General features: G+C 38.7%; 125 protein-coding genes, 1 pseudogene and 1 riboswitch. Of the genes and pseudogenes, 46 read left to right on the forward strand and 80 right to left on the reverse strand.

Annotation, left to right across the window (positions count from 1 at the left end; genetic code table 11):
• The 7 genes from KHA95_RS21520 to KHA95_RS21550 all read right to left on the reverse strand — a co-directional run.
• On the reverse strand, positions 1 to 812 hold an 812-nt coding region (locus KHA95_RS21520), incomplete at its 3' end, for a transposase (protein WP_213136950.1).
• Between the two features lie 415 nt (positions 813 to 1,227).
• Positions 1,228 to 1,977, reverse strand: coding sequence for a YjbA family protein (locus KHA95_RS21525; RefSeq protein WP_213139633.1), 750 nt, complete (start codon positions 1,975 to 1,977; stop codon positions 1,228 to 1,230).
• 57 nt (positions 1,978 to 2,034) lie between these two features.
• Entirely contained in the window at positions 2,035 to 2,253 is a 219-nt protein-coding gene (locus KHA95_RS21530) for a YuzI family membrane protein (RefSeq protein ID WP_213139634.1), read from the reverse strand.
• A 106-nt stretch (positions 2,254 to 2,359) separates the two neighbouring features.
• Positions 2,360 to 3,142 carry a DUF2268 domain-containing putative Zn-dependent protease gene (locus KHA95_RS21535; RefSeq protein ID WP_213139635.1) on the reverse strand — a complete coding sequence of 261 codons (783 nt, stop codon included), beginning with the start codon at positions 3,140 to 3,142 and terminating at the stop codon, positions 2,360 to 2,362.
• Positions 3,143 to 3,299: 157 nt separating this feature from the next.
• Positions 3,300 to 4,535, reverse strand: coding sequence for a beta-ketoacyl-ACP synthase II (gene fabF, locus KHA95_RS21540; RefSeq protein ID WP_213139636.1), 1,236 nt, complete (start codon positions 4,533 to 4,535; stop codon positions 3,300 to 3,302).
• A gap of 47 nt (positions 4,536 to 4,582) precedes the next feature.
• Complete coding sequence (locus KHA95_RS21545) at positions 4,583 to 5,515, reverse strand: beta-ketoacyl-ACP synthase III (RefSeq protein ID WP_213139637.1); 933 nt, start codon at positions 5,513 to 5,515, stop codon at positions 4,583 to 4,585.
• Between the two features lie 160 nt (positions 5,516 to 5,675).
• Positions 5,676 to 6,233 carry a hypothetical protein gene (locus KHA95_RS21550; RefSeq protein ID WP_213139638.1) on the reverse strand — a complete coding sequence of 186 codons (558 nt, stop codon included), beginning with the start codon at positions 6,231 to 6,233 and terminating at the stop codon, positions 5,676 to 5,678.
• A 164-nt stretch (positions 6,234 to 6,397) separates the two neighbouring features.
• Between KHA95_RS21550 and KHA95_RS21555 the strand changes: the two genes are divergently transcribed.
• Positions 6,398 to 6,580, forward strand: a complete 183-nt coding sequence (locus KHA95_RS21555) for a YjzD family protein (RefSeq protein WP_213139639.1) — start codon at positions 6,398 to 6,400, stop codon at positions 6,578 to 6,580.
• A 26-nt stretch (positions 6,581 to 6,606) separates the two neighbouring features.
• Here KHA95_RS21555 and clpB read toward each other — a convergent pair whose 3' ends face one another.
• The 3 genes from clpB to yjfP form a co-directional block, all read right to left on the reverse strand.
• Positions 6,607 to 9,213 carry an ATP-dependent chaperone ClpB gene (clpB, locus tag KHA95_RS21560; protein WP_213139640.1) on the reverse strand — a complete coding sequence of 869 codons (2,607 nt, stop codon included), beginning with the start codon at positions 9,211 to 9,213 and terminating at the stop codon, positions 6,607 to 6,609.
• Positions 9,214 to 9,307: 94 nt separating this feature from the next.
• The gene (locus tag KHA95_RS21565) at positions 9,308 to 9,616 is read right to left on the reverse strand and encodes a metal-sulfur cluster assembly factor (protein WP_213139641.1); all 309 of its coding nucleotides are present in this window, start codon (positions 9,614 to 9,616) and stop codon (positions 9,308 to 9,310) included.
• An 82-nt stretch (positions 9,617 to 9,698) separates the two neighbouring features.
• Entirely contained in the window at positions 9,699 to 10,457 is a 759-nt protein-coding gene (gene yjfP, locus KHA95_RS21570; RefSeq protein ID WP_213139642.1) for an esterase, read from the reverse strand.
• Between the two features lie 171 nt (positions 10,458 to 10,628).
• On the opposite strand from yjfP, the gene KHA95_RS21575 reads away from it, so the two are divergent.
• Together KHA95_RS21575 and KHA95_RS21580 are read left to right on the forward strand one after the other, a co-directional pair.
• Positions 10,629 to 10,775 (forward strand): competence protein, encoded by a 147-nt coding sequence (locus KHA95_RS21575; protein WP_213139643.1) that lies wholly within the window; start codon positions 10,629 to 10,631, stop codon positions 10,773 to 10,775.
• The gene (locus tag KHA95_RS21580; protein WP_213139644.1) at positions 10,775 to 10,978 is read left to right on the forward strand and encodes a DUF3813 domain-containing protein; all 204 of its coding nucleotides are present in this window, start codon (positions 10,775 to 10,777) and stop codon (positions 10,976 to 10,978) included. Before KHA95_RS21575 ends, KHA95_RS21580 begins: the two co-directional genes overlap by 1 nt.
• A gap of 37 nt (positions 10,979 to 11,015) precedes the next feature.
• Here the strand turns inward: KHA95_RS21580 and KHA95_RS21585 are convergent, their stop codons facing one another.
• Positions 11,016 to 11,876: a YitT family protein gene (locus KHA95_RS21585; protein ID WP_213139645.1), complete on the reverse strand. Its 861-nt coding sequence runs from the start codon at positions 11,874 to 11,876 to the stop codon at positions 11,016 to 11,018.
• A 188-nt stretch (positions 11,877 to 12,064) separates the two neighbouring features.
• Here KHA95_RS21585 and KHA95_RS21590 point away from each other — a divergent pair, with 188 nt between their 5' ends.
• The 4 genes from KHA95_RS21590 to KHA95_RS21605 all read left to right on the forward strand — a co-directional run bounded on the left by KHA95_RS21590 (position 12,065) and on the right by KHA95_RS21605 (position 14,656).
• The gene (locus KHA95_RS21590) at positions 12,065 to 12,925 is read left to right on the forward strand and encodes a DegV family protein (protein WP_213139646.1); all 861 of its coding nucleotides are present in this window, start codon (positions 12,065 to 12,067) and stop codon (positions 12,923 to 12,925) included.
• Between the two features lie 56 nt (positions 12,926 to 12,981).
• A complete protein-coding gene (locus KHA95_RS21595; protein ID WP_213139647.1) occupies positions 12,982 to 13,116 on the forward strand; it encodes a DUF3941 domain-containing protein in 135 nt (44 codons plus the stop codon).
• A 97-nt stretch (positions 13,117 to 13,213) separates the two neighbouring features.
• On the forward strand, positions 13,214 to 13,705 hold the full coding sequence (locus tag KHA95_RS21600; protein WP_213139648.1) for a YajQ family cyclic di-GMP-binding protein: 492 nt from the start codon (positions 13,214 to 13,216) through the stop codon (positions 13,703 to 13,705).
• 84 nt (positions 13,706 to 13,789) lie between these two features.
• Positions 13,790 to 14,656, forward strand: coding sequence for an SDR family oxidoreductase (locus tag KHA95_RS21605; protein WP_213139649.1), 867 nt, complete (start codon positions 13,790 to 13,792; stop codon positions 14,654 to 14,656).
• A gap of 94 nt (positions 14,657 to 14,750) precedes the next feature.
• Here the strand turns inward: KHA95_RS21605 and KHA95_RS21610 are convergent, their stop codons facing one another.
• From KHA95_RS21610 to KHA95_RS21630, 5 genes are all read right to left on the reverse strand, one after another.
• Positions 14,751 to 15,077: a hypothetical protein gene (locus tag KHA95_RS21610; RefSeq protein ID WP_213139650.1), complete on the reverse strand. Its 327-nt coding sequence runs from the start codon at positions 15,075 to 15,077 to the stop codon at positions 14,751 to 14,753.
• A gap of 248 nt (positions 15,078 to 15,325) precedes the next feature.
• A complete protein-coding gene (locus KHA95_RS21615) occupies positions 15,326 to 16,807 on the reverse strand; it encodes an alpha-amylase family glycosyl hydrolase (RefSeq protein WP_213139651.1) in 1,482 nt (493 codons plus the stop codon).
• Positions 16,808 to 17,154: 347 nt separating this feature from the next.
• Positions 17,155 to 17,526, reverse strand: coding sequence for a YisL family protein (locus tag KHA95_RS21620; protein WP_213139652.1), 372 nt, complete (start codon positions 17,524 to 17,526; stop codon positions 17,155 to 17,157).
• Positions 17,527 to 17,612: 86 nt separating this feature from the next.
• A complete protein-coding gene (locus KHA95_RS21625; protein ID WP_213139653.1) occupies positions 17,613 to 18,503 on the reverse strand; it encodes a fumarylacetoacetate hydrolase family protein in 891 nt (296 codons plus the stop codon).
• 5 nt (positions 18,504 to 18,508) lie between these two features.
• Positions 18,509 to 19,681, reverse strand: coding sequence for a DUF418 domain-containing protein (locus KHA95_RS21630; RefSeq protein WP_213139654.1), 1,173 nt, complete (start codon positions 19,679 to 19,681; stop codon positions 18,509 to 18,511).
• Between the two features lie 125 nt (positions 19,682 to 19,806).
• Between KHA95_RS21630 and KHA95_RS21635 the strand changes: the two genes are divergently transcribed.
• Genes KHA95_RS21635 through KHA95_RS21660 form a run of 6 tightly spaced genes read left to right on the forward strand, consistent with a single transcriptional unit; the run spans position 19,807 to position 21,693 of the window.
• Positions 19,807 to 20,028: a spore germination protein gene (locus KHA95_RS21635; RefSeq protein ID WP_213139655.1), complete on the forward strand. Its 222-nt coding sequence runs from the start codon at positions 19,807 to 19,809 to the stop codon at positions 20,026 to 20,028.
• Positions 20,029 to 20,039: 11 nt separating this feature from the next.
• Positions 20,040 to 20,255, forward strand: a complete 216-nt coding sequence (locus tag KHA95_RS21640; RefSeq protein ID WP_213139656.1) for a spore germination protein GerPB — start codon at positions 20,040 to 20,042, stop codon at positions 20,253 to 20,255.
• Between the two features lie 33 nt (positions 20,256 to 20,288).
• The gene (gene gerPC / locus KHA95_RS21645; RefSeq protein ID WP_249317185.1) at positions 20,289 to 20,906 is read left to right on the forward strand and encodes a spore germination protein GerPC; all 618 of its coding nucleotides are present in this window, start codon (positions 20,289 to 20,291) and stop codon (positions 20,904 to 20,906) included.
• Positions 20,896 to 21,072 carry a spore gernimation protein GerPD gene (locus KHA95_RS21650; protein ID WP_213139658.1) on the forward strand — a complete coding sequence of 59 codons (177 nt, stop codon included), beginning with the start codon at positions 20,896 to 20,898 and terminating at the stop codon, positions 21,070 to 21,072. Before gerPC ends, KHA95_RS21650 begins: the two co-directional genes overlap by 11 nt.
• Before the next feature lie 4 nt (positions 21,073 to 21,076).
• Positions 21,077 to 21,469 carry a spore germination protein GerPE gene (locus KHA95_RS21655; RefSeq protein ID WP_213139659.1) on the forward strand — a complete coding sequence of 131 codons (393 nt, stop codon included), beginning with the start codon at positions 21,077 to 21,079 and terminating at the stop codon, positions 21,467 to 21,469.
• A gap of 5 nt (positions 21,470 to 21,474) precedes the next feature.
• On the forward strand, positions 21,475 to 21,693 hold the full coding sequence (locus tag KHA95_RS21660; RefSeq protein WP_213139660.1) for a spore germination protein: 219 nt from the start codon (positions 21,475 to 21,477) through the stop codon (positions 21,691 to 21,693).
• A 209-nt stretch (positions 21,694 to 21,902) separates the two neighbouring features.
• On the opposite strand, the gene addA is transcribed toward KHA95_RS21660, so the two are convergent.
• From addA to KHA95_RS21685, 5 genes are all read right to left on the reverse strand, one after another.
• Positions 21,903 to 25,655 (reverse strand): helicase-exonuclease AddAB subunit AddA, encoded by a 3,753-nt coding sequence (gene addA / locus KHA95_RS21665; protein WP_213139661.1) that lies wholly within the window; start codon positions 25,653 to 25,655, stop codon positions 21,903 to 21,905.
• Positions 25,652 to 29,149: a helicase-exonuclease AddAB subunit AddB gene (gene addB / locus KHA95_RS21670; RefSeq protein ID WP_213139662.1), complete on the reverse strand. Its 3,498-nt coding sequence runs from the start codon at positions 29,147 to 29,149 to the stop codon at positions 25,652 to 25,654. Before addB ends, addA begins: the two co-directional genes overlap by 4 nt.
• Before the next feature lie 121 nt (positions 29,150 to 29,270).
• Entirely contained in the window at positions 29,271 to 29,885 is a 615-nt protein-coding gene (locus tag KHA95_RS21675; RefSeq protein ID WP_213139663.1) for a TVP38/TMEM64 family protein, read from the reverse strand.
• Positions 29,886 to 30,337: 452 nt separating this feature from the next.
• Positions 30,338 to 32,326, reverse strand: a complete 1,989-nt coding sequence (locus KHA95_RS21680) for a S9 family peptidase (protein ID WP_213139664.1) — start codon at positions 32,324 to 32,326, stop codon at positions 30,338 to 30,340.
• 325 nt (positions 32,327 to 32,651) lie between these two features.
• Positions 32,652 to 33,185: a competence protein ComK gene (locus tag KHA95_RS21685; RefSeq protein ID WP_213139665.1), complete on the reverse strand. Its 534-nt coding sequence runs from the start codon at positions 33,183 to 33,185 to the stop codon at positions 32,652 to 32,654.
• 218 nt (positions 33,186 to 33,403) lie between these two features.
• Between KHA95_RS21685 and KHA95_RS21690 the strand changes: the two genes are divergently transcribed.
• Positions 33,404 to 33,631 (forward strand): IDEAL domain-containing protein, encoded by a 228-nt coding sequence (locus KHA95_RS21690; protein ID WP_213139666.1) that lies wholly within the window; start codon positions 33,404 to 33,406, stop codon positions 33,629 to 33,631.
• Positions 33,632 to 33,685: 54 nt separating this feature from the next.
• Here the strand turns inward: KHA95_RS21690 and KHA95_RS21695 are convergent, their stop codons facing one another.
• The 6 genes and pseudogenes from KHA95_RS21695 to KHA95_RS21720 all read right to left on the reverse strand — a co-directional run bounded on the left by KHA95_RS21695 (position 33,686) and on the right by KHA95_RS21720 (position 38,927).
• Positions 33,686 to 34,951: a M48 family metallopeptidase gene (locus KHA95_RS21695; protein ID WP_213139667.1), complete on the reverse strand. Its 1,266-nt coding sequence runs from the start codon at positions 34,949 to 34,951 to the stop codon at positions 33,686 to 33,688.
• A 301-nt stretch (positions 34,952 to 35,252) separates the two neighbouring features.
• Positions 35,253 to 35,927 (reverse strand): annotated as a pseudogene (locus KHA95_RS21700) (AzlC family ABC transporter permease); the annotation flags it as partial.
• A gap of 148 nt (positions 35,928 to 36,075) precedes the next feature.
• Positions 36,076 to 36,246, reverse strand: a complete 171-nt coding sequence (locus tag KHA95_RS21705; protein ID WP_213139668.1) for a hypothetical protein — start codon at positions 36,244 to 36,246, stop codon at positions 36,076 to 36,078.
• A 6-nt stretch (positions 36,247 to 36,252) separates the two neighbouring features.
• Entirely contained in the window at positions 36,253 to 37,029 is a 777-nt protein-coding gene (locus tag KHA95_RS21710; RefSeq protein ID WP_213139669.1) for an enoyl-CoA hydratase-related protein, read from the reverse strand.
• Positions 37,030 to 37,188: 159 nt separating this feature from the next.
• Complete coding sequence (lplA, locus tag KHA95_RS21715; RefSeq protein WP_213139670.1) at positions 37,189 to 38,178, reverse strand: lipoate--protein ligase; 990 nt, start codon at positions 38,176 to 38,178, stop codon at positions 37,189 to 37,191.
• Between the two features lie 14 nt (positions 38,179 to 38,192).
• Entirely contained in the window at positions 38,193 to 38,927 is a 735-nt protein-coding gene (locus tag KHA95_RS21720) for an MBL fold metallo-hydrolase (protein ID WP_213139671.1), read from the reverse strand.
• Between the two features lie 165 nt (positions 38,928 to 39,092).
• Here KHA95_RS21720 and yhfH point away from each other — a divergent pair, with 165 nt between their 5' ends.
• A complete protein-coding gene (gene yhfH / locus KHA95_RS21725; RefSeq protein ID WP_213139672.1) occupies positions 39,093 to 39,221 on the forward strand; it encodes a protein YhfH in 129 nt (42 codons plus the stop codon).
• Between the two features lie 416 nt (positions 39,222 to 39,637).
• On the opposite strand, the gene map is transcribed toward yhfH, so the two are convergent.
• Positions 39,638 to 40,381, reverse strand: a complete 744-nt coding sequence (map, locus tag KHA95_RS21730) for a type I methionyl aminopeptidase (RefSeq protein ID WP_213139673.1) — start codon at positions 40,379 to 40,381, stop codon at positions 39,638 to 39,640.
• 101 nt (positions 40,382 to 40,482) lie between these two features.
• The gene (locus tag KHA95_RS21735) at positions 40,483 to 42,096 is read right to left on the reverse strand and encodes an ABC1 kinase family protein (RefSeq protein ID WP_213139674.1); all 1,614 of its coding nucleotides are present in this window, start codon (positions 42,094 to 42,096) and stop codon (positions 40,483 to 40,485) included.
• A gap of 291 nt (positions 42,097 to 42,387) precedes the next feature.
• On the opposite strand from KHA95_RS21735, the gene KHA95_RS21740 reads away from it, so the two are divergent.
• On the forward strand, positions 42,388 to 42,576 hold the full coding sequence (locus KHA95_RS21740) for a hypothetical protein (RefSeq protein WP_213139675.1): 189 nt from the start codon (positions 42,388 to 42,390) through the stop codon (positions 42,574 to 42,576).
• Here the strand turns inward: KHA95_RS21740 and KHA95_RS21745 are convergent.
• Both KHA95_RS21745 and KHA95_RS21750 read right to left on the reverse strand, forming a co-directional pair.
• Positions 42,569 to 43,126, reverse strand: coding sequence for a GNAT family N-acetyltransferase (locus tag KHA95_RS21745; protein ID WP_213139676.1), 558 nt, complete (start codon positions 43,124 to 43,126; stop codon positions 42,569 to 42,571). The two genes, KHA95_RS21740 and KHA95_RS21745, sit on opposite strands and share 8 nt — an antisense overlap.
• 108 nt (positions 43,127 to 43,234) lie before the next feature.
• Positions 43,235 to 43,591, reverse strand: a complete 357-nt coding sequence (locus KHA95_RS21750; RefSeq protein WP_213139677.1) for a helix-turn-helix domain-containing protein — start codon at positions 43,589 to 43,591, stop codon at positions 43,235 to 43,237.
• A 311-nt stretch (positions 43,592 to 43,902) separates the two neighbouring features.
• On the opposite strand from KHA95_RS21750, the gene KHA95_RS21755 reads away from it, so the two are divergent.
• Together KHA95_RS21755 and KHA95_RS21760 are read left to right on the forward strand one after the other, a co-directional pair.
• The gene (locus KHA95_RS21755; protein ID WP_213139678.1) at positions 43,903 to 44,475 is read left to right on the forward strand and encodes an SCO family protein; all 573 of its coding nucleotides are present in this window, start codon (positions 43,903 to 43,905) and stop codon (positions 44,473 to 44,475) included.
• A gap of 282 nt (positions 44,476 to 44,757) precedes the next feature.
• A complete protein-coding gene (locus KHA95_RS21760; protein ID WP_213139679.1) occupies positions 44,758 to 45,006 on the forward strand; it encodes a hypothetical protein in 249 nt (82 codons plus the stop codon).
• On the opposite strand, the gene hemY is transcribed toward KHA95_RS21760, so the two are convergent.
• Genes hemY through hemE form a run of 3 tightly spaced genes read right to left on the reverse strand, consistent with a single transcriptional unit; the run spans position 44,989 to position 48,432 of the window.
• The gene (gene hemY, locus KHA95_RS21765; RefSeq protein ID WP_213139741.1) at positions 44,989 to 46,404 is read right to left on the reverse strand and encodes a protoporphyrinogen oxidase; all 1,416 of its coding nucleotides are present in this window, start codon (positions 46,402 to 46,404) and stop codon (positions 44,989 to 44,991) included. The genes KHA95_RS21760 and hemY overlap by 18 nt on opposite strands.
• A 15-nt stretch (positions 46,405 to 46,419) precedes the next feature.
• Positions 46,420 to 47,358, reverse strand: coding sequence for a ferrochelatase (hemH, locus tag KHA95_RS21770; protein ID WP_213139680.1), 939 nt, complete (start codon positions 47,356 to 47,358; stop codon positions 46,420 to 46,422).
• A 24-nt stretch (positions 47,359 to 47,382) separates the two neighbouring features.
• On the reverse strand, positions 47,383 to 48,432 hold the full coding sequence (hemE, locus tag KHA95_RS21775) for a uroporphyrinogen decarboxylase (RefSeq protein WP_213139681.1): 1,050 nt from the start codon (positions 48,430 to 48,432) through the stop codon (positions 47,383 to 47,385).
• Positions 48,433 to 48,745: 313 nt separating this feature from the next.
• On the opposite strand from hemE, the gene KHA95_RS21780 reads away from it, so the two are divergent.
• Both KHA95_RS21780 and KHA95_RS21785 read left to right on the forward strand, forming a co-directional pair.
• Entirely contained in the window at positions 48,746 to 49,240 is a 495-nt protein-coding gene (locus KHA95_RS21780; RefSeq protein ID WP_213139682.1) for an antibiotic biosynthesis monooxygenase family protein, read from the forward strand.
• A gap of 87 nt (positions 49,241 to 49,327) precedes the next feature.
• Complete coding sequence (locus KHA95_RS21785; protein WP_349305512.1) at positions 49,328 to 50,497, forward strand: M20 family metallopeptidase; 1,170 nt, start codon at positions 49,328 to 49,330, stop codon at positions 50,495 to 50,497.
• A gap of 53 nt (positions 50,498 to 50,550) precedes the next feature.
• Here the strand turns inward: KHA95_RS21785 and KHA95_RS21790 are convergent, their stop codons facing one another.
• Complete coding sequence (locus KHA95_RS21790; RefSeq protein ID WP_213139683.1) at positions 50,551 to 51,777, reverse strand: ABC transporter permease; 1,227 nt, start codon at positions 51,775 to 51,777, stop codon at positions 50,551 to 50,553.
• Positions 51,764 to 52,516, reverse strand: a complete 753-nt coding sequence (locus KHA95_RS21795) for an ABC transporter ATP-binding protein (protein WP_213139743.1) — start codon at positions 52,514 to 52,516, stop codon at positions 51,764 to 51,766. Before KHA95_RS21795 ends, KHA95_RS21790 begins: the two co-directional genes overlap by 14 nt.
• A gap of 623 nt (positions 52,517 to 53,139) precedes the next feature.
• Here KHA95_RS21795 and KHA95_RS21800 point away from each other — a divergent pair.
• Complete coding sequence (locus KHA95_RS21800) at positions 53,140 to 53,562, forward strand: HIT family protein (RefSeq protein WP_213139684.1); 423 nt, start codon at positions 53,140 to 53,142, stop codon at positions 53,560 to 53,562.
• 114 nt (positions 53,563 to 53,676) lie between these two features.
• Positions 53,677 to 54,198 carry a tryptophan transporter gene (locus tag KHA95_RS21805; protein WP_213139685.1) on the forward strand — a complete coding sequence of 174 codons (522 nt, stop codon included), beginning with the start codon at positions 53,677 to 53,679 and terminating at the stop codon, positions 54,196 to 54,198.
• 32 nt (positions 54,199 to 54,230) lie between these two features.
• Here KHA95_RS21805 and yhzF read toward each other — a convergent pair whose 3' ends face one another.
• The gene (gene yhzF, locus KHA95_RS21810; protein ID WP_213139686.1) at positions 54,231 to 54,425 is read right to left on the reverse strand and encodes a membrane protein YhzF; all 195 of its coding nucleotides are present in this window, start codon (positions 54,423 to 54,425) and stop codon (positions 54,231 to 54,233) included.
• A 152-nt stretch (positions 54,426 to 54,577) separates the two neighbouring features.
• On the opposite strand from yhzF, the gene KHA95_RS21815 reads away from it, so the two are divergent.
• Positions 54,578 to 54,946, forward strand: a complete 369-nt coding sequence (locus tag KHA95_RS21815; protein ID WP_213139687.1) for a YtxH domain-containing protein — start codon at positions 54,578 to 54,580, stop codon at positions 54,944 to 54,946.
• A 174-nt stretch (positions 54,947 to 55,120) separates the two neighbouring features.
• Positions 55,121 to 55,690, forward strand: coding sequence for an HTH-type transcriptional regulator Hpr (locus KHA95_RS21820; protein ID WP_213139688.1), 570 nt, complete (start codon positions 55,121 to 55,123; stop codon positions 55,688 to 55,690).
• Positions 55,691 to 55,703: 13 nt separating this feature from the next.
• Here the strand turns inward: KHA95_RS21820 and KHA95_RS21825 are convergent, their stop codons facing one another.
• Positions 55,704 to 56,048 carry a DUF1878 family protein gene (locus tag KHA95_RS21825; RefSeq protein ID WP_249317187.1) on the reverse strand — a complete coding sequence of 115 codons (345 nt, stop codon included), beginning with the start codon at positions 56,046 to 56,048 and terminating at the stop codon, positions 55,704 to 55,706.
• 167 nt (positions 56,049 to 56,215) lie between these two features.
• Between KHA95_RS21825 and KHA95_RS21830 the strand changes: the two genes are divergently transcribed.
• Complete coding sequence (locus KHA95_RS21830) at positions 56,216 to 56,755, forward strand: DUF3267 domain-containing protein (protein ID WP_213139689.1); 540 nt, start codon at positions 56,216 to 56,218, stop codon at positions 56,753 to 56,755.
• A gap of 133 nt (positions 56,756 to 56,888) precedes the next feature.
• Positions 56,889 to 57,068 carry a hypothetical protein gene (locus KHA95_RS23055; protein ID WP_249317188.1) on the forward strand — a complete coding sequence of 60 codons (180 nt, stop codon included), beginning with the start codon at positions 56,889 to 56,891 and terminating at the stop codon, positions 57,066 to 57,068.
• A gap of 60 nt (positions 57,069 to 57,128) precedes the next feature.
• Here KHA95_RS23055 and KHA95_RS21835 read toward each other — a convergent pair whose 3' ends face one another.
• Complete coding sequence (locus tag KHA95_RS21835) at positions 57,129 to 57,221, reverse strand: YjcZ family sporulation protein (protein ID WP_213139690.1); 93 nt, start codon at positions 57,219 to 57,221, stop codon at positions 57,129 to 57,131.
• Between the two features lie 88 nt (positions 57,222 to 57,309).
• A complete protein-coding gene (locus KHA95_RS23435; protein WP_481748471.1) occupies positions 57,310 to 57,486 on the reverse strand; it encodes a YjcZ family sporulation protein in 177 nt (58 codons plus the stop codon).
• Positions 57,487 to 57,677: 191 nt separating this feature from the next.
• Between KHA95_RS23435 and KHA95_RS21845 the strand changes: the two genes are divergently transcribed.
• Complete coding sequence (locus tag KHA95_RS21845) at positions 57,678 to 58,604, forward strand: peptidylprolyl isomerase (protein WP_213139691.1); 927 nt, start codon at positions 57,678 to 57,680, stop codon at positions 58,602 to 58,604.
• Between the two features lie 380 nt (positions 58,605 to 58,984).
• Here the strand turns inward: KHA95_RS21845 and KHA95_RS21850 are convergent, their stop codons facing one another.
• The 4 genes from KHA95_RS21850 to KHA95_RS21865 all read right to left on the reverse strand — a co-directional run bounded on the left by KHA95_RS21850 (position 58,985) and on the right by KHA95_RS21865 (position 64,487).
• Entirely contained in the window at positions 58,985 to 59,170 is a 186-nt protein-coding gene (locus KHA95_RS21850) for a sporulation YhaL family protein (protein ID WP_283248200.1), read from the reverse strand.
• 80 nt (positions 59,171 to 59,250) lie between these two features.
• On the reverse strand, positions 59,251 to 60,195 hold the full coding sequence (yhaM, locus tag KHA95_RS21855) for a 3'-5' exoribonuclease YhaM (protein ID WP_213139693.1): 945 nt from the start codon (positions 60,193 to 60,195) through the stop codon (positions 59,251 to 59,253).
• A gap of 47 nt (positions 60,196 to 60,242) precedes the next feature.
• Entirely contained in the window at positions 60,243 to 63,236 is a 2,994-nt protein-coding gene (locus KHA95_RS21860) for an AAA family ATPase (RefSeq protein WP_213139694.1), read from the reverse strand.
• A 15-nt stretch (positions 63,237 to 63,251) separates the two neighbouring features.
• Positions 63,252 to 64,487, reverse strand: a complete 1,236-nt coding sequence (locus KHA95_RS21865; protein WP_213139695.1) for a metallophosphoesterase family protein — start codon at positions 64,485 to 64,487, stop codon at positions 63,252 to 63,254.
• A 378-nt stretch (positions 64,488 to 64,865) separates the two neighbouring features.
• Between KHA95_RS21865 and KHA95_RS21870 the strand changes: the two genes are divergently transcribed.
• A complete protein-coding gene (locus KHA95_RS21870; protein ID WP_213139696.1) occupies positions 64,866 to 65,051 on the forward strand; it encodes a YhzD family protein in 186 nt (61 codons plus the stop codon).
• A 291-nt stretch (positions 65,052 to 65,342) separates the two neighbouring features.
• Here the strand turns inward: KHA95_RS21870 and KHA95_RS21875 are convergent, their stop codons facing one another.
• The 3 genes from KHA95_RS21875 to KHA95_RS21885 form a co-directional block, all read right to left on the reverse strand.
• Positions 65,343 to 66,209 (reverse strand): Cof-type HAD-IIB family hydrolase, encoded by an 867-nt coding sequence (locus KHA95_RS21875; protein ID WP_213139697.1) that lies wholly within the window; start codon positions 66,207 to 66,209, stop codon positions 65,343 to 65,345.
• A gap of 818 nt (positions 66,210 to 67,027) precedes the next feature.
• A complete protein-coding gene (locus tag KHA95_RS21880; protein WP_213139698.1) occupies positions 67,028 to 67,384 on the reverse strand; it encodes a YlbF/YmcA family competence regulator in 357 nt (118 codons plus the stop codon).
• A 31-nt stretch (positions 67,385 to 67,415) separates the two neighbouring features.
• Positions 67,416 to 68,552, reverse strand: coding sequence for a DUF445 domain-containing protein (locus tag KHA95_RS21885; RefSeq protein ID WP_213139699.1), 1,137 nt, complete (start codon positions 68,550 to 68,552; stop codon positions 67,416 to 67,418).
• A gap of 156 nt (positions 68,553 to 68,708) precedes the next feature.
• Between KHA95_RS21885 and KHA95_RS21890 the strand changes: the two genes are divergently transcribed.
• From KHA95_RS21890 to KHA95_RS21915, 6 genes are all read left to right on the forward strand, one after another.
• On the forward strand, positions 68,709 to 69,950 hold the full coding sequence (locus KHA95_RS21890) for a YheC/YheD family protein (RefSeq protein ID WP_213139700.1): 1,242 nt from the start codon (positions 68,709 to 68,711) through the stop codon (positions 69,948 to 69,950).
• Between the two features lie 42 nt (positions 69,951 to 69,992).
• Positions 69,993 to 70,211, forward strand: a complete 219-nt coding sequence (locus KHA95_RS21895; protein ID WP_213139701.1) for a DUF5342 family protein — start codon at positions 69,993 to 69,995, stop codon at positions 70,209 to 70,211.
• 61 nt (positions 70,212 to 70,272) lie between these two features.
• The gene (locus KHA95_RS21900) at positions 70,273 to 70,467 is read left to right on the forward strand and encodes a hypothetical protein (protein WP_213139752.1); all 195 of its coding nucleotides are present in this window, start codon (positions 70,273 to 70,275) and stop codon (positions 70,465 to 70,467) included.
• A gap of 82 nt (positions 70,468 to 70,549) precedes the next feature.
• Positions 70,550 to 71,446 carry a PucR family transcriptional regulator gene (locus KHA95_RS21905; protein WP_213139702.1) on the forward strand — a complete coding sequence of 299 codons (897 nt, stop codon included), beginning with the start codon at positions 70,550 to 70,552 and terminating at the stop codon, positions 71,444 to 71,446.
• A gap of 113 nt (positions 71,447 to 71,559) precedes the next feature.
• A complete protein-coding gene (locus KHA95_RS21910; protein ID WP_213139703.1) occupies positions 71,560 to 72,660 on the forward strand; it encodes an ABC transporter ATP-binding protein in 1,101 nt (366 codons plus the stop codon).
• A gap of 289 nt (positions 72,661 to 72,949) precedes the next feature.
• Positions 72,950 to 73,153 (forward strand): alpha/beta-type small acid-soluble spore protein, encoded by a 204-nt coding sequence (locus KHA95_RS21915; protein ID WP_213139704.1) that lies wholly within the window; start codon positions 72,950 to 72,952, stop codon positions 73,151 to 73,153.
• Positions 73,154 to 73,403: 250 nt separating this feature from the next.
• On the opposite strand, the gene fumC is transcribed toward KHA95_RS21915, so the two are convergent.
• From fumC to KHA95_RS21930, 3 genes are all read right to left on the reverse strand, one after another.
• Positions 73,404 to 74,789, reverse strand: a complete 1,386-nt coding sequence (gene fumC, locus KHA95_RS21920; RefSeq protein WP_213139705.1) for a class II fumarate hydratase — start codon at positions 74,787 to 74,789, stop codon at positions 73,404 to 73,406.
• 111 nt (positions 74,790 to 74,900) lie between these two features.
• The gene (locus KHA95_RS21925) at positions 74,901 to 76,982 is read right to left on the reverse strand and encodes a transglycosylase domain-containing protein (RefSeq protein ID WP_213139746.1); all 2,082 of its coding nucleotides are present in this window, start codon (positions 76,980 to 76,982) and stop codon (positions 74,901 to 74,903) included.
• Positions 76,983 to 77,171: 189 nt separating this feature from the next.
• Positions 77,172 to 77,339: a hypothetical protein gene (locus KHA95_RS21930; protein ID WP_213139706.1), complete on the reverse strand. Its 168-nt coding sequence runs from the start codon at positions 77,337 to 77,339 to the stop codon at positions 77,172 to 77,174.
• Positions 77,340 to 77,715: 376 nt separating this feature from the next.
• Here KHA95_RS21930 and KHA95_RS21935 point away from each other — a divergent pair, with 376 nt between their 5' ends.
• On the forward strand, positions 77,716 to 78,150 hold the full coding sequence (locus KHA95_RS21935) for a low molecular weight phosphatase family protein (RefSeq protein WP_213139707.1): 435 nt from the start codon (positions 77,716 to 77,718) through the stop codon (positions 78,148 to 78,150).
• A gap of 66 nt (positions 78,151 to 78,216) precedes the next feature.
• On the opposite strand, the gene KHA95_RS21940 is transcribed toward KHA95_RS21935, so the two are convergent.
• The 8 genes from KHA95_RS21940 to ribD all read right to left on the reverse strand — a co-directional run bounded on the left by KHA95_RS21940 (position 78,217) and on the right by ribD (position 85,543).
• Complete coding sequence (locus KHA95_RS21940; RefSeq protein WP_249317190.1) at positions 78,217 to 78,360, reverse strand: YjcZ family sporulation protein; 144 nt, start codon at positions 78,358 to 78,360, stop codon at positions 78,217 to 78,219.
• A 337-nt stretch (positions 78,361 to 78,697) separates the two neighbouring features.
• Positions 78,698 to 79,075, reverse strand: coding sequence for a hypothetical protein (locus tag KHA95_RS21945; RefSeq protein ID WP_249317192.1), 378 nt, complete (start codon positions 79,073 to 79,075; stop codon positions 78,698 to 78,700).
• Positions 79,076 to 79,213: 138 nt separating this feature from the next.
• A complete protein-coding gene (locus KHA95_RS23060; protein WP_249317194.1) occupies positions 79,214 to 79,411 on the reverse strand; it encodes a hypothetical protein in 198 nt (65 codons plus the stop codon).
• Positions 79,412 to 79,719: 308 nt separating this feature from the next.
• The gene (locus tag KHA95_RS21955; RefSeq protein WP_213139709.1) at positions 79,720 to 81,909 is read right to left on the reverse strand and encodes a DNA topoisomerase III; all 2,190 of its coding nucleotides are present in this window, start codon (positions 81,907 to 81,909) and stop codon (positions 79,720 to 79,722) included.
• A gap of 197 nt (positions 81,910 to 82,106) precedes the next feature.
• Positions 82,107 to 82,577, reverse strand: coding sequence for a 6,7-dimethyl-8-ribityllumazine synthase (gene ribH / locus KHA95_RS21960; protein ID WP_349305514.1), 471 nt, complete (start codon positions 82,575 to 82,577; stop codon positions 82,107 to 82,109).
• Positions 82,578 to 82,580: 3 nt separating this feature from the next.
• Complete coding sequence (locus tag KHA95_RS21965; RefSeq protein WP_213139711.1) at positions 82,581 to 83,786, reverse strand: bifunctional 3,4-dihydroxy-2-butanone-4-phosphate synthase/GTP cyclohydrolase II; 1,206 nt, start codon at positions 83,784 to 83,786, stop codon at positions 82,581 to 82,583.
• Positions 83,787 to 83,802: 16 nt separating this feature from the next.
• Complete coding sequence (gene ribE, locus KHA95_RS21970) at positions 83,803 to 84,441, reverse strand: riboflavin synthase (RefSeq protein WP_213139712.1); 639 nt, start codon at positions 84,439 to 84,441, stop codon at positions 83,803 to 83,805.
• Complete coding sequence (gene ribD, locus KHA95_RS21975; RefSeq protein ID WP_213139713.1) at positions 84,422 to 85,543, reverse strand: bifunctional diaminohydroxyphosphoribosylaminopyrimidine deaminase/5-amino-6-(5-phosphoribosylamino)uracil reductase RibD; 1,122 nt, start codon at positions 85,541 to 85,543, stop codon at positions 84,422 to 84,424. Before ribD ends, ribE begins: the two co-directional genes overlap by 20 nt.
• A 182-nt stretch (positions 85,544 to 85,725) precedes the next feature.
• A riboswitch (FMN riboswitch) is annotated at positions 85,726 to 85,872 on the reverse strand.
• A gap of 107 nt (positions 85,873 to 85,979) precedes the next feature.
• On the opposite strand from ribD, the gene KHA95_RS21980 reads away from it, so the two are divergent.
• A complete protein-coding gene (locus KHA95_RS21980) occupies positions 85,980 to 86,129 on the forward strand; it encodes a hypothetical protein (protein ID WP_213139714.1) in 150 nt (49 codons plus the stop codon).
• A gap of 402 nt (positions 86,130 to 86,531) precedes the next feature.
• Here the strand turns inward: KHA95_RS21980 and KHA95_RS21985 are convergent, their stop codons facing one another.
• The gene (locus tag KHA95_RS21985) at positions 86,532 to 87,458 is read right to left on the reverse strand and encodes a dipeptidase (protein ID WP_213139715.1); all 927 of its coding nucleotides are present in this window, start codon (positions 87,456 to 87,458) and stop codon (positions 86,532 to 86,534) included.
• Between the two features lie 69 nt (positions 87,459 to 87,527).
• Here KHA95_RS21985 and KHA95_RS21990 point away from each other — a divergent pair, with 69 nt between their 5' ends.
• Entirely contained in the window at positions 87,528 to 87,812 is a 285-nt protein-coding gene (locus KHA95_RS21990; RefSeq protein WP_213139716.1) for a hypothetical protein, read from the forward strand.
• Between the two features lie 111 nt (positions 87,813 to 87,923).
• Positions 87,924 to 88,022 carry a YjcZ family sporulation protein gene (locus tag KHA95_RS21995; protein ID WP_213139717.1) on the forward strand — a complete coding sequence of 33 codons (99 nt, stop codon included), beginning with the start codon at positions 87,924 to 87,926 and terminating at the stop codon, positions 88,020 to 88,022.
• Between the two features lie 75 nt (positions 88,023 to 88,097).
• Here KHA95_RS21995 and KHA95_RS22000 read toward each other — a convergent pair whose 3' ends face one another.
• Positions 88,098 to 89,507 carry a SpoVR family protein gene (locus KHA95_RS22000; RefSeq protein WP_213139718.1) on the reverse strand — a complete coding sequence of 470 codons (1,410 nt, stop codon included), beginning with the start codon at positions 89,505 to 89,507 and terminating at the stop codon, positions 88,098 to 88,100.
• Positions 89,508 to 89,748: 241 nt separating this feature from the next.
• Here KHA95_RS22000 and KHA95_RS22005 point away from each other — a divergent pair, with 241 nt between their 5' ends.
• The 3 genes from KHA95_RS22005 (at position 89,749) to KHA95_RS22015 (ending at position 91,044) form a co-directional block, all read left to right on the forward strand.
• The gene (locus KHA95_RS22005; protein ID WP_213139719.1) at positions 89,749 to 90,009 is read left to right on the forward strand and encodes a YhdB family protein; all 261 of its coding nucleotides are present in this window, start codon (positions 89,749 to 89,751) and stop codon (positions 90,007 to 90,009) included.
• Positions 90,010 to 90,136: 127 nt separating this feature from the next.
• Positions 90,137 to 90,580: a disulfide oxidoreductase gene (locus KHA95_RS22010; protein WP_213139720.1), complete on the forward strand. Its 444-nt coding sequence runs from the start codon at positions 90,137 to 90,139 to the stop codon at positions 90,578 to 90,580.
• Positions 90,577 to 91,044 carry a thioredoxin family protein gene (locus KHA95_RS22015; protein WP_213139721.1) on the forward strand — a complete coding sequence of 156 codons (468 nt, stop codon included), beginning with the start codon at positions 90,577 to 90,579 and terminating at the stop codon, positions 91,042 to 91,044. The genes KHA95_RS22010 and KHA95_RS22015 overlap by 4 nt, the downstream gene beginning before the upstream one ends.
• Before the next feature lie 39 nt (positions 91,045 to 91,083).
• Here the strand turns inward: KHA95_RS22015 and KHA95_RS22020 are convergent, their stop codons facing one another.
• Positions 91,084 to 91,476, reverse strand: a complete 393-nt coding sequence (locus tag KHA95_RS22020) for a DUF5365 family protein (RefSeq protein ID WP_213139722.1) — start codon at positions 91,474 to 91,476, stop codon at positions 91,084 to 91,086.
• A gap of 94 nt (positions 91,477 to 91,570) precedes the next feature.
• Between KHA95_RS22020 and KHA95_RS22025 the strand changes: the two genes are divergently transcribed.
• The 4 genes from KHA95_RS22025 to KHA95_RS22040 all read left to right on the forward strand — a co-directional run bounded on the left by KHA95_RS22025 (position 91,571) and on the right by KHA95_RS22040 (position 94,640).
• Complete coding sequence (locus KHA95_RS22025; protein WP_213139723.1) at positions 91,571 to 92,467, forward strand: RluA family pseudouridine synthase; 897 nt, start codon at positions 91,571 to 91,573, stop codon at positions 92,465 to 92,467.
• A 90-nt stretch (positions 92,468 to 92,557) separates the two neighbouring features.
• Positions 92,558 to 93,181, forward strand: coding sequence for a DUF47 domain-containing protein (locus tag KHA95_RS22030; RefSeq protein WP_213139724.1), 624 nt, complete (start codon positions 92,558 to 92,560; stop codon positions 93,179 to 93,181).
• A 14-nt stretch (positions 93,182 to 93,195) separates the two neighbouring features.
• Positions 93,196 to 94,200 carry an inorganic phosphate transporter gene (locus KHA95_RS22035; RefSeq protein WP_249317197.1) on the forward strand — a complete coding sequence of 335 codons (1,005 nt, stop codon included), beginning with the start codon at positions 93,196 to 93,198 and terminating at the stop codon, positions 94,198 to 94,200.
• Positions 94,201 to 94,247: 47 nt separating this feature from the next.
• Positions 94,248 to 94,640, forward strand: a complete 393-nt coding sequence (locus KHA95_RS22040; RefSeq protein ID WP_213139725.1) for a thiol-disulfide oxidoreductase DCC family protein — start codon at positions 94,248 to 94,250, stop codon at positions 94,638 to 94,640.
• A gap of 3 nt (positions 94,641 to 94,643) precedes the next feature.
• Here the strand turns inward: KHA95_RS22040 and KHA95_RS22045 are convergent, their stop codons facing one another.
• From KHA95_RS22045 to KHA95_RS22135, 19 genes are all read right to left on the reverse strand, one after another.
• Positions 94,644 to 96,029, reverse strand: coding sequence for a dihydrolipoyl dehydrogenase family protein (locus KHA95_RS22045; protein ID WP_213139726.1), 1,386 nt, complete (start codon positions 96,027 to 96,029; stop codon positions 94,644 to 94,646).
• Complete coding sequence (locus KHA95_RS22050; protein ID WP_213139727.1) at positions 96,029 to 97,183, reverse strand: dihydrolipoamide acetyltransferase family protein; 1,155 nt, start codon at positions 97,181 to 97,183, stop codon at positions 96,029 to 96,031. The genes KHA95_RS22045 and KHA95_RS22050 overlap by 1 nt, the downstream gene beginning before the upstream one ends.
• A 19-nt stretch (positions 97,184 to 97,202) precedes the next feature.
• A complete protein-coding gene (locus KHA95_RS22055; protein ID WP_213139728.1) occupies positions 97,203 to 98,201 on the reverse strand; it encodes an alpha-ketoacid dehydrogenase subunit beta in 999 nt (332 codons plus the stop codon).
• Positions 98,198 to 99,265: a pyruvate dehydrogenase (acetyl-transferring) E1 component subunit alpha gene (pdhA, locus tag KHA95_RS22060; RefSeq protein WP_249317199.1), complete on the reverse strand. Its 1,068-nt coding sequence runs from the start codon at positions 99,263 to 99,265 to the stop codon at positions 98,198 to 98,200. The genes KHA95_RS22055 and pdhA overlap by 4 nt, the downstream gene beginning before the upstream one ends.
• A gap of 66 nt (positions 99,266 to 99,331) precedes the next feature.
• Complete coding sequence (locus KHA95_RS22065) at positions 99,332 to 100,423, reverse strand: Leu/Phe/Val dehydrogenase (RefSeq protein ID WP_213139748.1); 1,092 nt, start codon at positions 100,421 to 100,423, stop codon at positions 99,332 to 99,334.
• Positions 100,424 to 100,464: 41 nt separating this feature from the next.
• Positions 100,465 to 100,860, reverse strand: coding sequence for a thioesterase family protein (locus KHA95_RS22070; protein ID WP_213139730.1), 396 nt, complete (start codon positions 100,858 to 100,860; stop codon positions 100,465 to 100,467).
• A 237-nt stretch (positions 100,861 to 101,097) separates the two neighbouring features.
• On the reverse strand, positions 101,098 to 101,892 hold the full coding sequence (locus KHA95_RS22075) for an ABC transporter ATP-binding protein (protein WP_213139731.1): 795 nt from the start codon (positions 101,890 to 101,892) through the stop codon (positions 101,098 to 101,100).
• Positions 101,870 to 102,901, reverse strand: a complete 1,032-nt coding sequence (locus KHA95_RS22080; RefSeq protein WP_213139732.1) for an ABC transporter permease — start codon at positions 102,899 to 102,901, stop codon at positions 101,870 to 101,872. Before KHA95_RS22080 ends, KHA95_RS22075 begins: the two co-directional genes overlap by 23 nt.
• A gap of 18 nt (positions 102,902 to 102,919) precedes the next feature.
• Positions 102,920 to 103,948 carry an ABC transporter substrate-binding protein gene (locus tag KHA95_RS22085; RefSeq protein WP_213139733.1) on the reverse strand — a complete coding sequence of 343 codons (1,029 nt, stop codon included), beginning with the start codon at positions 103,946 to 103,948 and terminating at the stop codon, positions 102,920 to 102,922.
• A 200-nt stretch (positions 103,949 to 104,148) separates the two neighbouring features.
• A complete protein-coding gene (gene paaX, locus KHA95_RS22090) occupies positions 104,149 to 105,057 on the reverse strand; it encodes a phenylacetic acid degradation operon negative regulatory protein PaaX (protein ID WP_213139734.1) in 909 nt (302 codons plus the stop codon).
• Positions 105,058 to 105,087: 30 nt separating this feature from the next.
• Entirely contained in the window at positions 105,088 to 105,861 is a 774-nt protein-coding gene (locus KHA95_RS22095; protein WP_213139735.1) for an enoyl-CoA hydratase-related protein, read from the reverse strand.
• A gap of 10 nt (positions 105,862 to 105,871) precedes the next feature.
• On the reverse strand, positions 105,872 to 106,648 hold the full coding sequence (locus KHA95_RS22100; RefSeq protein ID WP_213139736.1) for an enoyl-CoA hydratase-related protein: 777 nt from the start codon (positions 106,646 to 106,648) through the stop codon (positions 105,872 to 105,874).
• Positions 106,641 to 106,946: an EthD family reductase gene (locus tag KHA95_RS22105; RefSeq protein ID WP_213139737.1), complete on the reverse strand. Its 306-nt coding sequence runs from the start codon at positions 106,944 to 106,946 to the stop codon at positions 106,641 to 106,643. The genes KHA95_RS22100 and KHA95_RS22105 overlap by 8 nt, the downstream gene beginning before the upstream one ends.
• A gap of 16 nt (positions 106,947 to 106,962) precedes the next feature.
• Entirely contained in the window at positions 106,963 to 107,448 is a 486-nt protein-coding gene (paaD, locus tag KHA95_RS22110; protein ID WP_349305515.1) for a 1,2-phenylacetyl-CoA epoxidase subunit PaaD, read from the reverse strand.
• A 19-nt stretch (positions 107,449 to 107,467) separates the two neighbouring features.
• The gene (paaC, locus tag KHA95_RS22115) at positions 107,468 to 108,292 is read right to left on the reverse strand and encodes a 1,2-phenylacetyl-CoA epoxidase subunit PaaC (RefSeq protein WP_249317201.1); all 825 of its coding nucleotides are present in this window, start codon (positions 108,290 to 108,292) and stop codon (positions 107,468 to 107,470) included.
• Positions 108,293 to 108,646: a 1,2-phenylacetyl-CoA epoxidase subunit PaaB gene (paaB, locus tag KHA95_RS22120; RefSeq protein ID WP_249317204.1), complete on the reverse strand. Its 354-nt coding sequence runs from the start codon at positions 108,644 to 108,646 to the stop codon at positions 108,293 to 108,295.
• Positions 108,647 to 108,665: 19 nt separating this feature from the next.
• Positions 108,666 to 109,607, reverse strand: coding sequence for a 1,2-phenylacetyl-CoA epoxidase subunit PaaA (paaA, locus tag KHA95_RS22125; RefSeq protein WP_213139738.1), 942 nt, complete (start codon positions 109,605 to 109,607; stop codon positions 108,666 to 108,668).
• Positions 109,608 to 109,822: 215 nt separating this feature from the next.
• Positions 109,823 to 110,986 (reverse strand): sporulation protein YhbH, encoded by a 1,164-nt coding sequence (gene yhbH, locus KHA95_RS22130; RefSeq protein ID WP_213139739.1) that lies wholly within the window; start codon positions 110,984 to 110,986, stop codon positions 109,823 to 109,825.
• 407 nt (positions 110,987 to 111,393) lie between these two features.
• Positions 111,394 to 113,289, reverse strand: coding sequence for a PrkA family serine protein kinase (locus tag KHA95_RS22135; protein WP_213139740.1), 1,896 nt, complete (start codon positions 113,287 to 113,289; stop codon positions 111,394 to 111,396).
• A 625-nt stretch (positions 113,290 to 113,914) separates the two neighbouring features.
• Here KHA95_RS22135 and KHA95_RS22140 point away from each other — a divergent pair.
• A partial coding sequence (locus tag KHA95_RS22140) for a transposase (RefSeq protein ID WP_213136950.1) occupies positions 113,915 to 114,726 on the forward strand: 812 nt, incomplete at its 3' end.

A 114,726-nucleotide genomic window follows, 5' to 3' on the forward strand; every position in this document is an offset into this window, starting at 1 on the left:
ACGATTGGACGTCCTACCTGGTCGATGATTTTCTGGACTAGCGGTTCAAGCATATTACTATCGTGAACATTTCCTGGAGTGACGATGTTTGCGAGTACAAATCCCTTCTCGTCCGTAGCAGCGTGAAAAGAATAGGCAAATTGCTTTGTCCGTTCATCCTTAACGTAATAACCACTCTCAGGGTCCGTTGTCGATTCTTTAATCTCCTTGTACTCTTCTGTTTCAAACTTTTCCGGTGGGAATGGTTTCTTCCCGTTCTTTTCACGATCAAGGTTGAGCTCCTCCTGGAGCCTCTTCTCATAAGCTCGCGTCTCTTTACGAACAACCTTCTTCTCGAACTTTCTCTTATTCGCACTCGCTTTAACATGGGTCGAATCAATGAAGACATGATCTGGGCTGAGAAGCCCACGATTTGTCACTTCGTTTAGAACTTTATAGAAAATCTGCTCGAACAGATCAGTATCTGCAAATCGACGGACATAGTTTTTCCCAAACGTGGAGAAGTGAGGAACCTCGGTATGAAAGCCAAAGCCTAGAAACCAGCGATATGCCACGTTCGTTTCAATTTCCTTGATTGTCTGGCGCATGGAGCGGATGCCGAAGGTATACTGAATGAATGTCATCTTGATCAGCACTACAGGATCTATGCTGGGTCTACCGATGGTCGAGTAAAGATCTTCAACTAATGGATAGATGAAGGAGAAATCAATAGCCGCATCTAGTTTGCGAACTAGATGATTTTGAGGAACCAACTGCTCTATGGTCAGCATTTCCAACTGTTCGCGCTCATTGATTTGATTCTTCGTCATCATATCCATCACCTCCTATTTTTAATAAGAAATACCGTTGATTGGAGCGTAGGGCGGCGACTCCTGCGGGAACAGCGCGAGCTGAAGACCCTGGACTGAGCACAGCGAGGGAAGCGGCTGAAGCCGTGCCCGCGGAACGCGTCCGCCCGAAGCGGAAATCAACTTTCCTAGGTTACCACTATTTTAAAAGAAAAAAGACCGTAGGCAAACACCTAAATTTCTGTGTTTGTCTACAGTCTGAGACGATTTATAGAATCGTCTTTTTTCAATCTTTTAATGTTGATTTTTAGCGGAAAGCACGAAGGCTCACCGAAATGCTACGAATTTCCTTCAAGCGGTGAAGGAAAACATATTTAACGTCCTAGCTTGCCACTCGCCCCGCGGAAAGCGAAGTGCCTGGAGCGGAAATCAACAGTTTTCAATTTACCTTTGGATTGCATTCACTTTCCCACATTTTCTCAAAAAACGGCTGCCCCTTTATTAAATTTTCACATAATGTCATATGTTTTTCATTCCAACCTAGCTTCACTTCTTCATACAAACAGGTCCAAATCTCTTCAAACTCCATTTTTTGAATATCATGATATTTATGCGGACTCCATTCTGTATACCAATAACGAATTTCCGGTGTACTTTTTGAATGATACAGCTGTTCAAGCGCCATAAACATTAATTGCTTTAATTGCCGCTCTCTCCTCGTTAACCCGAACATTAATTCAGGTGCAGGTGATAGAATATTATGCTCCTTTTTAGCTACCTCTTGATTATATTTGTATTTTTCAGGCTTATTATTTGCGATCATCTCATATGCCAGCTGCTCTTGCCTTGGAATAAGTCTGCTTTTTCTTAACGGAATCGAATAGCCAATCGTATCAACTGCTAGTATTCCCATGCCATCTGTCACAACGAAACAGTATTCCAATTGAATTCGTTCATGGTTTTTCCGTAAATATGCTTTTTTATGAATATCACTTAATAATGCTTCTGGCAATTCAGCCAAGTGGTTTTCAATATAATCAAAAAGATCAGGCTCAACGATTAATAAAGGTACTTGATCAAGTAGCTCTATTACATCTTCCCCTCTTCGCCACTCATGAAAATGGCAAACACTGTATCCGTTCTCTTCGCCTTCAAACCAATTTACCCAAACATCATGAAGATATAGCATTCCGAACCCCTCGCTTCATAACTATTTGTCAATCAGTATAGGCAGCTCTTAATAAAATTATTCCTCGTATCCATTTTCACTAGGTATATATAGGGAAATCGTAATAACCAACAGTCCAAATGGTAATAAATAGCATTCCGGTCGACGAGCGATATATAATAAAAAATCGATATATGAGTGTCCTGCTGCCAATAAATTTAAATATGCAATCGTACTTACTCCTCCTGCGACAGCTAGTCCGAAACCAATAAGAAATACGATTGTTCGAAACATCATTAGATCACCACACGCCCACTCTTTTTTGTTCAGCTACTATTCATTACTATGTCGGATATTTTATAGATAGTCGTCATCAATAGAAAAACCTTCCGATTTGGAAGGCTTATTCGTCTAAAAAGTGATTATTTACGAGCAATTTTTCCGCTTGAATATCAAATGACTCTTTTATTGATAGAGAGTTATTTCTCAAATAGCCATCGACCAATTTGCCACCAATCGCATAGCCCATCATTCTCGGGATCCTTCTTCGCCCAAGCAATAGATCATCATGTAACACGCTCTCTCTATTTGCTGCTACATTTGGCTCGTATATGTGTTTCCAATAATATTTCAGCATTTCACTAGAAAAATCGTTCTCCCATCTTGCTGTAAATTTCTTACCACAATATAAAAGCACTGCATGTTCTGCCAATCCTTCAATCATTAACGAATCAAGCAATGTATACTCGGATATTTCCTTTTTCTGTTTCGCCATCCTCGCCGCATGATGATATTCGTGAATGAATAATGCTTCCCACCCTTTCTCATCTTTTTCATCTGTTAAAAATAAAAAAATTTTATTTTTATATGCAAGCCCGGATCGGCCTTTTAGGCGCTCCCGAAAAAAAGATTGATGTAGATCAATGGGAAAAATATAAATATCTACTTCTGGTCCACTCCACTTTTTCTTGTATAAACGATAAAAACGATCAACTTTATTCCAAACATCCTGCTCTTTCAATTTTTTAACTACATCCCTTGTTTGTTCTGATGGCTCATACATCCCAAACCGTTTTACGTAATAGTAAAAACTTCGGCTATCAACTTCTGGTACTGCAAGTTCACAAAGCTTGAATGGATTAGTAAAATGCTCCTCAAGCCACTCATCGGTTTTTATGATTCCCATAAGCGCACCTCCTTTACTTATGATATTTACATTTGGAAACTTGGTGTGCGTAAAATATGAAATAAAGGAAAACACTTGCAATTGGAAAGTTAAGTGAATTTGAAAAACCACAGTCAAAAAATGACTGTGGTTCATTCGATATGATCGCCTTGAACAATTATTCATATTTTTTAAATGCAAGTGTTGCGTTATGACCGCCAAAGCCAAGTGAATTACTTAAAGCAGTTTTTACATCCGCCTTACGTGCTTCGTTTGGAACATAATCAAGATCACATTCAGGATCAGGTGTTTCAATATTCATTGTCGGTGGTAAAATTCCTTCTTTAAGCGCTAGACAAGTAAATATCGCTTCAACTCCACCGGCAGCGCCAAGTAAATGGCCTGTCATTGATTTTGTCGAGCTTATGGCTAACTTATAAGCATGATCACCAAATACTTCTTTCACTGCCATCGTTTCATACTTATCATTATAAGGAGTACTTGTACCATGTGCATTAATATAATCAATGTCCTCAGGTGCAAGTCCACCATCGTTGATCGCCATTTTCATTGCACGAGCGCCGCCTTCACCACCAGGGGCTGGAGCCGTAATATGATAAGCATCACCCGTCGCACCATAACCAACAATTTCGGCATAAATATGTGCACCGCGATTTAACGCATGCTCAAGTTCCTCAAGAACAATAATTCCTGCCCCTTCCCCAATAACGAAACCGTCACGATTTAAATCAAATGGGCGGCTCGCTGTTTTTGGATCTGGATTTGTTGATAATGCTGTGTTTGCACAAAACCCTGCTACGGACATTCGTGTAATTGGCGCTTCTGCTCCCCCAGCGATCATCGCTTGCGCATCTCCACGCTGAATGACTTTAAATGCATCACCAATTGAATTTGTTCCCGTTGCACATGCAGTTACTGTACAAGAGTTCACACCTTTCGCTCCTAAATAGATGGAAACTTGTCCAGCCGCCATATCAGGAATCATCATTGGAACGAAAAACGGACTAACGCGGCGATATCCTCTTTTTTGGAACGTCTCGAATTGATTTTCCAACGTTTCAAGTCCACCAATTCCTGAACCGATCCATACACCAACATCGGTTGCATTCGATTCATCGATTGTCAGTTTTGAATCCTCAACCGCCATCATTGCGGCTGCAAGCGCATAATGGGTAAAACGGTCCATCTTTCTTGCTTCTTTTCGTTCAACGTATTTTTCAATATCAAAATCTTTTACTTCCGCCGCTACTTTTGCCGGATATTGTTCAGCATCAAGTCTTGTAAGCGGACCAATACCTGATTGTCCAGCAATAATATTTTTCCATGTTGTTGCGGCATCATTTCCTAACGGTGATACCGCACCAATACCTGTTACTACAACTCTTTTTTTCATTTTTACCATCTCCTTCTATTCCGATCAAGAAGATTAACTTCTACTTTTTAGCGACCCCATTTTAATGTAATGGCTCCCCATGTAAGACCGCCGCCAAATCCAACCATTACTATTATATCATCATCTTTAATTTTTCCAGCTTCTAATTCTTCAGCTAAAGCCATTGGAATCGAAGCGGATGATGTGTTTCCATATTTTCGAATCGATTTTGACATTTTTTCTTCAGGTAAATCAAGGCGCTGTCTTGCCGATTCCATAATTCTAATATTCGCTTGATGAGGAATTAAGTAGTCAACATCGTCTTTTGTTAATCCAGCCTTTTCAAGCACGTTAATTGATGACTCTCCCATTTGTCTAACGGCAAATTTAAACACTTCGCGTCCATTCATCATAATGTATTCGTCTTGATATAGATGTTTTCCTCCTGTCCCATCTGCACCAAGCTCAAATGACAAGATGCCGCGTCCCTCGGAAACGGGCGCTAAAACAGCCGCACCAGCACCATCACCAAAGAGCACCGCTGTGTTACGATCCTTCCAATCAGTAATTCCTGATAATTTCTCAGCTCCAACGACGAGAATATATTTTGCCGTTTCACTTTCAATAAATTGCTTCGCTGTTGCCATCCCATACATGAAGCCGGCACATGCAGCACTTACATCCATAGCTGAAGCCTTCACACATCCAAGTCTTTCTTGGAGAATACATGCAACAGTCGGAAACGGGCGGTCAGGTGTAACTGTTGCGACAAGAATCATATCGATTTCTTCTGGGCTAATTCCTGCATCCGCGATCGCAAGCTTCGCTGCTTCATAGGCCATATCTGACGTCGATTCATCATCAGACGCGATCCTTCTCTCTTCAATTCCTGTCATTGTTCTGATCCATTCATCAGATGTATCCATAATTTTCTCTAAATCTTTATTCGTTAACACTTTTTCAGGTGCGTATTTACCTACTCCGATAATTCCGGCATTCATCGTAACAATCCCTACTTTCCCTTACATCACTTTGTCATCACATATTAAGACTTGGTACTAATTATAACACCAAGCATAATAACATATCAACGTATAATTTTGGGAGTTTTTTTCACCAGCTACTCTTTCATTTTTTATCTATTCTTCATCGATTTGTCAATCATCTACTCTTTCCAAAGAAATATTGTTCAAATTGATCTACTTCCGGTAGAGATGTTTGTAAAGCTTCTATCTTCTTTTCATAATTCAACGTATGATTCGTTATAAAATATTCAATGATATTAGCATGCTGTTTCAACTGCTCTTTCATCATTTCTATTTTTTCATACATCGCTTGCCCACTTCGATCCATCGCAGTCGGTTGTAGAAAAATAAATAATGTGTCATCACATCGGTTAGTCTGATAAAACATTTCGACTAAGCGAATCAATTGTATTTGAAGTCGATCATCTCCTTTTTCATAATAATCAATTAGAGGAATAATCACATAGTTAATCGGTATCGAATCAAATCGTTCCATTTCACCTTCATTTTCATCATTGTACAGTGTTAATGTGAGGTTGGCATTTCTACCTATCAACATCCATTGCTCTACATGTCTTTCCGTTTGCCACATTTCATGATCAAGCGCATCAACGAGCAAGCCTTGATCAAGAAGTTGAACGCATGCTTTGAAACCAATCGGCTGTCTTGCGGCAAATACAATCGCTTTTTTCATGATGGATCCTCCTTAATATTTCCTATCACCATCTTATGTAAAAAAAACATAAGCTTTCCTGCTTTGCTTCTTTATCATTTTTAGGAACTATGGTATTATTGATTGGTCGAGATACTCGTGAAAATAACTACATAGATATCTTTCTTGGAATTGAGGTGGATAGAATGAAATTTGTTTGGACTTTTATTTGGGGATTCGCTCTTACTCATATGCTTGCATACGTAGCAAATTCAATGCTTGGTACTCCATATGAGTTTGGAACCGCATCAATATTAGCAATTGGAGCAATTATTTTGATTTGTTTAGTTGCTACTTTAGCTCCAGCACCACCATCAGAACAGCAATAAAAAAACTCGCATATGAGCGAGTTTTTTTATTTTCTTATATTGATTTTTAATTGGTCATCCTCCACATTAACAACGATCGTATCGTATGGATGAACATGTCCAGCAATGATTTCCTTTGCGACCAATGTTTCAATCTTGCTTTGTAAAAAGCGTTTTAACGGTCTAGCCCCATAAACAGGATCATAAGCGGCTTCGGCGATAAATTCTTTTGCCTTTTTCGTGATCTCCAACTGAATATATTGTTCATTCAGTCTCGCTTGTAATTCCCCTGCTAATTTCGAAACGATCCCAGCAATGTTTGCTAAACTTAACGGTTTAAATAAAATTATATCATCAACCCGATTTAAAAATTCCGGTCGGAACGATCCGCGCAATTGACCGAGAACAAGCTCTTTCGTCTTTTCGTCAATCATCTCTTCATCTTGTTCACGCTCTAATAAATAAGCTGAACCGATATTGGACGTCATTATAATAACCGTATTTTTAAAATCAATCCGCCTTCCTTGAGAATCAGTAATCCTTCCATCATCAAGCACTTGCAATAAAATATTAAATACTTCGGGGTGAGCTTTTTCGATTTCATCAAGTAAAATAACCGAATATGGCTTCCTTCGTACAGCTTCGGTTAATTGCCCGCCTTCTTCATAGCCGACATATCCTGGGGGCGCTCCAATTAACCTTGAGACAGCATGCTTTTCCATGTATTCCGACATATCGATGCGAATCATTTGTTCCTCACTATCAAACAATGTTGCAGCTAGCGCTTTTGCTAACTCGGTTTTCCCCACACCTGTGGGACCAAGGAAAATGAAAGAACCGATCGGACGATTCGGATCTTTAATGCCTGCTCGCGCACGTAAAACCGCATTGCTCACAAGCTCCACCGCCTCGTCTTGACCAATCACTCGCTCATGTAATATACTTTCTAACCGCAATAATTTTTCTCGTTCCCCTTCCACAAGCTTCATAACGGGGATCCCTGTCCATCTTGACACAATATCAGCAATCTCTTCCTCGGTTACTTCTTCCTTTACTAAGCGATTTTCATCCTCTTGTTTCATCGCCAATTGTTCTTCAAGCTCTTTCAATTCTTTTTCAAGCGCGGGAATTCGCCCATGACGGAGCTCGGCGGCACGGTTTAAATCATACTCGCTTTCTGCATCTTCTAGCTCACGCCGGAGCTTATCTAATTGCTCACGTTTTTCCTGGAGATGCATAATTTCATCTTTTTCGGTCTGCCATTTCGCCTTCATTTGATGTGCTTTTTCTTTAAATTCGGCTAACTCCCTTTGTAAAAGCTGAAGTCTTTCCTTGCTTGCTTCATCTTCTTCCTTTTGCAATGCCGCCTCTTCTATTTCCAATTGCATGACTCGTCTTGTTACTTCGTCGAGCTCACTTGGCATCGAATCAATTTCAACACGAATATTTGCACATGCTTCATCAATTAAATCAATCGCTTTATCAGGCAAAAAACGATCGGTAATATAGCGATCTGAAAGAGTGGCAGCAGCAACAAGGGCACGATCATGAATATTTACACCGTGATGAATCTCGAACCGTTCTTTTAATCCCCGTAAAATTGAAATCGTATCTTCAACCGTTGGTTCTGGAACGAGCACCTTTTGAAATCTTCGTTCTAACGCTGGATCTTTTTCAATATACAGCCGATATTCATCAAGTGTTGTGGCACCGATACAATGAAGCTCACCTCTTGCAAGCATTGGCTTCAACATATTCCCAGCATCCATCGAGCCTTCTGCTTTTCCCGCACCAACAATCGTATGAATTTCATCGATAAACAACAAAATTTTTCCTTCACTGCTCTTGATCTCATGGAGTACAGCTTTTAATCTTTCTTCAAATTCCCCTCTGAATTTAGCACCGGCAATGAGCGCTCCCATATCAAGTGAGAATACGGTTTTATCTTTTAAGCCTTCCGGCACATCTCGTCTGACGATTCGTTGCGCTAGCCCTTCAACAATCGCCGTTTTCCCGACACCCGGTTCACCGATTAGCACGGGATTATTTTTTGTTTTTCTCGATAAAATTCGAATCACATTTCGAATTTCATTGTCGCGGCCAATGACGGGATCAATTTTCCCTGCCTTTACTTCTGCAACTAAATCTCTGCCATATTTCTTTAGCGCCTCATATGTAGCTTCTGGATTTTGAGATTCCACACGCTGTCCTCCTCTCATTTGTTCAATTTCCGCTTGCAAAGCTTGCTTCGTCACCCCTTGCCTTTGTAGAAATAAGAAAAGCTCATTATTTTTAAGTTCCATTAATGCAAGAATAAAATGTTCGATTGAAAGATATTCGTCCGTAAAATCTGCCTTTACTTGTTCCGCCTTTTGCAGGACATGCTGTAATTCTGAGTTTATATATTGTCCGCCTTTTATCCCTTTTCCAGTCACTTGTGGTAGCTTGTTTATAAGTCGATCAATTTCTAATTGTAAGCTGCTGCGCGGCACACCCGCTCGTTCATATAAATTGGTTAATAAGCTATCGCTTTTTTCTGAGAAAGCTTTCCAAAGATGAGTGATTGTTATTTCCGGATGGTTAAGACGGACAGCCGTTTGTTGAGCTTCTGCAAATGCTTCTTGAACAGTCGTAGTCATTTTACTTAAATCCATACTTTTTTATCCACTCCTTCAATGTAAAAATAGCGGAAGCTCGTAAAGAGCATTCCGCTATATTTTTCCCCATCTAACATTGGTCAAACAGATATTAAGAAATGCCGAGCGCAATTTTGGCATAGCGGGACATTTTATCTTTTGTCCACGGTGGGCTCCAAACGATATCAACCTCAGTTTCCTTCACTTCAGGAATATCTGCTAATGCAGCTTGCACTTGATCAACAATCACTCCTGCAAGCGGACAACCCATCGATGTGAGCGTCATCGTAACGGTCGCCTTACCATCTTCATCTAAGTCCACTTCATAAACAAGACCAAGATTAACTATATCAATACCAAGCTCAGGGTCAATGACTTGTTCCAGAGCACCAAGTATATTTTCTTTCATTGCTTCATCCATCAATCAACACTCCTTCCAAATAATCCGTCTACCTCTATCATACCAAACCTACTGGAAAAACAAACTAAAAAGTGTTTATTCATTAGAGATGCTGATCAAACCAATCAATTGTTTGTAAAAATGCTTCTCTGCTCACTTTATGATCCGCTTGTTCATCAACAATAAAACGAATATGCGCGGGATTTTGATCTTTTATTTCTTCGTAAAATTCATATGTAGGCTGAAATGGAACAATAGGATCCTTTTTTCCATGCCAAAATAAAATTGGTCGATTAGCGACTGCTTCTTTTTGTTGAGTAAGATCATATTTCTTTAAATGTGCATACATTTCCTCTAGTTTCTCATCGGAAAAAGGAATGTTCACCCCAGTATTTTTTAATTGTGAAATTTGCAGGCGGGCAAACTGTTCATAAGCGGGACAGCCCATTAAACTAACAGCAACCTTTATCCATGGATATTGAGTTAAAGCACCAAAAGTGACGATTCCTCCCATTGAAGTGCCCACCAGTCCAATTCGGTCACGATCGACAAGCCCTTTCGCTATGTATTCGTCCTTTATCTGTGCTAGCTCCGCAATCGTTTGTATAACAATATCCCAAAATTGATAGGTCATTTCATTTAGAGCAAGCCCATGATTTCGTTCACCATGCAAATTAGCTTCAGGCAATAATACGCGAAAACCTTTTTCAGCTAGTAAATAAGCGTAATGGAGATTATGCTCCTTTGCAGAGGTAAATCCATGGATAAATATAACAAGTGGAAGTGATTCCTGCCTTTTCGTTGCTTTAACGATATGTAGAAGCGGTATTTTATCTACTTGTTCGTGATGAATCTCAATCAATGATCTTCTCCCCTTTTCCAACCATTTCCTATTATTTAAGTTTATCATTCATTATTTGAATTTCCAAAGAAATTGGCAATACTTTCTCGGGTCACTGAAGCAATCGTTGTGCACAATATATGTTGAAAGCAGCAAGCGTTTCTCTCTAATTTCATAAAGGCGGTGTTGGATTTGAGCAAAAGGAGCAAGTCTAAGCGCTTCATCCATCAAGGAAAAAATGCAGTAGAGCTACATGCTGAACGTTTTCCGTACCGATCGACTTTAGCAGAGGCAGAAGAGAAGAAAATCACGGACCCTACGCTGGGAGGAATTGAATAATGGGAAAAGATCAACTTTTTCAAGAAGCAAGACATTTCGTAGAACTGGCCCAGACACTTGCTTCTGAAAATAACGATCCTCATGAACAGGCAAAAGCACTAGCAGTCGCAAAAAATGCCGTTTCATCAGCTTTTGCCAATTCAACTTTCGCACAACAGCGGCAGCTTCGTGAGTTTCAAGATACGCTTGATCGCCTTCAATGATATAAAGCGAAAGCGCCTCTCGATATGCGCTTTCGCTTTATTCTTTTCGGAAAAAGCCAAATACATCGGTCGTTTGAACAATATTTGTAAAAGCATGTGGATCAATTTCCTTAATAATATGTTCTAATTCGAATAATTCATAGCGGGTAATGACGATGATCATCATTTCCTTCTCCTCATTTGAAAAAGCCCCTTTTGCTGGTACGACCGTAATTCCTCGTACCATGCGAGCATGGATTGCTTCTTTTAATTCCGAGGTTTTCTTCGTAATGATCATCGCTGTTAATTTTTGATGACGCGTATGAATCGTATCAATTACCCGCGTTGTCACATATAACGAAATCAATGTATATAATGCCTTATCCCATCCATAAATCGCTCCTGCCGAAATAATGATAATTGCATTTATGAGAAAAAAATACGTCCCGACTGATTTATTCAGCATACGCGATAGGACCATCGCGATAATATCTAACCCTCCTGTCGAAGCACCAACCTTTAACGTAATCCCTATTCCCACCGCTGTAATGACTCCCCCAAATACCGCATAAAGCATAATATCTGCGGAATCGCTTTGAATCGGGATAATTTCCAAAAACAGAGAAATGAAGATGACCGAGATGAAACTATACAATGTAAATGCCTTTCCTACTTTTTTCCATGCTAAAATAATAACTGGAATATTAAAGACAAATAGTAAGATCCCTGTGGAAACATGAAAAGTGGTAAAATCATCGACGATATTGGCAACTAATTGAGCCGCTCCCGTTAAACCACTCGCATATACGTTTGCTGGAATTAAAAAATAATTTAGCCCAATCGCAGTTAATAATGCGCCAAGGATAATAACAACCGTTATTTTTACATGTTCCCAAATCGAAAACTGCTGACTCCTCATACATTCCCTCCTCATCGTTAAGTTTTTAAAAATCCAAAAACAACTTTATCGTTCTCTGACCTTTATGCTCTATTTAAAAACATCTATATTAGTTTTTCACATAATTCATCATTGTAAACACGGTTCATATTGTACTTTTCCTATAAAGCCAGTACACTTAAGAAAAGTGCAACGGAAAGGTGAGATATATGACAATTAAATTGTTTGCTGATAGTGCGGCCGACTTACCATTATCTTATTTTCAAGAAAATAATGTTCAACTAATTCCCCTGCAAGTACATATTGACGATCAAGAATATAGAGATCTAGAAACGATTAAGCCAATAGATTTGTACACTCAAATTCGCAATGGAAAAATGCCGAAGACATCACAAGCTTCACCACAGCTTTTACAAGAACTTTTTACAGATTTGGCCAAATCCGGACAGCCCGGCATTTATATCCCTTTGTCATCTGAGTTATCAGGTACGTATCAGACAGCTATGATGGTTAGTGAGCAAGTAAAGGAAGAATATCCAGATCTCGATTTAACGATCATTGATGGGAAATGTATTTCTCTTGGCCTCGGATTAGTCGTCCAATCAGCAGTCGAGTTAATTAAAAACGGTGCTTCAAAAGAGGAAATCATTCGAACTTTACAATCTCAATGCGATCATATGGAACATTTATTTACAGTAGAGGATTTGGATTTCCTAGCAAGAGGTGGCCGCCTCTCAAAAGCATCGGCTTTTCTCGGCGGGTTATTAAATATCAAACCACTTCTTCACGTGGAAAATGGAAAACTCGTTCCGATTGAAAAGATTCGCGGCAAGAAAAAATTAATCAAGCGAATGATCGATCTTATGGAAGAACGCGGTGTTGATTTGGAAAATCAGCGGATTGGAATTAGCCATGGGGATGATGAAGAAACAGCTTTATTAGTCAAAAAGATGATTGAAGAACGATTTGGAACGAAGAAATTTTATATTAATTTAATCGGTGCAGTCGTTGCATCACATGCTGGACCTGGCACCCTCGCCCTCTTCTTTTTAAATGAACAAGCAAAATGATTTCTTTCCATTCTGGTTATACTAATTTCTAAGCCTCTTTGGAAAGGAGCATTTACATGCGTTATAATACCTCAGACAACGACAAAAAAGCTCGGGATAATCAGGCAGCACATGAAGTGAAAAATAGCGTGCGTGAAAAAAATCGCAAAGCTGGAAAACATCAATATTCAAAGAAAACAGGTCATCTTTAAATGCTTTCGCCCCAAAGCTTATTCAACAGCTTCGGGGCTTTGTTTTTATAAACAAAATTGTCTATAATGAAGAAAAAGCCGGGGGTGGAGGAAAGAGATGGCAAAGGAAAATTCATTTGATATTGTTTCAAAAGTAGATCTATCAGAAGTAACAAATGCAATTAGTATCGCCATGAAAGAAATTAAAACACGTTATGATTTTAAAGGGAGTTCTAGCGATATTACCCTAGAAAACGGTGAGCTTGTACTCATCAGCGACGATGAGTTTAAACTTTCTCAATTAAAGGATGTATTAATAAGCAAGCTCATTAAACGCAATGTCCCTGTGAAAAACCTTGATTATGGCAAGCTTGAAAATGCCTTTAGCGGAAATGTTCGCCAAAGGGCGAAGCTAGTGCAAGGAATTGACAAGGAGAACGCCAAAAAAATTAATGCGATCATTAAAAACAGCGGGTTAAAAGTAAAGAGCCAAGTCCAGGATGAACAAGTGCGAGTAACAGGGAAAAACAGAGACGATCTTCAGCAGGTAATTAGTGCGATTCGAGCAGCGGACTTATCGATCGATGTGCAATTCGTCAATTATAGATAAAAGAATAAATTATGAAGCAGACGGGTATATCAAACATATGCCCGTCTTTTTTATGGAGTTTATTATTATAGGAGTGATCAAAAGATGAAGCAACAGCAGCAAAAACAAACATTACCAAAGCAAAAGCAAGATCATCAGCCAGGCGTTGAAACAGAGATGAATCCCGAGCCTAAATCGGTAAATCCTGCTTATCAAGGAAGTGGAAAACTCGCTGAAAAAGTAGCGATTATTACAGGTGGGGATAGTGGAATCGGCAAGTCGGTCGCGCTTTATTTTGCAAAAGAAGGCGCGGATGTCGCGATCTGCTATTTAGAAGAAGACCAAGATGCTGAAACAACAAAGCAGCTAATTGAAAAGGAAGGCAGAAAATGCCTTTTAATTAGAGGAGATATCGGGCAAGAAGCACATTGTAAAAACATCGTAGATCAAGTCATTGCTACCTTTGGCAAAATTGATGTGCTCGTGAATAATGCAGCAGAGCAGCACCCACAACCAAGTCTTTCACATATTACGGAAGCACAATTAGAAAAAACATTCCGTACAAATATTTATTCTTATTTCTTTTTAACGAAAGCTGTGCTGCCTCATCTGAAAGCTGGCAGCACGATCGTTAATACAGCATCAATCACTGCCTACGAAGGTAATCCAACTTTAATTGATTATTCCGCTACAAAAGGAGCGATTGTATCGTTTACTAGAGCATTATCAAATTCACTCGCTAAAACAGGAATTCGTGTGAACGGAGTGGCACCAGGTCCGATTTGGACACCATTAATCCCTTCCACCTTCACCGCCGAACAAGTGAGTACCTTTGGTTCAAGCCAACCGATGCAACGTCCAGGTCAGCCATATGAACTTGCCCCCGCTTACGTCTATCTTGCATCTGCTGACTCAAGCTACGTCTCGGGGCAAATCATCCACGTCAACGGCGGAGAAGTTGTTAACGGGTAGAGATTAAATAAAGCGAATGGAGAAAACTGAGCCGTTTTTCTCCATTCGCTTTAGTAACTTTACTAGGTTGAGCGATTGCTAACCGCGAGAACAGCTACTCATCAGGTTTACGAGCTGCTTCAAACAAGATACAACCCACTGTTCTGGATTTACGAGCCACTTCGAACAAGATACAAGCCACTTTCTCAGATTTACGAGCCACTTCGAACAAGATACTAGCCACTGTTCTGGATTTACGAGCCACTTCGAACAAGATACTAGCCACTGTTCTGGATTTACGAGCCATTTCGAACAAGATACAAGCCACTTTCCCAGATTTACGAGCCACTTCGAACAAAATACAAGCCACTTTCCCAGATTTACGAGCCACTTCGAACAAGATACAAGCCACTTTCCCAGATTTACGAGCCATTTCGAACAAGATACAAGCCACTCCTAATTAATTAGGGGTATCAAAAATCCGACTCATTCTTCGTGAGGAACTAGATTTATTTTTAAGCTGATGTTCAAGATATCTCCGTCTAGTATGCTTCAATAAAAAATGAACGAAGCAACGAGTATCGCGAGAATATGCTCGACCAGTGTATTTAACAAATAGGTAAAATTGAAAAGGCTGTCCAAGAAAGTCCGTTCTTTTGACTTTTGGACAGCCCCCGTGTTTAACAACCATTACGAAACTTGTTTTTTTCCACGTTTCCAAGCAATATATAAGAATAAAGCAAAGGCAATAAAAATGAAAAAGATCGAGAGGATAAATGGAATATTGTAGCCGCTTTTTGGAACTACTTTATATATTTCTGATGTTTCTCTCCCAACAAAAATATTAAACTCTCCTGTGTCGGTACGTACCATATCTGTTCCGATTAAACCACGTAACTCTTTATCTTCTTCAAACTGATCGACAGGAATGGAAACCGATTGGTCTTTCGTCGTGTTATTAATAGCGACAACAACCGTTTCTCCTTCGTATTCACGTGTAAAAATGGTCATCCCATTGTTTTCGTATAATACTTCCATCGTTCCTCTCGTTAACGCTTTTTGTTCTTGACGCACTTCTCCTAGCCTCACAATAAAATCGATTAATTCCTGATCGGCCCGAAAACCCATTAATGAACGGTTTTCCGGTTCCATTCCACCATCCACCGCTAATTCGGATGCATAGTAGATAACTGGAATTTCTGGTTGTGTGTACATATACGTTAACGCCAGCTTCCAGCGAGGGCCAGGATATTCGTTTGCGTTCACCATATCACGTGTAAATCTTTCCATATAACGATCATCGAAAAATGCAGATAACTGCCCAAGATCACGAACCGTCGCTTTACTTTCGTTCACAACCTCAAAAATAGGCTGTAATGATTGATCAGGCTGTGCAAATGCTTGTCTCAGTGGTGCGTTTAGTTTAGTATCCATAAAATTATCAATGCCGGCTTCTAGATAATTTGATATCTCTTCATATGATACGGTTGTGCCTGATGCAGAAATATAAAAATTAGGATCAGCCGCTTTTATTCCCGTTACAAAATTTTCTACAAAAGATAATGGTACATCCGTCATGTCATGTAAAAAATAACCATCTAGCTCTGTTTCCTTTTGCCACCATAAAGCCGCTTCAATTAAATATTGCTGTACTTCTTTATTAGTGAGTGCGAGATAAGGAGCTTCCCCTTCATATTGAAGCCACTCCTTTTTATCAGGACCCGTCGTCCATGGATGTTCTTTCCCGACTTGATGAATAGGGAATTCCAGGATTAATTTCATACCACGAGAATGCATTTCATTTATAAGCTTTTTCAATTCTTCAATTGTGCCAAAATGTTCCTCTGTTTGGTAATAATCGATAACCCATTCACCATGATATCCGCCTTCCCCATTGTCAAAAATCGGTGATAATTGAATGGCTGTGAAGCCCATATCTTGCAAATAATCTAATTTATTAATAATCCCTTGAAAGTCTCCCCCATTAAAACTATATGGGTCCTGCATATTAACATCAAAATCATTTTCTTCGTTTCCATTATTAAATCGATCAACGATTAATGAATAAATAATTTCATCTTTCCATACCCGCTCGTCCTTTTCGTTTGCAGCAACAGAAAAGCTAAAAAGCAGGGTTCCAATACATGTGAGTGCAATGATTTTTTTAAACAACGATGTCAACCTCCTAACAACGATTATTCGAAATATAAAGACATTTCTTCTAAACTAAAAAAACCGCTCAAAAGCGGCTTCTATTTACTGCACCTCGACGTAATTGCGTCCAAATCATTTCGAGCTCATACCCGCAGGATGCGGGTATGCAGCCGTTGCCGCTGGACGCGGCGAACTAGGTTGCCTTCCTAAGCTCCTCTAATAATTTGTGACATTCGCCAGAGGCTTAACTTGAATCAGCAAATCTTTATGTACTATAAGCGAAGCGTCAGGTACAGGAAGTTTGAATTCCCTTTGATTTCATCCGCCGCTTTTAGAAAGAGGAAACTCTGCTGATTCGAGTTAACTTATTTGATCCACCACCAACCGAGTGGAAGCTTAACACCTAAGAAAAACGTGACAATTAAAGCAATGAGAAAGATAGCCCAAAAAACTCCGGTCTTCTTTCCTTTCCCCATACGTACCAAAATCATTTCCATCATTGCAATGACGACGAGCCCGCCGAGAAACTTAATCCCATATAACGCTGGATCTCCACCACTGAATTTTACAAATAAAATAATTCCCGTTGCCATGATTAATAAATAAAACAATCGTAAGATCATTTGAACGATCTTTGTCGCTTTTTTATTGCCGCTTTTGTGTAAAATAAGTGCAACAACAAATAAAATGAGCGCAATCACCCATGTCGAAATATGGGCATGTGTGTTTTCAAACATCCTAACATTCCTCCTTTTATAAAACGTTTAATGCCATTGTCTCTTATCTTATCATAATTTGTTTTCATATTAGGAATGGTAGCCCTTCATTTCACAATATTGTTCAATTTCCCGATTTTTTCAATCTCAATCTCAATTTCGTCACCTTTTTGGAGAAAACGTGGCGGCTTAAAACCTTTTCCTACACCTGCTGGCGTTCCAGTAGCAATTATATCACCTGGCTCTAGTGTCATTCCTCTAGAAAGGACAGAGATGATTTCTTCAATCGGAAAAATAAAATGCTCCGTATTCGATTGTTGACGAATTTCCCCATTTACTTTCGTCGTAATCGATAACTTTCCTGGTTCTGGTAATTCCTCTTTATGAACGATCCAAGGACCAATCGGGCATGACGTATCCAAGCTCTTACCGATGAAAAATTGTTTATGCCGCTGCTGCAAATCCCTTGCCGTAATATCATTAATAATGGTGTAGCCAAAAACAAAGTCCAATGCTTTATCACGAGCAATATTTCTTCCCTTTTTCCCAATCACGAGGGCGAGCTCCCCTTCATAATCAAGCTCTGAAGTGAGCTTTTCATGACGTTCGATGGACTGAAGATGTCCAGTTACAGTCGTAGGAGCCTTTGTAAAGACCATGACATGCTCAGGAATATCAGCTTCACTTCCCATTTCAATCGCATGATCACGATAATTTTTCCCGACACACATAATATTCTTTCTCGGTCTTGTAAGCGGAGCTAACCAAGTAAGCTCATCAAACGATAAGAAATATTGTTCAGTTTCGCTCGCTTTACGATAAAGCTCTTTAACAAGCTTAGCACTATCCTCGCCGCCCTCAATCATTTCTTGAAGCGATGCAGGATAGTCGATTTGTTGATCTTTTGCAAACTGCACGATATCCCATACACCCAGTCTTGCTTCGTCTACGATTCCATATTTTTCGTTTTCATCCACCATAAAACTCATAAACTTCATTATGATCACCCCTGTTTCATTTTTCCATATGTCATCCATCGCCATAATTTTTCAATCGGCCCTTGCCGAAACTTCGAGAGCCAAATTTCAGCTAAGATCACTTGAATAATGTAAATAGCAATCGCGAGCCATGTAGCCACTGCCATCGATACTTGACCATACAACCCAAACCCATAGCTATAAAAAATAAGCGTCCCAATGATTGATTGTGTGATGTAGATAGTTAACGACATTCTTCCAGCAGATGCAACCGGCTTCAATAGTTTCGCAACAATTTTGCTATTCATCAGTAATATAATAATCGCAATATAACTGAAACCAAGAATTGGACCTCCAATCATATCTTGCACATATTGAATCGTAATCGAAGGTTTTATATAGAAGGGAAGCATTTTTACCGCGAGTCCAATCGGCAATGTGCAAAGCAAAATTAAAACCCATTTCAATTTTTGCTGATTTGCCCGTCTAAGCCATTGAAGTTTTGCCGCCCCTGCTCCGATTAGCATTAAAGGCAAAATAATAAAGATGAGTAATAAAATCCCATCTATTCCAACATTTAAAGACCAGTCTAAAAACCTTTGCCTCGTTATTTCTAAAAAACTACCTGTCGCATACGTGTCAGCTGATATTTGCAAACCCGCAACATCGGTAAAATCAGCAAGTGTTCCATCGCCAATATAAGAATAGGCGATAAATAATGTGCCAATGAAAACCTGCGGGAGGAAGTAAAGAAGAAAACCTGTCCAAAGAAGAGCCCGTCCCGACATTTTTAAAAATAATAAAAGCAGTAACCCAACGAGAGCGTATGTCATCAATATATCACCGTACCAAATCAAAAAGGCATGGATGATTCCAAAAAGCAATAAAACAATCAATCTTCTAATGCTTATCTTCCAAAACGACACATCTTTAACCGCAGCTCGTTCTTGCATGATGACCATTCCATAGCCAAACATCATCGCAAAGATTGGATAAAAGCTCCCTTGTACGAAAATATCAATCCATGAATATACGGTTAAATCACTGTATTTAAACCATTCATATGGATTGTAATAACTAAATGGAGTATGAAAACTAATCATATTTACAAGTAAAATTCCAAGTAGCGAGATGCCCCTCAACACATCAAGTGATTGGATTCTTTGATTGGAACGAATCGGTTCCATTGTAACACGCATATGTATTTCCTCCTGAAGCCTCTTTTTCTACACCTTCTCATTGTAACTTCTGGGCGACTTTATCACAAATTCTTTTTCCTCTCATAAAATATGATAGTAGAGCTTAAGAAAGGATGTGAACGGTTATGCCTGGATTTGTCGGTGCCGTTCAAATAATTAACGTTAGTTCGGCGGCCGTATTTCATATTGGGGATGTTTTTCTAATTAATCCTTTCAGTAACTCAAAAACCTACGCGGGAGCGGGATCTTTCATAACCGGCGAAGATATTACCGTTACAAATGAAATTTCATCGACGAATACGTATGACAATGATGCCGTTGATCAACCGTTGCTTCTAAATCTTTAGGAGGGTTGGCAATGATTATTAATGTTCAACAATCCATCCATATTCATATGATAAAAATCGGGGGGATTTCAAACTCCTCCGTTTTTCAAATTGGCACATCAGGGATGATTACACCAGCCTCCTATTTATATAATACTGGAGAATTCCAAACTGCTGCCCCCGAAGCTTTAAAAATCGGGCAAGAAACGCAAGAGGAACTGGCAGAGACAAGTTTTGTTCCGCTGTAATGCAAAAGCAGGTCGTATAGGAAAGGCGGTGATATGGTGGATGTTCAGTATTGTATACAGCAGCTCTATGAATATGTAAACCAACAACATTATGAACTAGCAAAGCTACGGAAAGAAGTAGATCGTTTAGAAAATGAAGTAAAGAAATTAAAAGATAAACCTGGGATCACAGTGGAAAGACTTGAATATAAATTTGACCAACTAAAAGTCGAAACATTGGAAGGTACATTGAATATTGGTTTAAATCCTGCTGATTTGAAACAGATTGAAGACGTAGCCATTCCTACTCCTTCACAGCCACCATCTCCCGTCAAATTTAATGAGGAGCAAAAGGAAATACTGACAAGCCGTCTGAATGATTATATTGAAAATGATGTAAAATCAGTGATTCACGAAACGGAGAAACAAACGGGGATAAAGCTTGCTCCTCAACATATTGCAATGATTCAAGATGATATTCGCAAACAATTGCCTACACGCACCGAACATTATATTCAATTTTTTAGTCATCAAAAAGACAAAGACAGATCTGAGGAACAGCTTGGCGAAAGATTATATCGAACGATTGTAGCAGATATCGATCAAGCTGTCCGTGCCTTTATTATACAAACAGCAAATAATGAGAAAGGAAAGGGATACAATGGAACTTAATGTTGTCAATCGAGAACTTTGTGTTGGTGAAGTGAAAATTACCGGTGTAACAACTTCATCATTGTTTTTAATTGGGGATGCCAATTCAATCCAGCTCGCTTCGACTTTTGACACCCCACCCGAATCATTAATTATCGGACCATTTTTACCGCTTGCAAAAGGGTAGGATCATGCAAATTCGCAGCAGTCACGTCAAAGATATTCGGGTCAAATCAATGTTGCTCGGAGCGGTGATGGAAGTAGGCGACTCTGTACATTTATCAGCACATAGCAATGTAATCGCAATTCAAAGAGAGAAAGAAATTTTTTATGGAAATGAGGGGAATTTCCAAGAAATCCCTCTTTTCACCGAACCAATCCCGCTTCCAACTCCGCCATTTATGCCTCCCATCATTCATAAGGTCAATGAAATACCGAATATTACTGTTAACTGTATATCCATTATAGGGATATCAGCATCAGCCATCTTTCATATTGGCAACACTGATCATGTATCGCTAGAATCAAGGATATGGCATCAACGACAACTCGAAGAAAGAACTAATTCAGTGCATAAGGAGTGATAAAAATGCCGGCTTTTACCGGTCCAGTGCAAATTTTTAATGTTGGTGGTGGAAGTGTTCAATTTGGTGATACAGCTGTCGTTTCTCCAAAGACGAGCACAAAATCCACATCGGGATCAGGCTCACTTAGCACGGGCGGTTTCGTCTTTATCATCGACGGACTTAGCTTCAATGCAACAATCGACTCACAATTGCTCGATCAACCGATCGTTGGCAATAATTAATCTCAAGAAAACCGGTATCGTATATCGATAGCCGGTTTTTTTGAGGATGATTTAACTCGAATAATGGAATCTCCCATTTCTATAAGCTGTGGGATGAAAATCAGTAGGAGGTTTGAACACCTTACTGATCCTCCGGCGGATATTACAGATTTTTAGAGGAGCCTTTAGAATGAGCTCACGCCGAGACGTAATTCACACCATTTTCCTATCTATATTTCCAAATATTCGCCGCCATCAAAAAAATATACGTACGTGTGACGAACAGGCTTTTTTAGAATTTCTTCGATCGCACGTTTATAAAAGCTAAGCTGTACACGATATCGCTTTTCAAGTACAGGGATTGCTTCAGCAAAACCACCAGGAAAAACTCCTTCAATTGCATCTGTTTTATAATCAAGCAATATGACACCATTTTGATCTTCGATGATACAGTCTATAATCCCTTGGACGAGCACTTTCTCATCAAGCCCATCCCAATCCGGGTAAACCTCATTAGCAGGAATACCGATTGTAAACGGAATTTCACGGGATACTTTTTTAGCTTGGAGCATTCGTTCACCAAGCCCACCTTGGAAAAATTGTACAATTTGCATTGCCGACACTGCTTCAATTTGCTCTTCTGTCATTAACTCTTTCCTAACTAACTCGCCTAATAACTCGTTTACTTCTTTTTCAGTTGGGATCTTATCCAATGAAATATGCTGCATAACAGCATGCATCGCCGTCCCTTTTTCGGCTGGAGTTAATGCTTTCTTTTCTCTCATAAATCTTGGTCTATCAAAGATTGCTTTTCTTTTAATTAATTGTGTATCACTCATTTCATCACGCGCTTCAGCCAATCGTTTTAACTCCGATACAGATTGCTTTGACATTCTTTTTGTTGCAATCGAATGATCATATTCCCAAGTAAGCCGGGCATGAATCTCCTGCTGGAAAGGAGATTTATGCACACTTTGTTCACCATTTTCAACAATTTCCTGCCAATCAATCTGCTCATCGATTGTTTTTTGTTGCTCATATGCTAAAGTTGCTCGAGGAACGATCGTAATCGCCCATTGTGATGGATGATTCGTCACGTCTGATAGCCCACCATGTAATGATTGCTCACCAAAAATAGGCTCTATATCACGGTGTCTTGCCAATGCAAGTCCAATCCAGTCAATATATGAGGTCGCTTTTGCCCGCTCATAGTCAGGTAATAACCAATCATCATAACGAGTCGCTTGCCTCCATTTTTTCAATTCCTTCTCAACATTTTTCACACTGCTTATTAAGTATAACTTTTCCTTCGCTCGCGTCATCGCAACATATAAAACACGCATTTCTTCCGCGAGCAACTCCATTTTCTTCTTACGCTTTAACGCAAGCTGTGGGAGGGATGGATAAGATATTCTTTTTTCCGCATCAATATATTTGCTCGCAAATCCGTAGTCTTTATCAAATAAATAACTGCTATGAATATCCATCATATTAAATTTACGTGCTATTCCAGCTGTAAACACAACTGGAAACTCTAACCCTTTACTTGCATGAATCGTCATAATCCGAACGACATCCTCCTGCTCACCGAGCGCACGAGCCGTTCCTAAATCACTGCCTCGCTCCCTCATTCTCTCAATAAAGCGAAGAAAACGGAATAACCCGCGAAAAGATGTTTCCTCATATTGGCGTGCACGATCATAAAGAGCTCGTAAATTCGCTTGCCTTTGCTTTCCACCTGGAAGCCCGCCAACAAATTCATAAAAGCCCGTATCTCGGTAAAGCTGCCATATTAATTCTGATAATGCACCTTCACGAGCTAAGCTTCTCCATTCATGAAAATGTTGGAATAATTGTGTAAGCTTTTTCTTTGTTTGCTCGTAATCTCGATGATCGGCTCCGTTAAGAAAAGCTTTTGTAGCTGCATAATAACTTCCTTTTGACTGCAACCGAATATACGCTAGCTCCTCCTCAGTTAAGCCAACGATTGGCGATCTTAATACAGAAGCAAGTGGAATGTCTTGATCTGGGTTATCAATGATTTGCAGTAAAGACATCATAATGGTCACTTCTGTTGCATCAAAATAACCTGTCGATAAATCGGCGTATACGGGAATGCCCAAATGTTTACATTCCTCAATTATATCAGGGGTCCATGTCATCGATCGAACTAAAATAACGATATCGCGATAACGAATCGGCTGTTCGATTCCCTTTTTCAAATCGGTAACCAGCTTTTGCTCATCGATCATCGCTCTAATTTTCCCTGCAATAAACCGTGCCTCAAGCTTCGATTGCTCGAGTTCGACGGCATCAAAGCCCTCCACCACTTCTTCAGTGTCGTTGCTTCCTTCACTTGATTCATCGTTCATATCAATGATAGCCACTTCAATTGGAAACTGCTCCGCTTCCGAATAACCTGATCCTTTCACAAGCTCTGCATCATGACTATATTCAATCTCACCAACGGTCTTACCCATGATTTGTTTAAATAGAAAATTCGTTCCTGCTAACACTTCTGCTCTGCTTCGAAAATTTCGGGCAAGATCGATTCTCAGTCCCGTGTCTTTTCCTTCTTGCGAAAATCTTACATATTTATTTAAAAATAAATTCGGTTCTGCAAGACGAAACCGATAGATTGATTGTTTGACATCGCCGACCATAAATAGATTGCCATCATATTCGCCTTCCGCTGAAACGAGACGAATGATCGTCTCTTGAACCATATTGACATCTTGATACTCATCGACGAGTACTTCTTTAAATTGGTTTCGATACTGAGTGGCGATTTCAGATGGTACTCTTTCATCCAAATCTTCTTTTTCCGTAAGAATTTCTAAACATAGATGTTCTAAATCGGAAAAGTCAACAAGCCCTTTTTCTGCTTTTTTAAGTGCGAATTGCTGGGCAAATAATTTTACCATTTCAGCCAATGTGAAAAAGATCGGCTGCATTTTCCCCATATCCTTAAGGAATGTTTGTGGGGAACGGAAAAATAGTTCCTTTGTTAGTTTATCAAGCATTGTTTTTGCTGTTTTACGAAGCTCGTCCGCTTCTTTTACGAGCTCATTATCAAACTCATCACCACGGCATGTTTTCGCTCTGCCAAATTTCCAACCTTGATTAAAAACTTGATATAATTCATTCCAGCCTTTTTCTGCTGCCTGTTCCATTCCAGCAATCACTTGTAAATCTTCCAAGTAATTAACTGCTCGTGGCGCTGGCCCACCTGGTTGCTTACTCATTGCGAGCGCTTCTTGTAGAAGCCCCTTCGCTCCTGTTAATTGCAGTTTAACATCAAAGATCAGTGCTTCGATAAATGGCAGCTCCTCAACATTTGTGCCTTCTGTGACATCATACATCGCAACAAGCTGATCAAGCCATGCATTTGGTTCAGGATGTGAACGGGAGAAATCATATAATTTTAAAACAAGGCCAAACAAAGCATCATCATTGCGGTCACTTGTAAATGTATCGACTAATTGATAAAAGCGATCGTTCTTTTCCTTGCCATACTCTTCTTCAAACAAATCGTTCAACACTTCATCACGAAGGAGATCCGCTTCTGTTTGATCAGCAATCCGAAAGCCTGGGTCGATATCAATGAGATAATAATGTTTTCTAACCACTTCAAGACAGAATGAGTGCAACGTTGAAATCGATGCACTATTTAACAAGCTAAGCTGTCTTCTCAAATGAGAAGAAGTTGGATTAGCATCAATCTCTCGTTGAAGTGCTTCACCAATCCGTTGCCTCATTTCAGCTGCCGCCGCATTCGTAAATGTCGCTACTAAAAGGCGATCGACATCAAGCGGATCTTCTTCAGCCAAAATCTTTTGTATGATTCTTTCAACGAGAACAGCAGTCTTCCCTGAACCCGCCGCGGCTGCTACTAAAATATCTTGATCCTTTGCCATGATTGCTTTCCATTGATCGTCCGTCCAATGGGCAAGTTCAGGCTTAGCCGGGATGATTGTTTTCATATTTCTTCCTCCCTCCTCATCCGATCCAACACTTCGGATGACGGCTGTGGTTGAATGATTCGATATTGATTGGCATCTAATGATTGGTCAAATTGACAAATCGAGCGGTAGGAGCAGAATTGACATGGTGTTCGATCCTTCATTTTGTAAGGGTCAATTTCAACATTTCCGGCAATGATTTTATCCCCAGCATCTTGATAAAGTTTGCGCACATATCGTTTTAACAAGGCAAAATCCTCTGGACTCGCCGAATTTCTTTTTGATTGAGCTGATAAGCTTCCATCACGATTAATTCTTGCTGATACAATATCAGAACTTCCGATTTCCAACGAAGTATCCATCAATCGAATCACATCGGGGTCGCCTAAAAGCAAACCTTTCATTTTAAAACTCTTTATAATTTCTTGCTCAAGATCATCAAGCGTTAAAATTTGATTGCTATCAATTAACGGGTTGTGTAAATGAAAATAAAGAACTCCGGCAGGAATTGCCTCCTTACCAATCAACGACTGGGAATGAGTAACAATAATATCTAAATAAGTAAGCATTTGTAGTGCAAGACCATGATATACTTCATTTACATCAAGGCCACGAGAACTTGACTTATAATCAATCACTCTTAAATAGACACCATTTTCATCTTCCGCCTTATCAACCCGATCAATTCGACCTTGAAGCTGCATTTTTGTTCCATTTTTCAATGTGAAAGCGAATGGCGGCAATTCCTTATGTGGTCCGAAAGCAAGTTCAATTCCGACTGGAACGAACCCACTCGATTTCGCATGGCTGCTCAGCACAAACGAAGCCCTGCCAATAACTTGCTCGAGCTTTCTTTTAATATAATAATAGCGGTTCGAGCTTAATAAAATTTGATGCTGAAGCTTCGGAGCAAGATATTCAACCGCTTCTCTTGCTAGCCATTCACATTGTTCCTTCGTTAAATTTGCCCACGATAAATCTTTCCTATTAATCTCATCCGCAATCCATTTTAATGCACCATGAAATAAATCACCAATATGCGGTGCTTCCAGCTTAAATGTATCTCGTTCCCTTAGCTTAAGCCCATGCGATATAAAATGAGAAAATGGGCAACTATGGAATAGTTCCATTCTCGATACACTCGCGAGAATCTCATCACCATATAATTGTTCACTCGTTTGAGTGGTAAGCTTTTTCGTTTCGTTTTGATAAAATAAGCTAGAAAGAATTCGTCTTGATTTTTCTCGCCACATCGGAGATTCCACATAAAAATTGTACACATCCCACCAAAAATCAGCGATAGGATAATGACGTTTTTTTAGTTCCAATTGGGCAGTTAAATAAGAAATCGCGGTGTTTGGATGTGAGACATATGCTAGCTGCTCCTCGGGGAGTTGTTCACTTGGTTCATTTACGATATTAACTTCCGACAGTTTCGGGAACATAGATTTAATTTTTTTAATATATGGAGAAGCTAGCAACGATTTTCCTTCTTCATTTGCAAGTGGATATGATAAATAAAGTTTCTCAGCCGCACTCGTTAATGCTCGGTACGCGATAAAATCTTCATCTAGCAATCGCCTTTTACTTCCTCCAGAAACTCCGAGACCACTTTCTAATAGCTTCTCGCGGTCATCATCAGATAGAATGCCTTCCTCCCCTAGTTTTGCAGGAATAACACCATCGTTTAAACCAACTACAAACGTGGCTTTCATATGCGAAAGTCGCGATAATTCTAAATCAGCCACAAACACTTGATCCATGGCAGGTGGAATAATCGAGAATTTCATCGCTTCCAATCCCGACTCTAAAACCGCAATAAATTTTTTCAGAGGCAATTTCTCTCCCCCGAAAATTTCAACAAATTGATCAAGCAATTCAATCACTGCATTCCAAGCTTGATCATGTTGTCTTGCTCGAGCCAATTGTCCTCGTTCCTCCGCAGCATCGCTCTTCTCCTTGAGTTTTTCCGGAATATAAAGCTCTTCAAGCAATAAATAAAGCGCCTCGCATAGCTCGCGGCCATTTTTCGCTTTTTTCAAACGTCTTGATAAACGTAGCAAAGGAGAAGCGACCATATGTCTTGCTTCATTAATATCCTCTTCCATTTCTCGTTCCGCATCGGTCTGGGCTGCATTATAAAGCTCCAACCCTTGAAAACGCCGGTATTGCCATCGTTGCTTCTCATTCGTCCAATAATTTCCTTTAATTCCATATGCTAATACATAGTTTTCGAGACTGTCCATTTGCTCTCTTAATGCATTCACATTCGATCCGAGCGGATATAATAAATCGGTTTTCACCGCTCTAAATACAGGCTCATAGCCCCAGGAGCTGCTAACCACTTCCAATGCTGAGCGAATGAATTCAATTAGCGGGTGATTAAGCATCGACTGCTTTTGATCCATGAAATAAGGAATATGATAGTCAGCAAAAACCGTTTCAAGCATCTCCTTATAATCATTTCCGTTACGAATTAAGATTGCGATATCTTGATAGCGATACTTATCCTCCATCACAAGTTTACGAATTTCTCTTGCGATTCCTTCCATTTCGGCACGGCGATTCGCCGCAGTCATTAGCTGAATCGCTGGCCCCTTTTCAAAAATCGGAGCAGGACGTTTATCAAAGCGTGATTCTAAATGATATAATCCTTGGCCATGGAAGCGTTGATTGCCCGCTAAAAATACATCCTCTTCTATCGTAATTTGATGATTTCTGGCAAGTTCATATAAGTTTGAATATGATTCGCCTGTTAGTCGGAATAAATGCAATTCATCAGGCAGCATACCATGCTTGAACGGTCGATCTAATACGAGCGAAACGGAAACCCTTCGGCAATTTTTCATAAGCCGTTCTATGACCATATATTCTTGGGGCGTGAAACTATGAAAACCATCGATGTACACCTCTGCATCCTTTAAATAATTCGATTGATCAATCGCATCTGCAAGCAGAGTTAAATAATCATTGGCATCAATGTATTTCCCAATTAAAGCTTCTTCATATTTATGATAAATAAGTTCAAGGTCATGCAATTTATCTCCTAACGCACGGGTAGCTGCTCCAAAAGCAAATTCCTTTTGCTTAAGAGATAATTCTTCTGGAGCAATGCAATAATGCTTAAATTCTGTGAGCATCGTTTCAACATGTTCGATAAATCCGCGCTTGTCAGCTGCACGCTTAAATAATTTCAATTCATCTTTATTATCTTCTATAATTTTTCTAATGAGCATTTGCAATCCAACGCTTGATACATGTGCACGGCTTGCCCCTCCCGTCTCCTGTAAAATCCGCCAGGCGAGACGGGTAAAACTGTACACTTGCGTCCGAATCATGCCGTTGATTCCCGGCGTTTGGATAAAACGATTTTCGGATAGGAACGTCATTTGTTCAGGAACAATATATAAAACAGGGAAGCCTTCAGGTTCTTCTTTGAGCATCTCAACCATTTCATTGAAAATTAACGTTGTTTTCCCCGTTCCCGTTCTGCCGATAACGAAGCGTAATGACATCCTGTCAACTCCTTATCATCAAATTCATAATAAAATTATTATAACATAAACAGCAAAACAAGAACATATATTCCTATTCAAAACAAAAAAATTGATGTTGGCGTCAGACCAACATCAATTTTCATTCTTCATTAACGTTTCTCAATCTTCTTTTAAAACGATTTTCAATTCGCTTCCCAACATACCAAAGGAGCGCAATAATTCCCAGGGCTAGTCCCGTTCTTATTGGCTGTTTTATGAGCGATACGATGTCATAGCCAATAAAGCTCATAATAAAAATCATCACCGCTTTTCCTGCCAACACCGCTAACATATATTGATATATACTAATTCGTGAAATTCCGGCGACAATATTTACAATTGCTGATGGGGTAAATGGAAAGCAGAGCAAGAGAAAGAGTGGTCCAAATCCATGTCTCTCCACCCATGACATTAAACTTTGCACCTTTTCCTTCCTTTGCAAAAAACGAAAAAAACGCATATCTCCATATTTGCGAACGAGAAGGAAAACGAGCAATGCGCCCGTTGAGGAGCCGATCCATGAAAATAAAAATCCCCATCCAAGCCCGAATGCATTTGCACTTGCCATGACGAATAAAAACAATGGTAGAAACGGCAAAAAGGCTTCGATCATTGGCAATAATATACTTGGCAATGGACCAAACGAACGATATTTTTCAATCAGCTCCATTACATTTTCAATTGTAATCCATTCTTTAATTGAATAAAAATCCATGACCATTCCCCAATTCGCCAATCTATATAAGTTGAAATAAATAACATACATAAAATGTGGGAAGTAAACCCGTTGATTTCCGTTCCAAGCGGACGATGACAGGATGTTGGTCACGAAGCCGTAGCCCGACTTTAGACCTCGTTCCTTAAAACTCTTGCCTTGCGGTCCCGCTTATCCCCCAGGACATTGAATAAGCTTTCCTCAACGTACACCGCACGAAGGAAATGCGCAGCATTTTCGAGGAGTTGCCACCTTTCACTCCAATCAACTAATTATGCATCTTAAAAAAAACATTTAAATGGATCATCTTAATTTCAACTTATCAAATTTATTAAATTATATCATATGAAGTAATGAATCTGCCTTTCCTATATCCTAAGGATATCCTTCTTTACTAGAATACAACCATAGAAAACGATATAAAAAAGACAGCGTGGGAGCTGTCTTTCCTTTTATAAATATTGCAAAAACCAATCGCGAATCGCTTCAAGCCGTTTGATCCGCAATGTTGGCTTGCCGCTTCTCGATAATTCATGATTGGATTCTGGAAACCGAATAAATTTTGTTTCTTTTTTCTTACGTTTCAGGGCAATAAATAATTGCTCTGCTTGCCCAATTGGACAGCGTAAATCTTTTTCACCATGCAATATTAATAAAGGCGTTTGCACGTTATTAACATATTTCAGTGGTGAATGATCCCATAGCTTCTCCACATCATTTAAGTCCGCATCAATTTGCCATTCACTGAAATAATAGCCGATATCGCTTACGCCATAAAAACTAATCCAATTAGAAATCGAGCGTTGGGTGACAGCGGCTTTGAATCGATCCGTCTGGCCGACAATCCAATTCGTCATAAATCCGCCATAGCTGCCACCAGTTACTCCAAGACGGTTTTCGTCAATAAAATCAAATTGTTCAAGCGCATAATCTACCGCTAACATTAAATCACGATAATCATTGCCACCATAATCGCCGCGAACCGCATTTACAAATGCTTGACCATAGCCATGACTTCCGCGCGGGTTTATATAAAGTACCGCAAACCCTTGTGCCGCAAGAATTTGAAACTCATTAAAATATGCATTCGCAAACATCATATGCGGCCCTCCATGAATTTCAAGGATGAGCGGATATTTCTCTCCTTCAACATAATCAACAGGCTTCATCATCCACCCATGGACATTCCAACCATCTGCACCTGTAAATTCAATCGCTTCAGGAATAGATAATTGTCGGCCTTTTAATAATTCCTCATTTACAAATGTAAGCCGCTCTTTTTCCCCTGTCGTCAAATGTACATAATATAAATCTCCCGGCTCGGTCGGACTACTAATAGATACGACCGCTTTATCGTTATATGCATCGAGTGAAAATCCGTAAACATATTGATCATCATTAATCGCCGGGTATAGTTCACCAGTAAGATTACCATAGTAAATCACTGTATTCCCGTGATCGGTAGCTTGGAAATAAAAACTATGGTTATCATTAAGCCATTGCACCTTTGGAGCTTGTACTCCTTGCAAAAAGTCAGCCACAACAAAATCACCTACTGGTGCATCAAATTCACTTGTAATGCAAACGATCGTCTTCATTTCTATATCATAAATATAAAGCTTTGCATGTGTTGCATTTTTATATTCTCTTTCGCTCCCAACAAAAGAGATATACTTACTATTTGGCGACCATGAAGTATCGCTAAACATTCCTGTTTGCTTCGTTATCTTTTGTGCTTTTTTGGATTTCACATCAAATAAATATAAATCATTGTTAAAAGAAAAATCTACATCGTCTGTTTTATCAGCCATATAAACAATGGATCTTCCATCTGGAGACCAAGAGCTTAGCTGAGAATGATACTCTCCTTCCGTTATTTGTTCCAACTGCCCCGTTTCAAGGCTTACGACGGCAATTTGTAAAAACTGGTCCATTTTTAAAAATCCACCAGCGTCTGATCGGTATTTCATCTGTTCGATTTCGAGTGGTTGAAGCTCCTTTTTTTCTTGTTCTCCTTTATTAATCGAAGTATGAATAGTCTCAGCTTTTTCAAGCTTCACAGAAAAAGCAAGCTTTTGTCCACATGGTGACCAGACCGGCGTCGAAGCACCGTTCAGACAATTCGTTACTTGCTTTGCCTCCCCTCCGTTCTTTGATAAAACAAAGATTTGCTGCTTGCCTGTTCTTGTGGAAACAAACGCTAGCTCACTCCCATCTGGTGACCAAACTGGAGAGCTTATTTTTTCCTCCCCAAACGTCCATTGCACAGGTTTCTTATCGTTTACGTTTATGTAAAATAAATTGGAAACATAGTCGTTTTTATCTTTATTGATATGTGTTTGAATATAAACGACCTCCTTGCCATTCGGAGACAATTGTGGATCAGCAATTGACTTTAGTCCATATAAATCTTCAGGTATCATTCCAATGTTCATCGTCATTTTTCTCTCTTCCCCTCGTCATTTATTTCGACTTTCGTAATATTTATACCCTCTTTTCTTTATAAAAACAAATAAAAGAAGCGCCAGGGGCGCTTCTAAGATCAAGATGCTTCGGCGTAATTGCGTCTAGATTTCGAGCTCATGCACGCAGGATGTCGGTATGCAACCATTGTCGCAGGACGCGGCGAACTTAGGTTGCCTTCCTAGATTCCTCTAAATCTGTGACATCCGCCTCAGGCTCACTACCAAAAGCGCAGCGTCAAGTACATGAGTTTGAACACCCTCTAATTTGCAATCCAAGTTGGCAATCGTGAACTTGTGCTAATCAAGTTAAATAGCTTCTTTTTATTTCAGCTGTTTCACCTGTTCGATAATGTTTCATCCGTTTAATATTTTGCATGTATCGAATTCGCAATAATGCCGTTCTTTGCATTTGTACATCAAAAGACCTATGCGAAATGAGCAACTCATATTGCTCATCATTCTCAAATGTCACAATCGTAGAATGACGTTCTCCCATTTGATACTTTTTAACATGTTCATGTGAAACCCAGATACAATGAGGTGTTAAAGGCGATGCTGTTGGAAAAAGGAAAATTGATGTGTGAGGATCTATGATGATAGGGGGTTTAACCGAAACTTCAATGAGTTCCTTTGTTGCAGTTTTACGTCCTTCATATGTACTTCCGAAATACTTACAGCTTCTCTTAACGAGTTTAAATGGGGATTTTGTACATATATACTTGCCGTCTGTTTCAACTATTTCTGAACAAATTTGACCATTTACTCCCTTTGGCCTAATAATCATCGTGTAAGGGTTCAATTCATATTCTTTTAATACGATCACATTCGTTTTCATATTACCTCTCCTTTCCTAATCACGAGCCCCTCCAAAAGAATCATACCAAAAGAACTAGTGATTGTCACCGGATAAACATAATATTCTACATATTCTTACATTTAACCTACCAACTTACATAAAAACGACTTTATTCATCATCTGAAAATTTGAATTCTTCAGTTGATTTTTTCAAAAATTACATGTATAATAAAAAAAAGTTCCAGGGGTGATCATCGATGGAAAGAAAGAAATCTTATCAAGAACTGTTGAAAGAGTATACGATGACCCAAATGCAAGATGATACACGCTCGACTACGATGCAGACGGAAGTATTTTTAAACAGCCTACTGCAAAAAAGACGCGAGGAACAACTTCGAACAGACATTGACAAAGCATTAGACGAAAAAGATAGAGATACTTTCCTCAAACTTTCGGACGAACTGAATCGTTTGTTGGAAAAATAAGAATGTAATAGAACATCCCCCTTTCTTTAAGAGAAGGGGGGATGTTTTTCGTATTCATTTTTCGTCGAGCTCATATTTTTCAATCATATTGATACGTTCTAGCATTGTCGGATGACCATAGCGGAAAATTTTCACTAAATACGGGGGATTTACTTGACTAAGTCCTGCCTTCGTTAAGCTTTGGAAAGTTTGAATCCCTGCCTCTTTGTCTTGGGTCATCTTGATCGCATACGTATCAGCACGCGTTTCCTGATAGCGGGACACCCAGTTCGTCAATGGGCTTGCCGCAAACAATAGGATCGATGTAATCAATAGAAAAGCGGGTAATGAGCTTATATGCGTCATTTTTTCAACTTTCCATGCCCCTCCCCTTCTACCTATCCATTTTTCCATGATTTTCGCTGTAAGCCATAGACCAATAAGTGTTAATAATACATAACCGGCAATTCCAAAATAAATATGCTTTTCTACGTAATGTCCCATTTCATGAGCCATAATAAATAAAATCTCTTCATCTGATAATCGTTCAAGTGTCGTATCCCATAGAACAATGCGAGAGTTCGATCCTACCCCCGTAACATAAGCATTAAGAGCATTTGTTTTACTCGACATATCCACTTCATATACGTGATGAGCTGGAATATTAGCCACGTCAGCCATCGTTAATATTTTCGTTTCTAGCTCCTTATCTTTTAATGGATAAAACTCATTATATAACGGATCAATCAATACTGGCTGAATAAACATCATAAAGATTGAAAATGGAATAGACAATACCCATGCTGCAAGCCACCAGCGTCTTTTAAATTTTCTCATCAATGCATATAAGACCGTAATAATGACAAACATCGTCCCAAATTCCACCCAAAAATCAATTAGCTTATCCTTCATCCATGATGAAAAAACTTGGGTTGAAATATGATAAGACTTTGAAATCATGTACGAAATATAGCTAAGTGGAAACATAACGACAAACGATGCAAGTGAAAGCCAAAATAAATAAATCCCAACTTTAATAATAAACCATTTGGACACGCTATTTGACCAACGTTCAAAAGCTGCTGATATACCAAGAATTAACACTAAGTAATAAAAAAGCCATTCATATGGAGTCGCAAGAAAAAACATCAAGTTGCGAATTCTCGAATATTCTTCCGTTAACATCAGTTCCCGGGCATCGAGAAACGTAGTTGGGTCAGCCTTTGTCCCTTTTAACATATCTGGAATTGACGTATCTGCTAAATAAAATAAATAAGCGTACATCGCAATTCCAAATAATAAATAAGCAATAACGGCTCTAAACGCCCATTTTCTAATCAATCCTTCTCCCCCCTTGTCCACTTTTTTATTATATGTAGAAAAATAAGCAAGTTAGAACAACCTAAGTATATAGTTTACCCATAAATTTTAAAAAGCATCGGCATTGATACCGATGCTTTTCAAAATAACTGCGAATACATACTTAAAACGGCAATTGAACCGAGAACGACGAAAATGACATTCGCACCAAGAAAAGCAATGAGAAAGGTCGCCGCCATCCCAACAATACCAAACATGAACTCACCTTCTTGAATAAGAAAAATGCACCTAACGTAGCGTAAGGGACATTTTTCAAAACTCCTTGAACGAACGGTGACAGTTCTTTTCCTCTAAACATGATGAAAGGGATCATTCTTGGTAAATAAGTAACGACCGCCATTCCAATGATCGTTATAATAATGATCGCCCAGCCTCTACTCATCATTTCTGAAAATACGAAAATACTATTAAAGGCAGCCGCTAAAAAGGCAAGACTTGCAACTTTTATGCTTTTTTTCAAGGAAGGGACGAGCAGTCCGATAAACATTGCGTATAAAGCAATGGACATGCTTTCCTGCAATACTTGTGTCAAGCTTGCACCGATCACAAAGCCGATTCCAGAGCAAATGACCCGGCTTACATAGGCGATGAAATTCAGTCCCAATAATAGCCCATCGAAACAGTTCCAGGCTTAGTTGCGGCAACAGCAAACGTTTCATCTGTTACTTCGAAAGCATAAATGGCTTTTTTCCAGGACACTTCATCTTCAACTTTCTCATTCAATAAAGCTGACATGAGAAAATGCCGGATATTAACGATAAAGGTTGTTAAAATCATTTCGGCTGCCCCTGTAGCTAATGCAAACATATTTAATGCGATGTACTGGGATGCGCCTGCATATAAAATTAAACTCATTAACACCGCTTCAAAAAAAGTAAGGCCCGTCGTTTTCGCAAGCAATCCAAAGGAGCGCAACAGGCGCATAACCGATTGCAATGCTCCGCCCACTATTCTAGAAGCCCCTGGCGAAATTCTGCCTGTGATACTTTGTGCACCGAAGCTTCCATCCTATCTCACTCATATCGATTCTGAATAACGTATTCAATTATAGTGAGTATTTAGCCTTTCGATAAGAGGTGAAACGCTTATTGGCGCTTATCCATTAATTTTTTCACATGATCTTTTGGAACCCAGCAATCAAATTGATAATGAGTTTCTGTATCAAAACCGAGCCGTTCACACCGGTAGATCATTTGTTTCCCTTCTCTTTTTGCAGAAAAATGAATGCACGTCGCACAGCAATGATAGGTTTTCATCCTACGTTATCTCCCTTTAAAATTGGGCTTTCTTTTTTCAGAGAAAGCAAGTAAAGCCTCGATCCGATCTTCAGTTGGAATCGTTAATTCATAAGCTTTTCGCTCAATTTCCAGTCCCGTTTGAAGATCAGCATTCATCCCAGTCTTGATTGCAAATTTCGCTTGTTGCACGGCGATCGGACCGTTCACTATAATCGCTTTTGCGAATTGCAGTACCTCTTTCATCAGCTGCTTACTTTCGCACGTTTTCATAACAATTCCATATTCGGCTGCTTCAGCAGACGATAATCTTTTGGCAGTTAAAATCAATTCCAATGCTCTCGTTTCACCAACTAATCTCGGTAAGCGCTGGGTTCCACCAGCACCCGGAATAATCGCAAGGCTCGTTTCCGTTAACCCCATTGTCGCCTCTTTTGCGGCAAAGCGAAAATCACAAGCTAAGGCTAATTCCATTCCTCCACCAAAGGCATACCCATTGATCATCGCAATCGTGGGCTGTGGTAGCTTTTCAATGGCGTAAAATACAGTCGCAATTTTATCAACATTGCGGAGAACTTCTTGTTCACTCAACGTTTTTCGTTCTTTTAAATCTGCTCCAACGCTAAAAGCCTTCTCTCCAGCGCCTAGGAAAATAACGATCCGTGCTTCCTGATTTGTTTTTAATGATTCTACGATTTGCGAAAGCTCCGTAAGCATCTCGTAATTGAATGCGTTTAAAGACTCCGGACGATTCAAAGTTACAAAAGCAATATACTCTTTAACTTCTAATTTAATAGAACTCATCGCGATCATCCTTTTGGAATGAATTTTTTTAAGAGCTGAGCACCTGGAGCTAGACATGGAAACCCTTTTTTGAAATAAAAACGATAAAAAATTTAAACCTTCTTTACTTTTAAAAAAGGGTAGAATGAGCCATTTTAAGTGGCTTTTCTACCCTTCTTATCAGTAAATCAATTCGACAATTTCATCCAAAGTCACATTTCCAAAATAATGTGGAATATCCACATTCTCTAATGCTTTCGCGATCTCTGCCCGTTCATAACGAACACCCGTTAAGCATTTCTCAATCTCACTTACATCACCGACTCCGAAAAAGTCCCCAAAGATTTTGCAATCCTCAATCTGGCCTTTATGAATATCAAGGCGGAATTCAATTTGCCCAACAGGGAAGCGATGGGAATGTTGGATATTGAATTTCGGCGATTTTCCATAATTCCAATCCCAATTTTGATAACGTTCTTTCGAAAGTTCTTCAATATTTTTCCAATCTTCCTCCGTCAGCTTATACTCTGGGATTTCCTCCACCCCTTCAAAAATGTGATGTAAAAGAAATTGTTTAAATTGCTCAACTGACATTGGTTCGTTAAGAAATTCTGAAATATTAGCAACTCTGCTTCTAATCGATTTAATTCCTTTTGATTCAATCTTATCCTTACGAACATTTAATGCGGAGACAACATTCTCAATTTCTGAATTAAACATCAGTGTTCCATGGCTAAACATTCTGCCTCTCGTTGAAAACTGAGCATTGCCTGAAATTTTCCGTTCACCAACGAGAATATCATTTCTTCCCTTCATTTCTGCATGAACACCAAGTTCTCGTAACGCATTGACAACAGGCTCTGTGAACTTTTTAAAATTGAGAAAGCTTTCCCCATCATCCTTCGTAATAAAACTAAAATTCAAATTACCTAGATCATGATAAACCGCACCGCCGCCTGAAAGTCTGCGAACGACATGAATCCCATTATCCTCAACATATGATGTATTAATTTCTTCAATCGTGTTTTGATTTTTTCCAATAATAATGGATGGTTCATTAATATAAAACAATAAATACGATTGATTAATATCTAAATTTTTTAATGCATATTCTTCAATCGCTAAGTTGATTCGCGGATCATTAATTCCTTGATTATCAATAAATAACATACGATCATCTCCCTTTAAATATGTATCATTAATCCTTGCGAAGCTAATGTAATATTTCCACTGTATTGCTCATTTGCCTCAGCAATTAATTGTTTATGGTCGCCAAAATGAGGCAAATGGGTAAGGATGAGTTTCTTTATATTGGCTTGAGAAGCGAGTATTCCTGCTTCTTCACTTGTCATATGACCAGCACTTGCTCCATTCATCCCTTTGTAAAAATTACATTCACATAGCAATACATTCGCATCATTCGCAAAAGGAGCGAGCTCCTCAAAATAAGCGGTATCACCTGTATAAACAAGTACTTTTTCACCTGCGGAAATTCGCATCGCAAAGCAAGTTGCAGGATGTTCCGTCTTTAAGAAGTCGATTGAAAAAGGACCGACGGAGAGCATCTCACCTTGATCATAAGCAATCCCTGTCGTTATATCTTTATATGTTAAATTTGCGAAGCCATTCGAATCATATGAGTGTCCATAAATAGGAATATTTTTATTCGTATGATTCAAATACTTGCTAATTAATAAAGCATGTTGAAGGACACCAATATCCGCGATATGATCCGCATGATAATGCGACAAAATGACAGCATCTAAGCTCTCTGGCTGCACATATGCTTGAAGCTGTGATAAAACGGCGCTACCACAATCAATCAAAAGCTTAAATCCATCATGTTCGAGTAAATATCCTGAACTTGCCTCACCTGCCTTCGGATAACCTCCCCAATGCCCAATAACTGTTAGCTTCATTTACACAGCTCCTTTACTCAAAAACCTTTCCTTTTTATCATACTTGATTACACATTTTTTTTCATGTTTTGAAAATTATCGTTGACAACAAGATTACTGTTATAATACAATGATAAAAACCATACAGTAGTAGTACAACAAAAACACAAACGGAGAGTGAGAAAAATGATCGAAAGCATCGTTGAATTCTTTAAAAATTTGCCGCCAAAAACGTGTACAACATGTGGAGAGAAAATAGCTGAACAGCACGAGTGCTACGGTACGAAATGCGATAAATGCACTGAAACATTATAATTTAAAACACCCTTTATCAATGGTAGAGGGTGTTTTTTGTTTATTGTTATAATACACAACTTCACTTTCACAATATCATTAAGTTGATACCGTTGATTTAAACAAGAGGGCACGAGGACTTTCGTGAAGGAAGCAAGGTACATAGAGCGTATTTTCACTTACTTTTTACAAAATAATGATTGAAACAGAGAAATCAACAAATAGTAATGGATAGACCAAGTAGAAAGGATGGGAATCGATGAATAATCGTCGAAAACAAGCTGAAAAGCAGTCAATTAAAGAAAAAGATGAAATGAGACAGTCTGTCGATGATTTTTACGAAACAACCCGTTCATCAACCAAAGGATTATGAAGAAATTGATTATTAAATGAAAAAGTGAGTGCGTCGACAGGAGTTGTCGATACACTCACTCCGATTATAACGTTGTAATGATCGGGCCATTTTTTGTAATAACAACTGTATGTTCTATTTGTGCAACAAAACTATTGTTTCTTGTTGCAAACGTCCAGCCATCTTCCTTTTCATACACTTCCTCATCGTTCGTAGAAACAAATGGTTCAAATGCAATAACCATGCCATCACGGAGTATTTCCTTGTCCCACGGATCGTAATAATTCAAAATATGATTAGGTGCTTCATGTAAGGAGCGTCCAACCCCATGCCCGGTTAGATTTTTAATAACAGTAAACCCATTTTGTTTGGCTGTATTAAATACTGCTTTTCCAATTCCGCTCTTTTTCGAGCCGACTTTAAGCTTCGCTAATCCCGCATCAAATGCTTTCTTTGCCACTTCACAAAGCTCATACAACACCGGATCTCCTTCACCGACAACAAAGGAAAGACCAGTATCTGCAAAATATCCTTCTTTGGATCCAGATACATCGATATTCACTAAATCTCCTTCTTGAATGACGCGCTCTCCAGGAATGCCGTGTGCTACTTCCTCGTTTACACTAATACATGTATAGCCTGGAAAATCATATTCCCCTTTCGGACCAGAAATCGCACCGTATTTTTCAAATAATTGACCTGCGATTTCATCAAGTTCCTTTGTCGTAATCCCCGGCTTTGTTTGCTGTACCATTTCATCGCGGATCATTCCAACGATTTCTCCAATCTCCTTTAAGGCAAGTAGTTCCGATTCTGATTGTACAATCACAAATATTTCCTTCTTTCTATATAAAGTTCATATGTCATTTTACACTATGATCATCATTAGGTTAAAACAAAGTGAATTATTAGCGTAAGTCTACGATCCGTCTATTTCTTCTCTATGCTTTTTAACCATTTTCTTTGTTTATTCATACAAACAACGTAGTGAATAAATGAAATTCCAGCGACCCCAGCAGATATGTCAAGAACAATCAATTGATTCATATATAGCCCAAATAAACTTCCAATCAGTCCAACGGCAATGAAAAGGGACATTTGTTTTTTTCTATTTTCATACAATGCGAAGAAAAATTCGCGCTGTTGCATCGTTTCTTTTAATGATAAATACATTTGTGGGACTTCAGCTAGATCTGCCATCGTATGGAAAAATTGAAATAGTGGCTGAGCATTTACCCATCTAGCTAATAAGCGCCATTTGCTGTGATTCCCTTGTTTAAGCCAATACATAAAAGCCGATCGGGCTATTTCCAATAGCTCTTGATTCGGACTAATAATATGCAGCATTCCCTCGATTGTGACGAAAGAGCGTCCTAGGAAAATAAATCGGGTAGGAACTTGAACTGGAAGTGATTTTATTAATTCATTAATCTCTTTTTTTATAATAAAGAGATCCATCCCCTTTAGTTGAGAAAGATCAAAGGCAAGGGCGTCTTTTAGCAAATTGGCGATCATTTTTCGATTTGCCTCAGGTAATAAAAAACCTAGATCAATAATGATCTTCGCCGCCTTCGCATAATTTTTCAAGACGACCGCCTCAAGCAACTCTTGAAAATCTGTTGCATCTTTTTTGGATATTTCTCCGACCATTCCAAAATCAAGCAGGACAATCGTTCCATCTTCCTTTACCATGACATTACCTGCATGTGGATCTGCATGAAATATCCCAGCTTCCAACCATTGCGAAATAAAAAGACGAAATAATCGTTCAGATAATTCTTCTCGATCAATCTTGTTTTTTTCTAAGTATTCAATATCTGTAATTCGAGTGCCACTCACCCATTCCATCACTAAAACTTTTGATGTACATAATTCATGATAAACTTTTGGAATAATTAATTTAGGAAATTGTTGAAAGCGGTGACGAAAATGATCGATCGTTTCCATTTCCTTTTTATAATCTAATTCGCGTTCGATAACCATTTTTAATTCCTTAAATAATAATTTAAAATGGATAAAATTTCTAGGGATTCGGACAAAATGGTGAACAAACCAGATGATGATCGCTAACGAGCGAAAATCCGTTTTCATGATTTTTCCAATGGTTGGTCTTTGAACTTTGATCGCTACGATGGTGCCGTCTTTTAACTTCCCTTGATATACTTCACCAATCGAAGCAGAAGCAACGACATTCGGATCAATGCTTTGAAGCTTATCTTCGATCGTCCCGCCCCATTCTGATTCTAAAACGACTTGCACTTCTTCCCATGATGAAGGTGGTACATGATCAACTAAGTCCTGAATTTGCTCGATAAAAGAAGTTGGAAATACATCGCTGCGAATACTTAAAAACTGACCTACTTTTATTAATAATCCTTCCAGTTCAAATAGAGTTTGCCGAAAGTCCTGGCCAATTTTTTCCCAAAGCTGCTCTCTTTTCTCCTCTGACTTTCTTGAAATTCGATACCAGTACACTCTCATTAAGACGGAAAAAGCGAAATATAGAATTTTCCACATTCGAAACCATTTTTTATTATGTTTCATGAGAAAGTCTCCTTGTTCTATATAGGGGAAGTGATAATTTTACATCCTTCAACTGATTGTAGTGAAGGCTGAAGCCGTATCCGCTCAAAACGGAAATAAGCGATTAACTGAATGATTTATTCAAACGTATATATTCCATGCATATATATTTTTTAACCCGTTTTCATGTCCTGCTAACCAAGCTAATGTTTCACTCTACTTATTTTATGGGTAAAAGAAATTACCATACTTAGTTATGAATAACTTTTTTATTCATATAGATAATTAAAAGTGATAGAGAGGAGAATATGTATGTCCAACTGGCTGCTCATTATTTTAGCTCCCCTTATTGTATTTGCTCTTTTTGAAGAATGCATTTATTACTTCGTTAACCGAAGTCTCTTTGGAAAAGTAGAAAGAAGGATACATATCATTGAAAAATTAAAAGCTTTCGCAAGCAAATTTAAATGGAAAAAAAGAGCCGAAGCAGACTCTAATTAGTGCTTTGACTCTTTACCCATTCCGACGCAAGCATCCCGTACACTGCGTGATCAACGTAATGATTGTATAGCCATTCAGCTTCTCTAATGCATCCTTCATATGTGAAGCCTAATCGTTCGGGAATCGCTCTACTTTTAACATTTGTTACCGCTGCCCGAATGTCCACCCGGTTCAGGTGTAATTCTTCAAAAGCATAATTCGTTAATCCGGCTGCAACCCTTGTCATAATCCCTTTTCCTTGATACCCCTCACCAAGCCAGTAACCAATATAGGCGATCCGATTGGACCAATCGATTTCGTTAAAACCGGCAATCCCGACAATTTCTCCTTTATATAAAATGACCGTATTCATGCTTTTGTTTTCCGAATAGCCCTTTAAAGTAAATTTAATAAACTTTTTTGTATCTTTAACGGTCACCATCGTATCAAGCCAAGGAAGCCACTCTTTTAAATATTTTCTCGACTTATTCGTCAATTGAAAAACATGCTCTGCATCCTGTACTTCAATTAGTTTCAAATATATCTCGTCATCGATTTTATGAACAAACATGCAGCTCCCCCCTATCAATCTAGTTTAGCATAAGCATTTTCCCTATTTTAAGCACGTTCACTTCGAATGTCAATCTACTATTAAGAAAAGTGAAAAAACAGTACTATTTTAGCACTGTTTTAGTCGTTTATCCTCCTTTGCTCTTCTCCATATAATAAATTCAATAAAATCTTTCATCTCCTCCAATTGAAGATCTGTCATTTTTATTACACATTGACGGATTTCTGCAAATTGGTCAGCTATATTCTCAGCTTCATCGCTTATTTTAGATATATCGACGAGTAATACGCCCAACTCTACCTCTAAAGCATTTGCAATTTTTTCAATGTACTCATTTGTTGGATTACTATGAAGGTTTGTTTCAATAATCGTTAAGTACGCTTTCGCTAATCCAGTTTTATTGGAAAGTTCTGCTAATGTCATTCCTTTCGCCATCCTAATATGGCGGATTCGTGCCCCAATCATTCCCTCACCCTCCTACAACTGTAATCATGCTTGTATATTTTTAAAAACGACCCATTTTTCGATCAAAATCCCGATAAAAGATTAAATTTCTTCCTTTTTCGGTTCTTAATAACGAATAATTATCTACATAATAATACCTATATCGAGAATTGTAAATAGATATCACTTTAATTTGATTTTATTTCACTTGCAACTAGGTTTTCATCAGAATTTCATATTTGGATATTTTCCGAACAATGTCTGTAAGCGTCCTAAAGTACGATTTTATCGGCTATAATAAATACATCGTACAGTTTTAGGAGGTTTATCATTTGCGAAAAATTTCATTATTTCTTCTTCTTTCATTTGTTCTATTGTTAAGCGCTTGTTCTTCAACGAGCAGTAGCGGTAGACCAATCCAAGATTTTAATTATATTGACCAAGAAGGGAAATCTTTCGGTCTTGAAGATTTAAAAGGAAAAGTTTCATTAGCTACATTTATTTACACGTACTGCCCAACAGAATGCCCGATGATGACATTACATATGAGTGAAGTCCAACAAGATGTGATCGATGCCGGTCTTAAAGATGTTCAGTTTGTTTCATTCAGCATAGACCCAGAAATTGATAAACCAGAAGTATTAAAAAAATACGGTGAATCCTTCGGAGCTGATTTTTCCAATTGGCATTTTCTAACCGGTTATACTCAAGAAGAAATTGAAGATTGGGGACCAAAAAACTTTAAAACTGTTATTAAAAAATCTAGAGATGATGATTTCGTTGTCCATATGTTTGACTTTTATTTAATTAATAAAAAAGGTGAAATTATTTCACAGTACAACGGGTATCAAGACGTACCATTCAAACAAATCTTGAAAGATATGAAATCAGCATTAAAACAATAAAACGCAGAAGCGGGGTTCAAAGCCCACTTCTGCGTTTCCCTTTATTCGACTTGGATTTTTTCCTTTACGTCTAATGCCAAGCTTTTTTCGTGCCATCTTGAAAGTAGTTATGAGCAAGTCATTCAGATTTATGAGCCTTTTGCCTAGATACAAGCCACTTACTCGAATTTACGAGCCACTTACTCGGATTTACGAGCCACTTGCCTAGATACAAGCCACTTACTCGGATTTACAAGCCACTTGCACAAATATACAAGCCACTCATTCGGATTTTCGAGCCACTTGCACCATTATACAAGCCAATCATTCGGATTTACGAGCCACTTGCCTAGATACAAGCCAATCATTCGGATTTACAAGCCACTTGCACCATTATACAAGCCAATCATTCGGATTTACAAGCCACTTGCACAAATATACAAGCCAATCATTCGGATTTACAAGCCACTTGCACCATTATATAAGCCAAACAAAGCAAAAAGCAGTCGGACGAGCGACTGCTTTTTGCTTTGTTTATTTAATGTATTGTAAAACTTCTTCGACCGCCACTTTTCCTTGATCAATACAATCTGGAAGGCCAAGGCCTTCAAATGAGCTACCTGCAATAAAAATTCCCGGCATTGCTTCACTCATACTAGCCTTCATTTCCTCGACCCTTTGCTTATGACCAACTGTATATTGCGGCATTGCATTTTTCCAGCGTGTAATCATTGTAAAATTTGGTTTCGCAGTAATATTCATTGTTTCCCGCAAATCATCTAATACAATTTGTTCAATTTCCGCATCTGGTAAATCGACGACGGTTTCTTCACTCGCTCTCCCGACATAGCTTCTTAACAGCACTTTTCCTTCTGGTGTTGTGTGTGGCCATTTTTTATGTGTCCACGTACATGCTGTGATCGTGTAATCACTATTTCTTGAAACGACAAAGCCTGTTCCATCAAGCTGATTATCAATATCTTTTGCGTCAAAAGCCATCGCTACGGTTGCAACTGAGGTTGCTGGCATTCGTTTGTAGCTGTCCAAACACTCTTCATTTGGAAACATCTCTGTAAGCGCCAAATGCGGCAAGGCAACAACTACGCTATCGGCATACATCGTCTCTTCATTGTTTAGTTTAATTTCGTATCCTCTTTGCAAAGGTGCTTTGTCGATCGATAAAACACGGGTTCCTTTCATGATGGAGCCTGGCTCTAACTTCTCCTCAATGGCATCAACTAACGTTTGCAAACCGCCTGTTAATGTAAGAAATTTCCCTTGCGTTTTTCCTGATAAACGATGTTTCGATGCATTTGGCGTCGTCTTCTTCATGCCAAAAATTAAGCTCCGATGATCACGCTCAACTTGGTAAAATTGTGGGAATGTTGACATTAAACTAAGTTGGTCAATATCGCCCGCATATATTCCTGACAATAATGGCTCGATTAAATTTTCTACCACTTCATCACCTAAACGTCTTCTGAAAAAATGACCGAGTGATTGATCTTCTTCATTTTTAGATCGAGGCATAACGAGATCGCAAGCCGCCCTCATTTTCCCTTGTACAGAGAATAAGTTTGTTGTGATAAATGGTCCTATTTTCGTCGGAACTCCCATGACTGCACCTTCTGGCATTGGATGAAGCCTATCTCTAACAAGCACATACGCTTTTCCAGCATGGTTATTCACGAGTTGGTCCCCTAAACCTACTTCCTTGGCAAGTTCAGAAGCACTTTTTTTTCTTTCTAAAAAAGAATCTGGCCCTCTTTCAATAACAAAGCCATCGACATACTCCGTTTGGATTTTTCCACCAAGTTTATGACTTGCTTCCACTAGTGTAAGCTCAACAGGCAATTCCTGCTCTCGGACTGACTTTTGCAAATAATACATTGCCGTTAGACCGGTTATTCCACCGCCGATCACAACAATCTTTTTCTTACTACCCAAAATTTCATCGCCTTCTTTTTAATCTTGTTTACGTAAATGTTTCAGAACGACGTTCGCCATTGCCTCAAGAAACGCTGGCTGTGCATCCGGCATTGCTGGACGATAATAAGTCGCTCCTACTTCATCTGTCACCACTTTGCATTCATAATCATTATCATAAAGCACTTCAAGATGTGTCGATACAAAGCCGACAGGAATGTAGACAAATGCTTTATAGCCTTTTTCATTATATAAATCACGGGTTAAATCTTGAACATCAGGGCCAATCCACGGCTCCGGCGTATTTCCTTCACTTTGCCAACCAACAGCATACTCTGTAATGCCTGCCTGCTCAGCAATTAAATCGGCTGTCTCTTGTAACTGATCGGCATATGGGTCACCGTATTGAAGGATTTTTTCCGGTAAACTATGTGCCGATACAATTAGACATGCCGCTTGTCGCTCTTCTTCCGGCATTTTCGCGTACACTTCTTTCACTTCATCCGCCCAGAAATCAATAAATTTCGGTTCTTTATACCAGCTTTCAATCGATGTAATCTTTAAGCCGCCAAGTTTTTCCGCTTCTTCTTGTGCACGCCCATTGTATGATTTTACACTAAACGTTGAAAAATGCGGAGCAAGAACAATTGATACAGCTTCCGTTATCCCATCTTTATGCATTTTTTCAACAGCATCTTCAATGAACGGTTCAATATGCTTTAACCCGATATACGCAACGAACTCAACCTCATCTTGAACTTCATTCAAGCGATCTTGTAAACCGTATGCTTGGTTTTCTGTAATTTTAGCGAGCGGAGAAATCCCACCAATCGCTTTATATCTTTCTTGCAAATCTTCAAGAGCTTCCTTTGACGGCGCTCGTCCATGTCGAATATGTGTGTAATATCGTTCAATATCATCTTCGTGATACGGAGTTCCATAGGCCATTACTAATAGCCCCATTTTCTTTTTAGCCAAAACAAAACACTCCTTTAAGAAAAATTACTGCTGTTTTAATTTTTCTGCACTATATTCATGAATAAATGATGTCAATCTTTTTAGCATTTCCGGTTTTACATCTGGGAAAACCCCGTGCCCAAGATTGAAAATAAAGCCTGGCTTTTCAATTCCTTGATCAATAATAGTCTTAGCTCGTTCTTCTACCGTTTCCCAATTGGAAATGAGGACAGCTGGATCAAGATTTCCTTGGACCGCTTTCGTTACACCTAATTTCCTTGCATCAGCAATCGGCAATCTCCAGTCAAGCCCAACAACGTCTAACGGCAAATCGTTCCATTCAAGAACGAGGTGGCTCGCGCCGACTCCGTGCATAATGAGAGGAACTTGCTCCTTGCGCATTTCCGTAAAAATTCGATTCATATATGGTTTAATAAACGCTTGATAGTCCACTCTGCTTAACGCACCGACCCAAGAGTCGAACAACTGAATTGCACTAGCGCCTGCTTTAATTTGTGCTTTCAAATAGACAATCGTCATATCCGCTAATTTATTCATTAACGCCGCCCATGATTCCGGCTCTGAATACATGAATGCCTTCGTTTTATGATAGTTTTTCGATGGGCCACCTTCGATCATATAGCTAGCTAATGTAAATGGCGCCCCTCCGAAACCAATTAATGGCACGGTTAACTGTTCTTCTGTTAATAATTTAATTGTTTCTAGTACGTATGGAATGTCTTCTTCTGGATTCAACTCACCTAGCTTCTCGACATCTGCTGTTGAACGAATCGGATTATCAATCACCGGTCCAACTCCGCCAACAATTTCTACATTCACACCAAGTGCCGGAAGTGGAGTCATAATGTCTTTATACAAAATGGCCGCATCGACATTATAGTTCTCTACCGGAAGGCGAGTCACATAAGCACAAATATCCGGACGGTGAGTAATCTCAAATAGCGAATATTTTTCCTTAATTTTGCGATATTCTGGTTGAGATCTGCCCGCTTGCCTCATATACCAAACAGGTACATGATCGGTCTGCTCTCCCCTCGCTGCTCTTAAAAATGTATCATTCAAAATTTTATTCATTTAAGTAGTCCGCCTTTCATTTATAGATAGGGCAGGAAATTTAAGACTCCCCGCCTCTTACCTTTTTTAAAAAAATATATACCATTCTTTATAATAAACTTTTTCTAACAAGAAATCGAATCAATGAATTCTTCCTTAATATAGTTGTTTTCTTTATGTAAGTATAGACAGATGTAGCGCTTGTCATAAATTTGTCCTTTTTTTCTCGATATATTGTTCACGTCTTATGCACAATTTCAGCTTTGCCATTGAATTTGTAACAGGTTTGAAATAATTTTTTCTGTGGTAAGATAACAAAAAAGGGGGGGTTCTAGTGTTCACATATATTACTTCTGGGACGTATCATTATTTGAAAAAATTTGAAGTAAAACACTATGAAGAACAAATGTATTTAATGCAAAGTCTTACTTGTCAATTATGGCATGAGACCCCGGGACCGAGTATTTTTCAATCACCGCGCAAATATGAGGTGATTGATTCAGCAGGTAAGCTTTCTGCTCATGGCTTCGTCGCCAGCAATCACTTAGCAATTAGCGATGAGGGGCGGCCAATTTTTGAATATGAAATAAAAAATCTAAGCAAGATGCTCATTCATAAACAAGGATTTATTGCATTGCGTGTCCTCCGTCCACTTACAACCGATACGTATATTGTCATGACGATGTGGCAAAAGGAATCAGAGCTTGATGAATGGAAAAATTCCGGTATGCTTGACCATGTGACCGTCAGTAAAAGCGTACTTTCAGGACCTAGCTTTTTATCTACCTTCTACGTAGATGATGAAGAAATCGAGTTTTTCGAAGACTGACATTGCGGCTGCCTATTGTTAGGCAGTCTTCTTTTTTTTAAAAATTGGTATAATGGGTTCATAACGAACTTTAGGGGTGGTGTTCAAGTGAAGCAGCAGCTTTTTGAACGATTGGAAAAATACAATAATGAAATGATTGAAATTCGCCGATATTTGCATCAAAATCCCGAACTCTCATTTAAAGAATTCAAAACAGCCGCCTATATCGAAAATTTTTATAAACAACTTGGTGTGGAAGTAAAAAGTGGTGTTGGCGGAAATGGTGTAGTAGCGAAAATTAAAGGCCGGAAACCTGGAAAAACAGTTGCTTTACGTGCTGATTTTGATGCATTACCGATTCATGAAGAAACAAATTTGCCCTTTCGATCACTCGTGCCAGGTGTGATGCATGCATGCGGCCATGATGGGCATACGGCGATACTGCTCATTCTCGGAAAAGTGCTTCATGAAATGCGGAACGGACTCGCCGGAGAGTATGTACTCATTCACCAGCATGCGGAAGAATACGCGCCAGGTGGAGCGATAGCGATGATCGAAGCTGGCTGTCTTGACGGTGTCGATGTCATCTACGGAACACATCTATGGGCAGATACGCCATATGGGACAGTGGAATATCGAAAAGGGCCGATTATGGCTGCCGCTGACCGCTTTGAAATTACGATTAAAGGCTATGGCGGACACGGTGCACAGCCGCATAAAACAAAAGATGCAATTGTCATCGGTGCACAGCTCATTATGAACTTGCAACAAATTGTGAGCAGAAAAGTTGACCCGATTGACTCCGCTGTTTTATCGATCGGCTCATTTATCTCTGACAATGCTTTTAATGTTATTGCTGATAGGGCGACATTAATTGGGACAGTCAGAACGTTTAGTGAAGATGTGAGAGGTTTTATGGAAGATGAAATTGAGAGAGTTATAAAAGGGACATGCTTAGCGGCAGGCTGTCAGTATGAATATAACTATGATCGAGGCTATCCAGCTGTTGTCAACCATGAAAAGGAAACAGACTTTCTTGTTACATGCGCCAAAGAAGTAACTGAGATTGATACAGTCGCTGAGGGAAAACCACAAATGGGTGGAGAAGATTTTGCTTACTACTTGCAGCACGTGAATGGAACCTTTTTCTTTACAGGAGCGAAACCAGACAACGTCGAAAAAACATATCCACATCACCATCCAAAATTTGATATAAACGAAAAATCTCTGCTTATCGCTGCGAAAACACTGGGCTTGGCTGCGTTAAATTCACAATAAAGAAAATGGTGGTGAAATTTTTTCACCACCATTCTCATATAATCCATATCCGCTTAAACTTTCCCCTCAAACTTCGTAATTCTCCCAGGCGCATACATCTTTGCAAATACGAGAGCAAATACAATCGCCACTCCCCCAACGATTACACCTTGGATGAAGTCCCCTCCTATCGCTGCACAAACACCAAATAATATCGCTTGACCAATTAATACTTTAACGAGCAGTGAGAGAAAAGCAATTCTTTTCTGCGTTGCAGCAATCGGATATAACTGTGTCCAAATCGTCCAATTATGTTTGCGAAGCATCGGCATTAGTTGGAAACCGGTTAAATAAATGAATAATAATGAAATCGCAACAGAGAAATAGATATTTCCATAAAAAAGCAATAATCCTGCTGCAATCAGTGAAAGTCTTATGATTAATCCAGAAAACTCACTCGTGCGAACGAGTGTCCTTGCAAATAAAAATCGATACGTTTGATCACTTCCGTACGGAATTCGCGCAAAAATAAAATCAAGCCACTTTCTTCTTTTTACTTGTCCTTTTAAATGTGGGACGTCGGTAAACATATTAGCTGTTCGGTAAAATGCCTGCATTCTCCCTTGTTCTTTATCGATTAATAGTTCCCATTGGATCGGCTTCTTTTTTACCAATTCCCGAAAATAAACCGTAAATGCAGCCATTAAAATGACGACGACACCAATATACCAAAACGAGGCTTCTACAATGATAAAATACATGAGCAGTGCGCTAAATAAATAGCGGATCAGCCAATCATACAGCCAGATTGCGCGATCATTCATTTTTAACATGTACCAATGCAAAATTATGTTCCAATATTTCACAATGAGCGCAATCGCCAGGAATAGAAAAAATGGCTTAAATCCTTTTCCCGTTACTTGCGCATACATCGGCATGAACGCAGCGAGCACGAGTAAAATAATGTATGCTTGCGTAATAAAACTTAGTCTCTTCCCTTTTTTAAAATACGTCTCAAGCTTTACCTCTAACGGCAATAAAAAAACGATGTCAGCTTCTTTTAAAAGGGTTTGAATCGGACTTGCAGCAAGGAATATCGCTAGTACCGCCGCCATCAAAATACCTACCGGGAACCCAGAATCAAGCGTCTTTACCCATTCCGAATAATAATATATTGCCGCACCGCCCCCAAAGATAAGAACAAAGAGCAAATGATCATTAAACATATATTTAAAATAACGGCGCAGTTCTTTAATAAATGATTGAACTCTTTCTTGCCATAACTGATTAATCTGCATCATCGATCTCTTCTTCCTTTGTCAGCTGCAAATAAATATCATCCAATGTTGCATTCGGCATATTAAATTGTTGTTGTAGCTCCATTAGTGAGCCTTGTGCCCTTATTTCCCCATTATGTAAAATGATAAAGCCATCGCAATAACGCTCAGCCGTTGCTAAAATATGTGTAGACATTAAAATGCCTGCCCCATCTTTCTTCATTCTTCCCATTAATTCAAGTAAGGATTGAATCGCCAACGGGTCAAGCCCGACAAACGGTTCATCAATAATGTATAAAGGCGGCTCAATAAGAAACGCACACATAATCATTACTTTCTGCTTCATTCCTTTTGAAAAATGCGAAGGAAACCATTTTAATTTTTTATCTAGCCGAAATTCTTTTAAAAGTGGTCCAATTCTTTCTTCAAACTTTTTTTCTGAAAGTCCGTATGCCATCGCAGCTAATTTCAAATGCTCTTCCAATGTAAGTTCTTCATATAAAATCGGAGTTTCTGGTACAAATGAAAATTGTTTACGATATTCCTCTGGAGCCTTTTTTAATGACAGGCCATTGATCGTAATTTGCCCCTTTCGTTCCTCCATCAAGCCAATAATATGCTTAATCGTAGTACTTTTTCCAGCTCCATTCAGGCCAATCAGACCGATCATCTCACCCGCTTTTAAGGAAAATGAAATATCTTTTAATACAGGCTTTTTTGTATACCCGCCTGTTACGTTTTTTACTTCTAATAAAGACATCATAAACGCCCTTTCTTCTTTCAGACTTCCATACATGCTATTGTACCAAAAAAGTGTAATGCGTACACTGATCATTGGATGAAATTACCTTTATATATTTCTAAAAAAGCGGACATCATAGTTAGTGAAGGAGCGGGGCAACAGCGAAACTGGGGTGGTTGTCGAAGACAGGAATCGGCAGTAGAAGCGGAAAGCACGATGAACATTGACATGGACATCGATTATCAATCTTGACAAACATGACAAGGGAGATGATTGCATTGGGCATGATCAAGGAAAATCGTACATTTCACTCATGATCATTCGATCATGACCAAAGCGAAACTGGGGTGATTGTCGAAGACAGAAATCGGCAGTAGAAGCGGAAAGCCACGATGAACATTGAACATGGACATCGATTATCAAACTTGACAAACATGACAGGGGAGATGATTGCATTGGGCATGATCATGAAGAATCGGATTTTTCTTTAACGTTTGCCGTGATGGCAAATAAAGAAACTTTCCAATGTACCCGCTAATCCCTTCAACGTGCAGGGTTTTTCCATAAAAACCCCTGCACGTTTTTCACTTTCTTTATCGATATGGTACGATGTCTATGTATAAATAAGGAAGGTGGATTTTGTTATGGATAATTGTATTTTTTGTAAAATCGTCAATGGTGAATTACCAGCGGCTAAAGTATTCGAAAATGATGATGTCGTAGCGTTTCTTGATATTAGTCAAATTACGAAAGGACATACACTCGTCATTCCGAAAGTACATAGTGAAAACATTTACGATTTGCCAGCAGAAACAGCGGCAAAATTATTTGAAGTCATCCCTGCCATCTCTCGTGCGCTTAATACTGAGTTTCAGCCAGAAGGATTGAACCTGTTACAAAATAACGGAGCGTTTGCCGGACAGGCTGTTTTCCATTTTCATTTGCATCTGATCCCGCGCTATGATGAAACAGATGGATTTGGCACGAAATATATTAGCCATCAAGCAGATTATAGTACGGAGGATTTACAAACAATGGCAAAAGCGATTCAGCAAAAGATCAATTAATCCCCTTCTTTCTCCTCACAATCTATGCTACAATATTCTTAAACTTTCGCTGGCAGCAACGAGTGCATGTCAGGAAAGCAACATAGATGAGTTGAGAAGAGGAGAGATTTACAAATGAATACAAGGGTACTTGTTGTTTTATCATTGCTACTGGGGATTGGTACAGCACTTCATTTTATTATGCCAGCGATTATGGGAGTTACACCAGATATGCTGCTTGCAATGATGTTTCTAGGGATTGTATTATTTCCTGAAAAGAAAAATGTATTGCTTCTAGGGATTGCAACTGGACTTTTATCAGCATTGACGACTGGTTTTCCAATGGGGCAAATTCCAAACATGATCGACAAACCGATTACAGCATTCGTATTTTTCGGGTTATTTTTAATCATTAGAAAAATTCCTCATATTGCTGGGCTTACCATTCTAACGGCTATTTGCACAATCGTTTCAGGAGTCCTTTTCTTGGGATCAGCGGCAATCTTTTTTGAATTACCAGGTGGAGCAACACTTCTAGGATTGATTTCAGTAGCGGTTCTTCCAGCAGCATTGCTAAACAGTGTATTAATTTTCATCATTTACCCAGTTGTTAAGACGGTATTAAAGAGAACGAATTTACTTGAACAAGCAGCTTAACCAAAGAAGAACCTGGAAAACCAGGTTCTTCTTTATTTTATCGATAGAGCAATCAGCACCCCGATGACTAAACAGATAAAGCCCGCACCTCCAAGTGTCATCGCTCTTTGCTTTAAAATCTTTTTAGGAGGGTAAATACCAGGTCTCCGTTGTGACGCTACATAATGTAGCATCCCTGCCAGCAGGAGTGCAGCGAGAAAAAAAATAACAGTTATGATCCCTTTCATATGCGCTCACCTCAGTTTTGCTACTCCTTTTCTTTCATCTTATGCACAAAAAAAGGTTAGCATGATTGTGAGCGGGTAAAGTTTAATGCAGGATTTTTTTATTTTTTGTAGAAAAGGATAGAATAGAGACTATGAAGTTGAGGTGATACACATTGAATACTAAAGCATTCGCATTAGGAGTTTTTATAGGAAGTGCTGTTGGCGCAGCTGCTGCTTTATTAACAGCTCCTTCATCTGGAAAAGAGCTCCGCGGGCAAATTAAAGATTCAAAAAATGATTGGATCAGAGTGGCTAATGATATAAAAGAAGATGCGTTGGATATTAAAGAATCGGTCGCAAAATTATCAAAAGAAGGTAAAGAAATCATAAAAGAACTTGCCGGCGATGTAAAACTGGCTGTCGAAGAATGGCAGCAAGACATTGAATCAAATAAAAACGCATTGCAAGATGAAATGAAGGAAATTCAGCAAACGATTGCCCAATTAGAACAAAAGCTTCAAGATAATAAAGCACAGCATTAAACAAAGGCGAAATGCCTTTGTTTTTCTCTTTAAGGAGTTTCAATTGAAAGGTTCAAATATGACTTTTTTGTAACCGCTTTCTAAATTAATTTAAAATTTTGTTAATTTACATCTTTATTAATTTTTGTTTTATTGGCATAATGATACATAACAATAAAAAGGAGAGGAGATATTATGGGGGAAAAACATTATTCATTAATCGAATCGATGATCTTTAGCCAACGTATGGCTCAGCTTAGCAAAGCAATTTGGAAATCGATTGAAAAGGATTGGCAAAATTGGATTAAGCCATATCATTTAAATATTAATGAGCACCATATATTATGGATTGCTTACCATTTAAATGGTGCTTCTATTTCTGACATTGCGAAATTTGGTGTGATGCATGTATCAACTGCTTTTAATTTTTCAAAAAGGCTTGAAACGCGAGGTTTATTACAGTTTTCAAAAAAGGAAAACGATAAGCGTAATACGTACGTAAAATTAACTGGAGCAGGTGAAGATTTATTGTTAGAAATAATGGAAGATTATGAACCAGAAAACAACTCCGTCTTCCAAGGTGCTCTTCCATTGCGGCAATTATACGGTAAATTTCCAGAAGCAATTGAATTAATGGCGATTGTTCGAAATATTTATGGAGATGACTTCATGGAAATTTTCGAAAAATCATTTCATAATATTGAAACAGACTTTCTAGAAATAGACGGAAAAATAAAAAAAGCCAATGTAGAGAGTGCTGTGTAACGACTAGTCTTTTTTAAATGTTTTTTTGAAACACACGCATTAAATCTACATACATGTTTTGTTTTATGCATGCATCGATCACCTCTTCTACATTTAATTTCGGATTAAGTCGATGAACGAAATCCCTGAAAAGCGGCGTATGATATACGTAATGATCCGCTTTTTCTTTCTCCTTCTCCTTGATCATCTCTTCACAAAGTTTATGAAAAGCAATTACTTCTTTTTCATTTAAATTTTTTTTGATAATGAGCTGATCGAATTCATATCCTTTATTAGGCATCATATTTAACAATAGTTTTTGATGATATTCAAGCCTTGCTAGTCTTTCTAAAATAATATTCAATCTATCCATCCCCATTTTTCATTATCTCCCATTTATTATATATTCTAGGTCTTTTCTCTTTTTCCTTTTGCCATTTAAACGATGTAAAAAAAGATGAATTTACCTATTGCTTTTACAGCATTTTCGTCGTAAAGTATGAGAATTGAAACTAATATTTGTGTTACTATTGGAGGCAATTTTTCATGCATTGTTGGAAATCATTTCACATTGATAAAAGATATTATTTTTATCGACGCTTTACTATTTCCACTTTGATTACACTGTTTGTTTTTATCATGTTATACGTTCCAATGCAAATCATTGCTACGGAACCATTAAAGGACCATAATTTTTTTATTTTTCTCTGTGCAATGGCCATCCTTTACCCGATTCATAAATTATTTCATTTAATACCGATCGCAAAGTATTATGAACATATTAAATTTTCGATTGATATGTATTTCTATATATTGCCGATTATTAACGTAAGAATCTCTAGCCCTATTCCCAAAAGGCAATTTTTAATTGCACTTTTATTTCCATTTATTATTATTAATTCCGGCCTTTTAGGTTTAGCTTTTTTAATACCGCAATATATTCATTATATAACGATATTACTTGCTTACCATATTGGAATGAGTGCTGTCGATATTTTTTATGTAAAAGCATTATTCTCTTCGCCGAAACATGCTTTAATTGAAGAGAGCGAAGACGGGTATGAAATATTAGTCAATGAAGATTGACCATCATGGCCCAGTCGTGAAAAATCGTCTGGGCCTTGCTACTGACTTTTCTTTTTTGGATGTATTCTTCTATCTTTTTTTTGAAAAATTTGCTATCGTAATATTACTGGGAGATGAAGGGAGAGGATGCGTATTGATCTCCATTTTTATATTTTTTGCTATTTTTATATTATACATATTTAATAATCTTACAAATACACTTTGTGTCGTTAGAGAAATCCCCGAAGAACGTCAGCCTAAATTATTTCGGACGATCAATATTTTAATTACGATCTTACTCTTTTCTTCTTATATAGAAATTGTTTATACGTGATCTCACCGCAGAAAAAGGCGGATTCCGAAATGAATCCGCCTTTTCATTGCCAGCTATATATTAGTAAAGCCAAGATGCACCTACGATAATCAACAAAATGAACAATACAACGATTAAAGCAAAGCCTCCGCCGTATCCAATGCCTCCACTCATTTACAACACCTCCTCTAATTCTTACTTTTTATCCTATTCCATCTTTTATTTTGTGTTAGGATTTTTGCCTAGATTATTTCATATTTTTTTAGCAAAGGTATGCCGACCCTACGATGATCAGCAAAATAAATAGAACTACAAGCAACGCAAATCCAGAGCAATCTGCAAAACCCATTTTGACGACCTCCTTTTTCTCTTTCGATACAGCATATGTCTTTATCGGGCGGGTTGGCTGAATCAAACGCCTATTTTTTAGCGATTTCATAAATTGTTTTGTTCCGACTTAAAATATGATATAGTAAGTTTTATGAGCTTTGAGTGTGGCTTCAAAAAGAAGGAAAAAAGGACAAGATGTGCGTTGATTTCGCCCCAAGCTTACAAACAATTTGTCATTTTAACCAGACTTTTGAACATCCTCTTAACAAACAAAAGATCAATCACAGGGAGTTGTATATGATGAAGAAGTGGATTTTGTCCCTTTCATTAACCGTTGGGGTCATCGGGCTTGCTGCTTGCGGTAACAATGAAGCAGTTGTCAAAACGGAAGCAGGAAATATTTCAAAAGAAGAACTATATGAAGCATTAAAAGATAAATATGGTGAGCAAGTACTCCAGCAACTTGTCTTTGAAAAAGTTCTTTCTAAGGAATATAAAGTCGATGAAAAAGAAATTGATTCAATGGTTGATGATCTGAAGTCTGAGTATGGTGCCCAATTTGAGTTTTTCTTAATGCAAAACCAATTTAAAGATGAAAATGAACTTCGTCAAACGATGAAATTAAATCAACTCGTTAATAAAGCAGCAACAAAGGATATTACAATTAGTGAGGACGAATTAAAAGAGTATTACGATACTAAACAGCCGAAAATTAAAGTTCGTCATATTTTAGTTGAAGATGAAGATACAGCTAAAGAGGTCAAAGCGAAATTGGATGAAGGCGGCGATTTTGTAGAATTGGCCAATGAATATTCAACGGATACGGTAGCTAATGAAAACGGTGGCGACATTGGTTTTATTGCATCCGATGAATCTGGGATTGATCCGCAGTTTAGAGATGCAGCTTTTGAACTTGATGTAAATGAAGTCAGTGCTCCAGTCCAATCCTCTTTTGGTTGGCATATTATTGAAGTAACAGAAAAAGAGGAAAAGAAACCTTTTGAAGAAATGAAAGCAGAGCTTGAAGAAGAGCTAAAATCGTCAAGACTTGATGCAACTGCGATTCAAAAAGCATTAAAAGAGGAAATTAAAAAGGCAAAAATTAAAGTGGAAGACAAAGACTTGAAAACAACGTTTGACCTTCTATTAGCTGATGATCCAGCAGATACTGATACAGAAAGCAAGGATGACACAGAAAAAGAAGATAAAACGGAAGAAACAAAATAACTAATTACAGTAGCCGAGAAGTAATTTCATGGCTACTGTTTTGTATTTTTGCTAAATCTTTCGCCTTAAAAGGGATGTGTGAGCGGATGGCTTGTACTTTCGGTAAAGTGGCTTGTATTTGTGGAGATCTGGCTTGTATTCCCGGTACTGTCGCTTGTTTTTGCGAAGATCTGGCTTGTAAATCATCGGTGCATTCTTAAATTGGGCGGAAAATTACCTTCCCCTTCATTCTAATCGAATAATGGTTTCCAGTCGGTATTATTAGCTCCAGCCCTTAAGAAGCATACAGGTCTCAAGGGCTGGGGATGCTAATATGGTCGGCCATACTTTTAAAAGGACTAATATTCCCCTTCGTTTCTCTTACCCATTAGGTTACCTATTCATCCAATTTCTTCGACTTGTTTTCTGCGTTCCTTTTCCTTTCTCATTCGTTCCACGTAGACTTCCCCTTCTTTTTCAATCCATTCCCTCTCCAACTCTCTGTCTTCTTTCGCAGTTTTTATTGTCATGAACGCACTTGCGAAAATACCGACAATGACAAAATATACCCAAAACGGCAGACTCATCATCTTCTTCCTCCCATCTGCTTGTCCAATTACTACACTATATGTTTTAGACAATAAAAAATGCCATCAAAATGATGGCATTAAGAATGAAATGTAGGCTTATAAAACATACGATTATCAAGTGGAAAAATTCGTTCAGAAAACTCACCAGGTTTTACACGTTTCATTGCACGATCAAGCATATTCATTTTTGCATCAATATTATCAATCATATGTAAAATTTCCGCTTCCTTGATCATTGGCTGTTTTGGGCTTCCCCATTCCAATTTCCCATGATGACTTAAAACTAAATGTTGTAAGACGACGACTTCTTCCCCTTGGATACCTAGTTCCTCAGCAGCCATCGCAATTTCATTAACAGTGATCGTAATATGCCCGAGCAAATTTCCTTCAATTGTATAGGTTGTTGCGACTGGGCCAGATAATTCTTTCACTTTCCCCAAATCATGAAGAATAATACCGGCAAACAAAAGATCACGATCAAGCGATGGATAAAGCTCAGCAATTACTTTAGCTAAATCAAGCATCGACACAACATGATAACCAAGTCCTGATACAAATTCATGATGGTTTTTTGTCGCTGCTGGAAACTCTAAAAAGCTTTCATAATGCTTTTTAACTAAATGGCGCGTAATTCGTTGGATATTGGGATTTTTCATTTCAAAAATATATTGGGTAAGCTTATTTGATATCGTTTCTTTACTAATTGGCGCTTTTTCCAATAAATCAGCGATTTGCACATTATCTTGATGGTTGGTTGGCCGAATTTGTCTTATTTTAAGCTGAAGCCTTCCACGGTAATTATGTACTTCCCCGGCAACCCGAACAACAGTCTCAGGCTGATACATCTTTACCTCTTCATCAGATACATCCCAAAGCTTTGCCTCAATATCCCCTGAACGATCTTGCAAAATAACGGTTAAAAACGGTTTTCCATTACTAGCGATTCCTTTTATCGCGCTTTTCACGAGTAAAAAAAGATTCACCTGCTCTCCTACTTCATGTTCCAAAAGCTCTTTTGACATAAAAACGCCTCCGATTCCTAGCAATCTTTATCAATATCATAACATATTCAAAGCTGCTCTACTTGATCTAATTGAGTCTTCCGTGGCAGATCAATAATTTCATCTTTTACAAAATAATCTCGAATATGGCTATGACAAGTAAAAAATAAAACTTGATTTTTTTTACTTGTCGTTGAAATCAACTTTAACACTTTTTCCGTTCTCTCTTTATCGAAATTAACAAAACCGTCATCGATCATCACTGGAAAAGGATAATCATCAAACAGTACATCAACAAGGGCGAATCTTAAAGAAATATATAATTGCTCACCAGTTCCTTGACTGAGCTCACCAGGATAAAACATGAGACGATCTTTTCTTTCGACCATAAGCTTTCCCTCTTGATCCATTACTAGCCGTATATATTTTCCTGAAGTTAATAAAGAAAAATACTGTTGTGCTTTCTTCATTACTTTTGGAAAACGCTCTTCTTTATATATGTTCATTGTTAATGTTAAAATTTGTTTAGCTAAAGCAAACTTCGCCCATTGCTTTGCTTCCTCGTTAAAAATAGATTTTAATTGATGGAATCGATGCAGCTTTTCTGTGTACGTTCCACCTTCTTCTAAAACGAATATTTGATGGCGAATGCTCGCATCTTGATTGCGGAGTACATAAAGTCTTGATTCATCCCCTTCAAGCTTTTCCGCAATTAGCTTTCTATGTTTATTTATTTCTAGTTCATTTTGAAATGATGAGGCAAACTCGTTCACACCATTAGTAAGACTTGCTTCAAGCAACTCAAGCCTTTCTATTAACTTTTTCTGCTCGGCATATTGTTGTGCTTTTAATCGATACTGTTCCTCATCAGTCGTGGCAGCTCGCTCATGTAACTCATTTAGCTCATCGTTCAATGTTACAATTTGTTTATGAAGGGGCAACAAATCATCATCTATCTCAGAAAGCTTCGTCATGTATTCTTTATGTCTAAGTTGTTTTTCCATCTCTCCATTTACAAACTCTTTTAAATGAAAATAAGCCATTTTTTCATGTTCGATGTTTTCTAAGCCGATTTCTTTTATAAATCCATAGACTTCCGCAAGCCATTGATGATATTGTTCCCTTTTCATCCTAAGCTTTTCTTCCAAATTCTTTTTACTTTCCAACAATTGGATAAGCTCCTTTAATAACTCAAAGGCGTCTTCCATGCGTTGGATAGAAAGCTCTTTTTGCAAATGTAAGGCATCTTTGATCGCATAAAGTTCCAGATGAACTTCGCTTTTTTTCTGGCTTATGGATGTTTGCTGCTTTTCTAACTCGGCTAGGCGTTGTTCTACTTGCTCAAGGTGGATCACCCATTTCTTCCATTCATCTCTTAGTTTTATCTGTTGCTTGTATTGATTGGATACATAATTCTCTTTTAATTTCCGATCAGATAATTGATCCTTAATAACATGTAACTGACTTTGAATCTGCTCGATTTCTTTTATAATAGCCAATCGCGCTTTTCCTGCAATCACTTTACGACCATTAAAAATTGAATAGGCGATCACGGTAAGAGAAAAAACAGCCATGATCCACTCGGATGAACTAATACTCCAAATCAACATGATTGTACAAATAAGAAGAATGCCGCCACCCCATACGTATGTGCTTTCCCTCGTTTGCTTCTCATTCTGTTTTTTGTCAAATAATGCTGCCAACTCTGTTTCCAAACGCTTTTGCTCAAACGAAAGCTGTTCTGTTGATTTCCAGCGTTTCTCCTCATTTTGCAGTTGTTGAAACTTAGACTCTGGAAGCATCGACTCCTCGATCTCTTGACATTTTTGCTCAATCGTTAGTTGATCCTTTTTCACGAGTTCTTGCTCTAATAAAAGTTCCTCACTGCGAGATTGAAGGTTCATTACTCTTTGAAGTGCATCTTTTATCCGGCCCTTCATTTCCATTCCAAGATTAAGCTGGTCTAGCTCCCCCCAATCCTCTTTCGAAAAATGGAGCTCCCGGCTAATGAAATGTGCTTGATTCTCAAGTTCTACTACGTTTTGATCCATTGTTGTCATCTCATCCAGCAGTTGCTCATAGCGTGGCCACTCAGAAATGAGTTGTTCAGCTTTACTAACCATTGTTTCACTTGCTTCAAGCGGCATATAGGAAGCCATTTGCTCCATCGTCTGCCTACGTCTTTCTTTTAACGCTTGTTGCCTACTTGTAATGGCAATTAATTGTTCTTTATATTTTTCGAATCTTGAAAGTCCATCAATCGGAAAATCTAAGCTTCCTTGTTCATTTAAGCGCCTTTGTATTTCTTTTTTTTCAATGAGCAAAGGCCAACTTTTTAATAACTCATCGACCTTTACAAGTTCAGCGCGCGTGGCAGTTATCCTGATTTCAATTTCCGTTATTTGATTCCTTATCGTCCCTTCTTGCTTAACAAGTGTTTCATATTCCGCATTTTGCTGCTTGGCCAATTTTAACTCATTTTCCAGAGCACGGATTTCCTGGATGCGTTCATTCAATTTCGGTTTTCGCCCTCCCGGCTTAAACAATAGATCTTGTTCCTTTTGCAATTGCTCTTCTGCATGAAATAACACATCCGTTCCGATTGTCCCAGCAGCTACTAAATAGCGTCCAATATCGTTTTCTTTTAACCCTTGCACCTCTTGAATCGCTTGGAGGTTAAAAGAAAAAATGCTTTCGTACATAATCCGATCCAGACCGTCTAGTAGTTTCGCAAGCAATGGCTCCTTTCCGACCGTCCCATCTTGTAAAATAACGGTCACATCGCCAGCCGATTTCCCTTTAACTCGTTCAATAGTAACATCACCATAGGATGGAAAATAAGCGATAATTTGCCCTCCGTAAGCTGAATGATTTTTAGGCTCATATCTTTTGATAGATTGTTGCCTTGAAGGAAAACCAAATAATATGCTATGGATGAAAGACATAATTGTCGACTTTCCAGCTTCATTTTCTCCATAAAAAAGTTGTAAAGAGGAGAGGTTATGAATATGGAAATCAATCAGTTTCCCGTAGCCATATATATGCAAACTTTTCAGTTTCACCTTTTCTCCCCCTTTTTATTTTTCAAGCTGCTGAATGACAAGCGCGATGGCCTCATCACTTAATACTTCTTTCTCACTCTCATTAAGTGGCTCGACATAACGGCTTCCGTATTTATGGGAAAACAATCCAGAGATTGCTTCATCAAATGCCTGTGAATGAACTAATGTGTCCGCTGACTGATCAATCATCTTTAAAAAACTTTCATTGTATTCGATATTTTTCACATTAGTACGCTTCATTTCTAGTGTAACTGCATAAGGCCAAACGAATTTTCGCTCATCCACAACCTGATCTTGTAACATTTCGAGGAATTCCCCGTTTTCAAACTTTTGCTTCACTTCTTCAGAAACATACTCAGCATTCAAAATCTTAATTTCAAGCAATTTCCCTTGCCAATCGTATTGAGATTGAGCTTGCAGTTCTTTCAAACAATACGTATAAAGCTCGGTTAGGGAAACACTTTGCTGAAGCTCAATTAAACATGACTCCCATCGAATATCTGCCGTCTCAATAAATTCCCATTGACACTCGCCCTGTAAGGAGAGCTTAACTTCATAGCACCCTTTTTTCCCTGTCTCATTTCGATGTCTTCCTTGAATATTACCTGGATAAATTATCGGTGGATCAGTGTGTAATATCTGTGTCTTGTGAATATGCCCAAGCGCCCAATAATCCATCCCTTTTTGCTGTAATTCATTAATAGAAAAGGGAGCATATGGATGATGCTGTGACTTTTCACCTTCGTTTTGTCCGTGCAGTAAACCGATATGGAGATCAGCCCCAGCAAGCTTTTCATAATCAATGACTTTCCGATCCATGACGTGGCGCTCCGGGTAACTAAACCCGTAAAGGTGGACCGTAATACCGCTTTTTGTTTTATAAGGGATCATTTCTACTCGTTCCCCAAACACATATGTATTAGCGGGAAAATCAAGTGTAAGCCAATTCCCGCTTAGATGATCATGATTTCCATGCGAAATAAAAACGGCAATATCCTTTGCTTGTAAACGTTCAAGCTGCTTGCGCAGTCGAGCCTGTGCTTTTATACTTCGGTCTTCTCCATCGAATAAATCTCCTACAATAATAAGAAAATCAACATCCCGATCAAGAGCTGTGTCAATTACTTTTTTAAAAGCCGTAAATGTACTCTCTTGAATGCGCGAATAAAGATCTTTAGACAAATGTGATAGACCTAGGAAAGGGCTATCTAGATGCAAATCAGCAGTATGGATAAACGTTATCTCTTTCAATGGCAATTCACCTCTAATTAACGAATGTACGTTCTACTATTATACAAAATAACTCCTTCTTATAGCAAGTTTTGCGCTTTAAATTAGGAGATGGAGGTTAAATGAGTGTGTTAGTATTCAAATTTCAAGGTTTATTAGCTATATTGGATGGGAAAATATCAGTACATTTTATTATTTTCCGGAAGACAGTATCTTCAATTGTAGTCAGGTGCTAATTTGATGTTGCTCTTGATTCGTCCTTCCAGGCAACTACGGAAGTACTTAAAATATTATTCTTATATATTAATATAGGCGATAGCGGCCTGATTTTTTAGGTCTTCCCACATACCTCAATTTATGTGAAAATGAATATAAGGAAAAAGCGAGGAGGAAGCATTCATGCCATTTTATCGATTAACAGCCTTCGAACGATCTGGTAAGAAAATGCTAGATGAGGAATTTGAAGCAGAGAATGACAAGCTTGCAAAAGAAAAAGGTTATCAGCTTTTAGTTGAAAAAGACTTTTCCGATCAAACACATCGCTGTACATCTTCTAGTGGAAAGCTTCTACTTTTTCACCGTTAACGTCGAATTTTTTCGGACTTATGCCCACAGGAGGCAGGTATTCAGATTTGCAGCCATTTCCGTCCTATGCCCCTCTACCATCTACCGAAGCTTAACTTGACTCAGCAAATCTTTTTGTATCAATAACGTGGTTCCAGGTACAGGGAGTTTGAACTCCCTCTAATTTGAAAGCCAACCTCGTATTTATCCCGCCACTTATAGTAGTGGCAGACTTTTGCTTATACAAATAAAAGTAGGCGCTTCGTCATCTGAAGCGCCTGCCTTTATTCCCTAGGAAATACGTTGTAATTACTATTTCAACATATTATTTCTCCTTAAAAATTCAATCCGATATTGTTTGCGAAATTGCTCCTTAATCATGTATGAGACACCTTGATCATCGTTCGAACGGGTAATCCAGTCTGCTGCTAGCCGAATCTCTTCCGGTGCATTTCCCATTGCAACCCCTACTCCTGCCCATTCGATTAGCGGCAAATCATCAACACCTGAACCAATAGCAACAACTTCTTCACGGTTAATATGAAGCTGATCACAGACGTATTGTACGCCAGCCAGCTTTGAAACGCCTGAACCTACAATATCAAGCTTCCGTTCGTCCGCCACGATGCAGTCTACTTCATCATACATTTGTTTAATCGTGCTTTTTGCCACGTCCAAATCCGATTTCTGTTCAAATACAACTTCAATTTTTGGTGGTGATATTGGACGATCAAGCAAGCTTTCACTTACGCTGTCAACATATTGCTCAGAATACGAAAAGCGATTTGCAGATTGGAATTCGACACGGGCAATCATGTTTTCAGATTGTTTGATTTTATTGCCGATCGATTTTTTTTCATGTACGAGTTTCATTTGACATGAAAACGACTCTAAAAGAGAAACAAGTTCATTCGTAATTTGATCGGAAATCCGCTTGACATAAATTGGCTTATTCAAAGCATTCGCAATAAATCCTCCTTGATGTGCTACGATGTGCGAATCAATTTTTAGGGTTTTCGCTAGGCGCTTCGCGGCTGGAAAGTTTCTTGATGTTGCCAATGTAATGATTACATCTTTACGAAGAGCAAATTCCACCGCCTCACGAGTTAATTTATGGATGCGACCATTTGTTGTAATGAGAGTATCATCTATATTCATAACAAGCATTTTATATATCATCGTACTCCCCCTCTAAGCAGCTAAATTCTCGTTTGCCTCTTACTAATCATATGAAATTTTTTAATGGAATAGAACGTTGATAGAGGTTCTTGTTTCACATTGCTTCCTGCGGGAAGGATGAAAAGGGGCTGTCCAATAAGTCTTTAAAATGAAGAAGGTGGAGAAAAACAAACTGAAAAAGTCCTCCTAATTCAAGGATCTATTCAGCCTGTTGATTTCCGCTTCGGGCCGACACTTACCGCGGGGCGAGCGGTGAGCCGCTTCGGGCCGACAGGATGTCGGTCACGATGCGGCGAATTTAGGCTTCGTTCCTAAAATGCTCCTTGCAGTGTCTCACCTGTCTCGCACATTCCACTGGTGTAGCCGCCTTCCGCTCCAATCAACGGAACCTGGAAAAAACTAACATTCAGGCTAATGGAGACGGGAATAAAAAAGGGATCATTAGCGTATTTAAATGGGTAGATCAATGATTTTCAGTCTCTATATGACGATTTATTTGCGTAAAATGAACAATTTGCTCGACTTCTTCTATTTTCATTGATTGATGATTCCAGCATTCTTGCTAGTTGTTGCTTGCAGTACATGCGCCGACTCCCGCGGGAATGACATGAGCCTTGAGACCCCGCAAGGCGCGCAGGACTAAGTAATGCCCCGCGGAAAACGTGGGCCGGAACGGAAAGCAGCAGACCAGTGATATCGTTCGAATTTTTCGTCGATGTCATCTTTCTTTATATCTCCATACATAAAAAAGGCTATCACAGAAGTCAGTTTTCACCGACTTTCTGCACAGCCCCTCTTCATTATCAGCTATTCAACCTTTATTGACCGTTCATTGAACCGTATAGTTCTTCAAGTGGCTTCATAATAATTTTATTTAGCTCACTGATTGCCATGCTCATTCTTTGCTCAGCATCCATTAGCTTCGTTACTAGTTCATTTGTTTGAACACGATTGGCTACGAGCTGCGCTTGTTTCACTTCATCTTCTGAAATATCTTCACCAGCCATTTGCTTCTGCTGAAGCTGCATTTGAATTTGGCGGAACTCATCGAACATCGCTTTCGCTTCTGGATCATTTTCCACCATATCATACATCTGCTTTAGGCCGACATACTCTTCACTCGTTCGCAATGCTTTTTCAAGTTCATAAGCATAATCATATACATTCGTTGACATGTTAAAACCTCCTCCCCTGTATTCTAACATATTAAGAGGTGATCATAACAATGACACCTTGAAACATTCCTATGATTCCTCCTAAAACCGCTCCCAAGTACGTAATCATAACGAGTTCTTTTTTTGCAATCGATATAACAAGAGCTTCAAGGCGCTGCAAAGAGAATGCCTCAATTTGCTCTCGTACAATCTCCTCCACTTGGAATCTCTCCATCATTTCTCCAGATCTTGCTAAGACATATTGTCCAACGGTATCTAAAATTCTTGGGATAAACTCTTCCTCCATTTTTTTCCGATATGGGGCAAGTAGCTCTGCAACCGTCTTCTCGAAAAAAGTTTCAGCTTGTAATATATCCGCCACCCATTTTCTTAAATAACTGGCTATATGATCATCATCCACATTTTTTAACATCTGACCAAGTTCCATATCACTAAGTTTACTCCATTCTGAGCGTAAAACTGTTTCAATCATCGTTTTTGTTCCTGGATTGTTTAAAAACTTTATAATCTCAGGCTGAAATTTATCTGCAAGTGAGTCATTGCCGATAAACATTTGTATCATATTCCATAGTCTGCCACGTTCTTTCAGGAAATCTTCGATCATCAATTTTATTTTTTCTTTTCCTTCAGGTTCGGAAAAATAAACGATTGCCTTTGCAAGGATTTGATCTGCAACATAGGGAATTTTCTCCTCTAACGCGATTCCCCACTCCCCTGGTATACATTCGTGAAGCTTTTTCTTTTCTACCTCATGTTTTAACGTCCTATATTTATTTTCAATTTTGGCATTGATATAGGAGGTTGTTTTCTCAGCTGCATCTTTGATTTGAAGCTGTTCTAAGAGCGTTCCTACTGTTATTCCACGCTCGAGCCAATTATTTAATTTTTGAGTGACGAGTGCCTTCATTTCTTTTTGAAATGCTTCTTCCTTTAACTTTCTTTGAATGCTTTCAGGAGTAACTAAATGTTCTACAACGAGCTTCCCCATTTGCTTTGCAAGTTCATGATGTCTTTTTGGAATAAGCCCCGGAGTAAATGGCAACTGCCACTTACCGATAAAAATTGGTTGATACGGTCGAAATAGCATTCGAATTGCCAAAAAATTTGTAAATCCACCGATCACCGCTCCTACAAAGACCATAAATAAAATCTGCCAAATCCAGTTCATCTATTTCTTCCTTTCCGCATCGCTTTTCCTTGTCTAAGCACTTTTATTAACTCATTTCATACGATAAATAAGATATATGCCCATTTTTCTCATGATTTGATTATAAAGATATGTATGAATAAAAGGCAAATAAGGATACTTAAGGAGGGTGTTGTAATGAAAGATTTATTTCCATTCAAGGTGTTTGACGATCAAGAGCTTCTTTTCTATTACCCACGTGAATCTGAAGGAAAGCAAGGCAGCAAAAAAATTATTTTCGGTTCTAGTGTAGTCGAAGCACAGTGCAGTCCACATCCAAATGGTCGGAATGTGATTACAATCAGTTCTGAACTTGCTAATCAATTACAGATTCCAGCACTAATTTCCTCAACTCGATTTGACTCGGACGAAGAAGCCCTTTATTTAGGACCGCTTGTTGGAATCTTCACAGCTGGATTTTCTCCTTTTCAACTAAATCCAGTCGGAAATCGCTCTTCTTTCTTTGCTAAAAAGCTAAAAGAGCAGCATGAGGACGGAGCGATCGCCTTTCTTTTTGGTGAGCAACATATCGATTGGAATGAAGGACTTATTAAAGGCTATTTTTTCCTAAATGGAATGTGGGAGCAAATGAATATCCCTTTTCCGCAGATTGTATTTGATTTCTTCCCTCATAGCCTATCGGCAAATACAATTGCCCGCAACGTAAAAGAACGCTTTGAAAATGATTATTTAATCCAATGGTATAACCCAGATTTTATAAATGAGCTAGAACTATTTGAAAAGCTTGATAACGATGAATCGATTCAATATTATTTGCCAGAAACAACGGCTTTTCAATCCTTCGCTACAATTGAAAGAATGCTCGCGGATTACGGTCATGTTTTCATTAAATCATTAAGAGAACAGAAAGAAAATAAGACGATTCAAATCATATATGACCGATTAAACGATGAGTATTACTGTCGTTTAATCGAGAAGCAAGAGCGGCTTCTTAAGTTCACTTCTCTCGAAAAACTTAGTAATTATGTGTTTCGTCATTCCAAGCTTGATGAACTATTCGTTCAGCAAGGAATCCAATTACTCCGCCATGACAAACAACCGATCCATTTCCAAATCAACGTCTGTAAAGAGAAAGAGATATGGAAAGTAAGTGATATCCAAGCAAAAAAAAGAGAAGAACATTTAGATATAACGGAAATTTTCCCGGCCGAAGAAGAACTAGCTAGATATAAAGAAAAATTAAGCGAATGCGCAGTTTCCTTATCAAAAGCAATGGAACAACAGCTTCAAGGACTGCTTAATGAATTTGTTGTTTCATTGGGGATCGATAAGAACGAAAAAGTATGGATACTAACAGCTACATCAAAGCTTGCCAAACCGAAAGTAAAGTTACATTCATTTATGACAAACTCCTTTTAATTTTCCGGCAATTTTTGTTACAATGAAAATGAGGTGATGCAAATGCTTACCCATTTTCAAATTCAATCTTTATATGAGGATCAACGACTCCCAGGCTGGCTATTCTCCTTCTATTTCCAACAAGCGAAACATCAAGGAATATATTTGCCAAATGGAACAATCAAATGGTCAACAAAACAAATCGAACCTGAACAGATCGGTCAAATTGAAAAACAAATTCATGATTTAATGATCTTTCACATTTATGATAGGCAACGCTAACATTTACCAGTAAGTTATTCTCCTTAATCAGCCAACAATATGACTGAGGAGGCTGATAGGATTGAAAAAGAAAAAGTTCGATCATGAATTTTTACCTGATACGATGCATGAAGGTAGAAATGAAATGTATGTAGACGTCGATCGAATGATCAATGAGGGAATGTCTGGTGGCTCTGTTCATATGCGAGAAGATTACACAAATATTGAGGAAGCCATCGATTTTTCCCCTGAAGATCCACCTCAAAGCTACGAGTAAAATCAACAAACATGCAAGGATGTGGAATAGGGCTGAGGGCATCTCTCAGCCCTATCCGTATTTCATCAAAGAGGAGAACGCAATGATTAATCAATTATTAAAATTATACCCACAAGCCGTTTTAGCAGATCAGCCCAATCATGATCCACATTTGTACTGGTTCAAGGAAAACAATACAAATGATTTTATCGGTATTCCAAAGTCAATTTTATCAGAAAAAGAACGTAAATTATTGCAAGCACTATTTCCGTCAATGAGCAATTTAGAGGCCCCTTTTTCAAAAACAACGCAAGATTGGAATGCTTTTTTACGAGCAAATGGACCAATTCCATCTTTAAAAAAGGATAGCTGCCGCCTTATTCATTTTTCCATTTCTAATATTCGTGATACATTTCATTTTGATGAGTTTGAAGAAGCGTTGAAAAGTTTATTTCCAAATGAAATCATTATTGTTCCTTTTAACATCCATGAAGGAGTCATTATTGAAGAACAGACCGATATCCAAATGGACGAAGAAGAGCTTATTTCAACCATTCAAGCGTTTGAAAGTGATTTTTTCTTTAAAGTCCATTTTTATATCGGACGATTTTATCCAGTCATCCAAAAGCTTCGGGATTTTTTTCAGCTTGAGCAATCGATGTTTACTTTATCCTTACAGGAACAGCCAGAAGAACAAATGATCACGATCGAAAAGGTAGTACCTCTTTATACATATAAAGCGATCTCAAATCACGAAAAACATTTATTATTTGCCACGATTCGTAACGTACTTGCTGAGGAGCCGGAGCTATCGGCAACGATTAAACAATATATTGAGAATCACTCGAATGCAACATTAACAGCGAAACAGCTTTTTATGCATCGCAACAGTTTGCAATATCGAATCGATAAGTTTATTGAAAAAACCGGCATCGACATTAAAACCTTTCACGGTGCTTTCTTTGCTTATTTAGCTTGTTTACACGAAGAACAAGAGTGATGATGCAATATGCCTAAAAATTCGACTTCTTTTTTGTGCACCTTGTCCATGGTGATATGAAAGCGCATTCTGTAAACTCTTACTTACAGACAAGAGATTAGGAGGAATAAAAAATGGCTGAATTACGTTTGAATAATATTTATAAGGTTTATGATAATAAAGTAACTGCGGTGGAAGATTTTAATTTACATGTAAAAGATAAAGAATTTATCGTCTTTGTTGGTCCTTCTGGATGTGGTAAATCAACAACACTTCGAATGATTGCTGGATTGGAAGAGATTACACAAGGTGATTTCTATATTGATGATAAACGAGTAAATGATGTTGCTCCAAAAGACCGCGACATTGCAATGGTATTCCAAAACTATGCGCTCTATCCACATATGAGCGTATATGACAATATGGCTTTCGGATTAAAGCTTCGTAAAATGCCTAAAGATGAAATTAAACGACGTGTTGATGATGCTGCGAAAATTCTTGGTCTTGAAAACTTTTTAGACCGTAAACCAAAAGCTCTTTCAGGTGGTCAGCGTCAGCGTGTTGCACTTGGACGTGCGATCGTTCGTGATGCAAAAGTATTCTTGATGGACGAGCCTTTATCGAACCTTGATGCAAAACTGCGTGTAGCGATGCGTGCGGAAATTGCAAAGCTCCATCAAAGACTACAAACAACAACGATTTATGTAACGCATGACCAAACAGAAGCGATGACAATGGCGAGCCGAATTGTTGTTATGAAGGATGGAATTATCCAGCAAATCGGAACACCAAAAGAAGTATATGACAGCCCTGAGAACATTTTTGTTGGTGGATTTATCGGTTCTCCAGCGATGAACTTCTTTGATGGAAAACTTCAAGATGATGGATTCTTGCTAGAAAATAAATTTAAAATTCAAGTTCCAGAAGGAAAAATGAAAATGCTTCGTGAACAAGGCTACATTGGCAAAGACCTAATGCTTGGTGTTCGTCCGGAAGATATTCATGATGAGCCTGCATTCATCGATGCTTCTCCTGGAACAAAAGTTGAGGTTGTCATTGAAGTTGCTGAACTTCTTGGTGCGGAAACAATGCTATACTCTCGTGTTGGAAACCATGATTTTGTTTCAAGAATTGATGCAAGAACGATCGTTGAGCCAGGTCAAAAAATGACGCTCGCATTCGATATGAACAAAGCACATTTCTTCGACCCTACAACGGAATTAAGAATTCGTTAATAAAATTTAAAAAAGTCCAAACATCTATTTAGCAGTGTACTTTCATTTTTGAAAACAGCTAGTTGCTGCTAAGCTAGAAAAAAATCCCCCCTTTTAAATTCAAAAGGGGGATTTTCTTTCGGAAAAAATTACCTGTTTTTATAATGAATAGATTCATGTAAAAAAAACATAATACATAGTACAAAGCGAAAAAAAACCACTGGGTTACAATAGATAGCTGGTAACAGCGTCGGTGCAATTCCGGCTAACCCAACCATTCACTATATTACAACAAGGAGATGAACTCGAAATGGCTAGCAATGGTAATTCTAACCAACTCGTAGTAAATGGTGCGCAACAAGCAATTGATCAAATGAAATATGAGATTGCATCAGAATTTGGTGTAAACCTTGGTGCAGAAACAACATCTCGTGCGAACGGATCTGTTGGTGGAGAAATCACTAAGCGTTTAGTTCAAATGGCTGAACAACAACTTGGCGGATATCACCAATAATAAGACAATTTTATAATATGGCTAAGCCCCCGGTACATTCCGGGGGCTGTTTATTAGAAGTTGTTCAAAAAGTCCGGTAAAAATGACACGTCGAATTTCTTCGTTGGTGAAAGGAGAACTTCTGCTAAAAACCCTACAGAAGAAGTCAATACATCCTGTCCAAGCTCCCTGCTCACATATTAATTAGTATACGCTGTGTACCGCCTCGATCTTCTTGGTCTTTTTTATCCTCCTTCTTAAACACGCACTACTATTTAATATTTACCATCTTCTTCGGATCAATCCATTCATCATATTGATCTTCTGTTACATAACCTGTTTTTATTGCTGCCTCTTTTAATGTCGTTCCCTCATTAAACGCTAATTTTGCAATTTCAGCTGCTTTTTCATAACCAATATGTGGATTTAAAGCGGTTACGAGCATAAGTGAACGATTCACATTCTCATCAATTACCTCAAGATTAGGCTCTAGTCCTTGAACACATTTTTCATCAAAGGAAATCATTCCGTCTGCAAGTAAATGAACAGACTGGAGAAAATTATAAATGATTACAGGTTTATAAACGTTTAATTCGAAATTGCCTTGGCTGGCAGCAAAACCAATTGCTGCATCATTTCCAAAAACTTGGACAGCTACCATTGTCAATGCTTCACTTTGTGTTGGATTTACCTTTCCAGGCATAATTGAACTTCCAGGTTCATTTGCAGGAATCGTAATTTCGCCAATCCCGCTTCTTGGACCACTTGCAAGCCAACGAACATCATTGGCAATCTTCGTTAGATCCGCTGCAAGCGCTTTGATTGCACCGTGCGCATAAGCAATTTCATCATGGCTTGTCAGAGCATGAAATTTATTGTCCGAAGAAACGAATGTATAGCCGGTTTGCTTACTAAGCGCACTAGCAACTTTATCCCCAAACGTAGGATCTGCATTAATGCCTGTCCCAACTGCAGTCCCACCAATGGCTAAATTTAATAAGTGTTCGGCACTTTCTTTAATCATTTTTTCACTTTTTTCAAGCATCGCCCTCCAGCCGCTAATTTCTTGACCGAGTGTGACAGGCGTTGCATCTTGAAGATGTGTGCGACCGATTTTAATGATATTCATAAATTGTTTTTCTTTTGCTAGAAGCGTTTTTTTCAATTGAGTTAAGGCTGGTAATAATTGTTTGTAGATTTCCTCATATGCGGCAACATGCATAGCTGTTGGAAATGTATCATTAGAACTTTGAGACATATTAACATCGTCATTTGGATGAATTCTTTCTTCTGAACCTTGTTCTTTAAGTCGTTCATTTGCACGACGGGCAACAACCTCATTCACATTCATATTCGACTGTGTGCCACTGCCCGTTTGCCAAACGACGAGCGGAAAGTGATCATTGAATCTCCCTTCCAATATCTCATCACAAGTTGCGGAAATGGCTGCATGCTTATCATCTGATAAATTTCCTAATTCATTGTTAGCAGAAGCAGCTGCTTTTTTTAAATGTGCAAACGCTTTAATAACTTCCATTGGCATTTTTTCATGGCCAATTTTAAAGTTTTCTTTGCTGCGTTGCGTTTGCGCGCCCCAATACTTATCTTGAGGTACTTTAATTTCCCCAATCGTATCTTTCTCAATCCGGTATCCCATTTACATTGCCTCCTATGTCACTTATCCATCCATCTTTATTTTCTCATAAATTCATATAATTTTCATCTAAAATGCGGATTTTGGCTAAAAGTCCAAAATCCGCACCGTTATTCATTCTCCTTTAAATTTTCTCATCGTATCTTTTAGTTTTTCTTCAAATTTTTTCAAGTTGCCTTTCCCTTTTTCTAGTTTTTCCTTCCATTTTGTTGCTTCTTCAATCATCTTTTGGTCAAATTCTTTAAACTTTTCTTTAAGTGGACGATTGTCTTTTTCATTCTCTTCTTGTAGACGATCATTAATTGATTGCGTATCAAAGTCTCCTGGGTCAACGTATTTCACAGCTTGTGCCATCATTTCACGAAAGATTGGGACGACCGTATCTCCACTTTTCCCTCTTACATAATGAGTTCGATCTGTTTTATCATAGCCAAGCCAGACTGCCCCAACTAAATTAGGTGTATAACCGACAAACCATTGGTCTTTCGTTCCATCTGTAATATCCGAGTATGGGAGCTGAGTTGAACCCGTTTTCCCAGCAATCTTATATCCATTTATTTTCGCATTTCTTCCTGTTCCTGTTTCGACGACGTTTAATAGCATCGCCGTCATTTGTTCTGCTGTCTTTTTACTAATGACACGAACTTTTTTCGGCTCAGGCTCCGCAATTACATTTCCTGTTGGACCAATGATTCTCGTTATAATATGGCTTTCGACCCTTTGTCCGCCGTTCGCAAACACCGAGTACGCCTCTGCCATTTGCTTCGGTGAGAAACCAGTGTCCGTCCCTCCCAAAGCAAGGCTTAAGTTTTTATCCTCGTCCTTCACAGGTAAGCCAAACTTCTTCAACATTTGAAAGGATTTGTCGAGACCGATCTCATTTAACAGCCAGACAGCGGGAACATTGATCGAATCTTCGATTGCCTTGTACATTGCAACTTCTCCTGCGTACTGGCCATCATAATTTTTCGGTGCATATCCGGAAAATGACATCCCAGACTCATCCTTTAGCATAGAATGTGCCGTATATCCTGCCTCTAGAGCCGGTGTATAGACAGCGAGCGGCTTCATGACCGATCCCGGTTGTGTTGTCAGTTGGGTTGCACGATTGTAAGCCCGAAACGTATGCTCTCCACGTCCACCAACTAAAGCGCGAATTCCACCTGTATGTGGATCAAGAAGAATTCCTCCACTTTGCGCTAATACGCCATCACTACTTTTTGGAAACAGTGCATTATTTGCATATACATTTTCCATTGATGATTGCAGATTTTGATCCATTTCAGTGTAAATTTTATATCCTCTTGTTAAAATCTCCTCTTGAGTAAGTCCATATAATTTGACCGCTTCATTAATGACCGCATCCGTATAATATGGGTATTTGCCTTTTAACGGATCGCCCCCCTTATCTTTCAAAACAATCGTTTGTTGTAGGGCTTGTTCTAATTCTTCGTCCGTAATCATATTAAGTTTTTTCATTTGCTCTAAAACAAGATTGCGGCGCTCAAGCGCTCCCTCCATATTTTTATAAGGATCAAGTGCGGATGGACGATTAATAATCCCAGCTAACATTGCTGCTTCACTTAATGAAATCTGATCAACATCTTTTCCGAAATATTTTCTTGATGCATTTTGCACTCCCCATGAACTGCTTCCGAAATAAACTTGATTCATATACATTTCTAAGATTTCATCTTTCGTAAACTTTTTCTCAATTTCAATCGCTAAAAATACTTCCTCTAGCTTCCTTTTATACGTTCTCTCCGGCGATAAAAGCGCCGTTTTCGTTAACTGTTGTGTAATCGTACTTCCACCGGCACGAATTCTCCCTGATTTTAAATTTATAAATAAAGCTCTGAATATCCCTTTTACATCAAATCCCCGATGTTCCATAAAACGATGATCTTCAATTGCCATGATCGCATTTTTCAAATGATCAGGAACATTGTCGACGGAAACACCCTCCACACGATTGGCGGAAATTTTACTTGCTTCATCGCCATCTTTGTCATAAATTACCGTCGCTTGCGCTAAGCCTTGCCTTAGCGACTCAACATTAGCAGCACTAGCTAAATAGGCAAAATAAGCAAGAAAGATTAACAGCCCTAATGAGAGCGTTAATATTAAGATTTGGTTAATATGTGCTCTCTTCCAAAATCGCTTAATTGCTGCCATTCCTTTATGGTAAACATTCATCATACTCTTCACTCATTTCTAATTCCGTTTCCATATTTATATTATAAATCAGATATGTCATTCTATTACAGCAAGAGCACCACTTTTGCTGCTTTAAAATTAAAGCTAACCGCAAGTAAAAAGGATCCTTAAAGGATTATTTTATCATCTTTTACACATAAAAAAACAGTCGGTTCATCCGACTGTCACTTAATTTCCACTCTTTTCCTTTAATGCTACGATTTCTTCATCCATTGCTTTCATGTACATGTATACAATTTGTTTCTCTTTATCACTTGCATTAATTATTTCTAAATGCTGTAAACATTTGCGTATCATTGGATGTTCCGTTCGTTTTTCCTCCAAACCCTTTTTCATCTAGTTCACCCCATCAAATAATAATGTTTGATTATCAGTTATCCGGACATTCGGTGAAAATGGACGAACTTTTTTCGATATGTTTATTATGTCGAAATCTTTCATATAATTCGAATTTTATAACTCCATTATAATGCATATAAAGACAAATATGTATAGGCATATTTCAGTAATTTTTTACGATCTTTTTCGAGGATTAAAGACCTAATCCGACTTTTATTCTATCATCTATATTACTATACATAATTTAACAGATTATTTCAATACAACTTGTTATAACGAATAAATAAAAAATTGATCTTATATAGCTTTAGTAGATTACATCAGATGAAAATGGGTATTGAATAATAATCACTTTTGAAAGGACTTCTTAGATATGACAAAAAAACTACTCTATTTTCTTTCACCACGTCATAATCGTAGTGCAATCGCGGAAGCATGGTCTGAAAAGTCTGGTTTAGTTAATTGGATTTTTAAAAGTGGCGGCTGGAAAGCTTGTATGAGAGATCCTCTAAGTGTAAAGGCAATGCGCGAAGTAAATATTGATCTTACAAATAAACCGACTGATTTTCTAAATGATGATATGTTAGAAGCTGCCACCTATATCGTTGCAATATATGATTTGGATACAAATACTGAACCACCCTTATCCCCAAAGCTTAAGCATAAATTAGTTACATGGAATATCCAAGATCCTGTTCGATCAGCAAAATCACAAGGTGAAATGTGGACGAATTATCAGGAAGTATGTGACCTCATTGCGGAAAATGTCAAGCATTTAGAGTCCTCCCTAAAGTTGGCCGATCCGTAATACCTTCGTTTTTCGCCTTGTAATTAATAGAAGCGCAGAGCTTATTGCTCCACGCTTTTCGTTCTTTTACAGCCAAGCCGCTCCAACAATAATTAGAAGGATAAACAGCACGACGATTAATGCAAAGTTTCCTACGCCGTAACCGCCGCCGTAACCACCGCCATAGCCCCCGCCGTAGCCACCACAGCAACCACCAAAACCGAAGCCCATCATGTCACCCCCTCAAATGAAGCCATTTAAGCTTTCATAAATACTCTTGCATCATAGTCTATTCAAGAAATCCACATTTCGTATGGACGCATGCGCGGAATCCTCATTCTTTTACTCACTCCATACTTTTAGATATACTTGTTATTGAACGTTGAAGGGAGTTTTCACAGATTGAAATCATAAGTATTAGCAGAAAAACGAAGCGTTGCCCGTGATTTGGCACGGGTGCTCGGTTGTACAAATAAACAAAAACATTGGATCGAAGGGCCAAATTATATTGTTACATGGGCACTCGGTCTCTTGTTGCAATGAATTTTTTACAAATTCAACTTCCACTCTACTCAATTTCAATTATTTCCCCTAATAATCCCATCTGCTCAACACGCTTTATATCATTCATAAAACGTTGCAAACTTTCTTTATATTCTTCTTTCTCTAACTCTTTTGAGTACCCTAAACATAAGTTTAAAATACTATATAGCTTTTCACCAAGGTGACCAGCAACAAAGTAAGTTGATAAAATATCATCGGTTTCACTTGCAAGAACTACAACTGGTGCCATTTCTAATAAGTATTCAATATCTTCTTCAGAAATCGTGTGATCCTTCTTTTTAGCGTTCATGAACTCATAACTATGAATGGAACAAATCCGCCCTTCAAGTAACTCAAGTATTGATTTCTTATAGATTACGTAAACTCCTTGAATTAAACTCATATCAGGACAACATGGGTCATCTAAAATGTATTTTATTCGATCGTCTTGTTTAGAAATCTTTATCGCTTCAAAAAGAATTTTACAAATTTTATCTACTCTTTTTATTTTTTAGATGGAAATAAATTGGCTAAATCACGTTTATTTATCATCGTAAAACTCCTCATACATTGAAAGTGTACCACCATAGAATGAGTGTGAACCATATTTATAAGGATGATAATGTGCATGCTTACCTTCACTAGCTCGATGTGGTTTATCAAATCTAGATCGTCCAGTTGGAGACGCACCTTTTGCAATACTAAGTGCGTTAGTTGACCCAATACTCCAGGTATCCAAGCCATTTTTCAACCTAGAAATAGTCTTTGGTTTAGATCTACCTGGTCCCAGAGAATTTGAAGTTCTAATTACTTCATAATGCACATACCTTTTGTTTTTTGCATTGTCATTCCCTACCTTACCAGCTACCATAAGGAACCTGACTTTAATGAAAGAAATCCTTTAGCAGCAATATATATAAAACAACTATATTATGTTTTAAACGACTTTATTATGGAAACAAAAGTAGAAAAGCTACTGCAAATAAATAATAAATTTACATAAAAAAGCTGAGTCATGCAGCAATTTCCTACATGCTCAGCTTTTTGTTAGTCGAACTTAAATCCTTTTAATGCTTCTGCAAGCGCATTATTAACCGGTTCTTGTTCTTTACTCTGCTGATTTAAATATTTCTGAACAGTACGTTTATCGACTTTACCACGGGATTCTTTCTTACGCCTTGCTTCAAAAGCTGATAACTTTTCACGATAGCCACATTTGCATGCGAAGATTTGACCTGCGCCTTCGCCACGAAGTTCAAGTTTTTTCTTACATTGTGGGCAGCGTGCATTCGTTACGCGTGATACATTTTTACGGTGACCACATTCGCGATCTTGGCAGACAAGCATTTTTCCTTTCTTGCCGTTTACTTCCAGCATTGGTTTTCCGCAGTCAGGGCATGATTTTGTGGAAATATTGTCGTGCTTGTATTTTTTATCACTTGCTTTAATTTCAGCAACCATTTCTTTTGTATATTGTTTCATTTCATTGATAAACACATCTTTTTTTAGCTTCCCTTTAGCTATCAGCTCAAGCTTTTGTTCCCACTCAGCGGTTGTTGCTGGCGATTTTAATGCCTCTGGTACTAAATCTAGTAGTTGGCGGCCTTTAGAAGTGATATAGATTTCTTTTCCACCGCGTTTTTCGATTAGAAATGAATTGAATAATTTATCAATAATATCAGCACGAGTTGCAACTGTTCCAAGCCCACCCGTTGATTTTAACGTATCTACAAGCTTTTTATCGTTTGTTTCCATGTACTTCGTTGGATTTTCCATTGCTGACAGTATCGTAGCCTCTGTAAAGCGTGCGGGAGGCTTTGTTTGACCTGATGTTTGAGCGATTAACTTTGTCTTTAATACATCATCTTTTTCAAGACGAGGCAATAACTGCTCTTTTACATCATCAGTTGATTCTTCATCATCGAAACGGTTTTCGTACACTTCTTTCCAACCAGCATGAATGATCGATTTTCCTTTAGCAATGAATTTTTCATCACCAATTTTCGCTTGTACCGTTAACTGCTCGTATTCAAAAGCAGGGAATAATACAGCTAAAAAACGTTTTACGACTAGGTCATATATCTTACGTTCTTTATTTGCAAACGCTGATAAATTCACATAACCTTCAGTTGGAATGATGGCATGGTGATCACTTACTTTCCTATCATCTACAAAGGCGTTTGTTGCTTTAATTGGCTTTGTTAATACTTTATTAGCAAGAGTACGATATTCAGCTACACCACACGCCTTTAACCGCTCCGGAAGCGTACTAACAATGTCTGAAGATAAATAACGTGAGTCTGTACGAGGATATGTTAGCACTTTATGTTGCTCATACAGTTTTTGCATAATACTTAGCGTCTCTTTAGCTGAATAACCAAAGATTTTATTAGCATCACGTTGTAACTCTGTTAAATCATATAGTGCAGGTGAGAATGTTTTCTTTGCTTTACGGTCGATGGAAACAATATTCGCGTCTTTACGTCCAAGTGATTTAACGATTGCATCGATTTTTTCTTTATTAAAGCTACGACTATTACCATTCGCATCTTGCCATGTTAATTTCAGTCCATCTGTTTGAGCCTCAATGCCATAATACGTTTGAGGCTTGAAGTTTTTTATTTCATCCTCACGTGCTGCAACCATGGCAACTGTCGGTGTCTGTACACGACCACAATTTAATTGAGCATTAAATTTAGTTGTTAATGCACGAGTTGCATTTAAACCGATGTACCAGTCTGCCTCTGAACGTGCTACTGCTGAATAATGTAAGTTTTCATAAGCTTTACCAGGCTTTAAGTTATTGAATCCATCTTTAATCGCTTTATCTGTTACAGAGGAAATCCACAGACGTTTGATTGGCTTATGAACTCTTGCTTTTTCAATAATCCAACGTGCAACTAATTCTCCTTCTCTCCCAGCATCAGTAGCCACAATTATTTCATTCACATCACTACGACTTAATTGTGTTTTTATCGTATTAAACTGCTTTCCAGTTTGTTTCATGACAACTAATTTCATGCGTTCTGGAAGCATAGGAAGGTCTTCTAGATTCCATGTTTTATATTTATTATCGTATACCTCAGGATCTGCTAAAGTTACTAAATGTCCCAGCGCCCAAGTAACGATATATTTATTTCCTTCTAAAAATCCATTGCCATTCTTCGTACACTTTAAAACATTTGCAATATCACGTGCAACGGAAGGTTTCTCAGCAATTACTAAACTTTTTGCCATTTTTCGAACTCCTTTACTGACGATCTACCGTCTAATATACCATAGTTTTAGTGTGGAAAATGTATAGACGCTCCTATTTAGCTGTCATAATAGACATTGCTTGTTTCAAAATAATGTATTAAAAGCAGCAATGAAGATAAATAGGAATAGAAAAAAAGAGTCGATCTTAGAAAAGGAATAAGATCGACTCTTCTTTTTTACTCTTTCATCGAACGATAAAGATTCGCCATTTCAATTGCACCAACGGCTGAATCCCAGCCTTTGTTGCCCGCTTTCGTTCCAGCACGCTCAATCGCTTGTTCAATCGTGTCCGTCGTCAATACGCCAAAAATGACTGGGATCCCAGATTGTAATCCAACATTCGCCACTCCTTTTGCTGCTTCATTGCAAACATAATCAAAATGCGGTGTTGCTCCGCGAATGACCGTTCCAAGTGTGATGATTGCGTCATATTTGTTTTGCTCGGCCATTTTTTTCGCTGTTAACGGAATTTCAAACGCGCCTGGTACCCATGCAATCGAAACATCCTCTTCTGCAACACCATGACGTTTTAATGCATCAAGTGCTCCCGTTAATAATTTTCCCGTAATAAATTCATTAAACCGTCCGACAACAATTCCTACTTTTAGTCCAGTACCTACTAAATTTCCTTCATAAACTTGATTCACCATCTATTCCTCCCCCAATAAGGTCAACATATGTCCTAGCTTTTCTGCTTTTACTTTTAAATATTTTTCATTTTCTTTTTTAGGCATAAATTCAATCGGTACACGTTCAACAACCTCAAGGCCGCTTACATCCAAACTAGCTACTTTTCTTGGATTGTTCGTCAACAGTCGAATTTTCTTGACTCCAAGTTCCCGTAACATTTGCGCCCCAATCCTAAAATCGCGCAAATCAGCTGCAAAGCCAAGTTTCTCATTTGCTTGGACCGTATCATACCCTTCTTCCTGAAGCTTGTACGCCTTTAGCTTATTGATTAGTCCGATTCCTCTGCCTTCTTGACGCAAATATAAGAGTACGCCACTGCCTTCTTTTTCAATCATCTTTAATGCCGTTTGAAGCTGTGGACCACAGTCACATCTGCAAGATCCAAATACATCGCCTGTAAGACATTCTGAATGCATGCGAACCATTACCGGTCTATCTGGAGAAATCTCTCCTTTTACAAGCGCTAAATGTTCTTTATCATCCAGTCGATTTGTATACGCAACAACTTTAAATTCCCCATATTCTGTTGGCAGTGAAATTTCTGTTTCGCGATTCACAAGTACTTCTTTGAAGCTTCTATAAAAAATTAATTCTTTGATCGTGATCATCGTTAATCCGTATTTATTAGCCATTTCCCGTAAATCTGGAACCCGGGCCATCGAGCCATCTTCTTTTATTATTTCGCATATGACTCCAGCCGGCTCAGAACCACACATCTTTGCAAGGTCAACCGCCGCTTCCGTATGTCCTGCTCTTTTTAACACTCCGCCTTCTTTTGCGATTAATGGAAAAATATGACCCGGTCTTTTAAAATCCTCAGGTTTGGCGTCTTTAGATATCAGGTTTAAAATGGTTTCCGAACGTTCAAACGCACTGATACCTGTATGTGTGGTGGCATGGTCAACACTTACAGTAAACGCCGTGCCGTGAGAATCTGTGTTTTGCTCCGTCATCATACCCAAATTGAGTTGGTCCGCTTTATGTTCCGTAATCGGTACACAAACAAGACCTCGTCCCTCTTTGATCATAAAATTAATCACTTGAGGAGTTGCCTTCTCGGCAAGTGCGACAAAATCACCTTCATTCTCTCTATCCTCATCATCCGTCACTATAATTACTTTTCCATTTTTTAAATCATCTAATGCTTTTTCAATCGTATCAAACATTTTTTCACCTCTCATATTAAATGAATCCATTATCAGCTAATACATTCATCATGCTTTTTTGTTTTTCAGGTTGCTTTATCAGTCTTTGGACATACTTCGCTAACATATCGCATTCTATATTTACTTTTTCCCCAATGCTTTTTTGAGCAAGCACCGTTTCTTTTTGCGTATGCGGAATTAATGAAATCGTAATATTTGCTTCCACTATCCGAAAAAGTGTAAGCGATGTTCCGTCAATTGCAATCGAGCCTTTATCCATTAAAAACGGCAAAAATGAATCTGGAACACGAATCGATATATACAACGCATTCTCTTTATGCTGTTTTGTAATAATCGTGCCTGTTCCGTCTACATGTCCGCTCACAAAATGTCCGCCGAATCTTCCGTTTGCCGCCATCGCTCTTTCAAGATTCACTTTGGAACGAGGGGATAGCGTATGAAGTGCAGTCGCTTTAAATGTTTCTGGCATAACATCTGCTTCAAATGATTGGCTTGTAAATCCAGCGACCGTCAAACAGACACCATTTACTGCAATGCTATCTCCCATATGAATATCTTCTAGAATCTTTTTGCATCCAATTATTAATTTAAGTGAGGATGCTTTGCGTTCTACACGTACGATCGTACCAATTTCTTCAACGATTCCCGTGAACATCTTCTTCACCCCCGCATTTTACTGGAGTAGCGATAACTTTAAGATCAGGTCCAACCATTTCAACCGATTGAAATTGAACCGGCTTATTTTCTGCCATCAACGTTTTAGCTGTACCATCAAAAGCAGGGAAGGCCATTCGGTCAGCAAGAATTTTAGGTGCGATATATATGATGAGTTCTTGGTAGTTCCCACTTTCTAAAAATGTGCCATGGACCCTGCTTCCGCCTTCAACAAATAGTGAAATAATATTTTCTTCACCGAGCCATTCCAACAAATGGCGGATTTGTACATCTGGTTGTGGCATTCTTTTTACTTTCGCACCCGTTTTTTCAATTTGCTCTTGCTTATACGGGTCGGCTTTATTTCCACAAACAATCATTGTTGGAGCTTCATGATCAGTTAATAAATTGGAATCCATCGATATCTTTAGATGGGTATCCAAAACAATTCGAATGGGATTTTTTCCACCTTGGGGCAATCTGGTGGTGAGAGAAGGATTGTCTCGAATAACTGTATTAATTCCTACTAAGATCGCATCGTGTTTATGTCTGTACTGATGAACATCTGATCGTGCCGCTTCAGATGTAATCCATTTGCTATCACCCGTTGAGGCCGCTGTTTTCCCATCAAAAGTAACTGCTGTTTTTAACGTAACATAAGGTTTCTTCGTTTTAAGAAAATGAAAAAAGTATTTGTTTAATGTTATTGCATCGTCTTCACAAATACCTATTTCCACATTGATTCCTGCGCGGCGAAGCTTTTCTATACCTTCGCCGGCAACGAGCGGATTTGGATCTATGGATGCGATGAAAACATTGCGAATTTTTTTAGCAATAATTAAATCGGCACATGGTGGTGTTTTGCCAACATGTGAACATGGCTCAAGCGTGACATACAGATCCGCTCCTTTTGCATCGGCACCCGCTTGATTTAACGCATTTACCTCTGCATGAGCCTCACCTGCTTTTGCATGCACTCCAACCCCGACCACTTTTCCGTCCTTGACGACCACACATCCGACAGCGGGATTAGGACTTGTTTGCCCAATAGTCACCTTTGCCATCTGTATCGCCAGTCTCATATATGATTCTTTTGCAGTCATTTTTAGCTCCTTTCTATAAAAAACAACGAAGAAAAACAACAGTTAATACAGACAAAAAGCCCCAAGATAATTGTCTTGGGGCGAAAAATGCAATGCTTAATAAACTATCATTACACTATTTTCAGAAAACTCAAATAAGCATATTGCCATTTTTTCTAAAAAGTAGGTTAAAACATGACAGCTGTTTCCTTCTCTCATCCAGACTTTCACTGTCGGCCTCGGAATTTCACCGAATCCACCGTCCCAATTAAGATTGAGCCGGGTCACGGGCTAAGAGAGCTTCTCTCATCACCGCCGGTAGGGAATTGCACCCTGCCCCGAAGGAAAATGTATTCGATTGTGATCTTATTATCTATATTTAACTATGATAATGTCAAGACTTATGCAAAAACTAAAATTAAGCGCCTATAAATAAGGCAAAGGGGGAGATTTTTTTATGGGTAAAATTGTAGAGGACCAACATTATTATAACAATCGTTATCATGTTACTAACGACATCGTAGAGTTTGAAAGAGTTTATATGGTTGACGAAAATAAATTTAATCATAGCACCTATGAAACATTAGGAAAAGTATATGAAAAATGACCAGCGTATTTGGGAAGTGATACTTCTTTTCCTTATTGATTCGGTGATAAAGAAAAAGGAGATAAATATTTTATAACCGTTTCTTTTGAAATATCAGGACTACAATTTTGGGGAAGGTTACCTATTTTAGACTTTTTAAAGTGGGAAAATACATTCAATCGATTAATAATGGACTTTCCCTTCAAATTTCAAAAATAAACCTCACTTTTTCTAACATATCCCCCATTGTAAAAGAGGGCACTGAGGATCCCTTGAATTTTTTTAGTCCAAATTTAGCATACATAAAATGCGGAAGTAAACATCATTGATTGGAGCGGAAGGCGTCCGCCTGGAGCGCAAATGAATCCATGTCAAGGAATTTTTCAGTACCCTTCTCTGTTGAGGGGCACAATTAAAAAGCCTTTATTTTGGTCTTCTTTTCATAAAATTGCGCCAAGCAAATCCAATTACTTGATCGCGCGTATAATATTTTAACAGTTCATTTATTAATTGTTGGTGTTTACCGGCATGCTCCAAGCCGATTACATGACTTGAAATTCCATCAAAATCGGAGCCTAATCCGATGTGTTCCACACCACCGAGCGCGCAAAAATGATCGATATGCTTAATAAGATCGGATATAGTTGCCTGTTCATTATCCGTAATAAAAGGCGGATAATAAACGACATGAACCATAGCATTTTTTTCAAAAAGAGCAATTGCTTGCAGATCGGATAAGTTCCGCGGATGACGGCAAATCGCTTTTGCATTCGAATGGCTGGCAATTGGATATTTCGCGATATCAAGTACATCCCAAAATGCCCTTTCACTCAAATGGGAAACGTCTGTCAATAACTGATATTCATTATTAAATTGAATGACTTCGCGACCAAATGAAGTGAGTCCCGCTCCCCGTGGCTCTTCGACTCCATCTGCCGCTAAATTAGCATGATTCCAAGTTAATCCAATCGAACGAACACCTAATCGATATAACGTACGTAATTTCTGCAAATCATTTCCAATACAATCAACACCCTCTAAGGTGAGCATCGCACCCGTTTCCTGCTCCCGCAAATTTTCAAAGTCTTCCCAGCTTTTAATATGCTTCATATACTTATTTTCCCCAAGCACATCTGTATAAAAATAATCAATTTGATCAAGAGCCGCTTGAAACTTCGCCTCAACTTTTAACTCTGCCGGAATAAAAATGGCAAAGCATTGAATCTTTACTTGTCCATTTTTAAGCCGTTCAAAATTTGCATCCAGTTTTTCAGAATTCTCGAATGAAAGCTTCCCTTTGCTTTCCCAAATTTTTAATAAGACATCACAATGGAGATCAATAATTTCCATGCTTTTCCCCCATTTTTATAAAATTCGCACTTCTGATTATGGTATGATATTTGTCGGAGGTGAGATTCCTTGAAAGGATTAAAAATCATTTATTCCGCCATTTTACATGGCTTTCTTGGTTATGTATGGATTATTTTTATTTTACATATGCTAGAGCTTTTTAATAAATCTGGAAAATCAAGCTTTGTAGGATGTTTTATAGCGATTGGTACGCTACTTTTTCTTGATTTGACAACGAGAGTATTTGAATCATTTGACCGAGATAAAAAGCATCCTGCTCGTATTGCCGGTTATGCGTCATTTGGCCTAGTGATTTTCTCGTACTTAATATACATCAATCAATCCTCTAATTAAATTATAACAGTTTGTGCCCCATTTTAGTAGGAGTTGTTACTTTGTCCTATATCAAAAATGAGCCATTTCTCATAAAATATGTTGAAACCTTTTAAGGAGGTGCGCAATTTTATGGGAGAGCATGAAGATGGCCGTTTTAATAAAGGCTTTGCGTTGATTGTCGTATTGTTTATTTTATTAATCATAGTCGGCACAGCGTTCGTTTATTAGTTTGAAATATGTATTGAATCGATCTGACTCCTTTGCGGAGTCAGATCTTTTAGGGAAACTGGAGCTTTCGCTTGCTCACAAAAATTTTCGTTGTAAATTTCGACCATCATAAGTAATCATCATTGAGCGATTCTCTACTACACTCTCCATATGGACCGGCCTTCCCCATAATTGATAAATATAGGGCATCACTTTTTCTAAATACTTCAGGTCAAGTTCAATTCCTTCATACCAATGCTTTAAATACATTTCCCCATTTTTCATATAATCTCCGTCATTGACGGTAATATACGGAAAACCACCATTTACCCGCATATTCACCAGTTGATCGCGAACTTCCGTCCATTCTTTATCAACAATTTTATAATCTCTACCTTGTTTCTGGAATAAGTACATATCTTCTCGCATGACTAAATCCTTCGTTAAGTAATTGCGCAAAAAGGAAATATCTGATTCAATTTCTCTTACTTCAAACATTTTTTCTCTACCTGAGTTCGGCTCCACCCCTTGCTTTTTCATTTCCTCCGTAGGATTATTCCAACGTTCTTCAATATCCTCAAAAATTTTCACGCCTAAATAATATGGATTGATGCTCGTTCTTGATGGTTGGACGACCCCTGCATTTAATTTCGCAAATTCGATCGTTTCATCACTGGAAAGATCCATTTCTCGGAGAATGCGCTGATGCCAATATGACGCCCAGCCTTCATTCATAATTTTTGTCTCAAGCTGTGGCCAAAAATAAAGCATCTCTTCTCTTATCATCGTCATTATATCTCTTTGCCAGTCCGTAAGTTCACGGCTAAATTGTTCGATAAAAAGCAATACATCTTTTTCTGGCTGTGGCGGGAATTTCTTCATCTTCTTTTTTCTCTCTCTGTTCCTAGTGCCTTGACCATCAAGCGACCATAAATCATCATACTCCGTTCGGGCCGGCTCATCCTCCTCATATTCCTCATCTTCCATGCTCCATTGCAGTGTAGGCCTAACGAGAGATGGATCAATATGTTCTTCAATCGCAAGAACAGCATCAAGGAAACTTTCGACTTCCTTTTTTCCGTATTCAATTTCATATTCCCGAACTCGTTCAGCCGTGGCCGCCATGCTTTCGACCATATCCCTTTTTGTGTTTTTAAATCGCACATTATTTTTGAAAAAATCACAATGAGCAAGAACATGCGCAACGATTAATTTATTTTGGATCAATGAGTTGGAATCAAGCAGAAAAGCATAGCACGGATTTGAATTGATAACGAGTTCATATATTTTACTTAAGCCAAAATCATAATGAAGTTTCATTTTAAAAAATTGTTTTCCAAAGCTCCAATGGGAAAAACGAGTCGGCATTCCATATGCACCGAAAGTATAAATAATATCAGCGGGGCAAATTTCATAACGCATCGGATAAAAGTCAAGTCCTAATCCGGAGGCAATTTCGGTAATTTCACTGATCGCATATTGTAACGCCTTCGTATCTGCATTCATCAGCCATTCCCCCTTTTATTCACAATATATGTGAATAAGAAGAAAATCATGAAGACTTGTGATCGGTTTTAACTCGAATCAACAGAAGTCCCGATTATGATTTCTGCCGGATATCTGAAGCACAATTGATTATTCATGAAAAAGATGGAACTGCGTCAAAATCACGATTGTCAACATTTTCACAGCACGATTCACTCTGTCACGGAGATACTATAACCAACTCCAAAAGGAGGGTTGATCAATGAATACAGTTGACTATGACAGAGCCCTATATTACACACACCGTTCCGAATGGGATAACCTTGTCGTTTTAATGGTGCGAACACAGGATCATATCCTTTCTAAACGAATTGAACGTTTTTTACATGCGTATCAATTTTCCCGTGATTATTCGGTAATTGAGCGACAATTATATGGATTGCTCACTTATTTAGAACATGCCGTCTCTGCTACATCTTCAGGGGATGATTTGATCCATGGTAATCCGATTATGTCTGTATAACCCGGCCATTGCCGGGTTTTTTTAACGAATATGAATTCTCTGTGACATTCCGCCTGCAAATTTACATTCCCATTTTCTAATATTATAATCATGTTGATAGCCGCCCATTTGGAAATGAGGTTTAATGATGAAAAAAAACAAAAAAAATGACTCACTTGAAAACATGTTGCTATTTGCTTGGGTGATCTCCCTCGTTGCTACACTTGGGAGCCTTTATTTTTCTGAAATTCGCCAATATATTCCGTGCGAACTTTGTTGGTATCAACGAATTTTTATGTATCCGATCGTTCTTATTTTAGGGATTGCCGTAGTAAAAAAACAGTACAATGCCGCACTATATTCAGCAGCATTTTCTGGGATTGGCATGTTCATTTCTCTTTACCATTATGCGATACAAAAATTACCTGCCTTTGCCAAATCAGTACCTGCGTGCGGACTCGTCCCGTGTAATGGCCAATACATAAATTGGCTTGGATTTATTACGATTCCATTTTTAGCTCTTGTCGCATTCATCCTTATTTTTATCACTAATGTCATCATTTTGAAACGTTTGGAGGAAACAAACAAATGAAAAAAGTAATTATATTTTTAGCTATTTTTGTTGGATTATTTGCGGTCATTGCACTCATTACAAAAATTCAGCAGGACCAAAAATCGGAAGGTAATGTGTATCAAAAAGAAAGCCTTCACCCTGCAACGATTGATCAGCTTGATGACCCGAATTATCAAAACATTATTCTGCCTGACGAGCTCGAAAAAAAGTTAAATAATAAAGAAGATGTAACAGTTTATTTCTTTAGCTCAACTTGCTCTTTTTGTAAACAAACGACACCGATCATTAATCCCGTTGCCAAAGAACTTGATATTGACCTTGTCCAATACAATTTACTAGAATTTCCTCAAGGATCAAACGAGTACAATATCGAAAGCACCCCAACGGTCGTTCATTTTGTAAAGGGAAAAGAACAAGCTCGAATCGTCGGTGCCGCACCAAAAGAAGATTTCAAAGCCTTTTTCGAAAAAAACGTAAAGTGACGGTAATGAATAAAAGCCTCCTTCATACGGAGGCTTTTATTATATGAGCATTTGATTCATCGGATGTCTATCCAAACTTACAATTTCGTTTGTTTTAGCTTTTTCGTAAAAAGACTGAAAAGTAAACGGAAAAAATAATTCACAATTTTTTAATATATGGACATTTCTTTCAAACAATCGTTCATATTCGCGATCAAGTCGTTTTTCCAAAATACAAATCATCACTTGCAAGCTCGCCATTGCTTGGAAAGATGTTTTTAATGTATAAAGTCTTTCCGCTTCAGTAACTGAAGGTTGCAACACGCCAAACTCGCGAAAGCTGGTAATTTCTTCGTTGGAATAAAAGTGTGGAAAGACGGAGGAATACATGTGCTCGATTAAGTTTGCTAACGTCCGTTCTTGCTCACATGTTGCCGCGTAAACAACTTTCATGATTAACCCTACCTTTTTATATAACGATATAACTAGGATAACATACGTTTCCCGATGATTCTCTTGGGAAAAACATGAAACTAAAGGAGGCTGGATGTTGAAAAATTATACGATTCGAATAAACATTCATGAACAATGGGCGCAAACATCCATCCAAGATTTATTCCGGACGACGTTGCACGCCCCGAAAAAACTCATCCATGAACTAAGAATGGAAAAAGCAGTATTTCTTAATGGTTCACAAGTAAATTGGACGAGCAAAGTTGCAGCAAATGACGAACTGCTTATCCTCCTTCCAGAGGATTGTAATGATTCAGTTATCCCTGCCTATGAATCGCTTCAAGTTCTTTTTGAAGATGAGCATCTGTTGATCGTTAATAAACCGGCTGGTATAACAACCCATCCGAACGAAATGAATGAAACGAACACACTGGCCAATCTGGTTGCTGGCTATTTACAAAAAAAAGACGACCACCGCAAGATTAAACATGTGCAAAGGCTTGATAAAGACACATCAGGAGCGCTTTTATTTGCAAAACATTCGTTAAGTCATGCAATTTTGGATCGCATGCTCCATGATCATCAAATAGAACGTATATATGTCGCATTAGCCGATGGATTAATACAGGAGAGTCGCTTCACTGTTAATCAGCCAATCGGTCGCGATCGTTATCACCCTACGAAACGAAGAGTGTCAAAATCAGGCCAACAAGCAAAGACAGATTTTCAAGTATGTAATACTTATCCAAATAAACAATTAACACTTGTCGAATGCAAACTACATACAGGAAGAACACACCAAATACGCGTCCATCTTAGCCATATCGGCCATCCACTTGCAGGTGATCGCCTTTATGGCGGGCGTCCGATTTTTCCTAGACAAGCATTGCATGCCAGAAAATTAGCATTCATCCACCCTTTTACTTTAGAAAAGCTGGAAATAACTGCACCTTTTCTTGATGAGCCATCAATCTTTGAAGCTCGTCTTTAAGTTTTTTCGACAATTTTCTTTTAAAATTTCCTCTTTATGCTGTAAAATGGTATCGTCATATTAATGCAATTCAAATAAGGGGGCTTTACGATGGTTTTCAAAAAAAGCAAAAAGGATAAGTTTGCCGTTCTTCTTGAAAAAATTTCTGCAAATTTAAAAGAGAGCGCAACTTACTTTGCTGAGTTTCAATTTAACGGAAAAGAGGATACAAAAATCTTTGCTGGGAAAATGAAAGAGTTCGAAACAATCGGCGATTCGTATGTTCATGAAGTCATAAAAGAGCTTAATAATTCTTTCATCACGCCAATTGAAAGGGAAGATATTCTTGCACTTTCGATGATTATGGATGATGTATTAGACGGAATGGAACATACAGCAGCCCTTTTCGATATGTATTCAATCGCAAAAAGTGATGAATACATCCTGCAATTTGTCGATGCGATTCGCAAATGTGTAGATGAAATTGATATCGCAATTGGTCTGATCTTTAGTAAAAAGTTACCTGAAATTCGTCCACATGCGATTAAAATCAAAGATTTCGAATCAAAATGTGATGAAACATTACGTCATTCGATTAAACATCTTTTTACTGTTGAGAAAGATCCGATCCAATTAATTAAGTACAAAGAACTGTATGAAGATCTCGAAGACATTGCGGACAGCTGTGAAGGTGTAGCAAATACACTTGAAAGCATTGTTATGAAAAATGCATAAGGGAGTCCTTCATTATGGGAATTGATACGGTTTTTATCATTACGTTAGTTATCGTTGTCTTAGCATTATCTTTTGACTTTATTAATGGTTTTCATGATACCGCAAATGCGATTGCCACTTCCGTTTCAACAAAAGCATTGACACCGCGAGTAGCCATTGCTATGGCAGCTTTTATGAACTTTTTAGGTGCAATGACTTTTACTGGAGTTGCCCAAACAATTACGAGAGATATCGTAGATCCATTCAAACTGCAAAACGGCTCGCTCGTTATTATGGCAGCATTAATAGCCGCCATCGCTTGGAACTTAATTACTTGGTATTATGGAATTCCTAGCAGCTCTTCACATGCACTGATCGGTTCAATTGCAGGTGCAGCGATTGCAGCAGCCGGGATTTCTTCATTAAATTTCAGTGGATTTCTAAAAATTATTCAAGCACTCATTTTTTCGCCATTAATTGCTTTTGCGATTGGATTTACGATTTACACCTTTTTCAAATTTGCGTTTAAAAATCTTAACTTGGCAAAAACAAATAAACGATTCCGTCATATTCAAATCGCAACTGCAGCATTGCAAGCATATACGCATGGAACGAATGATGCACAAAAAGCGATGGGAATCATTACAATGGCACTAATTGCAAATAATTATCAAACTACAACTGATATCCAATTTTGGGTTCAGTTTGCCTGTGCGGCTGCAATGGGAATTGGTACATCTGTCGGCGGCTGGAAAATCATTAAAACAGTCGGCGGAAAAATAATGAAAATTAGACCTGTTAACGGAGTAGCTGCTGATTTAAGTTCAGCCTTTATCATTTTCGGGGCAACATTTATTCATTTGCCAGTAAGTACGACACATGTTATTTCATCTTCCATCCTTGGAGTTGGTTCATCCCATCGTGTTAAAGGTGTAAAATGGGATACAGCGAAAACAATGCTCGTGACATGGGTGATTACACTGCCAATTTCAGCGACGCTTGCCGCATTATCTTATTATGTATTAAGTTTATTTATGTAAAAGAAAGCCAATTAAGGCTTTCTTTTTTATAAATGGGAGGGCTTTTCATGCTACCGATTATCTTATTTGATGGAGATTGTCATTTCTGCAACTCAAATGTTCAATTTATTATCAAGCATGATAGAGTAGGCTATTTTCATTTTGCCTCTTTACAAAGCGAGATCGGGCAATCGCTATTAGAAACGTATTCGATCCCTTCTCATGTGGATAGTCTCGTCGTTATTAATAATAAAAAAGCATATGTGAAATCAACAGCAGCATTGCAAATATGCCGTCATTTGGATGGAGCATGGAAATGTTTTTTTCTATTCACGATAATTCCAGCACCGATTCGCAATTTATTTTACGATATCGTTGCGAAAAATCGCTATCGCCTTGTCAGAAAAAAAGAAAGCTGTATCATTCCTTCTCCGGAAGTCCGCAAACGCTTTTTGTCATAAATATTACTTTTTTCTTTGAAGAAAATGAATCGCCTGCCCCTTCATCTGCTCAACCGCCTCCAATATCGCTTCATTCATGCTTGGATGCGGATATAACGGAAACAACAAGTCCTCATCCCTGGCCCCCATTTCCAGACCAAACACCGCGCTTGAAATTAATTCAACCGCTCCTTCCCCAAACATATGGACCCCAAGTAACCTATCACTTCCTTCTTCAAAGATAACTTTCGTGATTCCATTCTTTTTACCCGTTAACACAGCATATCCATTGCTCGCCAATGGGAATTGGCCTGTTTTCACCTTAAAGCCCGCAGCAATTGCCTGATTTTCTGTATATCCGACGGAGGCGAGTGGCGGATCGGTTTGCACGACAGTCGGAATCCATGTTAAATCTACTTCACTTGCAATTCCGCAAGCCGCTTCTGCGGCGGTTTTACCTTGCTTCATTCCTTTCAGAGCAAGCAATGGTGCACCTGTCACATCCCCGACAGCAAAAATATGCTCCACATTCGTTCTGCACTCATGATTAACAGGAATAAACCCTGATTCGTTTAAAACTCCCAGTCGTTCAATTCCTAATTTATCTGTTTGACCATGCCATTTCCCTTCACTGTAAAAATGCTCCGCTTTTATTTCCACTTTTTCATTTCGCTGATTATAAAAAATGCATTGTTCTCCATCCCAAGTGACTTGAATTGCATTTGGAATAATGGTGATGTTTCTTTTCTTCATGATCCGTTTAAGTTCTTTCATTATCTCTATATCCAATGACAGCTCAAAGTTTTCATCCATAATGATCCAAACATCACTGCCAAGCGACCGATAAGCGAATGCCGCTTCCAATATAATGTATGAAAATCCTACTAATATGAGTGATGCTGGAATGGTTTCGAGCTGAAAGAGTGCTGAGACCGTTAACTGGTTTGGAGCTGTTATTTGCGTCGCTCCAGTTGCAATAATCGCTTGTTGAAAACGGATCACTTCGAATTGATGCCCATTTTCAATCCCTATCCGTTCTCTATCTAAAAAGCTCGCATGACCATTGAACAGCTCAATTTTATTTGCGGCACATAATGCTTCGATTCCTTTTTGTAATTGAATAATAATCCGATCACGCAATGCTTTATATGCATGATAATCAAACGTAACATCTGAAAAGGTAAAGCCAAGTTCTTCCATTCGTTTTACATTTAACTGTTGCTTCGCTACATCCGTTAACGACTTTGCGGGCATGCAGCCTTCATGTAAACAGACTCCTCCTAGTTTATTACTCTCAATTAATAGGACTTCTCTTCCAAGTTGGGCCGCTCTAATTGCTGCTGTATAACCGGCGGGTCCACCGCCAATAATGACAAGATCTTTTTCCTGTGCAATTTCACCAACAACCATTATATCAACTCCAATAGCATCCGTGACGGATTCTCAATAAACTCGGTCAATCGATTCGTAAAAGCTATCGCCTGCGCACCATCAGCAATACGATGATCGAATGACATCGATACATTCATAATCGAGCGTATCGCCATTTCATCATTTACAACTGCTGGGCGTTTCTTAGCTTTATGGAAAGCGAGCAATGCTGACTCTGGATAATTTATTATCGGTGTCGCCGCAACAGATCCGAGTGGACCGACATTGCTAATCGTGAATGTGCCATTACTCAAATCTTTTCCTGATAATTTATTTTCCTTCGCTTTTTTAATTAAGTCTTTCATTTCTTGATTAACTTCTTTTATTGATTTTTTTTCAACATGGTGAATGACGGGGACGATTAGACCTTCATCTGAATCTGTTGCGATTCCAATATGAAACTCTTTTTTCAACCGAATGATTTCATTTTCTTCATCAAGTATGGCATTGAAAATGGGGTATTCTTTCAGTGTAAGCTGGGTTGCTTTTATGAAAAAGGCAGAGGCAGATATTCGTTCAGCAGACTGTTTTAATTGAGTGATTAGCTCTAGTACATTCGTGACATCAACTTCTTCAAAATGGGTAACATGAGGAATAGTAAACATTGATTTTGTCATTTTCGCAGCAATTTGTTTTCTTCTTCCTTTGAAAGGAATGATTTCTTCATTTTGCTCGCTCTGTTTATCTACAATTTTTTCTTGTTTATTTGACTCTGCAATTGGCTTTGCTTTTGCAAATCGATAAATATCTTCGTCCGTAATTCTTCCTGCCGCTCCTGTTCCAATAACATCCTCGATTTTCACACCGAGTTCACGAGCAATTTTTCTTGTGTAAGGCGCAGCAAGCACAAGCTTTTCTTTCGTTTGTAATTGCTTTTGTTCAGTCGGTTGGTCCTCTTTATCACCATCAATAATAAGCAATGTTGTACCGACAGAGACATTTTGTCCTGGGCTTACTTTTATTTCTTTTACAATCCCCGTAGCTGGCGATGGAAGTTCCGCTGTCATTTTATCCGTTTGAACTTCTACAAGTGGCTGATCATCTTTGACTCGATCCCCCTCTTTTACAAAATAATGGAGGATTTCTCCTTCTGTCATTCCTTCTCCAATATCATGCAATTTCACCTCTACCAAACGATTCAGCCCCCATTCGTTAAAATGTCACGGTTTCTTCAATTGCCTTCTCCATTCTTGCTACATTTGGCAAATAATGATTTTCCAATGAATAAAATGGGACAGGTACATCAAACCCGGCTACACGTGCAACTGGAGCTTTTAAATATAAGAATGATCTTTCCTGTATAAAACTAATTAGTTCGGCACCGAGACCATTTGTCGCATGTGCTTCATGGATAATGACCGCTCTTCCCGTTCTCTGAACCGATTCGATGATCACCTCACGGTCAAATGGATATAATGTTCGTAAATCAATAAGATCACAATGAATTTTTCGTTGTTCCAAATTCTCCGCCGCCTTCATTGCGAGCGGAACCATCGCTCCCCAAGCAATTACTGTGACATCATCTCCATTTTTCACTGTATTCGCTTTGCCAATTTCAACCGAGTACTTTCCTTTTGGAACATCCTCTCTAAAAGCACGGTAAGAGCGCATCGGTTCAAGAAATAAAATAGGATCTGGATCTTCGATACTTGCAATCAGCAATCCTTTTGCATCGTATGGATTCGATGGGCAAACTACTTTTATTCCTGGCATATGGGTAAACAATGCTTCTGTACTATCCGAATGGATTTCAGGTGCTCTAATTCCAGCTCCATATGGGGCACGGATAACGAGCGGAACAGTAAAATGTCCTTTCGTTCGCATTCTTATTCTGGTTGCGTGAGCAATAATTTGTTCAAATGCTGGATAAATAAACCCGAGAAATTGCATCTCAACAACTGGTAATAAGCCGTTTACCGACATGCCAATGGCAACGCCAACGATTCCGGATTCACTTAATGGCGTATCAATGACTCGATCTTCCCCAAATTCCGCCTGTAATCCTTCTGTTGCACGAAATACTCCACCATTTTTCCCGATATCCTCTCCCAATAGGATTAATTCATCCTTGTCTGTAAGCATTGTTCGCAAACCATCTGTAACAGCTTGAACGAGCGTCAATTTTTGTGATGTTGGTGCTGATATATTCATCCATTCACACCTCGCAAAAATTCAACATATTGTTCCTTTTGTACTTGAATCGGCCATGGGGCTTCTGCAAACACATGATCAAATAGATCATTAACATCTGCTTCCGAAAAATCCTCCATTTCCCGAACAGCCTTCTCAACTTCTTCATTGATCTTCTCAGTCATTAGTTCTACCCATTGAGTGTCCCATATTCCCCGATTTTTCATTAAACGTTCAAAGCGCAAAAGCGGATCATCAGTTTTACGCTTTACATCACTTATCGCTTGGTCGCGATACTTTGTCGGATCATCTGCTGTCGTATGCGCGCCATATCGCCATGTAACGGCCTCAATTAATGTCGGTCCCTCACCATTACGAGCTCTATCCAATGCTTTTTTCGTCTCAAAATAGACTGCCAACACATCATTTCCATTAAGACGAATGCCAGGAATATCATAAGCAACCGACTTTTGAGCAATTGTCTTAGAATTCATCTGTTTTTCAATCGGAACGGAGATGGCAAATTGATTATTTTGATTGAAAAAAATAACTGGTGCTTTAAAGACGCTTGCAAAATTAAGCCCTTCATGAAAATCACCTTCGGATGTTGCTCCATCGCCGAAATAGACAATTGCAGCATTTTTCGTGCCTCGATATTTTTCCGCCATTGCCGCTCCTGCTGCATGTGGAAGCTGTGTAGCAATCGGGACAGCAGGCGGGAAAATTTTTTTTCCACTAGAAGGGATGCATCCTTCCACCCTTCCGTTCCAATATAAAAATATCGTAGTCAATGAATGACCAAAAGTCATCATCGCAGCATGATCACGGTATGTTGGAAAAAGCCAATCTTCATCTTCAAGTGCAAGCGCACTGCCTATTTGTGCGGCCTCCTGTCCTTCAAACGGCGCGTAGGTCCCTAGTCTTCCTTGACGCTGCAAATTAATCGCTTTTCGGTCAAAGCTGCGAGCAAGAGCCATTTGCATATAGACCCGTTTTAAAAACGATTCCGTTAACTTTGATTCATGCTCCTCATTTAATAAATGACCTTGTTGATCAACGTAAGAAATCATTTCGAACTGACTCATGAGAAAAACCTCCTTCGCTTGCATTCATATCGCTCAGGTTGCCTTCTATTACAATTCGACTTTCTATTAATAACGTACTCGCCATTTAGGTGGTTCTTTCCTTGAATAGAAGCTATTGCCCATTTTCCTAGCACTGATTTTCTGTTCACAGACACGATTCGCTGCTTCGGAGATGGTAACGCTATCATTTTCTGCTTTATGAAAAATATTTAATAATGTATGATAAATCGCTTTTGTTTTTTGTAAAACACGCTGTTCATTAATGCCAAAAAGCTCATCTGTCACTTGAATAAGCCCGCCAGCATTTACAATATAGTCAGGTGCATACACGATTCCTTTTCGCTGAAGCATTCCGCAATGGTACTCATTCTTTAATTGATTGTTCGCCGAACCAACGACTGCCTTTACTTTTAATTTTTCAACTGTTTCATCATTGATGATTCCTCCCATCGCACAAGGGATGAATATATCTGCCTCGACGGAATAGATCGCATCTTCTGAAACAGCCTTAACGGAACGATTCCCACGTTCCTTTCCATATTCGACCAAAGCAGCAATCACTTCTTCATTTAAATCGCAAACGTATAAGTTTGCCCCTTCTTCTAATAATCGTTCTGCCACTTTATATCCGACTTTTCCTAACCCTTGGATCACATACGTTTTTCCTGCAAGCTCATCTGATCCATCGATAAAATAATTCGTTGCTTGGATTCCGTAGATAACACCGCGAGCTGTCGGTATTGATGAATCGCCACCACCGCCATATTCTTTTGGAAGTCCAACGACACAATTCGTTTCTTTCATTGCATGGATAAAATCATTCGGAGTTGTTCCCATGTCCGTCCCTGTATAAAATCTTCCATTTAATGATTCGACGAATTTTCCAAAGGAGCGAAATAATTCTGGGCTTTTATCTTTCGCTGGATCACCAATAATAACCGATTTACCGCCACCGAAATCAATATCGGCTGCCGCACATTTATATGTCATTCCTTTCGAGAGTCGAAGTACATCTGCAAACGCTTCCTCAATTGTTCGATATGGATACATTCGACATCCACCCGTAGCTGGCCCAAGTGTCGTATCATGTATGGCGATAATCGCTTTGAGCCCTGTATTCGGGTCATTGCAAAAAACCACTTGTTCATGCTCTTCCATGCACGTAAAAAAATCCACAAACGATCCCTTCCTTCTAGTGTTTATAAAGAAGATAAGGCAAGCTTTGTAGCAATTTGCGTTTTCGGTAAGATCACTTGTGTAACCTCGCCAGTTCCAATCAGTCCTCTATCATTCCATGCATCCGTTTTCGTAATAATGATATTACCGTTAATTTCATTAATCGTCGCTTTTACGTGAACCGTCGTATTAGCAGCGGATGGGGCAATATGCTTTAGCTTCACTGCCCCACCAATGCCTTCTTCATGCTCCTCGAGGTATGGCAAAATTGTTTTTCTTGATACCCATTCCATATGGTATACCATCGAAACGGTTGAATAAGCTTCGTGGACGAGCTGACCCTCAAATTGGGCAAACATCTCAGGACTTACTTTAAAAGAAATCTCTGCACTTTGTCCGATTGCTATTCCTGCCTTCAAACTCGCTCACCTCAATTTACAAATCAATTATGGCCAGATTTTTCCTAAATTTGGTCCGCAGGACGCGGTGAACGTAGGTTGCCTTCCTGCCACAATCACTGATATCCGCCAGAGGCTTAACTTGAATCAGCAAATCTTTTTTTACCATAAACAAACCGTCTGATACAGGAAGATTGAACTCCCTCAGATTGCAGTCCGCCATTATTGCAGCAGGGGTTTCTACTGCTTTAAGTCAAATCACGATAATAACGCTTTATCACTCGTTAATTGTTCTCCGCGAATTCGCTGGAATTCAGCCATTAACTTATCAATCGTTAAGTCTTTTTTCTTATCCGCTTCAACTTCAAGAATAATTTGCCCTTTGTCCATCATAATAAGGCGATTGCCGAGATCAAGCGCCTGTTGCATATTATGTGTGACCATTAACGTCGTTAATTGGTCTTTTGCCACTAACTGCTTCGTCAAATTCGTAATCAACTCTGCTCTAGCGGGGTCTAATGCAGCAGTATGTTCATCAAGAAGTAAAATGGATGGTTGAGTAAATGTAGCCATTAATAACGATAAGGCTTGCCGCTCTCCACCAGAAAGCAGTCCTACTTTTGCATTTAGACGATTCTCTAAATTTAAATGCAATGTTGCAAGTGACTCACGAAAAAATTCACGTCGTTTTTTATCGACGCCTTTTCTTAAGCCGCGTTTTTGGCTTCGTGAATAAGCCATTGCTAAATTTTCCTCAATCGTCATGGAAGGGGCGGTTCCAGCCATCGGATCTTGAAACACTCTACCAATTAATTTTGAACGTTTATATTCTGGCAATCTCGTAACATCTTTTCCAGCGATTTCAATAGTGCCTACATCGGGAGTAAGTGCTCCAGAGATCATATTCATCATCGTCGATTTTCCAGCGCCGTTGCTGCCGATAACGGTAACAAAATCTCCAGATTTTAACTCGAGGTTAATTTGATCGAGCGCGATCTTTTCATCAGGTGTTGATTCATTAAATACTTTATTAATCTGTCCGAGCTTCAGCAACGGCTTTATCCTCCCTTTTTAAAGCAAGTTCAGCAAGACGTTTTGCTTTTCTTCGTTTTTCACGTCGTTTTTCGAAAAACTGTGGCATGACTAATGCAAGAATGACAATTACCGCTGTTATAAGCTTCATATCTCCTGTGTCAAGCAAGTCAATTCTTAAGGCAAGCCCTAAAACAACTCGATAAATAATCGCACCAATGATGACTGCAATTGTTGTTCTAACAATTGTTTTCGTTCCAAATATCGCTTCACCAATAATGACCGAAGCTAAACCGATAATAATCATCCCAATTCCTAGTCCAATATCTGAGAACTTTGCATATTGAGCGATCAGTGCCCCTGAAAAAGCAACGAGAGCATTCGAGATACCGAGCCCAATAATGACTAAATTATCCGTATTGGCGGAGAAACTGCGTATCATTTTCTTATTATCACCAGTAGCACGAATCGCAAGACCGATCTCTGTTTGTAAAAACCAATCTGCAACAAACTTAATAATAATTGTAATAATGACCATTAAAAATACTGTTCCCCATGTAGATGGGAGATGTTTGGCGCCAAGCATGCTAAGAAATTGATTAATTCCTTGATCAATTCCAAGCTTGCCCCAAAAAGCATTAAATTTTGTGAAGACCGTTTCAGCGTTTAATAATGGAATATTCGGTCTCCCAACGGAATTTTCCGATGTTAATCCCATAATACGTAAGTTAATTGAATATAAGGCAATCATCATTAAAATACCTGAGAGCAATGGATTAATTTTGCCCTTCGTATGCAAAACTCCAGTTACACAGCCAGCCATGAAGCCGATCACTAACGCAGCAATCGTAGCAATGATGGGATGATAACCAAGTACAATCATCGTCGCTGCTACGGCTGCACCTGTCACAAAGCTTCCATCAACCGTTAAATCAGGAAAATCAAGCACTCGGAATGTAAGATACACGCCAAGTGCCATAATTGCATAGATGATTCCTTGCTCAACAGAGCCAAATACAGCTAAAAACATTTAGAATCATCTCCTAGTCTACTCAATCAGTTCAGCATTCCACGCATCCTTTATTTCTACTTCAATGGCAGATGCTGTTTCTTCATTCATTACTAATTTTAAATTTTGCGGGATTTGGACTGGTAGATCTGCCGGCTTGCTTTCACCTTTTAAAATCTTAACCGCCATTTGTCCTGCTTCATAGCCAATATCAAAGTACTCAAATCCGTATGCTGCAAGTCCGCCTCTTTTTACAGAATCGAATTCGCCAACCATCATTGGAAGCTTATTATCGTTTGCAACGGATACGACCGATTCAAGAGCAGAAACAACCGTATTATCTGTAATAATGTATAATGAATCAACTTTACCAATTAATGATTCTGTCGCTTGCTTCACATCAGCTGAAGTTGCGACTGAAGCCTCTTCAACTTTCATGTCCATACTTGCAAGCAATTCCTTTACAGAATCCACTTGTGCACGTGAGTTTTGCTCACCAGAGTTAAAAACCATACCAACAGTTTTCTTTCCAAGCTCTTCTTTCAAGAATTTCATTGTATTCGAAATCGCGTCTGGATGGGCATCAATTGTCCCCGTCACATTTCCGCCCGGGCTCTCCATTGAATCAACAAGCTCAGCTCCGACCGCATCTGTTACAGATGTAAAAATAATCGGAATATCTTGCGTAGCACTCGCCGCCGCCTGTGCACTCGGTGTTGAATTTGCAAAAATAAGATCGACACCAGCACTAACAAGGTTCGTAGCTGCCGAAGTATTCGCACTATTATCTCCTTGCGCAATTTGAACATCGTACTCTGCTTTAATGCCCGCATCTTCTAACGCCTTCCTAAAGCCGTCATATGCCGCATTTAAAGATGGATGTTCAACGATTTGCGTAACACCGATTTTATACACTTTTTCTTCATCTTTATTGTTTTCATTACTAGCAGGCTCATTATTCCCTTCCGGTTCTGGTGAACTATTATTTCCGCCACCACTACCGCATGCAGCAAGGATAAATACTGCACTTAAAATTGCGATCAAACTTTTCTTCCACCCGATCTTCATTCAATTGTCCCCCTTTTATCTCTTTCATTGCCTTAACTTTCATTGTATTGCGGCAATATTTTATCGTAATCGTACACTGCCCAAGCTTGATAGTCAATAAGATTTAAAATGTTAAGATTATTAAAGCGCTTTCATTCTATTTTCATTGGCATTAGTTACCAATTGTAACAGGTAACTGTGATATTTTGGAAATTAACTAGTTATTTTGAAGGGGGTTCATCCTCAGCGATAAGCAAAGGCTGTTCATATAAATCATAAGATCTACTTGTTTCTTTGCTTGTATTTCCTTCTTTAAAAACATTTTCATAGAATGTAATCGCCGGAGGTGCTAATAATTTATAATAGACACTAAACAATTGAGCAGCGTCATATCCGATCCAGTCTTCTGGTAATAATTCCGCCGGTAATCCTGGATCGATAAACAAAAACTTCCGATATTCATGAACGAGCATTGTTTTTTCTACAAAACATTGTGCATTCGTTATCGATTTTTGTTCACACTTTCTACGTGTCATATTAAATTTTTTTGTATATTCATCAATAAACTGTTTGTACTTATTGCTAATATCTGTTAAATTCCAGCAAGATTGTACTAAGCGAATATTTTGCTTTGGCCCTTCATAATCGGCAGTAAAAAAATCGACATACTTTTCTAGTTGATATTTTTTAATTAATTGCTTTGTTTCTTCCGTTAGATTGTTTGGTGTGATCCAGCAGCTGCCTGATAGCGGTGCAAAACCACTCCATGATAATTCCTTTTTTAAATCATCTCGAATGCTTCGTTTCTCTTCGGGAATGGAGTAAAACAACATCCGCCAATTTCCGTCCCATTGATCTGGCTTCAGTTTAAAAATCCGCTTACCTGCTTCTTCCATTCTAGCCATACCTCTATCTGTTAAGCGATAATAGCTTCGATTTCCAATTTTACTCGAAACTAGCCATCCTTGTTTATACATTCTTGACACAGCGGTACGAACAGATTGATCATTATGGCCAAATTCTTTCATCAAACGAATTAAGCTTCCAATCCAAATTTCATTACCGGAGTGACGAATGTAATCACCAAATAGAGTAAAGATTAACGATCTTGTATTAGGTCCATTCCTCATTCTCCCCTGCTCCCCATCCATTCCCAAGTTTTATTTCCCCTGAAAGTCGGGCTTTCGCTTTTCTAAAAACGCTTGTACGCCTTCCTTGTGATCGGCTGTTAATCCAGCAACTCGTTGGGCAAATGCTTCTTTTTCTAATAAGGCGGATAAAGAAAGCTCCCATGATTGCTGAAGATTTTGCTTCATTAAAGCGAAAGCTTTTGTCGGAATCATTGCAGCCCTTTTCGCAAATGAATGAATTTCCTCATCCCATTGATCAATCGAAATGAGCTTCGTTGCGATGCCTAGCTCTTTCGCTTCATCAGCATGAATTTTCTCACCCAACGTCATTAATTCTAGTGCTTTTGCATTGCCAACTAATCTTGGTAAAAAATACGTGCTTCCTGAATCAGGAACAAGCCCGACGTGGATAAAAGCTTGTATAAAGCTCGCTTTCTCAGAAACAATTCGAAAATCGGCCGCTAATGCCAAGCTAAATCCTGCTCCTGCGGCAACTCCGTTTACTGCAGCGATAACCGGTTTTTCACAACTCACGATTTCTTCAATTAACGGATTATAATATTGCCGCAACATTTCCCCATGATCAGCCTGTTCGTCTACACTCGCCAAGTCCTGGCCTGCACAAAAGGCACGACCTGCCCCCGTCAAAAGGATGGCTCGTATTTCCGCCGATTTCCTCGCTTCCTTCAACGCATGCCGTAATTCACTAATCATCTTTTCATTAAAGGAGTTCAATTTATTCGGACGATTCAATGTTAAGCGTGCAACAGAGTCTGATACTTCAAATAAAACTGTTTCATACATCTTCTCCACCTCAATCCCCTTGAAAGTCCGGCTTCCTTTTTTCCATAAAGGCGTTCATTCCTTCTTTTTGATCGTTTGAAGCAAAGAGCAAATAAAAATTTTTCCGTTCAAACTGCATTCCTTCATATAAAGAATAATCACCGGCTTTATTTACTGCCTCCTTAATCAATCTTACAGATAACGCTGGCTTTTCAGCAAGTGATTGAGCAAATTTTAACGTTTCTTCCATTAATACTTCTTCTAAAAAGAGCTTGTTTACAATTCCAAATTTAAATGCTTCAATTGCGTTTTTTTGTTCACCTGAAAGGAGCCATTCCATTGCCCTAGTTTTTCCGATCAACTTTGTTAATCTTTGAGTACCACCCGCACCAGGCATAACGGCTAATTGAATTTCTGGAAAACCAAATTTTGTATTTTCTGCAGCAAACAATAAATCACAAATAAGTGCAAGTTCAAAGCCGCCACCAAGGCAGTACCCATGAACAGCTCCGATGATCGGTTTCTTAATAAGTGCGAGCCGATCCCAATCAGCAAATTGGTTCATCAACTCAAGCTTTATTGCATCATCGCCAGCCATCTCCTCAATATCTGCTCCGGCAGCAAATGCTTTTCCTTTGCCGCAAAGGACAATGACTCTAATTTCCTTCGCTTGATCATATTGTTCAAAAGCAAGTAAAATTTCAGATACCGATTGCCGATTAAGTGCGTTAAGAACTTCCGGCCGATTTAATCGTACGATTCCAACCGCACCGATTTGTTCTGTTTCGATATAGCAAAATTTACTCATTGACGTCTTCACCGAACATAAACGTCACCAGCTTACCAGCGAATTTCATTACATCTTTCCCAGATGCCTTAGATTCGGCTGTTTTTGAAGCCTGCTTAAATGACTCTTTGCTGTCATAATACATTTCACACATTAAATAATATTGTGTCTCTCCCATTGGTGAACCAGTAAATTTTGTTACCTTTACATCTCGCAATCCCGGAATCTCTTTAGTAAGCGGCAAATGTGTGGAAAAATAATATTGATCAAACGCTTCCTTATCCTCTGGCGTTGTAAAGAGAGCAATCATTTTAAACATCGTCATTCCCCCAATTTCACATTAAGTTCGATACGGGTCTCATCGCTTCAAATGGATTTTTACATGATTTACAATATAAAATACATCTGCATGCTGTTGGTCCGAATAAATTTTCGAGTGTCGTATAACGGGAATCACAATATGGACAACAGATTTCTCCAAAGCTGCCATCGTTGAGAAATTCGGGCGGTGGGGCAATTCCGTATTCTTTTAACTTTTCTCTTCCAACATCCGAAATTCTTTCCGATGTCCATGGTGGATCATAAATAAACTCAATCTTTATTTCGCGATTTTCCTTTATATGCGCGAGGGCATCAATCATATTGCATTTAATAAGCTCCAGTGCTGGACACCCGACAAAGGTAGGCAAAGCTTTAATCGTAATCTCTCTCTCACCAACAATCACCGCTTCAATCATGCCAAGCTCAATGACACTAATCGAAGGAATTTCTGGATCTTTCACGAATTGCAGCTTTTGCATTACTTCTTCTTTCAATTTCACGTCGATGATGATCACCACCTTACCAAATTGCCTGTTGATCGAGTTGATACACCTCACTAAGCGTCGCTAATGCCAAATCGAGATCTGCCGTATGCTCACGATTTCGCCCATTCCCACTTTTCATTCCTGAAATTCCAAGGTACGGCATTTCGACGGATTGAAAAATTGATTTCATTTCATGTTCCCAGCGCTTTTGCAGCTGGTCCTGCTTTTCAATGATCCCATACTTCCACATTGCCGCTCCTAGTGGTCCAAATGTTAACACGCCAAGAAACTCCGCCCACACTCGCTCAATTGCCTTGGACATTCGTGCCGGCGCTTCTCCCTTCCCTTTACAAAGCTGCTCAAACCATACTCGCCAGTGCATAACATGATAATATTGCTCCATATGAATATTAATCGCCGCGTGCGCAAGCGGTTCATATGTTGAATGTTTCAATGCTTCCAGCTTCATTTTTTTGTAAACATCGTAAAAATAATGGCGAACAACCGCAAATGCCCAGTCAAATTTAGGCTCATCCAAATATGTGCCTGTTCCATTGACGAGTTCTAATAACACTGCATTTCGTCGTTCAGATGCTTTTCTTGCGTGTGCTAGCTGATCTGCTGCCCCTTCCCCTAATTCTTCAAGAAGCTGATAATACATCGCTGCGTGCCCCATCGTATTTTGATTAATCGAAGAAAAGGCAACGTCTTCCTCAATATGCGGAGCTAACCCAAGCCATTCAGAACCTCTGTACGCAATGATAAAATCATCATCAGCAAGTTGATAAAGAAGTTCAACGAGTGCAAGCCGATACTCTTCGTTTTTCATTGCCGCTTGCGGCGAGGTGATTTTTTCCATTCACTGCTCCCCCCACGACATGATTTCCTTTTCATCCAATATGTTTTGTTCATATTGCCGCCATTTTTTTCTTAAATAACCGTAGCCTTTCGTCGTACGGTAATCTTTATTATCAAGCCGTGCAAGGGATTCTCTTTCCTCTGGTTGCATCATCCTTATGTCTGAACGTTTGACAACCCATAAATCTACAACAGATTCACGACGCAAGAAATTTTCTTGTGCCATAACGAAAGCAATTTCGGCATTTGGAGCAAGCAAGCTAAACTGATGTTGAAAATCACTTTTATACGAACGCTTACTAAACACTTCGAATACTTCATAAAAACCGTCTGAGTTAGGCTCATTCATGCCCATGCTCCATTTCTCCTTTCCTCTAACGTAATGCCTCCCTTACCCATGCATGATGATCAAAAGCACTCCTCCTTAATCGCAGCCGATTTTGTGATTTCGGACCACGATTTGATATGATTTTCTTAAACTCATTCCAATCAGGCTGCGCGTACTCCCATTGCCCTTTTTCTTGATCGAATCGCAATGTATCATCAGGGACGGTTAAGCCAAGTGACTTGATTCTAGGAATGTATTTCGTGAAAAAGTCTTGCCGCAATTGTTCATTCGTTTTCGTTCTAATTTTATATTTAATCGTAATATCCTGTTTGGATGTTCCTGTTGTTGCCGCTGTAGCTGGGCCGAAAAACATAAGTAAAGAAGGCCACCATCGATTAATCGCCGCTTGAAGCATTTCCCTTTGCTGTTTTGACCCTTCGGCTAAAGCCATAATGATCGATTCCCCGTGCTGAGCATGGAAAACTTCTTCCGCACAAATTCGATGCAATGCTCTTGAATATGGTCCGTACGAAGCATTTAACATATTCGTTTGCGTCATAATTGCTGCACCATCGACGAGCCAGCCAATAATACCTGCATCTGCCCATGTCGGTGCTTCCATATGAAATACATTATGAAACTTTAAATCGCCATTAAGTAAATCAATCATTAATGATTCACGATTTTTTCCAAGCGGGGCCATTAAATCTTCTGTAACACGTAAAAGCAGCTGACCGTGCCCCATTTCATCTTGCACCTTTGCCATAATCCCGAGCTTTCTCCGTAATGAAGGCGCTTTAGGAACCCATTCTTTCTCAGGCAACGCCCCCATGATTTCACTCATTCCATGCATGGAAATCAGTTTAATCAACGCTTGACGATATTCATCAGGCATCCAGTCATCTGCCTCGATTTTTACACCTGACTCAATCTTTTCAATAAATTGTTGAAGCTTTGTTTCATACGTCTGCCCTTCAATGCTTGGCATTGCCAACCTCTCCTTTCATGCGCCCTAAGGAAAACGCTTACGATAAGTTCAAGGTGAAGAAGCTTCGCATAATCATTTATATGACAGTATTTCTCCGTTCATGAAAATTTTCGTTATATTATCTTTTACATTACTGCTTATTTCACCACGTGTCAATTAAATTTCTGAACATTCAAAATAAAAAAATCCAGAAGTAGATTCTGGACTTTTCGTACTTATACAGGCTGGCGCTCTTCTTTATGGAAAAAGCTTTTCATTGCGTGAAATACATCTGCTTTTTGCTTTAAAATATAATAATAAAATTTTTCATCTTTTATATTTTTATAGGCAGACATTAATGTTGAGTTTCTTTGATATTGATTCACTTCACCATAGCCAAACATGTTAGACTTTTTCATCAGTTCATCAACAAGTTTAATGCATCTTGCATTATCAGAAGTCAGATTGTCTCCATCGGAAAAATGAAAAGGATATATATTAAAACGACTCGGCTCATATTTTTCATTAATTATTTCTAATGCTTTACGATATACGGATGAACAAATGGTTCCTCCACTTTCTCCTTTTGAAAAGAACTCTTCTTCTGTGACCACTTTTGCTTCCGTATGATGAGCGATAAATTCGATTGTCACCGTTTCATACCTCGTTCTTAAAAATCTTGTCATCCAGAAGAAAAAGCTGCGGGCCATATACTTTTCCCAGACCCCCATCGAGCCACTTGTATCCATCATCGCAATCACGACAGCACTTGATTCTGGCTTTTGAATTTCATTCCACGTTTTAAACTTTAAATCCTCTGGGTAGATCGGGTAAAAGCCTTTCTCTCCACTCATCGCATTTCGTTTAAAGGCAGACATCATCGTTCGCTTCTTATCGATATTTCCCATTAAGCCGGTTTTACGAATATCATTGTATTCAATATGTTCGATTTGATTTGTATCTTGTTCTTTTCTTTGTAAATTAGGTAATTCCAGTTCTTTAAATAATGCCTCCTCTAAGTCAAGCATCGACACTTCCGCTTCATAATAGTCTTCCCCCGCTTGATCTCCTGCTCCTTGGCCTTTTCCAGGTCCCTTTTGTGGAGCACCGTCACGAGCAACGACATCTCCGACCTCACTGTCTCCGTCGCCTTGACCGACATGTTTGTTTTTATCATAATTATATCGAATTTTGTATTCATCCAAAGATCGAATCGGAATTTTCACAACGTCTTGGCCATCGGACATAATGATGCTTTCTTCTGTAATCAAGTCTGGCAAATTACTGCGAATGGCCTCCTGCACTTTTTCTTGATGGCGTTGTTGATCATCATGACCTTTACGGTGGAGGGACCAATCTTCTTGGGAAATTGCAAATTGCTTGTGATTTGAATCCGTCATTTGAACACCCTCCTTATACAATTTATAAACATTGAAACTACGTTTATTACTTTATATTATGCAGAAAAAAGCTTTTATTGACAGATTGTTTGGCAAATTGGACAAAGTCGATCAAATAATTAACAAAAGCCAGACCCGTTTAGCGACGTACAAACTGCATCAACAAGAGTTGGTGCGTCGACGTTGCTACGTTCTCTGGCAACGTCGGCGATTCTTAAAGGAAGCAGAGCGAAGCCTGAATGGTGAGCTAATCTTGCCTCATCGTACAGCTTAGTCGATGTGCGCATGGGTCTAGTCGTAGATTACTTAAATAGAAAGATTATCTAAAGTGCAAATTCTTTTTATTGCTATAAACGATAAAAAAAGCTTCCCATCCAGAAATCGCAAGTGGATGGGAAGTCACAGGCTTAACGATTTAATAAACTTCCGACGTATCTAAGTAAGTCATTGGCTGATGTGGAATTATATCCATGTTCGTCAATTAAACGCGCAACGACTTCATTTATTTTCTTAAGCTGCTGTTCATCTGGCGTTTTCGCCGATGTTGTAATTTTTACTACGTCTTTTAAATCTGCAAATAATTTCTTTTGGATCGCTTCGCGAAGGCGATCATGTGAACGATAATCAAATCGCTTCCCTTTTCTTGCTAGAGCTGAAATTCGAATAAGTATCTCTTCACGAAATGCTTTTTTCGCATTTTCCGAAATGCCAATTTGCTCTTCAATCGATCTCATTAATTTTTCATCAGGATTGATTTCCTCACCTGTTAATGGATCGCGCATTTTTGACTTATTGCAGTAAGCTTCAACATTATCGAGGTAATTATCCATAAGCGTTTTCGCTGACTCCTCATAGGAATAAACAAATGCTTTCTGGACTTCCTTTTTCGCCATTTCATCGTATTCTTTACGGGCAAGTGAAATGAAATTTAAATATTTCTCTTTCAACTCATTCGTAATCGATGGATGTTGGTCTAAGCCTTCTTTTAAGGATCGTAACACATCGAGCGCATTAATAGACGCTATTTCCTTCCGTATAATTGTTGATGAAATGCGGTTAATGACATATCTTGGGTCAATCCCGCTCATTCCTTCTTCTTGGTTTTCCTTACGAAGTTCAGTCACATCCGCGGAGTTAAACCCTTCAACGTTTTCACCATCATAAAGACGCATCTTTTTCAAAAGATCAATATCGCCACGCTTAGGTTCCTTTAATCTCGTTAATATCGAGAACATGGCAGCCACTCTCAGCGTATGTGGAGCGATATGCACATCAGCTACATCACTTTCACGAATCATCTTTTCATAAATTCGCTCTTCTTTGGACACTTTTAAATTGTATGGGACAGGCATAACAATAATTCGAGAGTGAAGCGCTTCGTTCTTTTTATTTGCGATAAATGAACGATACTCTGTTTCATTCGTATGGGCGACAACAAGTTCATCAGCGGAGATAAGTGCAAAACGTCCTGCTTTAAAGTTTCCTTCCTGAGTTAAGGAGAGAAGATGCCATAAAAACTTCTCATCGCATTTTAACATTTCTTGAAATTCCATCATTCCACGATTCGCTTTGTTTAACTCCCCATCAAAGCGATATGCTCGTGGATCTGATTCAGATCCGAATTCGGCAATCGTTGAAAAGTCAATACTTCCCGTGAGGTCTGCGATATCTTGAGATTTTGGATCAGATGGACTGAATGTTCCAATCCCGACTCGCTTATCCTCCGAAAAAAAGATGCGTTCAATGATAACATCTTCGATTCGCCCACCATAATCTTGCTCTAGCCTCATCGTGTTCAGCGGGGACAATGTTCCTTCAATCCGTATTCCATATTCTTGATAGAAGTCGTCACGCAAATGCTCTGGAATTAAATGCAATGGATCTTCATGCATTGGACAGCCTTTTATTGCAAAAACTGCCCCTTGCTCTGTTCGCGAATACTTTTCTAGCCCTCTTTTTAACATCGTGACAAGCGTTGATTTTCCTCCACTCACCGGTCCCATTAATAATAAAATTCTTTTTCTCACATCTAGCCGCTTCGCTGATGGATGAAAATACTCTTCAACTAATTTTTCCAATGCTTCTTCAAGTCCAAAAAGTTGGTGACTAAAAAAGTTGTACTTCTTCCTACCGTTTACTTCCTCCACACCTGCATCTTTAATCATATTGTAAATACGTGAATGAGCAGACTGAGCAATCCAAGGCTTTTCCTCAAGCAGCTTCAAATAATCATAAAATGTACCTTCCCACCTTAGCTGATCTTCCTGCAATCGATATTGTTCTACCTTTTTTATAATATCCATTTGAACCTCCCCTATGGACATGATGAGAGATATTTACTTTAATCCTATGCACGTGGACAAACAAAAATGATTCAACAATTGCATATTGACATGCCCTTTAAGAAAACATATTCAAGAAGCCCGAGCATATTCACCATCCTGCCATTTCTTTTTATAAAAAAATGCCGATCATTCCCTTTGATATAAAAATGGGGTATAATATTCACAGGACAACCACTATTCATTTCATAAGGAGGCTTACATATAAAATGAGAACGATTACTGTAATCGGTGTGAGCATTGCTTTTTTAGCAGTCATTTTTACATCTGGATTTGAAGATAAGCCGGGTGTTCATAAAAAATAACAAAAAAATCCGGTTCATTAGTGAACCGGATTTTTTTGTTATTTCAGACTGTAGACAAACACAGAAATTTAGGTGTTTGCTTACGGTCTTTTTTCTTTTAAAATAGTGGTAACCTAGGAAAGTTGATTTCCGCTTCGGGCGGACGCGTTCCGCGGGCACGGCTTCAGCCGCTTCCCTCGCTGTGCTCAGTCCAGGGTCTTCAGCTCGCGCTGTTCCCGCAGGAGTCGCCGCCCTACGCTCCAATCAACGGTATTTCTTATTAAAAATAGGAGGTGATGGATATGATGACGAAGAATCAAATCAATGAGCGCGAACAGTTGGAAATGCTGACCATAGAGCAGTTGGTTCCTCAAAATCATCTAGTTCGCAAACTAGATGCGGCTATTGATTTCTCCTTCATCTATCCATTAGTTGAAGATCTTTACTCGACCATCGGTAGACCCAGCATAGATCCTGTAGTGCTGATCAAGATGACATTCATTCAGTATACCTTCGGCATCCGCTCCATGCGCCAGACAATCAAGGAAATTGAAACGAACGTGGCATATCGCTGGTTTCTAGGCTTTGGCTTTCATACCGAGGTTCCTCACTTCTCCACGTTTGGGAAAAACTATGTCCGTCGATTTGCAGATACTGATCTGTTCGAGCAGATTTTCTATAAAGTTCTAAACGAAGTGACAAATCGTGGGCTTCTCAGCCCAGATCATGTCTTCATTGATTCGACCCATGTTAAAGCGAGTGCGAATAAGAGAAAGTTCGAGAAGAAGGTTGTTCGTAAAGAGACGCGAGCTTATGAGAAGAGGCTCCAGGAGGAGCTCAACCTTGATCGTGAAAAGAACGGGAAGAAACCATTCCCACCGGAAAAGTTTGAAACAGAAGAGTACAAGGAGATTAAAGAATCGACAACGGACCCTGAGAGTGGTTATTACGTTAAGGATGAACGGACAAAGCAATTTGCCTATTCTTTTCACGCTGCTACGGACGAGAAGGGATTTGTACTCGCAAACATCGTCACTCCAGGAAATGTTCACGATAGTAATATGCTTGAACCGCTAGTCCAGAAAATCATCGACCAGGTAGGACGTCCAATCGT

The organism is Bacillus sp. FJAT-50079 (genome assembly GCF_018343515.1).
Taxonomy (GTDB): Bacteria; Bacillota; Bacilli; order Bacillales; family Bacillaceae_C; genus Lederbergia.

What these genes read in the sequence shown, in the direction of transcription:
- KHA95_RS22025 (WP_213139723.1), top strand. Translation starts at nt 91,571, where the DNA reads ATGTTGAAAAATTATACGATTCGAATAAACATTCATGAACAATGGGCG.
- KHA95_RS21545 (WP_213139637.1), bottom strand. Translation starts at nt 5,515, where the DNA reads ATGAATGCCGGAATTATCGGAGTAGGTAAATACGCACCTGAAAAAGTG.
- KHA95_RS21795 (WP_213139743.1), bottom strand. Translation starts at nt 52,516, where the DNA reads ATGATGTCTTTATTAGAAGTAAAAAACGTAACAGGCGGGTATACAAAA.
- KHA95_RS21680 (WP_213139664.1), bottom strand. Translation starts at nt 32,326, where the DNA reads ATGACGATGAACATTGGAATGATACCTGAAGATTTATATGGACTAAAG.
- KHA95_RS23435 (WP_481748471.1), bottom strand. Translation starts at nt 57,486, where the DNA reads ATGAAATCGCTAAAAAATAGGCGTTTGATTCAGCCAACCCGCCCGATA.
- KHA95_RS21565 (WP_213139641.1), bottom strand. Translation starts at nt 9,616, where the DNA reads ATGGATGAAGCAATGAAAGAAAATATACTTGGTGCTCTGGAACAAGTC.
- KHA95_RS21850 (WP_283248200.1), bottom strand. Translation starts at nt 59,170, where the DNA reads ATGAGTCTGCCGTTTTGGGTATATTTTGTCATTGTCGGTATTTTCGCA.
- KHA95_RS21720 (WP_213139671.1), bottom strand. Translation starts at nt 38,927, where the DNA reads ATGAAGCTAACAGTTATTGGGCATTGGGGAGGTTATCCGAAGGCAGGT.
- KHA95_RS21660 (WP_213139660.1), top strand. Translation starts at nt 21,475, where the DNA reads ATGCCGGCTTTTACCGGTCCAGTGCAAATTTTTAATGTTGGTGGTGGA.
- KHA95_RS21935 (WP_213139707.1), top strand. Translation starts at nt 77,716, where the DNA reads ATGACAAAAAAACTACTCTATTTTCTTTCACCACGTCATAATCGTAGT.
- KHA95_RS22015 (WP_213139721.1), top strand. Translation starts at nt 90,577, where the DNA reads ATGAAAAAAGTAATTATATTTTTAGCTATTTTTGTTGGATTATTTGCG.
- fabF (WP_213139636.1), bottom strand. Translation starts at nt 4,535, where the DNA reads ATGAAAAAAAGAGTTGTAGTAACAGGTATTGGTGCGGTATCACCGTTA.
- KHA95_RS21530 (WP_213139634.1), bottom strand. Translation starts at nt 2,253, where the DNA reads ATGATGTTTCGAACAATCGTATTTCTTATTGGTTTCGGACTAGCTGTC.
- KHA95_RS21875 (WP_213139697.1), bottom strand. Translation starts at nt 66,209, where the DNA reads ATGATATATAAAATGCTTGTTATGAATATAGATGATACTCTCATTACA.
- KHA95_RS21985 (WP_213139715.1), bottom strand. Translation starts at nt 87,458, where the DNA reads ATGGAAATTATTGATCTCCATTGTGATGTCTTATTAAAAATTTGGGAA.
- KHA95_RS22080 (WP_213139732.1), bottom strand. Translation starts at nt 102,901, where the DNA reads ATGTTTTTAGCTGTATTTGGCTCTGTTGAGCAAGGAATCATCTATGCA.
- KHA95_RS21825 (WP_249317187.1), bottom strand. Translation starts at nt 56,048, where the DNA reads ATGGGGATGGATAGATTGAATATTATTTTAGAAAGACTAGCAAGGCTT.
- addB (WP_213139662.1), bottom strand. Translation starts at nt 29,149, where the DNA reads ATGTCATTACGCTTCGTTATCGGCAGAACGGGAACGGGGAAAACAACG.
- KHA95_RS21835 (WP_213139690.1), bottom strand. Translation starts at nt 57,221, where the DNA reads ATGAGTGGAGGCATTGGATACGGCGGAGGCTTTGCTTTAATCGTTGTA.
- KHA95_RS21790 (WP_213139683.1), bottom strand. Translation starts at nt 51,777, where the DNA reads ATGATGCAGATTAATCAGTTATGGCAAGAAAGAGTTCAATCATTTATT.
- KHA95_RS21550 (WP_213139638.1), bottom strand. Translation starts at nt 6,233, where the DNA reads ATGAAAAAAGCGATTGTATTTGCCGCAAGACAGCCGATTGGTTTCAAA.
- KHA95_RS21705 (WP_213139668.1), bottom strand. Translation starts at nt 36,246, where the DNA reads ATGAAAACCTATCATTGCTGTGCGACGTGCATTCATTTTTCTGCAAAA.
- KHA95_RS21630 (WP_213139654.1), bottom strand. Translation starts at nt 19,681, where the DNA reads ATGCGTGTTACAATGGAACCGATTCGTTCCAATCAAAGAATCCAATCA.
- fumC (WP_213139705.1), bottom strand. Translation starts at nt 74,789, where the DNA reads ATGGGATACCGGATTGAGAAAGATACGATTGGGGAAATTAAAGTACCT.
- KHA95_RS21880 (WP_213139698.1), bottom strand. Translation starts at nt 67,384, where the DNA reads ATGTCAACGAATGTATATGATTATGCTTATGAACTTGAAAAAGCATTG.
- KHA95_RS21740 (WP_213139675.1), top strand. Translation starts at nt 42,388, where the DNA reads ATGTCCAACTGGCTGCTCATTATTTTAGCTCCCCTTATTGTATTTGCT.
- KHA95_RS21980 (WP_213139714.1), top strand. Translation starts at nt 85,980, where the DNA reads ATGGGTAAAATTGTAGAGGACCAACATTATTATAACAATCGTTATCAT.
- lplA (WP_213139670.1), bottom strand. Translation starts at nt 38,178, where the DNA reads ATGTTATTTATTGATAATCAAGGAATTAATGATCCGCGAATCAACTTA.
- KHA95_RS22095 (WP_213139735.1), bottom strand. Translation starts at nt 105,861, where the DNA reads ATGTATGAAACAGTTTTATTTGAAGTATCAGACTCTGTTGCACGCTTA.
- yhaM (WP_213139693.1), bottom strand. Translation starts at nt 60,195, where the DNA reads ATGTCAAAAGAGCTTTTGGAACATGAAGTAGGAGAGCAGGTGAATCTT.
- KHA95_RS22065 (WP_213139748.1), bottom strand. Translation starts at nt 100,423, where the DNA reads ATGGAAGAGCATGAACAAGTGGTTTTTTGCAATGACCCGAATACAGGG.
- KHA95_RS21585 (WP_213139645.1), bottom strand. Translation starts at nt 11,876, where the DNA reads ATGAGGAGTCAGCAGTTTTCGATTTGGGAACATGTAAAAATAACGGTT.
- paaX (WP_213139734.1), bottom strand. Translation starts at nt 105,057, where the DNA reads ATGAGGAATGGACCTAATACAAGATCGTTAATCTTTACTCTATTTGGT.
- KHA95_RS21905 (WP_213139702.1), top strand. Translation starts at nt 70,550, where the DNA reads ATGATTAATCAATTATTAAAATTATACCCACAAGCCGTTTTAGCAGAT.
- KHA95_RS21925 (WP_213139746.1), bottom strand. Translation starts at nt 76,982, where the DNA reads ATGAATGTTTACCATAAAGGAATGGCAGCAATTAAGCGATTTTGGAAG.
- KHA95_RS21745 (WP_213139676.1), bottom strand. Translation starts at nt 43,126, where the DNA reads ATGTTTGTTCATAAAATCGATGACGAGATATATTTGAAACTAATTGAA.
- KHA95_RS22085 (WP_213139733.1), bottom strand. Translation starts at nt 103,948, where the DNA reads ATGAAGATCGGGTGGAAGAAAAGTTTGATCGCAATTTTAAGTGCAGTA.
- KHA95_RS21800 (WP_213139684.1), top strand. Translation starts at nt 53,140, where the DNA reads ATGGATAATTGTATTTTTTGTAAAATCGTCAATGGTGAATTACCAGCG.
- KHA95_RS21750 (WP_213139677.1), bottom strand. Translation starts at nt 43,591, where the DNA reads ATGATTGGGGCACGAATCCGCCATATTAGGATGGCGAAAGGAATGACA.
- KHA95_RS21675 (WP_213139663.1), bottom strand. Translation starts at nt 29,885, where the DNA reads ATGGATTTTTATTCAATTAAAGAATGGATTACAATTGAAAATGTAATG.
- KHA95_RS21735 (WP_213139674.1), bottom strand. Translation starts at nt 42,096, where the DNA reads ATGAAACATAATAAAAAATGGTTTCGAATGTGGAAAATTCTATATTTC.
- KHA95_RS21580 (WP_213139644.1), top strand. Translation starts at nt 10,775, where the DNA reads ATGGGAAAAGATCAACTTTTTCAAGAAGCAAGACATTTCGTAGAACTG.
- KHA95_RS22010 (WP_213139720.1), top strand. Translation starts at nt 90,137, where the DNA reads ATGAAAAAAAACAAAAAAAATGACTCACTTGAAAACATGTTGCTATTT.
- gerPC (WP_249317185.1), top strand. Translation starts at nt 20,289, where the DNA reads ATGGTGGATGTTCAGTATTGTATACAGCAGCTCTATGAATATGTAAAC.
- KHA95_RS22020 (WP_213139722.1), bottom strand. Translation starts at nt 91,476, where the DNA reads ATGAAAGTTGTTTACGCGGCAACATGTGAGCAAGAACGGACGTTAGCA.
- KHA95_RS21940 (WP_249317190.1), bottom strand. Translation starts at nt 78,360, where the DNA reads ATGGGCTTCGGTTTTGGTGGTTGCTGTGGTGGCTACGGCGGGGGCTAT.
- addA (WP_213139661.1), bottom strand. Translation starts at nt 25,655, where the DNA reads ATGAAAACAATCATCCCGGCTAAGCCTGAACTTGCCCATTGGACGGAC.
- KHA95_RS21640 (WP_213139656.1), top strand. Translation starts at nt 20,040, where the DNA reads ATGATTATTAATGTTCAACAATCCATCCATATTCATATGATAAAAATC.
- KHA95_RS21945 (WP_249317192.1), bottom strand. Translation starts at nt 79,075, where the DNA reads ATGAGTTTAATTCAAGGAGTTTACGTAATCTATAAGAAATCAATACTT.
- KHA95_RS21600 (WP_213139648.1), top strand. Translation starts at nt 13,214, where the DNA reads ATGGCAAAGGAAAATTCATTTGATATTGTTTCAAAAGTAGATCTATCA.
- yhzF (WP_213139686.1), bottom strand. Translation starts at nt 54,425, where the DNA reads ATGAAAGGGATCATAACTGTTATTTTTTTTCTCGCTGCACTCCTGCTG.
- KHA95_RS21915 (WP_213139704.1), top strand. Translation starts at nt 72,950, where the DNA reads ATGGCTAGCAATGGTAATTCTAACCAACTCGTAGTAAATGGTGCGCAA.
- KHA95_RS21635 (WP_213139655.1), top strand. Translation starts at nt 19,807, where the DNA reads ATGCCTGGATTTGTCGGTGCCGTTCAAATAATTAACGTTAGTTCGGCG.
- KHA95_RS21890 (WP_213139700.1), top strand. Translation starts at nt 68,709, where the DNA reads ATGAAAGATTTATTTCCATTCAAGGTGTTTGACGATCAAGAGCTTCTT.
- KHA95_RS22005 (WP_213139719.1), top strand. Translation starts at nt 89,749, where the DNA reads ATGAATACAGTTGACTATGACAGAGCCCTATATTACACACACCGTTCC.
- KHA95_RS21820 (WP_213139688.1), top strand. Translation starts at nt 55,121, where the DNA reads ATGGGGGAAAAACATTATTCATTAATCGAATCGATGATCTTTAGCCAA.
- KHA95_RS21830 (WP_213139689.1), top strand. Translation starts at nt 56,216, where the DNA reads ATGCATTGTTGGAAATCATTTCACATTGATAAAAGATATTATTTTTAT.
- KHA95_RS21710 (WP_213139669.1), bottom strand. Translation starts at nt 37,029, where the DNA reads ATGAGTTCTATTAAATTAGAAGTTAAAGAGTATATTGCTTTTGTAACT.
- KHA95_RS21870 (WP_213139696.1), top strand. Translation starts at nt 64,866, where the DNA reads ATGCCATTTTATCGATTAACAGCCTTCGAACGATCTGGTAAGAAAATG.
- yhfH (WP_213139672.1), top strand. Translation starts at nt 39,093, where the DNA reads ATGATCGAAAGCATCGTTGAATTCTTTAAAAATTTGCCGCCAAAAACG.
- KHA95_RS21650 (WP_213139658.1), top strand. Translation starts at nt 20,896, where the DNA reads ATGGAACTTAATGTTGTCAATCGAGAACTTTGTGTTGGTGAAGTGAAA.
- KHA95_RS21605 (WP_213139649.1), top strand. Translation starts at nt 13,790, where the DNA reads ATGAAGCAACAGCAGCAAAAACAAACATTACCAAAGCAAAAGCAAGAT.
- clpB (WP_213139640.1), bottom strand. Translation starts at nt 9,213, where the DNA reads ATGGATTTAAGTAAAATGACTACGACTGTTCAAGAAGCATTTGCAGAA.
- KHA95_RS22105 (WP_213139737.1), bottom strand. Translation starts at nt 106,946, where the DNA reads ATGTTTAAAATGATTGCTCTCTTTACAACGCCAGAGGATAAGGAAGCG.
- KHA95_RS21965 (WP_213139711.1), bottom strand. Translation starts at nt 83,786, where the DNA reads ATGTTTGATACGATTGAAAAAGCATTAGATGATTTAAAAAATGGAAAA.
- KHA95_RS21930 (WP_213139706.1), bottom strand. Translation starts at nt 77,339, where the DNA reads ATGAAAAAGGGTTTGGAGGAAAAACGAACGGAACATCCAATGATACGC.
- KHA95_RS21555 (WP_213139639.1), top strand. Translation starts at nt 6,398, where the DNA reads ATGAAATTTGTTTGGACTTTTATTTGGGGATTCGCTCTTACTCATATG.
- yhbH (WP_213139739.1), bottom strand. Translation starts at nt 110,986, where the DNA reads ATGACGGATTCAAATCACAAGCAATTTGCAATTTCCCAAGAAGATTGG.
- KHA95_RS21595 (WP_213139647.1), top strand. Translation starts at nt 12,982, where the DNA reads ATGCGTTATAATACCTCAGACAACGACAAAAAAGCTCGGGATAATCAG.
- paaA (WP_213139738.1), bottom strand. Translation starts at nt 109,607, where the DNA reads ATGCCAAGCATTGAAGGGCAGACGTATGAAACAAAGCTTCAACAATTT.
- KHA95_RS22000 (WP_213139718.1), bottom strand. Translation starts at nt 89,507, where the DNA reads ATGAATGCAGATACGAAGGCGTTACAATATGCGATCAGTGAAATTACC.
- KHA95_RS22035 (WP_249317197.1), top strand. Translation starts at nt 93,196, where the DNA reads ATGGGAATTGATACGGTTTTTATCATTACGTTAGTTATCGTTGTCTTA.
- KHA95_RS21955 (WP_213139709.1), bottom strand. Translation starts at nt 81,909, where the DNA reads ATGGCAAAAAGTTTAGTAATTGCTGAGAAACCTTCCGTTGCACGTGAT.
- KHA95_RS21590 (WP_213139646.1), top strand. Translation starts at nt 12,065, where the DNA reads ATGACAATTAAATTGTTTGCTGATAGTGCGGCCGACTTACCATTATCT.
- KHA95_RS21995 (WP_213139717.1), top strand. Translation starts at nt 87,924, where the DNA reads ATGGGAGAGCATGAAGATGGCCGTTTTAATAAAGGCTTTGCGTTGATT.
- KHA95_RS21805 (WP_213139685.1), top strand. Translation starts at nt 53,677, where the DNA reads ATGAATACAAGGGTACTTGTTGTTTTATCATTGCTACTGGGGATTGGT.
- KHA95_RS21655 (WP_213139659.1), top strand. Translation starts at nt 21,077, where the DNA reads ATGCAAATTCGCAGCAGTCACGTCAAAGATATTCGGGTCAAATCAATG.
- KHA95_RS21625 (WP_213139653.1), bottom strand. Translation starts at nt 18,503, where the DNA reads ATGAAGTTTATGAGTTTTATGGTGGATGAAAACGAAAAATATGGAATC.
- KHA95_RS22135 (WP_213139740.1), bottom strand. Translation starts at nt 113,289, where the DNA reads ATGGATATTATAAAAAAGGTAGAACAATATCGATTGCAGGAAGATCAG.
- KHA95_RS22100 (WP_213139736.1), bottom strand. Translation starts at nt 106,648, where the DNA reads ATGAGTAAATTTTGCTATATCGAAACAGAACAAATCGGTGCGGTTGGA.
- ribE (WP_213139712.1), bottom strand. Translation starts at nt 84,441, where the DNA reads ATGTTCACGGGAATCGTTGAAGAAATTGGTACGATCGTACGTGTAGAA.
- KHA95_RS21535 (WP_213139635.1), bottom strand. Translation starts at nt 3,142, where the DNA reads ATGGGAATCATAAAAACCGATGAGTGGCTTGAGGAGCATTTTACTAAT.
- KHA95_RS22055 (WP_213139728.1), bottom strand. Translation starts at nt 98,201, where the DNA reads ATGAATATATCAGCACCAACATCACAAAAATTGACGCTCGTTCAAGCT.
- KHA95_RS21895 (WP_213139701.1), top strand. Translation starts at nt 69,993, where the DNA reads ATGCTTACCCATTTTCAAATTCAATCTTTATATGAGGATCAACGACTC.
- pdhA (WP_249317199.1), bottom strand. Translation starts at nt 99,265, where the DNA reads ATGAGTCAGTTCGAAATGATTTCTTACGTTGATCAACAAGGTCATTTA.
- KHA95_RS21690 (WP_213139666.1), top strand. Translation starts at nt 33,404, where the DNA reads ATGGAAAGAAAGAAATCTTATCAAGAACTGTTGAAAGAGTATACGATG.
- KHA95_RS22040 (WP_213139725.1), top strand. Translation starts at nt 94,248, where the DNA reads ATGCTACCGATTATCTTATTTGATGGAGATTGTCATTTCTGCAACTCA.
- paaC (WP_249317201.1), bottom strand. Translation starts at nt 108,292, where the DNA reads ATGGAAAAAATCACCTCGCCGCAAGCGGCAATGAAAAACGAAGAGTAT.
- KHA95_RS21685 (WP_213139665.1), bottom strand. Translation starts at nt 33,185, where the DNA reads ATGAAAACGAATGTGATCGTATTAAAAGAATATGAATTGAACCCTTAC.
- paaB (WP_249317204.1), bottom strand. Translation starts at nt 108,646, where the DNA reads ATGGGCATGAATGAGCCTAACTCAGACGGTTTTTATGAAGTATTCGAA.
- ribD (WP_213139713.1), bottom strand. Translation starts at nt 85,543, where the DNA reads ATGACTGCAAAAGAATCATATATGAGACTGGCGATACAGATGGCAAAG.
- KHA95_RS21885 (WP_213139699.1), bottom strand. Translation starts at nt 68,552, where the DNA reads ATGAACTGGATTTGGCAGATTTTATTTATGGTCTTTGTAGGAGCGGTG.
- KHA95_RS22045 (WP_213139726.1), bottom strand. Translation starts at nt 96,029, where the DNA reads ATGGTTGTTGGTGAAATTGCACAGGAAAAAGATCTTGTCATTATTGGC.
- hemE (WP_213139681.1), bottom strand. Translation starts at nt 48,432, where the DNA reads ATGAATAAAATTTTGAATGATACATTTTTAAGAGCAGCGAGGGGAGAG.
- KHA95_RS21910 (WP_213139703.1), top strand. Translation starts at nt 71,560, where the DNA reads ATGGCTGAATTACGTTTGAATAATATTTATAAGGTTTATGATAATAAA.
- KHA95_RS21845 (WP_213139691.1), top strand. Translation starts at nt 57,678, where the DNA reads ATGAAGAAGTGGATTTTGTCCCTTTCATTAACCGTTGGGGTCATCGGG.
- KHA95_RS22030 (WP_213139724.1), top strand. Translation starts at nt 92,558, where the DNA reads ATGGTTTTCAAAAAAAGCAAAAAGGATAAGTTTGCCGTTCTTCTTGAA.
- KHA95_RS21525 (WP_213139633.1), bottom strand. Translation starts at nt 1,977, where the DNA reads ATGCTATATCTTCATGATGTTTGGGTAAATTGGTTTGAAGGCGAAGAG.
- KHA95_RS21620 (WP_213139652.1), bottom strand. Translation starts at nt 17,526, where the DNA reads ATGTTTGAAAACACACATGCCCATATTTCGACATGGGTGATTGCGCTC.